The following is a 112859-nucleotide window of genomic DNA, read 5'->3' as shown; positions in this document are numbered from 1 at the left end:
GGAGGATGCGTCGGCGCTGGTCCGGGTCGCGGATGCCGGCCTTGCGATCGACGCGGCGGTGGCGGGACTGGGACGGGCGACGGTGCCCGAACTGCTCGCGCGCGGCGATATCGCCGCCGGACGGGTAACGGTGGTCGGCGAACCGAAGGGTGGGCGACAGGGTTATTGGCTGGTTGCGCCGTTGCCGCAGTGGCGGCAGGCAAAGGTGAAGACACTGGTCGACGCGTTGGCGGGGTAGGCGCAAAGCCCCCATTGCCCGCGACCAATCCATTCTACCGCACCGCCGGCTTGCCCCGGTGCGCGGTCCGGGCCATCTGCAAGCCATGCATACCGCCCATGACACCCTCGCTCTGATCGGCAACACGCCCCTCGTCCGCCTGAAAGGGCCGAGCGAGGCCGCCGGGGCGGAAATCTTCGCCAAGTGCGAATTCGCCAATCCCGGTGCCAGCGTGAAGGATCGCGCCGCGCTGTCGATCGTCGAGGATGCCGAGGCGCGCGGCCTCATTCAGCCGGGCGGGACGATCGTCGAGGGGACGGCGGGCAATACCGGCATCGGTCTGGCGCTGGTCGCCAATGCCAAGGGCTATCGCACGATCATCGTCATGCCCGAGACGCAGAGCCGCGAGAAGATGGACACGTTGCGCGCGCTCGGGGCCGAGCTGGTGCTGGTCCCGGCTGCGCCCTATTCGAACCCCGGCCATTTCGTGCACACCAGCCGGCGGATCGCCGAGGAAACGCCGAACGCGATCTGGGCTAACCAGTTCGACAATATCGCCAACCGTCGTGCCCACATCACCGGCACCGCGTCCGAAATCTGGGAGCAGATGGACGGGCGGATCGATGGCTTCACCTGCGCGGCCGGGACCGGCGGGACGCTGGCCGGGGTCGGGCTGGGTCTGAAGGAAAAGGACGAATCGGTCACCATCGCGCTGACTGACCCGCACGGCGCGGCGCTCTACGATTATTACGCCCATGGTGAATTGCGATCGGAAGGATCGTCGGTCGCCGAAGGAATCGGGCAGGGGCGGATCACCGCCAATCTCGACGGCGCGCCGATCGACACCCAGTTCCGCGTATCGGACGCCGAAGGCATGCTCTGGGTCCGCCGCCTGCTGGCCGAGGAAGGGCTGTGTCTGGGCCTGTCGTCCGGCATCAACGTCGCGGGCGCGGTGCTGCTCGCGCGACAACTGGGGCCGGGCAGCCGCGTCGTGACCATCCTGTGCGACACCGGCTTTCGGTACCTCTCGACGCTGTACAATCCCGAATGGTTAATGGCGAAGGGGTTGGTGGTCGACAGCGCAGAGACTTCGGCCTAACAAGCCTGCGAATGTTGCCACGGTCCGATCAATCGCAACTGCTGCAACGCCTGCGCGTCGGCGCGACCGGTCTCGTGCTGGTCGTGTTTCTGATCGTGCTCGCCAGCGCATTGTTCCGCTCCGCCATCGACGAACCGCCCATCGGCGAGGACGTCGCGACCGTCGAGGGTTCGGCGAATGCCGCGCTCGCCAATCTCGCCGCCAGCAATCCCGACGAGCCGCTCGCCGAACTGGGTATCTCACCCGGCACCGCGCCGGGCGATAACGCGACGTCCCCCGAACCGCGCTGAACCCCGGTCGCGTCGGCAACGTCAGCCGCGCGAATCGCTATCCTGACGGCAGTCGTTCGCCGCCGCCAACGTGGCGGAGGAGCCAGCGATCCTGTCCGGGGTCGAGCTGGTGTGCACGGGCCAGCCTCTCTCGGATCACCCATTCGTATCCACCGCGCACCGCGCTCTACCCCGAACGGGGTACGCTCCCATCCCTGCGCCCGGCGACGCGAAAAAACGTTGAAGAACAAACAACGTACGCCCCATGAATCGACCCGACGGTGGGGTAAAATCCCATCCTCACCCAACTTCGCCCATTGTGACCCACATCTAGTTTTGATACTTCCTTAACCGTCACAGGGGGCAGGTCCTGGGATCGTCGAATCTTCTCGCGCGGCGCGTATTTGCCGGGCGCGACGCTTCTCCTGCGTGACCGAACAGGGGCGATGTGTCGGACAGGGAACTCTACCTGAGCTATGGGCTACAGGCGGTCGACGCGAAGGGTCGCGTCGCAGTGCCTGCCAAGCTGCGCTCGGTGCTGGAGAAGAATGCCGACGCCCGCGAACTGCTCATCAAGCGTCACGGCAAGCATGTCTGCCTCAGCGCGTTCGACACCGCATGGCCCAAGATCCTGTACTCGCGCCGGCCGCAAGGCAGCGACGAGGATGTCGACACCGATTACAATGTCGCGGGCAAGGCGTTCGGCAACCTCGAATCGGCGCCGTTCGACAGTGCCGGGCGCTTCGTGCTGCCGACCTTCTATCGTCGCCGGGCAAAGATCGACAAATGGGCGTTCTTTCACGGGCGCGGCGACACCTTCAACATCTGGGACCCGTTCACCCTGATCGCCGATACCGACATCGACGCGGACACGCGCGAACTGTGCGAATTCCTGATGGAAGAGAAGGGGCTGCAATGACCGCCGCTCCCCACATTCCGGTGCTGCTGGCCGAGGCGGTCGCGGCGCTCGCGATCCAGCCGGGCGAAACCCATGTCGACGCCACGTTCGGTGCGGGCGGCTATACGCGTGCCATGCTCGCCGCCGGCGCGCGGGTGATCGCGTTCGACCGCGATCCGACCGCGCACGTCGCTGCCAGGCCGCTGCTCGACGAAGCCGGCGACCGGCTGCTGCTGATCGAGGCGCCTTTTTCGGCGATGGCCGGCGAATTGGCGGCGCGCGGCATTGACGCGGTCGACGGGGTCGTGATGGATATCGGCGTGTCCTCGATGCAGCTCGATCAGGCCGATCGAGGCTTTTCCTTTCAATCGGATGGCCCCCTCGACATGCGAATGAGTCGCGAAGGCATGACGGCGGCCGAATGGCTCAACACGGCCGACGAGGCCGAGATTTCGGACGTGCTCGACCGCTATGGCGAGGAACCGCGCCACCGCCGCGTCGCGAACTTCATCGTCGGCGCGCGGCCGCTGTCGCGCACCGGCGAACTGGCGGCGGTCGTGCGCCGAGCGCTCGGCCACCGCCCGCATGAAAAGAAGGACCCGGCGACCCGCGCGTTCCAGGCGGTCCGTATCCACCTGAACGACGAACTGGGCGAGCTGACCGCCGGGCTCGACGCGGCGGAGCGGGTGCTGCGTCCCGGCGGGCGGTTGTCGGTGGTCAGCTTCCACAGCCTCGAGGACCGTATCGTGAAGCGTTTCCTGCGCGAACGCGGCGGCGCGATGCCTGCCGGTTCGCGGCACCGCCCGGTGGTGGTGCAGGGGCCGGCGCCCAGTTTCGGCGACATCGCGAAGGCGATGCGGCCAAGTGACGAAGAAGTGACGATCAATCCGCGCGCGCGTTCGGCGACGTTGCGCGTGGGGCTTCGCACGGCGTCTGCGCCGTGGAATTCGACCGGGAGTGCGATGTGATGGGTGCGTTCGGGTTCGGAGCATTGGGGAAGCTGGTGGCACTGGGTGTGATGGCGCCTGCCTTCTACCTCGTCATCTCGCAGGGCGCGGCGGAGCGTGGGCGGGTCGAGGCGATCGAGCGTTCGATCGTGCAGGCGCGACAGGATATCCGATCGCTCGAAACCGAATTCGATACCCGCGCCAACATGGCGCAGCTCGAACGCTGGAACGGTGACGTGCTGTCGCTCGCCGCGCCGCGCGCCGAACAATATGTCGGTGGCGAGCATCAGCTGGCGTCGCTGCCGGGCCGGACGGAGGGCGGCAATGTCGCGCTCGCCTATGTCGTGCCCAGCGCGCCGATGGAGGCCGCGCCCGCCCCCGAACCGGCGCTCGCCGCCGCAGCGCCGGTCGCCGCGTCCGCGCCTGCCAGGGTCGAACCGGCGCGTAACGTGAAGCCGGTCGGCCCGGTCCAGACGGCACGGGCGGATGTGATCCCGGCAAAGGCACGGGCGGTGGCGATGCTCGACCGAACCCTGCTGAGCGATGCGACGATGGCCGATCTGGCCCGCTCCGCCCGCAAGGAAGCCGCCCGCCCGTGATCGTCGTCGTCGCCCCTTCGCTCAACCAGCAGCGTGCCGATGGCGCGCGGCATACGCTGGTGAACGTCGCCCATTACCGGTTGATGGTGCTGATGCTGCTGTTCGCGGCAGGGGTAGCGGCAATTCTCGTGCGGTTGATGCTGCTCGCCGTCATGGCCGAACCGCGTTCGGCGATCGCGGCGGAATCGGCGCTGGTCCCGCTGCGCGGCGATCTGGTCGATCGCAACGGCGCGCCGCTCGCGCGGACCATCGATGCCTGGTCGATCGCGGTGCGCCCCGACAAGGTGATCGGCGACAAGCGGCAACTGGCCGAACAGCTCGCCGCGCTGATGCCCGATCACGACGCGGCCTTTTATTATGCGCAGCTCAATCTCGATCGCGGCTTCGTCTATCTGCGCCGTCGTGCGCTGCCTGAACTGGTGCAGGCGGTGAATGCGCTGGGCGAACCGGGTATCGCGCTGGGCCGGGAACCCGAACGCCTGTATCCGCAAAGTGCGATGGCGGCCCATGCGCTCGGCTATCTTGACATGGACGGGCGCGGCGTGCGCGGCATGGAAAAATTCCTCAACGCGCGGCTGATCGACCCGGCCGAACGCGGGCGTCCGGTGGCGCTCAGCCTCGACACGCGGGTGCAGGCCGCGCTCGAGAGCGAACTCGCCAATGCGATGGCGGTGTTCCAGGCGCGCGGCGCGGGCGGTGTCGTCCTCGACAGCGATACCGGCGAAGTGATCGCGATGACCTCGCTGCCGACCTTCAATCCCAACCACGTCACCGCGAACACCGGTCAGATGAATACGGTGACGCAGGGCGTGTATGAACTCGGGTCGGCGTTCAAGCCGCTGACGATGGCGGCGGCGCTGGACGATGGTGTCGTCCCGTCGCTGTCAAAGCGGTATGACGCGACCGAGCCCCTGCATGTCGGCGGCTTCCGCATCCGCGACGATCACGCGCAGAAGCGCTGGATGAACGTCCCCGAAATCCTCGTCCATTCGTCCAACATCGGCACCGCGCGTATCGCCGACGAAATGGGGCAGGCGCGGATGGAAAAGCTGTTCCGCTCGCTGCATTTCGATGCCGCGCCCGATATCGAACTGGAAAAGGCGCGCACGATCTGGCCGCGATACTGGGGCCGGACCACCACGATGACCACCGCCTTCGGGCACGGCATTGCCGTCACCCCGCTCCACCTCGCCAGCGCCTATGCCGCGCTGGTCAATGGCGGCATCTGGCGTCCGGCGACGATCCTGAAGCTGAAGCCCGGACAGGCTCCAACGGGTCGCCGGGTGTTTTCCGAAGCGACCAGCGCCAAGATGCGCGGGCTGCTGCGCCTGATCGTCACCGATGGTACGGGCAAGAAGGCCGAAGCCCCCGGTTTCCGCGTCGGTGGGAAGACCGGTACCGCCGAGACGGTCGGCGCGCATGGCGGCTATTCCAAGCGCGTGAACGTATCGACCTTTGCCGCCGTCTTTCCGATGGATCGCCCGCGCTATGTCGTGATCGCGATGCTCGACAGCCCGAAGGGGACGAAGGAGACGTTCGGCTTCACCAGTGCGGCATGGACCGCCGCGCCGGTCGTCAGCCGCGTCATCTCGCGGACCGGTCCATTGTTGGGGGTGATTCCCGACGCCAATGCCGATATCGACGTCGTCGGACTGCGCGGGCTGCTGTGGCACGCGCCGGGTGATGCGAAGAAACTGGCGAACGTGGAATGAAATTAGGGACGATTACCGGCGGCGGTGAACCGCAGATCGTGACCGGCTTTGCGATCGACCACCGCAAGGTTGCACCGGGCACCGTCTTCGGCGCGTTCGAAGGGGCGCGGGTGAATGGCGAGGACTTTATTCCCGCCGCGATTGCCGCCGGGGCGATCGCCGTTGTCGCCCGACCCGAAGCCGTGGTCGAGGGCGCGGTCCATATTGCCGTGCGCGACCCGCGAGAGGCCTTTGCCCGTGCCGCCGCGCAGTTCTTCGCGCCGTTCCCGCCTACCTGCGTCGCGGTCACCGGCACCAACGGCAAGACCAGCACCGTCGAAATGGTGCGGCAGCTGTGGCGGATGCAGGGGCATCACGCCGCGTCGATCGGCACGCTGGGCGTCACCACCGCCGATGAACGCGTCACCACTGGGCTGACCACGCCCGACATCGTCACTTTCCTGTCCAACGTTGCCGGGTTGGCGCGCGAGGGGGTGACCCATGTCGCGTTCGAGGCGTCGAGCCACGGCCTGTCGCAATACCGCACCGAAGGGCTGCCGGTCCGCGCCGCCGCCTTCACCAATCTCAGCCGCGATCACCTCGACTATCATGGCGACATGGCGACCTATCTGACCGCCAAGCTGCGGTTGTTCGCGGAAATGCTTGCGGACGACGGTACGGCGGTGGTGTGGGTCGACGATCCCCATGCCGACCGCGTGATCGATCTGGCGCGCGTGCGCGGCAACGCGCTCATCACCGTCGGCGAACATGGTGATACGCTGCGCCTGACCGGGCGCGAGCCGAGCCTGCTGGGACAGGCGCTGACGATCGAGGCCGAGGGGCAGGCACACACGGTGCAATTGCCGTTGATCGGTGCCTATCAGGCGGCGAACGCGCTGACCGCCGCCGGGCTGGTGCTGGCGACCGGGGGTACGCTCGCCGCGACGCTGGCCGGGCTGGCGCGTTTGCAGCCGGTGCGCGGGCGGCTGGAACGGGCGGTGATCCTGCCCAACGGCGCACCGGTCTATGTCGACTATGCCCACACCCCCGACGCGCTGGAGGCCGCGATCGCCGCGCTGCGTCCGCACGCTGCCGGGCGGCTGATCGTCGTGTTCGGGGCAGGCGGCGACCGCGATACCGGCAAGCGCGCGCCGATGGGGGAAGTCGTCGCAACCCACGCCGACGTCGCGATCGTCACCGACGACAATCCACGCACCGAAGACGCGTCGACGATCCGCGCACAGGTGTTGGCGGGTGCACCGGACGCGACCGAGATCGGTGACCGCCGCGCTGCGATCCGGGCCGCGTGCGAGATGGCGCAATCGGGCGACATCGTGCTGATCGCGGGCAAGGGGCATGAACAGGGTCAGATCGTCGGCGACAGGTTCCTGCCCTTCGACGACGTGCAGGTGGCGCGTGACTGTGCAGGCTGACGGAGCCGGTCCGCTCTGGACATCGGCAGCGATCGCCGCTGCGACCGGCGGTATCGCTTCGGCCGACTTCGACGCGAACGGCGTCGCCTTCGACAGCCGCGAGGTCGGCCCCGGCGACCTGTTCGTCGCGCTGTCGGGCGAGGCGACCGACGGCCATCGTTTCGTCGCGCAGGCATTTGCGCAAGGCGCGGCGGGCGCGCTAGTGTCGCAGCCGGTCGCCGGGCCGCACGTGCTGGTACCCGACACCATCGCCGCGCTCGACCAGCTTGCCCATGCCGCCCGCGCACGCACGACCGGGCGGATCATCGGCGTGACCGGATCGGTCGGCAAGACCGGCACCAAGGAAGCACTGTTCGCCGCGCTCGACCGCGTCAGCTTCGGACAGGCGCATCGCTCGGTCAAAAGCTACAACAACCATACCGGCGTACCCCTGAGCCTTGCCCGGATGCCCGCGACGACGCGGGCGGCGGTGCTCGAAATGGGCATGAACCATGCGGGCGAACTGTCGCGGCTGACCCGGCTTGTCCGGCCCGACATCGCGATCGTCACCACCATCGCCCCCGCCCACACCGAATTCTTCACCGGGGAGGATGCGATCGCCCGCGCGAAGGGCGAGATTTTCGAAGGGCTGACCCCCGGCGGCGTCGCGATCGTGCCGTTCGACAGCCCGCACCGCGACACGCTGATCGCGGCGGCGACGCCCTTTGCCGGTCGCATCGTGACGTTCGGCCTGCGCGAGGGTGCCGATGTCCGCGCGATCGAACATGTCCGCCTGTCCTCGGGCGACAGCTTCGTGACCGCACGGCTGGGCGAGCGCGAGGTCAGCTACACGCTGGCCCAGCCCGGCGATCATTGGGTCGCCAATTCGCTGGCGGTGATCGCGGCGGTCGATGCGATCGGCGGCGATCTCGGCGTTGCCGGGCTGGCGCTCGCCGATCTCGATGGTCTTGCCGGGCGCGGCGCGCGTCGCCGGATCGGTGTCGGCGACGGCGAGGCGCTGATCATCGATGAAAGCTACAACGCCAACCCCGCCTCGATGCGCGCGACGCTGAAGGTGCTGGCCGCCGAAGCGGCCGAGCGCCGCGTCGCGGTGCTGGGCGAAATGCGTGAGCTGGGTGAATCTTCCGGCGCCTATCACGCTGCCCTTGCAGTCCCGATCGACGAAGCGGGCGTTTCGCGCGCCATATTGGTGGGGGAGGGGATGCTCCCCCTTGCCAAGGCGCTTGAGGGGCGCGTCGAAACCGTCCATGTGCCCGACGCCGCCGCCGCCGCGCGGGTCCTGTCGGACCTGCTGCAGCCTGGCGATGCGGTACTCGTAAAGGGATCGAACGGGGTGGGGCTGGCGCGGGTCGTCGCCGACCTGTGGGGCCAGAACTGATGTTGTACGAAATCGCCGAATATCTCGGCTTTCCCGGTGTGCTGAACCTGTTCCGCTATCTGTCGTTCCGCACCGGCGCGGCGACGGCGACGGCGCTGTTCCTCGGCCTCATCATCGGTCCGCGCTTCATCGGCTGGCTGCGCGTGCGACAGGGCAAGGGGCAGCCGATCCGCCTCGACGGGCCGCAGACCCACCTCGCCAAGCGCGGCACGCCGACCATGGGCGGGTTGATGATCCTTACCTCGCTGACGGTCGCGGTGCTGCTGTGGACCGATCTTGCCAACCCGTTCGTCTGGGCTTGCCTGTTCGTGACGCTGGGTTTCGCCGCGATCGGCTTCCTCGACGATTACGACAAGGTGCGAAAGGCCAGTACCGCCGGCGTCTCGGGTCGGGTCCGGCTGCTGCTCGAATTCCTGATCGCCGGCATCGCCAGCTGGATCATCATCCGCCAGACCGGCACGATGCTCTACGTCCCGTTCTTTTCGGGCGTGGCGATCGATCTGGGACCCTTCTACATCGTCTTCGCCGCCTTCACGATCGTCGCGTTCGGCAATGCGGTGAACCTGACCGACGGGCTCGACGGTCTTGCGACGATGCCGGTCATCATCGCCTCGGTCGCGCTGATGCTGATCGTCTACATGGTCGGCAACGCCAAGTTCGCTGCGTATCTGGGCATCCCGCACGTGCTGGGCGCGGGCGACCTCGCGCTGTTCTGTGGCGCGATCGTCGGCGCGGGGCTGGCGTTCCTGTGGTACAACGCCCCCCCGGCGGCGGTGTTCATGGGCGATACCGGCAGCCTTGCGCTGGGCGGCGCGCTCGGCGCGATCGCGGTGTCGTCGCACCATGAAATCGTGCTGGCGATCATCGGCGGGCTGTTCGTGGTCGAGGCGCTGTCGGTCATCATCCAGGTGTTCTGGTACAAGCGTACCGGCAAGCGCATCTTCCGCATGGCCCCGATCCACCATCATTTCGAACAGCTCGGCTGGGCGGAAGCGACGGTCGTGATCCGGTTCTGGATCGTGGCTTTCGTGCTGGCGCTCGCCGGCCTGTCGACGCTGAAACTGCGGTGATTACCGCCACCGCCTGGGCGGGGAAGCGGTTCGCGGTGCTGGGGCTGGCCCGGTCCGGCGCGGCGACCGTGCGCGCGCTGCTGGCCGGCGGCGCGGAGGTCGTGGCGTGGGACAGCGACGAAGCGCGCCGCTCTCCCTCTCTCCGCTTGCGGGGAGAGGGTCGGGGAGANGGGGGGGGGGGGGGGGGGGGGGGGGGGGGGGGGCTTCTTCTTCTACGACAGCGCTCGCGACACCCCCTCTCCCAACCCTCTCCCCCATGGGGGAGAGGGCTTTGGTGTTTGCCGACCCGCTCGCGATCGACCTCGCCGGTTTCGACGGCGTGATCGTATCCCCCGGCGTGCCGCTCAATCGCCACCCGATCGTCCAGCACGCTGGTGGCGTCCCCATCATCGGCGACATCGAACTCTTCGCCCAAGCCCGCACAGACCTGCCACCGCACAAGGTCGTCGGTATCACCGGCACCAACGGCAAATCGACCACCACCGCCCTGATCCATCACATCCTGACCCAGTCCGGCATCCCCGCGCGCATGGGCGGCAATATCGGCCTGCCGATCCTCGCGCAGGACCCGCTGCCCGCGGGCGGCGTGTACGTCCTCGAACTGTCGAGCTATCAGATCGACCTGACCACCAGCCTCGATTGCGACGTGGCGGTGCTGCTCAACATCACGCCCGACCATCTCGACCGCTATGCCGGGTTCGAAGCCTATGCCGCATCGAAAGCACGCCTCTTCGCGATGCAGTCCGGGGGCCACGCCGCGATTATCGGTACCGGCGATGCGCCATCGGCCGCCATCGCCGACACCTTGCCGCACGCCACTCGCATCACCGTGCCCGACGACGCGCCCGCCTTTGGCCCCGCGCTAGCCGGTCCGCACAATGCGCAGAACGCGCTGACCGCCATCGCGGTCTGCGAAGCCCTCGGCCTCGACGCCGACACCATCCGCGCCGGTCTCAAAAGCTACCGCGCGCTGCCGCACCGCATGGCACACGTCGCCGACGTGAACGGCGTCGCCTATGTCGACGACAGCAAGGCGACGAACCCCGATTCGACCGCGCCCGCGCTCAACGCGTTCGGCCGCATCCACTGGATCGTCGGCGGCCTCGCCAAATCCGACGACCTCGACGCGTGCCGCCCCGGCTTCGGCAATGTCGTGCGCGCCTATACCATCGGCACCGCTGCCGAACGCTTCGCCGTACTGCTCGCCCCCGACATGTCCGTCGAAATCGCGGGCACGCTCGACGCAGCGGTCCGCAGCGCCGCCGAACAGGCGCAACCCGGCGACACCGTGCTGCTGTCGCCCGCCTGCGCCTCGTTCGACCAGTATAGCGATTTCGAAGCGCGCGGCCGCGCCTTCGCAGCAGCGGTGGAGGCTTTGCGATGACCGATATGGGACGCGGGCGGGATGTTCGCGCGCTGCGGCAGCGCGTCGAAACGCTGCAGGGCCGCAGCGCCCGTTCGCCGATCGGTGCATGGTTTCGCGAAGTCGACCGGGTGCTGCTGCTGATCGCGATGGTGTTGATCGCCATCGGCCTGGTCGCGGTCGCCGCCGCGTCGCCTGCCTCGGCGGTACGGTACTCGGGCGGCGACGTCACCGTGCCGCCGATGATGTATTTCTGGCGACAGGCGGGGTGGATCGCCTTTTCCTTCCCCGTCATGATCGCGGTATCGATGCTGCCGGTCACCTTCGCCCGGCGGCTGTGCCTGTTCGGGACCGCCGTCCTGTTGCTGGCGCTGATGGTTACGCCGTTCGTGGGGGTCGAGGCGAATGGCGCCCGGCGCTGGGTCAGCCTCGGCATCGGCCAGTTCCAGCCGTCCGAATTCCTCAAACCGATGTTCATCGTCACGACGGCATGGCTGTTGTCGTTGCGCGCCAAGGACCCGCAGCTGCCGATGCTGTGGGTCACCGGCGCGCTGACGGCGGTCATCGCCGGCTGCCTGATGCTGCAGCCCGATTTCGGTCAGACGGTGATCTTCTGCTGCACCTGGGCGGCGCTGCTGGTGATCTCGGGCATTTCGGTTCGTACCATGGCGCTGCTGGGCGGGGCGGGGGTCGGACTCGTCGCCGCTGCTTACACCTTCTACGGCACGGCGCGCGTTCGCATCGACGGCTTCCTGTTCCCCGATCCGCAAAGCGCCGCGACCGACAGCTATCAGGTCGACATGGCCCATGCCGTGCTGACCGCCGGCGGTGCGATCGGCACTGGTCCCGGCGGCGGGCGCGTGAAGTTCAAGCTGCCCGAGGCGCATACCGACTATATCTTTGCCGTGGTCGGGGAGGAATTCGGCCTGATCGCCTGCGCGATCATCGCGCTGATCTTTCTCGCGATCGTCGTGCGCGTCTTCGTGCGCCTGCTCGATGAGGAGGACGCGTTCAAGCTGCTCGCCGCCGCCGGCCTCGCCGTACAGTTCGGGGCGCAGGCGCTCATCAACATGGCGGTCAATGTCGGCATTGCCCCGTCGAAGGGGATGACGCTGCCGTTCATCTCCTATGGCGGGTCGTCGATGATCGCATTGTCGACGGCGATGGGACTGCTGCTCGCTTTCACCCGCCGGAACCCGTATCTGAGCCGCTCACCTTATGGCCCACAGCGCTGGAGCGGAGCGAAATGAGCAAACATTATGTCCTCGCCGCCGGGGGCACCGGAGGACATATGGTTCCTGCCGCTGCGCTGGCGGTCGAACTTACCCGGCGCGGCCATCGTGTCGCGCTGGTCAGCGACGAACGCGGCGTGCGCTTTCCCGACCTGTTCGACGGTATCCAGACCCATGTCCTGCCCGCCGGGCGATTGAGCGGCGGTCCGATCGGCTGGCTGAAGGCCGGGCGGCAGATGCTGGCCGGGCGGTCGATGGCGATCGAACTGTACCGGACGTTCCGGCCGTCGGCGGTGATCGGCTTCGGCGGCTATCCGGCACTGCCGGCGCTGCTCGCCGCCTTCGCGCAGAAGGTGCCGACGATCGTCCACGAACAGAATGCCGTGCTGGGTAGGGTCAACCGGCTGGTCGCGGGCAGCGTGGACGCCATCGCCACCAGCTACGAACAGGTCGACCGGCTGAAGGACAAGCATGTCCCCAAGACGCATCTGGTCGGCAATCCGGTGCGCGAAAGCGTGCTCGCGCTGCGCGATCGTCCTTATCCCATGCTCGATGCCGAGGGCATCTTCCGCGTGCTGGTGACGGGCGGCAGCCAGGGGGCAAGCATCCTCAGCCAGGTCGTGCCCGACGGGCTCGCGCTGTTGCCCGTCGCGTTTCGGCGGCGGATGCAGGTGACGCATCAGGCGCGGATCGAGGATATCGACGTGGTGCGCGCCAAATATGCCGAACACGGCATTCCGGCGGAGATCGCGACCTATCTGCCCGACCTGCCCGACCGGCTCGCATGGGCGCATGTGGTGATCGCGCGTGCCGGTGCCTCGACCATCGCTGAACTGACCGCCGCCGGGCGCCCCGCGATCCTCGTGCCACTCCCCAGCGCGACCGACGATCATCAAACGGCGAATTGCCGTGAGATCGTCGCGGCCGGCGGTGCCCGCGCGATCGCCCAGTCGCACTTCACCGCCGGCGAACTGGCCAAGCAGATCCAGAAACTCGGCCTCGATCCCGCTGCGCTTGCCAATGCAGCGGCGCGGGCGCGCAGTTGCGGGCGGCCGTTCGCGGTCCGTGACATGGCCGATCTGGTCGAGAGCATCGACGCACCTAAGGCGAAAGTGGGCAGACACGCTCCCGCCAAACGACAGAAGGAAGCATTTGCGTGAAGGGCCCTTCGACAAGCTCAGGACGGGCGACCCCCTTCATCGGAGGCCTCCGATGAAGGGGGTCGCGACCGATATCGGCACGATCCATTTCGTCGGCATCGGCGGCATCGGCATGTCGGGCATTGCCGAGGTGATGCACAATCTCGGCTACAAGGTGCAGGGATCGGACGTGGCCGAGGGCTATGTCGTCGATGGGCTGCGCGCGCGCGGCATCGACGTGCATATCGGCCACAAGGCGGAGAATGTGGAGGGCGTGGCGGTCGTCGTCACCTCGACCGCGATCAAGCCCGGCAATCCCGAACGCGACCATGCGTTGGCGAAGCGTATTCCGGTGGTGCGCCGTGCGGAGATGCTGGCCGAGCTGATGCGGCTGAAATCGACCGTCGCGGTCGCGGGCACCCATGGCAAGACGACGACGACCTCGTTGATCGCCGCGTTGCTCGATGCCGGCGGCGTCGATCCGACCGTCATCAATGGCGGCATCATCAACAGCTATGGCTCGAACGCGCGGCTGGGTGCCTCCGACTGGATGGTGGTCGAGGCCGATGAGAGCGACGGCAGCTTCCTGCGGCTCGACGGCACGATCGCGGTCGTGACCAACATCGATCCCGAACATCTCGATCATTATGGCAGCTTCGACCGGGCAAAGGACGCCTATGTCGAATTCATCGAAAACGTACCCTTCTACGGCGCGGCGGTGCTGTGCCTCGATCACCCGGAGGTGCAAGCGCTGATCCCGCGCATCCGCGACCGCCGGATCGTCACCTATGGCTTCTCGGCCCAGTCCGACATTCGCGGGGTCGAGGTGACGGCGGGCCGCGACGGCAACCGCTTCGACTGCGTCGTGCGCGACCGTGACGGCCAGACCCGGACGATCTCGGGCATCCACCTGCCGATGGCGGGTCGGCACAATGTCCAGAACGCGTTGGCGGCGATCGCCGTCGCGGTCGAACTGGGGCTGGACGACGCGACCATCGCGCAGGGCTTCGCCAAGTTCGGCGGTGTGAAGCGCCGCTTCACCCGCGTCGGCGAAGTCGCCGGCATGACCGTGATCGACGACTACGGCCACCACCCGGTCGAAATCCGCGCCGTCCTGTCGGCCGCCCGCGAAGCGACCGGCGGGCGGGTCATCGCCGTCGTCCAGCCGCACCGCTATTCGCGATTGGGGGCGCTGATGGACGAGTTCGCACAGGCGTTCAACGACGCCGATGCCGTCCATGTCCTGCCCGTCTACGCCGCCGGCGAGACCCCGGTCGACGGCGTCAGCGCCGAGGCACTGGTCGACGGCGTCCGCCTGCGCGGCCACCGTTCGGCACAGGTTGCGGCGGACAAGGACGCGCTCGCCACCGCGCTCGCCGCCGAAGGGCAGGACGGTGATCTGATCGTCTGTCTGGGCGCTGGCGACATCACCAAAATCGCCGCCGGCCTTCCCGCCGCGATCGGTGAGCGACTGGCATGAGCGACTGGTTCTCCACCGCGATCGAGATGCAGCGCGAAATCCTCCGCGCGCAACAGGCGCAGCTCGACGCCGCCAAGAAGCTGCTCGACACCGCCGAACAGCGCGACGTGACCGAAATCGGCAAGCAGGTCGCCGATGCACAGGCCGAGGCGTGGACCGCGTGGGCGCGCTTCTGGGGCGGCGGCAAATGACCCTGCCGCCGGTCCGTGGCAAACTGACCGCGAACGCACCCCTTGCACCGCTCGTCTGGTTCAAGGCGGGCGGTGCGGCGCAGTGGCTGTTCGAACCGGCCGACACGGATGACCTGTGCGACTTCCTCCGCGCACTCGACGCATCGGTGCCGGTCATGGGGCTGGGGCTCGGCTCCAACCTGATCGTCCGCGACGGCGGCGTCCCCGGTGTCGTCGTCCGCCTCGGCAAGCCCTTCGCCAGGGTCGCGGCCGACGGCCTGACGCTCATCTGTGGCGGCGGGGCGAGCGGCATCCTCGTCTCGTCGACCGCGCGCGATGCAGGCATTGCGGGCGTCGAGTTCCTGCGTTCGATCCCCGGCACGGTCGGTGGCTTCGTGCGGATGAACGGCGGTGCTTACGGCCGCGAGGTGGCGGACGTGCTGGTCGCGGCGCAGGTCGTCAACCGCGACGGCACGCTGACGACGCTCGCCAACGCCAACCTCCACTATCGCTACCGCCACAGCGACCTGCCCGATGGCGCGATCGTCGTCTCCGCCACCTTTCGCGGCGAGCAGGGCGATGCCCAAGCGATCCAGGCCGAAATGGACCGCATCGCCGCCGCGCGCGAGGCATCGCAACCGCTGCGCTCGAAGACCGGCGGATCGACCTTCAAGAACCCCGATGGGCATAAGGCATGGGCGCTGGTCGATGCCGCCGGTTGCCGGGGCCTGATGCGCGGCGACGCGCAGGTGTCGGAAAAGCATTGCAATTTCCTGCTGAACACCGGCAACGCGACCAGCGCCGATATCGAGGCGCTGGGCGAGGACGTCCGCGCAAAGGTGCTTGCCGCCTCGGGCGTGACGCTGGAGTGGGAAATCCAGCGGGTGGGGGTGGCGTGACTAACCTGTCCCTCTCCAACCCCAACCCGTTTGCTTCGAGCGGAGGTTCGAGCGAAGTCGAGAACCGCAGTCGAGAAGGCGTCGCTTGGGGCGACTGGTTCTCGACGGACGCTTCTCGACTTCGCTCGAAGCTGCTCGAACCAAACGGTTTTGTTTTAATCGGATACGACAAGGAACCGACCGCGTGACCGAGCCCCTGCACATCGTCGTCCTGATGGGCGGCTGGTCGTCGGAACGCGAAGTCTCGCTGATGTCGGGCGCCGGCGTCGCGACCGCACTCGAATCGCTGGGGCACAAGGTCACCCGCATCGACATGGACCGCAACATCGCCGCGCGCCTGACCGAAGCGAAGCCCGACCTCGTCTTCAACGCGCTGCACGGATCGCCCGGCGAAGACGGCACGGTGCAGGGCATGATGGACCTGATGGGCCTGCGCTATACGCATAGTGGCCTTGCCACCTCGGTCATCGCGATCGACAAGGTGCTGACCAAGCACGCGCTCGTCCCCGCCGGCGTGCCGATGCCCGGCGGCCGCATCGTCAAGACCGCCGAACTGCACGAACGCGACCCGCTGCCGCGCCCGTACGTCCTCAAACCCGTCAGCGAAGGCTCCTCGGTCGGCGTCGCCATCGTCACCGACGACAGCAACTATGGCAATCCGATCGCGGCGGACGCAAAAGGCCCATGGCAGGAATTCGGCGAGCTTCTCGCCGAACCCTTCATCCGCGGCCGCGAACTGACGACCGCCGTCCTTGGCGACCGGGCGCTGGGCGTTACCGAATTGAAGCCCAAGAGCGGCTTCTACGATTACGACAGCAAATATACCGACGGCCTGACCGAACATGTCTGCCCCGCCGACATCCCCGACGATGTCGCCCGGGCGTGCATGGCCTATGCCGTCACCGCCCACCGCGTGCTGGGCTGCAAGGGCGCGTCGCGCACCGACTTCCGCTGGGATGATGAACGCGGCATCGACGGCCTGTTCGTCCTCGAAACCAATACCCAGCCCGGCATGACGCCGCTCAGCCTCGTCCCCGAACAGGCGCGCCATGTCGGCATGAGCTACGAAGCCCTTGTCGGCTGGATCGTGGAAGAGGCGATGCGATGACCCAGACCGGCAAGCGCGTCGTCCAGACCCGCACCGTCAAGCCCAAGCGCCGTGTGCAGCAGAAGCGCCCGGTCCGTGCCTCGGTCCTCGATCAGGCCGTGGCCGCGCTGCCCGGCGGTGCCGCGACCGCGCGGCGCATCGTCGGCTGGAGCCTGACCGCCGGGGCCGGCGCGATCGTGATCGCGCTCGCCAACTGGTTCGGCGTGTTCGGCATGGTCGGCGTGGCCGCTGCCGAAGCGGTCGGGTCGGCCGGCTTCCGCGTCGAACAGATCGAAGTGACCGGCCTCAAGCGCATGGACGCGACCTCGGTCTATGCCGTCGCCCTCGACCAGCGGTCGCGGGCGATGCCGCTGGTCGATCTCGACGCCACGCGGCAGAAGCTGCTCGGCTATGGCTGGATCGCCGATGCCCGCGTCTCGCGCCGCCTGCCCGACACACTGGTCGTCGACGTCGTCGAACGCGATCCGGCGGCGGTGTGGCAGAACAAGGGGCAGTTGATGCTGATCGACGAGGGCGGCGTGCTGCTCGACGGGGTTCAGCCCAACCGGATGCCGCGCCTGCCGCTGGTGATCGGTGACGGCGCCAATGCGCAGGAACCGGCCTATCGCAAGCTGATGGCCGCCGCGCCCGCGCTGAAACCGGTGGTGAAGGCGGCGATATGGGTCGGCAATCGCCGCTGGGACATATTGTTCCAGACCGGCGAACGCCTGGTCCTGCCCGAAGGCGAGGCCGATTCGGCGAAGGCGCTCATCAAGTTCGCGCAGCTCGACGGTACGCTCGGCCTGCTCGGCAAGGGCTATGATCGGTTCGACCTGCGCGATCCGACCAAGCTGGTCGTGCGGATGAAGCACGCGACGCCGGACGAGGTCGAGGACGACGGGTCGGACAATGCGACGGCGGCGGCACCGCCGACCGACGGCGACTGAACAGGGGGCAGGGCATATGGCGAAAACGGCACCGGAAGGAATCATCACCGCACTCGACATCGGCACGTCGAAAGTATCGGCACTGATCGCGCGCGTCGACGACAGCGGCGAATTGACCGTGCTCGGCACCGGTCAGCGGGAGAGTCGCGGCGTCAAGCGCGGTTATATCGCTGACATGAAAGCGACCGAGACCGCGGTCCGCGAAGCGGTCGAACAGGCCGAACGCATCGCCGGCTTCAATATCGAGGATGTGTGGGTCAGCTTTTCGGCGGGTGGCCTCGTGTCCGATATCGTCAAGCTGGAGGTCGATCTGGGCGGCCACCGCGTCGAACAGTCCGATATCGATGCGTTGCTGAAAGCTGGTCGCAACGCGATCGATCCGGGTCAGCGCATGGTGCTGCATGCCCAGCCGATGCGCTACACGCTCGATGGCCTTGGCGGGGTGCAGGAACCGAAGGGGCTGCACGCCGATCGTCTCGGCGTCGAGATCCACGTCGTCGCCACCGAAGGATCGCCGGTCCGCAATCTCGACCTGTGCGTGCGCTCGGCGCATCTCGAAACCAAATCGATCGTCGCCGCGCCGGTCGCGACCGGCCTTGCCTGCCTGTCGGAGGAGGAGCGCGAATTGGGCGTCGCACTGGTCGAAATCGGCGCGGGGATTACCAACGTCTCGGTCTTCGCCAATGGCGTGCTGACCGGCCTCGCCTCGATCGCGATGGGGGCCAGCGACATCACCGACGATGTCGCCTCGGCGTTCGGCACCAGCCGGGCACAGGCCGAACGGCTGAAATGCTTCTACGGTTCGGCCAACATGTCCCCGCGCGACAATCACGACATGATCGAGGTCGCGGCGGTGCGCGCGGACGAGGATGCGGAGGGGACGCGCATCACCCGCGCGCAACTCATCACCACCATCCGCCAGCGGCTCGAACGGCTGGTCGGCGAAATCGGCAAGGAACTGCGCCGGCTGAACTTCGACGATCCGGTCGGGCGGCAGGTCGTGCTGACCGGCGGCGGTGCCGAACTGAAGGGGATCGCCGACTACGCGCAACAGGCACTCGGTCGCCCGGTTCGTGTTGGTCGGGCGCGCGGGCTGACGGCGTTGCCGGAGGCGCATTCGGGTCCCGGCTTCGCGACGCTGGCCGGTCTGGCCATGTTCGCCGCATCGAACCCGGTCGATTTGCGCGCGTTACAACCCACGCAGCAGATGGTATCGCGTCCCAGCACGGGTGCGCTGTTCCAGCGGCTGATGACCGCATTCCGCACCAACTATTGACTTTTTCTACCCATCGGGCCGCGGGGGACTAGGATCGCCTCGCTGCTTGATGCACAACGGCATGGTAATTGTGCCCGGTGCCGGCCGGGACAGGGAGACCGAGTATGAGCATCGAATTTCTGGCACCCGACGTGGATGAACTGACCCCGCGCATCACCGTGATCGGGGTCGGCGGTGCCGGCGGCAACGCGATCGCGAACATGATCCGTGCCGAGGTGCAGGGGGTCGAGTTCCTCGTCGCCAATACCGACGCGCAGGCGCTGAAGCAGTCGTCCGCGCCGCAGCGTATCCAGCTGGGTGCGAAGATCACCCAGGGTCTGGGCGCGGGCAGCCGCCCCGAAATCGGCCGCGCCGCTGCCGAGGAAACCATCGAGGCGGTCCAGAAGAGCCTTGAGGGCGCGCATATGTGCTTCATCGCCGCCGGCATGGGCGGCGGCACCGGCACCGGCGCGGCCCCCGTGATTGCCAAGGCGGCGCGCGAGATGGGCATCCTGACCGTGGGCGTCGTGACCCGTCCGTTCGCGTTCGAGGGCAAGCGTCGCGGCAAGTCGGCCGAGGCCGGCATCGAAGAGCTGCAGAAATATGTCGATACGCTGATCGTCATCCCGAACCAGAACCTGTTCCTGATCGCCAACGCCAACACGACCTTCAAGCAGGCCTTCGAAATGGCCGACGAAGTGTTGCAGCAGGGCGTGCGCGGCATCACCGACCTGATGGTCATGCCCGGCCTTATCAACCTCGACTTCGCCGACGTCCGTTCGGTGATGCAGGAGATGGGCAAGGCGATGATGGGCACCGGCGAAGCCGAAGGTGACAATCGCGCCATCGAGGCGGCGCAGCAGGCGATCGCCAACCCGCTGCTCGACGGCGTATCGCTGAACGGTGCCAAGGGTGTGATCGTGTCGATCACCGGCGGCGACGACATGCGCCTGCTCGAAGTCGACGAAGCCGCGAACCACATTCGCGAACTGGTCGACGAAGACGCCAACATCATCTGGGGTTCGGCGTTCAACAGCGAGCTGGAAGGCAAGATCCGCGTATCGGTCGTCGCGACCGGTATCGAGGACGAAGTCCCGTCGCAGGCACAGCCCGCTCCGGCCCAGCCCGAACCGACCCGCGCCTTCTCGTTCAATGCGCCCCGTCGTCCGGCCACGTCCGCTCCGGTCGCGCCGACCGGTGCCGCTGCCGAGCATCTGCAGGAAGCGCCTGCGCCCGCACCGATGGAACGCTTTCCGCAGGGGGCCAGCCAGCCGTCGGTGTCGGAACGGATCGTGCCGCATTCGACCTACGACGCCCCGCAGCACATGTCTCCGCAAGCACCGGTGCAACCTTCGCACGCCGATGAGGACGAACTGGTGCTCGGTGCCGAAGCCGCCGCACCCGCGCCCGCACCGACCCCGGCGAGCGATTTCAACGCGTCGTCCAGCGAAGGCCGTCGCCGCTGGCTGACCCCCGAAACGCCCGCCGAACCGGCTCCGCGCGAGGAAGCGGCACCGACCCGCAAGCCCGGCGGCACATTGTTCGAACGCATGGCCAACGCCGGCCGCGCCCCCGCGCGCGGCACCGACGATGGCAAGGAACCGCTGGACATCCCGCGCTTCCTCCACCGTCAGAACAACCAGTAAGCAACCCGCCCCGCGACCGGCATCGCGGGGCGACAGTTCCTGAAGTCCCAAATCCTCCCCGCGCCGCGGGGAGGGGGGCCTCCGCATACGGAACCGAAGAAACTTTCCTACACCCCGCAACCCTGTCAGACTCGAAACCGGCACCCGCCGCGCACCCGACTTGCCCGGAAGTGCGTCGATACGTGGCACCTTCGTCACCTTCGCCGCCCGTTCGTCGCCACGACCACTCGCTTCGTCGCCGACCGCGCGCAACCACCATTCCCGGTTCAGCCCCGACATGGTGTAGCGGGGTCGCCCATGACCCGATTCCCGATGTTCCGCGCGACGGCCCTGCTGCTCGCCTCCGCCGCCCCGCTGCCCGTGGCGGCCCAGTCCGGCGCGATCGTCCAGTCGGTGACGACTCCCAACGCCGATCGCCTGTCCGAACAGATGCGCATCCTCGGCCGCAGCCCCAACGACGTATCGGCGCTGGTCGAGGCCGGTCGCCTGAGCGGCAAGCTCGGCGACACCGATGCCGCGATGCAGTTCCTGGCGCGCGCCGAGAAGGTCGCGCCCAGCGACCCCCGCATCCGCGCCGCGCGCGGCGTGGCGCTGGTGACGATGGAACGGCCGGGGGAAGCACTCGCGCTATTCAACTCGGCCGAGCGGGCAGGGGTCGCGATGACGCCCTATCTCGCCGAACGCGGCCTCGCCTATGATCTGCTCGGGCGCGGCACGCTGGCGCAGGCCGATTACCGGCAGGTGCTGCGGGCCGACGAGGACGACGAGATCACCCGCCGCCTCGCCCTGTCGCTGGGGATTGACGGTAATCTGGCCGAGGCGACCCGGGTTCTGAACCCGCTGCTGCTGAAGAACGATCGCGCCGCGTGGCGGGTACGCGCCTTCGTCCTCGCCATGTCGGGCGACGCGATTGGCGCGGACAGGATTACCGCCAGCATGCTGCCGGGCTTTGCCAGCAGCCTGTCGCCCTTCTTCCGCCGCCTGCCGCAATTGGCCGGCGCCGACCGGGCGTTCGCGGTGCATTTCGGCCGGCTGGCACCCTCGCCCGAGCGGATCGCCGACGCGCGCCTCGCGCCGCCGCTGCCCGCGCCGATCCGCACTGCTGCACCGGTCGCCGTCGCCGCCGTCACCCGGGCCACCGCCCCAGCGACCGTCCGCCCGCTGTCGAGCGGCGAACGTCGCCGTCAGGCACAGGCCGAGCAGGCGCGCCGCGTCGCCGAGGCTCAGGCACAGCAACTTGCCCAGGCCCGCGCCGACGAAACCGCGCGCCGCGAATCACTGGCCCGCGCCAATGCCGAAAAGGCGGCACTGGCGCAGCGCGAACGCGACGCCCAGCAACTCGCCGCGCAACAGGCCGAACAGACGCGCATCGCCGAGGCAACCCGACTGGAAGCGGAACGGGTCGCCGCGCGTCAGGCCGAGGAACGCCGCGTCGCCGCCGTCGCGCTGGCGGAACGCGACCGGCTGGCACAGGCCGCCCGTCCGCCGGTGCAGGTCGCCGCCGCGCCGGTGCCGGTCACCGTCGTCGACCGCCCGCCCGAAACGCCGCCCCCGGCGACGCCGGCCGCTTCGACCGCCGCCACGACGGTCGCCGCCCGGCGCGAAACGAACGACGACGTCCTTGCCCGCATCATCCGCAACCTCGACATTCCGGCCTCCGAACTCGGCGTCGGCCCGCCGCCCGTCGCCACCATCCCGACCAGCGCCGCCGCCTTCGCCGCCGATGCCGCCGCCGCGCGCAAGGCCGCCGAAAAACGCGAAGCCGATGCCCGCGCCGCAGACGTTGCCAAGGCCGCTGCCGCCAGGAAACTGGCGGACACCCGCGCCGCGACCGCCAAAAAGGCTGCCGAGGCGAAGAAGCTCGCCGACCAGAAAAAGGCCGAAGCCGCCGAGGCTGCCAAGCTCGCCGCGGCCAAGCGGGCCGATCCCGAACGCCATTGGGTGCAGATCGCCGGCGGTGCCAACGTCGCCGGCCTGCCCGCCGCGTGGGCGATCATGGCCAACAAGGCCCCTGCGCTGAAAGGGCGACAGGCATGGACCACCTCGCTGCGCGCGACCAACCGCCTGCTGACCGGACCGTTCAAGACCGATGACGAGGCGCAGGCCTTCGTCAACACGCTGCGCAAATCGGGGGTACAGGCCTTCGCCTTCACCAGCGAAGTCGGCCAGAAGGTCGCACGGGTCCCGGTCAAGTGACCGCAAGCTACGCCGCGAATCCGCACGCCCATGGCGGCCGCCTGCACGCCGAACCCGGCGACGCCACGCGTGGCCCGCGCGACGCGTTTCAGCGCGACCGCGACCGCATCATCCATTCGATCAGCTTCCGTCGCCTGCGCCACAAGACGCAGGTGTTCATGGCCCCCGATGGCGATCATTTCCGCGTCCGGCTAACCCACAGCCTCGAAGTCGCGCAGATCGGTCGCGCGGTCGCCCGCACGCTGGGGCTGAACGAGGATCTGACCGAGGCGCTGTGCCTTGCCCATGACATCGGCCATCCCCCGTTCGGTCATGCCGGCGAAGATGCGCTGGAAGCGGCGATGGTCGTGCATGGCGGGTTCGACCATAATGGGCAGACGCTGCGGACGCTGACGTGGCTCGACAGCCCGTATCCGCGCTGGCGGGGGCTGAACCTCACCTGGGATACGCTGGAGGGGTTGGCCAAGCATAACGGCCCGATCCCGACGCCGGGATGGGCGCTGGCACAGGCGGATGCGGCGCACGCCCTGCGGCTGAACGAATGGCCGTCGCTGGAGGCGCAGGTCGCTGCGATCGCCGACGATATCGCCTATGACAATCACGACATCGACGATGGCCTGCGCGCCGGGCTGCTGACGCTCGACCAGTTGCTTGAGGTTCCGTTCGTCGCCGCCGGATGGGATGCGGTGCGCAACCGCTTCCCCGATGTGCCGCCCGAACGACTGGTCGGCGAACTGACCCGGTCGCAGATCGGTTCGATGGTCAACGACCTGATCGCCGAGACCAACCGTCGGGTCGCGACGGCAGGCGTCGAGACCGTTGCCGATGTGCGCGCCGCCGGCCAGTGCCTCGCCCATTTCTCGCCCGAAATAGCCGAACAGGAGCGGGTGCTCAAACGCTTCATGTACGCCAATCTGTATCACCACCCGCGCCAGCTCGCGGCGGCGGAGATGGCGGGGCAGGTCGTCGCCGGGCTGTTCAGCGCCTATCATGCCGATCCGCACGCGATGCACGATGGCTGGCGCACGACCCTGCCCGAAGGCGAGCCCGATCGCAGCCGCCACATCGCCGATTACATCGCCGGCATGACCGACCGTTTCGCCGTCCGCTGCTATCGCGAGGTCGTCGGCCCGATCGACCTGCCCGAAGGGTTCTGAGAGCCCGTTTGGAAACTCGCGAATGGGCGGGCCGGTACCGCAAAACGCGCAGCCGCGCGTTTTCAAACACACGCTGACCGCATAGCAGCTTTTGCCTAAGCCGGTCCTTTCCGCTAAGCGGCGCGGTTCCACCAACCGACCGGAACCGCCATGACGCTGTACCCCCGTTTCTTCGCCCATCTCGACCGCGCGCTCGATACGCTCGTGGCACGTGGCGACCTGCCGGCGGGGCTGGAGCGACGGGCGATCACGGTCGAGCCGCCACGCGATACCAGCCATGGCGACCTGTCGACCAACGCGGCGATGGTCCTTGCCAAGCCAGCGAAGACCAACCCGCGCGCGCTGGCCGAATTGCTGGTCGCCGAACTGGCGGGCCTGCCCGAAGTGGCCGCCGCGTCGGTCGCCGGGCCGGGCTTCATCAACCTCACGCTGACCGAAGCGACGTGGCGCGCCGAACTTGCCGCCATCGCCGAAGCGGGCGACGCCTATGGCCGGTCGCAGGCGGGGGCGGGGACGGTCGTGAACATCGAATATGTCTCGGCCAATCCGACCGGGCCGATGCACATGGGCCATTGCCGTGGCGCGGTCGTCGGCGATGCGCTGGCCAGCCTGCTCGAATGGAACGGCGCGCGCGTCGTCCGCGAATATTATGTCAACGACGCCGGCGGGCAGGTCGCCGTCCTCGCCCGTTCGGCGCATCTGCGCTATCGCGAGGCGCTGGGCGAAACCGTGACCATTCCCGAGGGTCTGTATCCCGGCGATTACCTGATCCCGGTGGGGCAGGCGCTGGCTGCCGAATGCGGCGACCGGTATGTGAACGCGCCGGAGGAGGAGTGGCTGGTGCTGTTCCGGACCCGTGCCGTCGCGGCGATGCTCGACATGATCCGCGCCGATCTGAAACTGCTCGGCATCGAACATGACGTCTTCTCGTCCGAAGCCGAGTTGCAGGCGGCGAAAAAGCCCGAAGCCGCCGAGGCATGGCTGCGCGCGCGCGATCTCGTCTATGACGGCGTCCTCGAAGCGCCCAAGGGCGAGACGCCCGAGGACTGGGAGCCGGTCGAACTGCCGCTGTTCCGCTCGACGAAATTCGGCGACGATCAGGATCGTCCGATCAAGAAGTCGGACGGCAGCTGGACCTATTTCGGTGCCGACCTCGCCTATCATTTTCAGAAGGCGGAGGGCGTCGACCAGTTGATCGACATCTGGGGCGCGGACCATGCCGGCACCGTCAAGCGGATCGTCGCGGCGGTGCAGGCCCTGACCGAGGGCAAGACGCGCTTCGACGTGAAGCTGGTGCAGATGGTGCGGCTGCTGCGCGGCGGTGAGCCGGTCAAGATGTCGAAACGCGCCGGCAACTTCGTGACGCTCGCCGATGTCGTGAGCGAAGTCGGCAAGGACGTCGTCCGCTTCACCATGCTGACGCGCAAGGCCGATGCGCAGATGGATTTCGACTTCGCCAAGGTGGTCGAGGCGTCGAAGGACAATCCGGTCTTCTACGTCCAATATGCCCATGCCCGCGTCCATTCGCTGGCCCGGCGTGCCGCCGAGGCGGGGATCGCGGTGGTCGACGATGCCGACCTGTCCCGTCTCGACACGGTCGAGCTGGCGCTGGTGAAGCGCGCAGCGCAGTTTCCGCGCATGGTCGAAAGCGCGGCCGCCGTGCGGGAACCGCATCGCATCGCATTCTATTTGTATGACCTGGCTGCGGAATTCCACGCGGCGTGGAATTTGGGCAATGACGACCCGTCGCGCCGCTATCTTCAGCCCGATGATGTGGCGCTGACGCAGGCACGGCTTTTCCTTGCGCGCGCGATCGGGCAGATTATCCGCAACGGCCTCGCCATCATGGGGGTCGAGGCGGTTGAGGAGATGAAATAATGGCGGATTCGATCGCATCGCGCGATCCCGACCACGAACGCCTGCCGTGGCTCGAAAGCGCCGATCCGGAACCGGACGCGCCGCGCCCGGTCTGGCGGACGGTGTTGCTGGTGCTGATCGGGCTGCTGATGGTCGCCGCCATCGTCTTTGCCCTGTTGCGGCAACGCGATGCGCCGACCGCCAGCGGCACCGGCGACCTGATCACCGCACCGAACGAGCCGTACAAGACGCGTGCGGAAGGCAGCGACGGCATGCAGGTGACCGGCGACAGCGACACCGCCATCGCGACCAGCGAAGGGGCTACCGGCGGCAATGCCTCGGTCAATCTCAACGCAGTCCCCGAGGCACCGGTGCAGGGCAGCGCCGCCGCCCCGGCCAATGCCCCGGCGAACAGCGGCACCGGCCGTGTCGCCACGGCCGTGCCGACCACCACCCAGCGGCTGGAGGCACGCGCCCCGGCAGTTGCGGCACCCGCGCCGGTGGCGGCGGGGGCGGGTGGTTCGGTGGTACAGCTGGGGTCGTTCCCCAGCGAAGCCGTCGCCAACACCGCCTGGAACCAGCTGTCGCGCCGCTTCGCCTATCTCGCTCCGCTGGGCAAATCGGTGCAGGTCGCCGAGGTGAAGGGCAAGACCGTCCATCGCCTGCGGGTGAATGCCGGCAGCGCCAATCAGGCATCGGACCTGTGCGGCAAGCTGAAACTGGCAGGGGAGAATTGCTTCATCGCCCGGTGACATACGCCGGTTGTCGCGCCGGGCCGCCTGCGGTAGCCCGGCGCGTATGAAGCCCGTGATCTTTGGCCTGTCCGGCCCGACGCTGACCGCCGACGAAGCCGCGCTGTTCCGCGAAGCCGATCCGCTCGGCTATATCCTGTTCGGCCGCAATTGCGTCGATCGCGAACAGTTGCGCGCGCTGACCGATGCGTTGCGCGACCTGTCGGGGCGGGCCGATCTGCCGATCCTGATCGATCAGGAGGGCGGTCGCGTTGCGCGGATGCGGCCGCCCGAATGGCCCGCCTTTCCGGCCCCTGCCGCGTTCGCCGCGCTCTACGACCGCGCGCCGTCCTCGGCGATTGCGGCGGCCAGGGCAAATGGGCAGGCGATCGGCGCGATGCTGGCAGAGGTCGGCGTGACCGTCGATGCGCTGCCGCTGCTCGACGTGGCCCAACCCGACATGACCGGGGCGATCGGCGACCGCAGCTATGGTGCCGATCCGATGCAGGTCGCCGCCCTTGGTCGCGCCACGCTGGACGGGCTCGCGTCGGCCGGGGTGATCGGCATTGTCAAGCATATGCCGGGTCATGGCCGGGCACGGGTCGACAGCCATCTCGAACTGCCCCGCGTCGATGCATCGGACGCTGACCTGGCGATCGACCTGCAACCATTCCGCACGCTGGCGCACGCACCGATGGCGATGACCGCGCATGTCGTGTTTTCGGCGTGGGACGCCGACCGTCCGGCGACGCTGTCACCGACCGTTATACAGTGGATCATCCGCGATCGGATCGGGTTCGACGGCCTGCTGATGACCGACGACATCGATATGAAGGCGTTGTCGGGAACACCGGCGGACAAGGCGTCGGCAGCGATCGCCGCCGGATGCGACGTGGTGCTCGATTGCTGGGCGCGCATCGACGAGATGGTGGCGATCGCCGACCGCCTCGACAGCATCGCCGCCGGTTCGCGGGCGCGGCTCGACCGCGCGATGGCCGGTGCCGGGAAGACGACCGATATCCCGTTCGCCGACCTCATCGCGACCCGCGACCAACTGCTCGCGCTCGCCTGACGCTGCCGGGCCGCGTGCATTGCCAGGCGTATATCGCAACGTCACGTGTGAAACTCGGTGACGGCCACCGCGTCGCGCGGATAGGATTGCCGCCATGGAAGCCGACGCGCCGACGCTGACGATTGAACTCGACGGATGGGAAGGGCCGCTCGACCTGTTGCTGGCGCTCGCCCGGACGCAGAAGGTCGACCTGCGGCGCATCTCGATCCTCGCGCTGGTCGAGCAATATCTGCGCTGGATCGATCGGGCGGCGGCGGTGCGGCTGGAACTGGCCGCCGACTGGCTCGTGATGGCGGCATGGCTGGCCTATCTCAAATCGGCACTGCTGTTGCCGCGCGAGCCGGAGATGGACCCGGACCCAGAGGAACTGGCACTGCGCCTGCAACTGCGGCTCGAACGGCTCGATGCGATGCGGGAGGCCGGGGCGCGGCTGCTGGCGCGCGACCGGATCGGCCGCGACGTGTTCATGCGCGGCGATCCCGAAGGGCTGCATGTCGTGCGCAAGGCGCGCTGGGATGCCAGCCTGTACGACCTGATCGGTGCCTATGGCCGGGTCAGCGCACGGACCCGGCCGGTGCTGCATGTCGTACGGCACCGGCCGGTCATGACGCTGGAGGTCGCGATCGAACGGGTGCAGGCGATGCTCGGCACCCGGATCGACTGGACCGCGATCAGCACGTTCCTGCCCGTCGACACCGACGAACGCTATCGTCGCTCGGCGCTGGCCTCGACCTTTCTCGCGGCGCTCGAACTGGCGCGGCAGGGCAGGGTGGCGATCCGGCAGGACGCGCCGTTCGGCCCGATCGACATCCGGCGGATCGCATGACCGATCCGTTCGTCCGGGCGGTGGAAGCGGTGCTGTTCGCCAGCGAGACGCCGCTGACCGCCGGCATGATCGCCCCCTATGTCGGCAACGGCGATGTCCGGGCGGCGCTCGCCGCGATCCAGACCGATCATGCCGGGCGGGGGTTCGGGCTGGTTCGACGCGGCGAGTATTGGCATTTCGAGACCGCCCCCGACCTCGCCCATTTCCTGCGCCGTGACCGGGACGAATCGCGCAGGCTATCGCGTGCGGCGATCGAGACGCTGGCGATCATCGCCTATCACGAGCCGGCGACCCGCGCGGACATCGAATCGATCCGCGGCGTACAGATTTCGAAGGGGACGATCGACGTGCTGCTCGTCGCCGGCTGGATCCGGCCAGCGGGACGGCGCGAGGTGCCCGGACGACCGCTGACCTATGCCACGACCCCCGCCTTTCTCGACCATTTCGGCCTCGACAGCCGGCGCGACCTGCCCGGGATCGACGACCTGCGCGCCGCCGGTTTACTCGAACCAATCGACGATGCCTTCGCAACCATGCTGGAAAGCGGCGACGATAGCGACTAAGTGAAGCGCACGATCCGTTTCGCTTGGAGTGTGGACGATGGGTGGTCTTAGTATTTGGCACTGGCTTATCGTCGGCGTCCTGATCCTGTTGCTGTTCGGCAAGGGGCGTTTTTCCGACATGATGGGCGATGTGGCGAAGGGGCTGAAAAGCTTCAAAAAGGGGATGGCCGAGGACGACGACGTACCGCCGCAGCCCGTTCGTCCGCGCGAACGGCTGGAACAGCGTCCCGGCGATGATCGATATGATCACGATCCCGCCCCGCGCGATCCGGTGCAGCGCGATCCGATCGTGCGCGACACCGACCGTCCGCACGGCGACCGCTGATCCATTGCCAACCGGCGGGCCGGTGGTCCGCCTGAAGTCGAGCACCGATGTTCAATATCGATTCTTCCGAATTGCTGCTCGTCGGGCTCGTCGCGTTGCTCGTCATCGGCCCGAAGGACCTGCCCAAAGCGATGCGCTTCGTCGGCCATTGGGTCGGCAAGGCGCGTGGCGTGGCGCGGCAGTTCCGATCGGGGTTCGATACGATGGTCCGCGAGGCCGAGCTGGCCGAAATGGAAAAGAAATGGGCGGAGGAGAACGCCCGGATCATGCGCGAGCATCCGACCTCGGATGCTGCCGTCCATCCGGCCGACGCGCCGTCGCCGCCACCGCCGGTCCATGACCCGGTGCAGCCGGTCGATCATGCAGCGCCGGTCATGGTCGAGCGTCCCGAACTGCGCGACGGTCCGGCCGACCAACCGCCCGCTGCCGACGGCAAGGCTGCGTCATGAACGATATCGACAATAGTCAGGCGCCCCTGCTCGATCACCTGATCGAACTGCGCCGTCGCCTGCTTTATTCGGTGATTGCCGTCGCGCTGTGTTTCGGCCTGTGCTTCTATTTTTCCGAACAGATCCTGTCGTTCCTTGTTCAGCCATTGTTGGCGGCCGGGCAGAAGAAGGTCATCTTCACGCAGATTTTCGAGGCTTTCTTCGTCCAGATCAAGGTCGCGTTCTTTGCTGCGATGATGCTGGCGTTCCCGGTAATCGCCAACCAGCTGTGGCAATTCGTCGCACCCGGGCTGTATCGGAACGAAAAGAAGGCACTGTTTCCGTTCCTGCTGGCCACGCCGGTGCTGTTCATCGCCGGTGCGGCGCTCGCGTATTACGCGACGATCCCGGTCGCGCTCCATTTCCTGCTCGGCTATCAGGGCAATCTGGGCGGCGTGCAGCAGGAAGCGTTGCCGTCGGTCGAGAACTACCTGTCGTTCGTGATGCAGTTCCTGTTCGCATTCGGTCTGGCGTTCCTGTTGCCGGTCCTGTTGATGCTGCTGGAACTGGCTGGTATCGTTACCCGCAAGCAACTGGTCGGCGCGCGGCGCTACGCGATCGTCGCGGCCTTCGCCATCGCCGCCGTTGCGACGCCGCCTGATATTGGGTCGCAGGTCCTGCTCGCAGTGCCGCTCATCCTGCTCTACGAACTTGCGCTGATCGCGATCTGGTTCACCGAGAAACGTCGGGCGAAGCGCGATCCCGACGCTGACACCGACGAAGAGGTCGCCTGAAGGTCGACAAGGTGCCGTGACGACTTGCATCGCGGCCCGCTCGTGCCGGTCACATCTGCGACATGCCGTAGCAGCCGGCTACGGGCGCGCGGTGTGGCCGTAGCGCAGGCCTGGGATGCTCGCGGAGCATTTTGTCGGGTGCTGCGGTTACCGCCCAAGCCGGGAGCCACCTCCACACATTTGTCCCTGCCGCCAGCGCCGGGCCAATCGGCAAGGTTTGCAGTGCCGTTGGTCGTCGTGACCCGGTCACGCGCATAGAAAAGGGGCGGTTCGGATGACACCCGAACCGCCCCCCAACCTTGGTCCGTTCGAAGAACTTACTTCGAATCCTTCGCCGCGCCGGTGACGGCATCGCCTGCCGAAGAAACGTCACGACCCACACCTTCGACGGTGTTGCACGCGCTGATGGCGAGGGCGCCGGCAACCACGGCCAGGCTAAAAAACTTTCGCATGAGGACCTCCGATGGACAGGCAGCTTGAGCCGCTCCACAGGAAAATGTCTAACCCGCCGGTTCGTTCCGGTTCAGCAACTGCTCCGTGCAACTGACAAAAGAACAACCCGCCAGCANGGGGGGGGGAGGGTTCACACCAACCGGGCCCTGTTCTTGGATAGCGAGAGCGGGGGGGCATAAATTCGCTATCCGAGGGTGATAACGGGATGCCCGATGCTTGGTTCCGACCGATCCGCTTCTTTTTTTGAAAGTGTCGGCCCGTGGCGATCAGGCGGGGAACTCGCCGCAACGCTTCGTCTGCCACAGTCCCTTGCGCCAGCACTTCTTGTTCTCGAACTGGTAGAGCCGCACCGGACGCACATAATAGGGGATGGCGCGCGTGAACTGCTGATCGCCGTACGCGACCAGCGAGTTGCGCAGCTTGCGCATCCGCATCTCGGCGAACTCCCCGAGATACCCACGCGGCACGAAGATCGCTTCCTGTCCGATTTCGTTTGCCGCCTGGCAGAAGCCGAGCTGCGCCGAAACCGTCGAAAAGCTCGAATAGACCCGGGTGCCGAATTGATCGAGCGCGGTCTGGCCGGCCTTGGTCGATCCGGCGGTGCGGATGAAATATTTGCTGAGCGCGTCGTAGCTCTGCTTCAGTTCGTCAGTGTGATCGAACAGCATCGCATTGTAATTGTGCAGCGTCAGCAGCGTTGGTTCGAACTGGCATTGCAGCGCCGCGACGTTCAGTCCCGATCGCAGGTTCCATAGCACTGCCGCGCGCAGTTCGGCGGGAGTCGCGCCGGGCAGCGCCTGCGTGGCGACGCCGGTTTCCTCGCCGGTAACGCGCGGGCCGTCCATATCGACGGGCTTCAGATAAAACTGTGCCGACGCGGGGGTTGCCGCGACGGTCAGGGCGGCGACAGCGGCCAGAACCAGAGTACGCACTACGCTCATCTCTTTCTTTCACGGCGCATCGGCGCCTTGGGCGAGCGCGATGGTTAGGCAGTTTTGCCCAGCGACCCAAGCCCGATTTTACAATCGCCGCCACGTTTCGCCGCACGACCGCGTAACGATCGTCGAGCTATCCGATCGCGCAACGAAAAAGAGCCGCCCGGTCGCCCGGACGGCCCCTTCGCCAGAATAGCCGAAACGGCTGATTACATGGCGTTGGTCATGCCGGCTTCGTTCGACATCATCATGGTGTCGTTGGACATCATGCTGTCGTTCGACATCATCATGGTGTCGTTGCCCATGGCGCCGTCAACGGCGGTCATGTTGTCCGACATCGTTCCGTCCATCATGTCGGTCGAGTTCAGGTCGGTAACGGTTGCGTTATCGGCGGTGGTTTCGGTGTTACCGCCGCAAGCCGACAGCGCCAGCGCCGCACCGGCAACGATCGAACCGGTCAGAATCTTCGAAAATGCACGCATGGTAAGCTCCCTAAGCTGTGGAGTAGGCGGCGTTCTTAGCCGTTCATACCCAATCCGCTCTGGACGATAGTCGAACCGCCCGTCCCCCTCAAGCCTAGTTTTGTGCACCAGCGTACAAGGCGTCGAGGAAGACGGGAAAACCGTCTGCCAACGCCCGATCAAAATCACTCGCATCGATCGGTCTGCCAAGGGCTTGCGCGCTCGTAACCGGATATTCGGCGATACCGCAGGGTACAATCCCACCGAAATGTGTCAGATCCGGGGCGAGGTTGACGGAAAATCCGTGCAGCGTGGCCCATCGCCGCACCCGAACGCCGATCGCGCCGATCTTGGCTTCGGTCCCGCCATCGCTGGTCCAGATGCCGATCCGGTCGGGCACGGCATAGGCATGAATGCCGAATTCACCGAGCGCGCCGATAACCCATGACTCGACGGCATGAACGAACCGCCGGACGTCGCGCCCGCGCCGGGTCAGGTCGAGCATCAGATACCCGACCCGCTGCCCCGGCCCGTGATAGGTATAGCGCCCGCCGCGTCCCGCCGCGTGCACCGGGAACCGGGTATCGAGCAGCTCGGTGGGGTCGGCGCTGGTGCCGGCGGTGTAGAGCGGCGGATGTTCAAGCAGCCACACCAGTTCATCCGCAGTGCGATCCGCGATCGCGGTCGCGCGTGCCTCCATTTCCGCCAGCGCCGCAGGATATTCGATGCGACCGGGCGAGCGGCGCCATTCGATCTGCTGTTCGGTTGCGATGGATGGGATGAAGGAGTGGGTAGCCATTTTCATTCGGGAAGAGGAGGGGTAGAGCGAGGTCCATCGATCAAATGGGGAGCGAGCGCAACGATGGTAAGTGTCGGAACAGTGTGGGACCGGGCGGTCGATTTCGTCCGCGAACATCTGGGCACCGTGATGCCGGTACTGATCGTGACCCAGTTCGCTGCTCCGGCGATCAGCGGTAGCCTGGCCGGGGTGCGGGCCGACGCGACCGGCGGTACCGCCGCCGGCCTCGGGCTGTTGTCGGTTGCGACCACGCTGATCTCGCTCTGGGGAGCGCTGTATCTGATCGGCTTTGCCGCGCAGCCGAGCGGGCGTGAGGATCGCCATGCGGCGATGACCATCGCCACCACCCGGTTCGTGCCGCTCGTGGGGCTCAGTGTCGTCGTACTGGTCGCGCTTGGCATCCTTGCGCTGCCGGGCATCCTGCTGGCGGTGGCCAGCGGGTTCGATTTCATGGCGATCGCCAACGGCACGTCGCTGCAGCCGTCCGAATTCGGCAAGCTTGGCTCGGCGCTGCTCTATTTCCTCGTCTTTGCGCTGTTCGTCCTGTGGCTGTCGGCACGGTTGCTGCCGATCAACGCCGTCGTGGCGATGGAGCGGCGGGGGCTGGGCGCGTTCGGTCGGGCGTTCGCGCTGACGCGGGGGATGACGTGGAAGCTGATCGGCCTGATCATCTTGTACGCCATTGTTGCGGGGATCGCCGTATCGGCGGCACAGTTCGTGTTCGGTTCGGTCGTTGCGCTGATCGCCGGCGATGCCGGCGGCCTGTCGATCGCGGCCATCGCCGGCGCGGCCGCCGTTGCCGCGGTCAGTTCGGTGCTGGCGCTGTTCCAGTCGGCGTTCATCGGCAAGCTGTATCGCGCCGTCGTCGGCGAGCAGGACGATCTGGCCGTCTTCGCATGAGGCTGGATGTCGCTGCGGCGGTACGTGAAGCGGTTTCGATCTGGCGGCGGGATCGCGACGTCATCGTGGCGGTCGCGGGCATATTCTTCTTCTTGCCCAATCTGATGCTGTCGCTGCTGCTGACGATGGACAGCGCGCCGGTGTCCGCCGATCCGGCAACGGCCGACAACGGTGCGCTCGTCGCGGCGTTGCAGGCGCAGCTGATCGAGAATGCCCCGTGGCTGGCGGTGCAGGCATTGGCCGAGCTGATCGGCATCGCGGTGCTGCTGGCGCTGTTGCTCGATCCCGCGCGGCCGACGGTGGGCGCGGCGTTGCGCAGCGTCTTCCGTCGTCTGCCGGTGCTGGTCGTCGCGATGCTGCTGGTCAACGCGGCGAAGCTCGGCGGATTGCTGTTGCTGGTGCTGCCCGCACTGTACGTGATCGGCCGCGTGTTCGTGGTCATGCCGGTGCTGCTGGCCGAGCCGCAGCGGCGCTTCGGCGATGCGATGAGCCGGGCGCTCGCGCTGACCCGTGGCCATGTGCTGCAATTGCTGTCGCTGTCGGCGCTGCTGTATTTCGGCGGGCAACTGATTGCGTTGCTGCTGACCAGCACCGCCAGTGCGGTATCGCGCAGCGGCGGCAATCCGGTGACCATGGCAATGCTCGCGACCGCCATCGCCTTTGTCGGGGCAGCGATGTCGACCGCCTTCGCGCTGGTCCGGGCGACCGTCTATCGACGGTTGGCCAGCAAAGGATAATGCGGCGCGCTGTCGGCGGGAAGGATGCCGATGGCACGCGGATCGGCGAAGGTCTCGATCGTCCGCTGGTACGGCACGAAACCCGAGCGCCGATAGAAGGCGAGCGCGCCGGGATGGTCGAGCGTGCAGGTATGAACCCAGACCCGGCGCACGTTCTTGCGCCAGGCCAGCGCCAGCGCCTGCGCCATCAGCCACCGTCCATGGCCCTGTCCCGTCAGTTCGGGGATCAGCCCGACATAGGATAGTTCACATTCGCCCGCCTTCCGGTCGTCGAGTTCGAGCATCCCGACCTCGATCCCCGCGCGGTCGACCACCGCCCAGATGCGGACCGCATCGCCGTGAAGGATCGCGGCCAGCGTTTCGTCCGCCATCACCAGACGCGAAAACCACAGCCATGGCTGGCCGATCCGGCGGAAGAGCGCGCGATAGCGATCGATTCCCGGCTTGTCCCAGCGCACCAGTTGCAGCGGCGACGCGGGCAGCGGGGCCGGACGCGGCCGTTCGAGCATTTCGAGCGAGGTGACGATCGTCGCCACCTCGCCCGGCTTGACCGGGATCAGCGCCACTCCGTCAGCTCCACGTCGCCAGCGGCGGCAGGCTCATCAGGATCGCATCGATATTGCCGCCGGTCTTCAGCCCGAACAGCGTCCCCCGGTCATAGACCAGATTGAACTCGGCATAGCGCCCACGCCATTCGAGCTGGCGTGCGCGATCCGCATCGTCGAACGGCATCCCCATCCGCCGCCGAACCAGTTGCGGATAGATCGACAGGAATGCTTCCCCGACATCGCGGGTGAAGGCGAAATCGTCGTCCCAGTCGTTCGACAGATGGTCATAAAAGATGCCGCCGACACCCCGGTGCACCCCGCGATGGGGGATGTAGAAATAGTCGTCGGCCCATTGCCGGAACCGTGGATAATGCGCCGGATCATGGGCGTCGCAGGCGGTCTGCATCGCCGCGTGGAAGTCGGCGGTATCCTGCGGATAGGGGATGGGTGGATTGAGGTCCGCGCCGCCGCCGAACCAGCGCTTGGTGGTCACCAGAAACCGGCAGTTCATATGGACGGCCGGGACATGCGGATTGGCCATGTGTGCGACGAGGCTGATACCCGTCGCGAAGAACCGCGGATCGTCGGCGGCCCCGTGGATCGACTTGGCGAACTCGCCTTCGAACGTCCCGCCGACCGTCGAGACGTTCACCCCGACCTTTTCGAACACCTCACCCTTCATCACCCCGCGAACGCCGCCGCCGCCGGGTTCGCCCGACGGATCGGTGCGGTCCCAGCGGGTATAGTCGAAGGTCGCGTCGGACCCGCCCTCGCGCTCGATCGCTTCGAACGACGCACAGATACGGTCACGCAGCGATTCGAACCAGGTACGGGCGGACTGTTGCTGGGGATCGAGCGGTTGCATGACCATTGCTTTGCCGGGCGAGGCGGGCAGGGGCAAGAGGACGGAAGATATCTACCGGATGTACCCGGCAAGGGAACCGGTGTCATAATCAAATGATATGCCACTGATAGCCGTGTTTGTGCCAATCGAATGTCCGCATGTCGAACAGGATAATCACATTACGGAACGACAAGGCGCGCAGGTTCCTTTAGCCGCCAAGGTTCGATCCGACGCAAATCCGCCATTCCTGTCTCGTAAAAACCGGTCGACGGGACGGTTCAGGGGGGTTAGGACAGTAGCAACGAAATCGAACCGCCGGACCCTTTGGCAGCGAGCACCTGCTGATACCGGTTACCTGATGGAGAGACTCATGTTCGACCGCACCTATTACGCAACGCATCCCGACATGATGGAATGCGTCTCGAACGAGGAACTGCGCGATCGGTATCTGATCGACGGCCTGTTTCGCGAAGGCGAGTGCGTCCTGAACTATACCCATGCCGACCGGTTCGTGATCGGTGGCGTCGCAGTGGGCGATGCGCCGGTGAAGCTGCCCGCGCAGACCGAACCGAAATCGGCCGCCGGGCATCCGTTTCTCGAACGGCGCGAAATGGCCGTGGTCAATGTCGGCGAGGCCGAAGGCACCCTGACCGTCGATGGCGAGACGTTCACGCTCGGCAACAAGGACTGCGTCTATGTCACCATGGGCGCCACCGACGTCGAATTCGGCGGCACGGGCGCGCGTTTCTATATCGCGTCGTGCCCGGCGCATAAGGGCTTCACCACCCGCAAGCTTGGCATTGCCGACGCCAATGCGCTCGACCGTGGCAGCCTCGAGGAATCGAACGAACGTACCATCTATCAGCTGGTCATTCCGGGCGTATGCGATTCGGCGCAGCTGGTCATGGGGCTGACGGTGCTGAAGCCCGGCAGCGTGTGGAACACCATGCCCCCGCACATCCATGAGCGTCGCAGCGAGATCTATTTCTACTTCGAACTGCCGACCGACAACGACAAGGTGTTCCATTACATGGGCGAGGGCGAAGCGATGCGCCACATCGTCATGGGCAACGAGGAAGCGGTCATCTCGCCGCCCTGGTCGGTGCATATGGGTTCGGGCACGCGCGCCTATGCCTTTATCTGGGCGATGGCGGGTGAGAACCAGGACTATACCGACATGAACGTGCTCGACATCTGTCAGCTGGCGTGAGCGCGCGAAGGCCCTAGCGCAGGCGGGGCCGACGCCGTCATCGCTGCTATGCAGAAGATTGCCTCCCCGCCGCGGCGGGGCCAGGAGGAATTGCCATGAATCCCTTCGATCTTTCGGGCCGGGTCGCGGCCGTCACCGGTGCCAATACCGGCATCGGACAGGCCATCGCGCTGGCGCTCGCCGCTGCTGGCGCCGATGTCGCGCTGATCGGTCGCACCCCGGCCACCGACACCGCCGAACGGGCGCAGGCGATGGGTCGCCGCGCGGAGATCGTCTCCGCCGACCTGTCGACCATCGCACCGGTCGACGGGGTCGTGTCGCAGGTCGTCGACACGCTGGGCGGGCTCGATATTCTGGTCAACAATGCCGGGATCATCCGCCGCGCCGACAGCCTCGACTTCACCGAAGCCGATTGGGACGCGGTGATCGACACCAACCTGAAATCGGTGTTCTTCCTCTGTCAGTCCGCCGGCCGCCACATGGTTGCGCAGGGGCGGGGCAAGATCATCAACATCGCGTCGATGCTGACCTTTCAGGGCGGTGTCCGCGTGCCGAGCTATACCGCATCGAAATCGGGGATCGGCGGCCTGACCAAGCTGCTCGCGAACGAATGGGCGGCAAAGGGCGTGAACGTCAACGCGATCGCGCCGGGCTATATTGCTACCAACAATACCGCCGCGTTGCAGGCCGACGAAACCCGCAACCGCCAGATTGTCGAACGGATACCGGCCGGACGCTGGGGTGCGGCCGACGATCTGGGCGGCGCAGCGGTCTTTCTCGCCTCGTCCGCGTCGGACTATGTCAACGGCCATGTCCTTGCGGTCGATGGGGGATGGCTGGCGCGATGATCCTCTGCTTTGGCGAATTGCTGCTGCGGCTGACCGCGCCGGGCCGCGAGCTGTTGATGCAGAGCGGCCGGTTCGATGTGAATGTCGGCGGGGCGGAGGCGAATGTCGCGGTCGGTCTCGCCAATCTTGGTCATGCCAGCGCCTGCGCCAGCGCGGTACCCGACAGCCCGCTGGGACGGGGAGCCGTGTCGGCGCTCCGCGCGCAGGGCGTCGATTGTTCGCGGGTCGTGACCCGTGACGGACGTATGGGCCTGTATTTCCTAAGCGTCGGGGCGGGGCTGCGCGCGTCGGACATCGTCTATGACCGCGCCGGCTCCAGCTTTGCGACTGCACCGGCCGACAGCTGGGACTGGGACCGGCTGCTCGACGGCTGCACCCGGCTGCACTTGTCGGGGATCACCCCGGCGCTGGGACGGGAGAGCGCAAACGCCGCGATCGCAGCCGCCGAAGCCGCGCGCGCGAAGGGGCTGACGATCTCGTTCGACGGCAATTACCGCGCCCGCCTGTGGGAAGCATGGGATAGCGACCCGCGCAGCGTGTTGACCCGGCTGGTCGGCCTTGCCGATCTGTTGTTCGGGAACCACCGCGACGTGTCGCTGCTGCTCGGACAGGATTTCTCGGGCGATGGCGAAGATCGTCGGCGCGAAGCGGCGCAAGCGGCGTTCGCGGCGTTCCCGAACCTCAAGCACATCGCCTCGACCGCGCGCCATGTCATCGATGCCGACCATCACCGCCTGTCGGCACGGATCGATATGCCGGGCGGTTCGGTGCAGACCCCGGAAGTCTCGATTTCCGGCATCGTCGACCGGATCGGCGGCGGCGATGCCTTTGCCAGCGGCGTGCTGCACGGGCTGATGTCGGGTGAAAGCGAGGACGTGGCGGCGCGCTGGGGCCTTGCGGTCGCGGCGTTGAAGCATTCGCTGCCCGGCGATTTTAGCCTGTTTCATCAATCCGATATCGATGCGTTTCTTGCCGGCGGGCTGGACGTCCGCCGCTGATCCGATCATAGGATGTGCCCGGGGGCACGGCTGCGGAACGGCGGCCGTCGGGCCACGTTGTGTGGGCGATGCGAGGCGACGTGGATCTGGACGGGGGCAGCAGCGAACGGGCGCGGCGCGACGATCATCGCATTGCGCTGGAAATTGCCGGTACCGACAGCGGCACCGACCCGTTCGTCGCAGCGGTGCGCGCGACCCGGATGCCGATGGTCGTCACCAACCCGCGGTTGCCCGACAATCCGCTGGTCTTCGTCAATGACGCCTTTTGCCGCCTGACCGGTTACGACCGTGACTGGGTGATCGGCCGCAACTGCCGCTTTCTGCAGGGTGAGGACAGCGACCCTGCGGCGGTCGCGCAGATTCGCGCGGCGGTGGCGGCCGAAGAGTCGATCGAGATCGACATCCGCAACTATCGCCGCGACGGGACGGCGTTCTGGAATCGGTTGCTGCTGGCGCCCGTCCCCGATGCCGATGGCAAACTGGCCTATTTCTTCGCCAGCCAGCTCGACGTCACCGCCGAACGCGACCGGGTCGACGGACTCGAATCGACCAATGCCGCATTGCTCGCCGAACTGGCAGGCCGCTTCCGCGAACAGGAAGAGCGCGAACGCGAGATGTTGTTCGCGCTGGAGGCAGGGCGGTTCGGCACATGGTCCTTCGACCGCATCACGCGCCAGCTGAGCATGTCGGCGATCTGCCGCGCCAATTTCGGTTTCGACACCGATTATCCGCCATCGCCCGCCGAAATTTCCGCGATCCTCCACCCCGACGATCACGCTGCGGCGATGGCCGCGATCGAGGCGAGCCTTGCCGGCGAATCGCTCGAGATCGAGGTTCGCGTCCGCGTGCCCAATGGCGAGACGCGCTGGATCGCCAGCCGGGGGCAGCCGACCCGTAACGCCGCGGGCGAGATCACGCGACTGACCGGCGTGTCGATCGACGTCACCGCGTACAAGCGGCTGGAACGGATGCGCGCGGCGATGGCCGAGCTGAACGAGATGTTGCGCCTGCCCGACGACCCGATCGAGATGACCGCCGCCGCCGCGCGCATCATCGGCGAGGCGCTGGGTGTCGACCGGGTCGGCTATGGCATCGTCGATCGCGCTGCCGAGACGATCACCATCGATCGCGACTGGAACGCGCCGGGCGTGGCCAGTCTGGCCGGGGTGCTCCAGTTCCGGGATTATGGCCACTATATCGACGATCTGAAACGCGGCGAGACGGCGGTGGTCGAGGATGCCCGGATCGATCCGCGCACTGCCGACACCGCCGCGCAACTGGAATCGATCAACGCCCGCGCGTTCATCAACATGCCGCTCACCGAACTGGGCGGGCTGGTCGCGCTGCTGTACGCCAACCACGGCGAGCCGCGCGTGTGGCGTGACGACGAAATCGCCTTTATCCGCGAAGTCGCCGAACGCACCCGCGCCGCGACCGAACGCCGCCGTGCCGAACATGAACTCGCGGCGCTGGCATCGTCGCTTGAGGAACAGGTCGTCGACCGGACCAGGGCGCTGGTCACTGCCCAGGATGCGTTGCGCCAAAGCCAGAAGATGGAGGCGATCGGACAATTGACCGGCGGCGTCGCCCATGACTTCAACAACCTGCTGACCATCGTCCGCTCCTCGGTCGACCTGCTCCGCCAGCCTTCGCTCGCGCCCGAACGCCGCGAACGTTATCTTTCGGCGATCAGCGATACCGTCGATCGTGCCGCGAAACTGACCGGACAACTGCTCGCCTTCGCCCGCCGCTCGGCGCTCCAGCCCGAGACGTTCGACGCCAATGTCGCGGTCGCGGCACTAGGCGACATCATCCGCACGCTGGCGGGCTCCCGGATCGAGGTGACGATCGACGCCAGCGCCGACCCGGCATTCGTCGATGCCGATCCGAACCAGTTCGACACCGCCATCGTCAATATCGCCGCCAATGCCCGCGACGCGATGCAGGGGGAGGGGCGGCTGACGCTGTCGATCGGGTGTATCGACGGCATTCCCGCCAGCGCGGCCTCCCACGCCGTGCCGGGACGGTTCGTGGCGGTGACCATCGCCGACACCGGCAGCGGTATCGACGAGGAAACGCTCGGGCGCATGTTCGAGCCCTTTTTCACGACCAAGGCGCTGGGCAAGGGCACCGGGCTCGGGCTCAGCCAGGTATTCGGCTTCGCCAAGCAATCGGGGGGCGAGGTCCGCGCACGCAGCGTGCCCGGCAATACCGAATTCATCCTGTACCTGCCGCGCGCCGCCGCGCCGACCAGGAACGCCGCCCCGCTCCGCAACGACGTCGAACCGGGCGGCGGCGACGGGCTGCGCGTGCTGGTGGTAGAGGATAACGACGCGGTTGGCACCACCACCACCCATGCGCTGGAGGCGCAGGGTTTCATCACCGTGCACGCGGCCGACGGGCAGGTGGCGCTCGACCTGTTGGCGAACAACCCGCAAGGCTTCGATGTCGTGTTTTCGGACGTGATGATGCCGGGCATCGACGGCATGGAACTGGCGGCGCGGGTGCGGGATCGGTATCCGCAGCTGCCGGTGCTGCTGACCAGCGGCTATAGTGACGTGATCGTCCGCCACGGCACGATGGGGTTCGATCTGCTGCACAAACCCTATACCATCCGCCAGCTGGTCGTCGCGCTGCGCCGGACCGCGGGACGTTGAACACACCCCCGGTCGCGACGCCGCGCGGGTTCGTCGCACTCTATACGCTCGCCTATTGCGGGTTGTTCGTCGCATTCATGCCGTTCGTATCGATCCTGTTGCAGGTGAAGGTCGCTGCGATCGACCCCGCCAACCGGGTCGCTTTGCTGGGACAGGTGGTGCTGGGCGGGGCGTTGATCGCCAGCATCGCCAATATCGCCGCCGGATGGCTGAGTGATATCGGTAGGCGGCGCAGCGGCAGCCGGCGGTCGCCGATCGCGGTCGGGCTGGTGCTGATCGCCCTCGCTTTCGCCGCGATCCACCGCGCGCAGACGCCTGGCTGGCTGTTCGCGGCCATCGCCTTCTGGCAGGTCGCGCTCAACCTGATGTTCGCACCGATGGTGGCGGTCATCGCCGACGAGGTCCCCGATGCCGACAAGGGGCGGGTGTCGGGCCTGCTCGGCATTTCGCACCCGATCGGGGTGTTGTCGGCGGCGGCGGTGACTGCCCCGATGTTCGTCGGCGAAGGCGCACGTTTCGCCGCCAACGTCCTGCTGGCGGGGGTGATGATCCTGCCGTTCCTGCTGTTCGTCCGCGAGCGGGGGGCGGGCGGTGGGGCGTCGAACGATGACGCAGCAGCGGCGAGCGTCGTGCCGCGCGGCGACCTGATCCGCGCCTGGGTCGCACGACTGGCGATGCAGGTCGCGGGCAACGGACTGACCGCCTACGCCTTCTTCCATTTCGCCGATCGCTGGCGGGGCGATGGCGATGCGGCAGGACCGGTCGCGCGGGCGATGGCGATCGTCACCGCCGTGGTGGTCGTCGCCACCATTGTCGCCGGGCGCTGGTCCGACCGGGTCGGCGGGCGCAAGCCGTTTCTGGGCGGGGCGACGCTGTTGGTCGTGGCCGGACTGATCGGCATGGCAATCGCGCCCGGCTTCGTCGGTGCGGCGATCGGCTATGGCGTGACCCAGACCGGCTTGTCGGTGTTCCTCGCGCTGCATTCGGCGCTGGCGATGCAGTTGCTGCCCTCGCCACGGACCCGCGGGCGCGATCTGGCGATCCTGAACCTCACCAACACGCTGCCAGCCTGCGTTCCGCCGCTGCTGGCGGCGCTGGTGCCGGCGGGGGCAGGGCTGGGCGCGGTGTTCGTCGTGCTGGCGCTGGTCGCGGCGGGTGGCGGGCTGACCGCGCTGGCGATCCGGTCGGAGCGCTAGGCTCCGTCGCGCGTTGCCTCCACTTGCAGTTTTAGGAAAGCGCCCGATGATCCGTCTGTTCCATGTCAGCGACGTCCATTTCGGTGCGGAGGACAGGGACGCGATCGCATGGTTCGGTGAAGCGGTCGCCCGCGAACAACCCGATGCGATCATCATGACCGGCGACCTGACGATGCGCGCCCGCACCGCCGAGTTCGAAGCGGCGGCCGAATGGCTCGAAAGCCTCGGTCGTCCGGTCACGGTCGAGGTCGGCAATCACGACCTGCCGCTCTACAATCTCTTCGCCCGCTTCGTCCGGCCGTACAAACGCTACAAGCGACTGGAACGGATGATCGAACGCCCACTGGAGATCGACGGCGTCGCGATCGTGCCGCTCAAGACGACCGCCCGCTTCCAGTTCCGTTGGGACTGGTCGAAGGGCTATGTCGGGCCGAAGGCGCTGGCGCGCACGCTGCGGTTGATCGAACGCGTGCCGGCGGGGCGGATGATCTTTATCGCCGCGCACCACCCGCTCGTCGATGTCGGCACCAAATCCAGCGGCGAAACCGATGGCGGCCCTGCCGCGCTCGACGCCGTCGTGGCAGCCGGGGCGCATGCGGTGTTGTCGGGCCATGTCCACGACCCGTTCGATCTTCCCTACCGCACGGCCAAGGGTCGGTTGCGCATGATCGGTGCCGGCACGCTGTCGACCCGCACCCGTCGCGATCCGCCGTCGTTCAACGAGATCCGGATCGACGGCGGTGCGTTCGAGACGATCGCGCGCAAAATGGGCGCGGCGGACGAACCGGTGACGATGGGCGAGTAGAAGACTCCCCTGTTGGGTTCGCCGAAAAGCCTCTCGGGCGATACCGCTCCGAACGTCGCGAACGGAGCCACCTCTTGGCGTAACCCCGGCGAAGGTTGGAACCCAGTTGGGGGACGCTGGTGACTTACGGAAATGTCCTCCCGACTGGACCCCGGCCTTCGCCAGGGTAGGGGCAGAGGACTTTCGCAGACGTCCCGCGCAGGCTGGAGCGACGGCAAACCGCAGCCGAAGCTGCCCCCCGCCGCTTCGAAACCAGCCCTAGGACAAGCGTCGCCCGATCAACGTACCCTTGGTTCCGCGATTGACCAGTTCGAACCGGAAGTTCGGCCACCGCCGCCGCCAACGCTGTGCGACCACGCGCTCGCCCGGCCGTGCGCCGTCGTCGAGCATCACCACGCCACCCACCGGCAAGCGATCGAACAGCGTCTCGGCTGCGCCGCGAACATAGGGATGGATCGTCCATGGCGGCCCGTCGATCAGCAGCAGGTCGACCTGATCGGGCAGCGCATCGATATCGTACCAGACGCCCGGCCAGTCCCCCGGCGATTCGACCAGCGGTGCCGCGCGCAGATCGGCGGCGATACCGTGTTCGGCCAGCCATTCGCGCGTCGCGTCGACGAAGCCGGCATGCTGGTCGAAGCTGATCAGTTGCCCGCCGCCATGTTTGGCCAGCGCCGCGCCGGTCACCAGACTCGACGCGCCGGTGCCCAGCTCGACGACGGTGCGCGGCCGGCTATCGGTGATCTGCTCGACGATCAGCGACAGATAGCCGGTATCCGCCTTCCAGCTTCCCAGATTGGGCAGCGCGTCGGGGGCAAGGCCCAGTTCGGCCATCAACCGCGCCTTGTCGGCCCGCTTGCCGCCCGACAGGCTACGCAGCAGCCACGGCCACTGGATCGCGCCGAACGCGATGGTGAACAGCTTGTCGGACAGGCTGCGGCGCAGTTCGTCGGGCCACAGGTCCGAATCGGCAAGCGGCAGCAACGAAGTCTTGGCACGCGAGGTCATGGCGTCTCTTGTTTTCGGCTCCGCCAGCGTGCGGACGGCCACTCGCTATACGGTTATGGCCCAAACGGAAAGGGCGGCCCGATACCGGACCGCCCCATCGGGATCGCAACTGGCCGCAAACCGGAACCTTTCGGTTCCGCGCGCGTGCGATGTCCTCCCAACGCAAGTCCGGCCCGCATTCCCTTCCAACCACCCGAACACGATACGCCGTGGGTGACAGGACGGGAAGACGGGCCGGTATCGCGAAGCGCACCCGACCGGGCGCGCTTCCAGACGACGTTTAGCGCTTCGAGAACTGGAAGCTGCGGCGGGCCTTCGCCTTGCCGTACTTCTTACGCTCGACCGCGCGGCTGTCGCGGGTCAGGAACCCGGCGGCCTTGACCGGCGCCCGCAGGATCGGCTCGTAGCGGGTCAGTGCCTGGCTGATGCCATGCTTGACCGCGCCGGCCTGACCCGACAGGCCACCGCCCTTGACGGTGCAGATCACGTCATACTGACCATTGCGGTCGGCGACGCCGAACGGCTGGTTGATGACGAGGCGCAGCGTCGGACGGGCGAAATACACTTCCTGGTCACGGCCGTTGATCGTGATCTTGCCCGAACCCGGCTTGATCCAGACGCGGGCAACGGCGTCCTTACGACGGCCGGTCGCATAGGCGCGGCCATAGGCGTCGATTTCCTGCGCGCGCAGCGGCATCGTCGGGCGGGGCGGTTCGACCGGAGCGACGGGCGCTTCCGAACCATCGACCTGCGGGGCCGAAGCCTGCGGTGCGGCGGCCGGAGCCGGAGCCTGCTGGCCGGTCAGGTTGGCGAGGTCGGAAAGGGACTGGCGGTTGTCGGACATTATGCGCCCACCTTGTTCTTGCGGTTCATGCCCGCGATGTCGAGAACCTCGGGGTTCTGCGCACCGTGCGGATGCTCGGTGCCCTTGAAGATACGCAGGTTGCGCATCTGTTCGCGGCCCAGCGGTCCGCGCGGGATCATCCGCTCGACGGCCTTTTCAAGGACGCGCTCGGGGAAACGACCTTCGAGGACCTTCTCGGCGGTGACCGCCTTGATGCCGCCGGCATAGCCGGTGTGCTTGTAATAGGTCTTCGTCTTCGCCTTGTTCGAGGTGAAGCGGATCTTGTCGGCATTGATGACGACGACGTTGTCACCGCAATCGACGTGCGGGGTGAACGACGTCTTGTGCTTGCCGCGCAGCACATTGGCGATGATCGACGCAGCACGACCGACCACCAGGCCGTCGGCATCGACGATATGCCATTTCTTCTCCACCTCGTGCGGCTTGGCCGACTTGGTGGTCTTCATGAGCGCCTTCATGGGCGTTGGACCTTTCGGAAGTTAACCGCGTCCGTTCCGAACCGGAGCGGTGCGAACGCTGGCCAAATGCCGAAAGGAGCCTTGGAAGTCAAGCAAACAGCGGCTTTGCTGACGGGTACCTAAATACCCGACGCCCGCCGGCCGGTCGCGTGCGCCGCCCAGGTGGTGGCGACGACCAGCATCGCACCCACGAACTGGTGCAACGCCGCCACCTCGATCCGGACCCCGGTCATGACGGTCGCGATGCCCAGCAGGATCTGAAATCCGAACGCGATATGTACAACCTTCGCCACCTTCGGGTGCCCGGCGCGCTTGGCGGCCCGCGCCAGCACGATCAGCACCGCGACCGTCACCCACGCCCACCAGCGGTGAATGAAGTGGACGACATAGGGATCGTTGACGATCGCATCCAACGGGTTGCGCCCCGCCCATTCGTCCGCCGGAAAGAATCGCCCGTTCATCAGCGGCCACTGGTCAGTGACCAGCCCGGCATTCAGGCCGGCAACCCATGCCCCGAACAATAGCTGGACGAACAGCACCAGCCCGGCAATAGCCCCGATCGTCGTCATCCGCGCCGGCCGTGCATGGCGATCGGCCGCCCGTTCGCGCAGGTCGAGCGCGGTCCACACCGTTCCGGCAAGGATCAACAGCGCGTTGAGCAGATGTACCGACAGCCGGATATGCGACACGTCGGTCCGCACCGACAGCCCCGACGCGACCATCCACCAGCCGATCGCCCCCTGCAGGCCGCCCAGCGCGAGGAGCGCCAGCAACCGCCCCTTATACCCCGCCGGGATCGCCCGTCGGACCCAGAACCACGCCAGCGGCAGCGCGAACGCCAACCCGATCACGCGACCGAGCAAGCGGTGGATATATTCCCAGAAAAAAATGCCCTTGAACTGCGCCAGCGTCATGCCCTGATTGAGCAGCTGATATTCGGGAATGCGCCGGTAATTGGCGAACTCCACTTCCCATTGCGCGGCGTTCAGCGGCGGCAGGGTGCCCGACAACGGTTTCCATTCGGTAATCGACAGCCCGGATTCGGTCAGCCGGGTAATGCCCCCGACCACGACCATCGCGACGATCAGTGCGGCCACCCACCACAGCCAGCGGGCGACTGCACCCGGCCGGGCGCGCGAGGGGAGGGGAGGAGCAAGCATCTTCGGCATTTAGCGTTCGCATGGGTCGTTCGAAAGGGGCGTGTTTCGCTTTACCCGCCCCGGCTTGCCGCTACGGTGCCGCGATGCCGAAAGCCCGCCCATGACGATCGAAGCGCTGGTCGCGCGCTACGGCCTTGCCGCGCTGCTGCTCGGCGCGGGCGTGGAGGGGGAGACGGTCGTCGTCCTCGGCGGGATCATGGTCCAGCGCGGCAGCCTGCCCTATGTCGGCGCGATCCTCGCGGCGGCGATCGGCTCGTTCATTGCCGACCAGCTCTTCTTTGCTGCCGGCCGCCGGTTTCGCGATCATCCGCGCGTGGTGCGCTGGCGCGGCAAGCCGGCCTTCGCCCGTGCGCTGACCACGTTCGAGCGGCATCCGACGCTGTTCGTTTTCGCCTTCCGCTTTCTCTACGGATTGCGCACCGTCAGCCCGGTCGCGATCGGCACCACCCGCTTGCCGCTTGCCCGCTTCGCGATCCTCAACGGATCGGCGGCGCTGCTATGGGCGACGATCTTCGTGTCGATCGGATACTGGTTCGGGCATGGCCTGAGCGAACTGATCGGACGCTGGCTGCCGTCGTGGCAGGTGCTGGCCGGCGGCGGCATCGCGTTCGCCGTCATCGCCGGCCTGACATGGTGGTGGAAGCGCCGCACTTAAACCCTCCACGGCGCGGGGAGGAATCAGTCGCCCTTGCGCCCCAGTTTCTCTACCCGGGCGATCACCTCTTCGCACACCGCCGGGGACACGAACCTGGCGATCGATCCGCCATACATCGCGATCTCCTTGACCAGCCGCGACGCGATCGGTTGCAGCGAGACGTCGGCCATCAGGAAGACCGTTTCGATCCGGTCGTTCAACTGCTGGTTCATGCCCGCCATCTGATATTCATATTCAAAGTCGGCGACGGCGCGCAGCCCCCGCACGATCACGCTCGCGCCCTGCCGCTCGGCAAAGGTCATCAGCAGCGCATCGAACGCGACGACGCGAATGTCGCCGCCAACGCCGGCAACCTCGCGCTCGACCATCGCCAGCCGTTCGTCGAGCGAGAACATCGGTGATTTCGACGGATTCGTCGTCACCCCGATCACCAGCCGGTCGACCAGCTTCGCGCCGCGCCGGATGATATCCATATGCCCGCGCGTAATCGGATCGAAGGTGCCGGGATAAACGCCGATCCTCACCGATCGCGCTCCAGCACATAGCGGGCGATAGCGCGCAGCAGATCGGCTTCGTGGCCGAAGTCGCGCAGATGCTCAATCGACTGCTTGACGAGCATTCGTGCCTGTTCGCGCGCGCGATCGAGCCCGAGCAGCGACAGGAACGTCTCCTTGCCCGCCTCGCCGTCCTTGCGTAGCGCCTTGCCGACCGCTGCCTCGTCGCCCTCGACGTCGAGAATGTCGTCGGCGATCTGAAAGGCGAGGCCGATGTCGCGCGCGAACCCGCGCAGCGACGTGCGCTGATCGGCGGGCAGCCGGCCGAGGATCGCGCCTGCTTCCACCGAACAGGCGATCAGCGCGCCGGTCTTCATCGCCTGCAACCGGGTGACGGTGTTCAGGTCGAAGCTCGTTTCCTCGGCTTCGAGGTCCATCGCCTGACCGCCCGCCATGCCCGACGGGCCGGACGCGTGCGCCAGATCGGCGATCAGTTCGATGCGGACATGGCTGTCGGGATGCGTCGCCTTATGCGCCAGAATCTCGAACGCCAGCGCGTGCAGGCAATCGCCGGCAAGGATCGCGGTTGCTTCGTCATAGGCCTTGTGCACCGTCGGCTTGCCGCGACGCATGTCGTCGTCGTCCATCGCCGGCAGATCGTCATGGATCAGGCTGTAGACATGGATGCACTCGATCGCGAGCGCGGCGCGCGCGGCGCGGTTCCGCTCGACATTGAACAGGCGCGCGGTCGCGAACACCAGCAGAGGCCGGAGCCGTTTGCCGCCGCCGATCGCGGCATGGCGCATCGCGCGGTACAGGTTCGCGCGCGGATCGCCGGGAACCGGCAGCAGCGCGTCGAATTGGCGATCCATCTCTGCCGAGACTTCGCGGAGGGCGGCGTTCAGCGACACCGGCGGCGCGATCGTCGCCATTATTGTGCGTCGAACGGCTGGGTCGAGGCGCGCCCCTCGGCGTCGACCCGGATCGCCTCGATCCGCGCCTGCGCCGCATCGAGCCGCGCGGCGCATTGCGCGCGGAGCAGGTCGCCCCGGGCATACAGGTCGATCGCGGTCTGGAGGTCTTCCTGACCCGTCTCCAGCCGGCTTACGATTTCCTCGAGTTCGCGGAGCGCATCTTCGAAGGACAGGGCGGAAACATCGCGTTCGTCGGACATGGCGATGCTATGGGGCAGGGGGCGGGGCGATTGCAACCGGGGAGCGTGAAGCTGGCGAAATTGAAAGCGCTTCAACGCCTTCTATCCCGGCGCTGACTGCATCAGCACGGACCGTGCCAGTAGATATCGGGTCCGATCCGGTCGACGCATTCCCTTGGCATCGGCAAGTCTTTCGGATCGGTCGTCACATAGTATCCCCAGCCACCATCGAAATAGGATTGTGCCACGATTTCGACGACCCGGTCGCGGACGATGATTCTCTCCGGACGCAATGCCATTATTCCTGCCGGCCACTGGTGCGGCGGCAACGATCGATTTGCCGATCGCGTAGCAAGGAGGGCGAGCGAGTCGTGGGTGGCCGCTGTCAACCCGGCGTGGTCGATCACGGACCGGTGACACCCGTCCGCCAGACCCACGGTCGTCAGGACGATCAACGCGAGGCAGGTGCGCAGCGACGGCATGGTGCAGACAAGCATATCGATGGCCGGACGGCCAGCGCACTTATGCTGGGAGACAGTCCCCGATTGCATCCCATGCCGGCTGCTTTGCCGCGACCCCGACCGTATGCAGCGGGCTGCTCGACGGCAGCGCCAGCGTCTCGACCCCGGCCACCATGCCGCGTCCGGCCTTCCACGCCGTCCCGCCATTGAACGCCACCAGTCGCAACGCGGGCAGCGTCGAGATCAGCGCCGCCACGTCGTTCGCGGTCGCATCGCGGATCGCAGCGTCGCTGCTGCCCGACCGGGTCGCGCTCGCCACCACGTCCCATAGCCCGATCCCCGCCGTCCGAAGCGCCACCAGCCGGTCGTCATACGCAAGCGCAGGCAGCTCGACCCCGATTACCGGCGACAGCAACCGCCAGAACTGGTTCTGCGGATGCGCGTAATAGCGCCCCGCCGCCAGCGAGGCGTCACCCGGCAGGCTGCCGAGGATCAGCACACGCGTCCCTGCATCGACCACCGGCGGGAACGACGCCTTCCGCGTCACACCGCCTGTCCCGCCGCCCAGCCGCTCGACCATGCCCATTGGAAATTATAGCCGCCGAGCCAGCCGGTCACGTCGACCGCCTCGCCGATCACATACAGGCCGGGCAGGTGCTTTGCCGCCATCGTCTTCTGGTTCAGGCCATCGGTCGCGACCCCGCCGACGGTCACCTCGGCCTTGGCGAACCCTTCGGTACCGTCGGGATGGAATTGCCAGCCCGACAGCCGCCGTTCGATATCGCCCAGCACGGCATCGCGCGCATTGCCAAGTTCACCCGTCACCGCGAACTTCGCCGCCAGTGCCTCGGCCAGCCGGTCGGGCAGGGCCGCGCCCAATGCCGATCGCAGCCCGGCACGCGGGCGCGCCCGCTTGGTGGCGAGCAGCCAGCCCGCCGGCTTGTCGGGCACGAAATCGATCGTGACCGCCTCGCGATGCCGCCAATAGGACGATGCCTGCAGGATCGCCGGCCCCGACAACCCGCGATGGGTGAACAACGCCGCCTCGCGAAACATCGCCTTGCCCGCGCCCGCAACGACCTCGGTCGTGACCCCCGACAAGTCGCGGAACAGCGCGTCCCCGGGCGGCAGCGTCAACGGCACCAGCGCCGGCCGCGGCTCGACCAGCTTTAGGCCGAAGCGCTTGGCAAGGTCATAGGCAAAGCCGGTCGCGCCGAGCTTGGGGATCGAAGGCCCACCGGTCGCGACGACCAGCGCCGGTGCCGTCGCGTCGAGATCGCCATGTCGCACGGTGAAGACTCCATCGGCATGGGTCACGTCGCGGATCGGCTGGCCCAACCGGATGTCCGCCCCCGCCGCCTCGTCCAGCAGCATCGTCACGATCTGTCGGGCCGATCCGTCGCAAAAGAGTTGCCCGAGCGTCTTCTCATGCCACGCGATGCCGTACCGGTCGACCAGCGCGATAAAGTCCTGCGCGGTATAGCGGCCCAGCGCCGACCGCGCGAACTGCGGGTTGGCCGAGACATAGCGGTCCCAGCTCGTCCCGACATTGGTGAAGTTACAGCGCCCGCCACCCGAAATGACGATCTTGCGTCCCGGCTCCGATGCATGGTCGACGACCAGCACCCGCCGTCCACGCTGTGCGGCGATGCCGGCGCAGAACAGGCCCGCACCGCCCGCGCCGAGGATGATGACGTCGTGACTGGTCATCCCCGGCCCTTCGCACGGGCGGCAGGGGAGGTGAAGGGGTCAGCCCCGCACCACGACCTTCATCAACTGTCCCGGCACCAGCCTCGCGCCGTCTTCCAGCCCGTTCAGCGTCAAGAAGCGGTCGCGCTGGAAATCGGGATAGGCCATCTGCCGGCTGAGCGAGTCTATCGTGTCGCTCGCTTTCACTGTGACGATGCGGATGCGCTTGCCGACGATCGCATTCGCCTCGGTCTGGCTCAGCGTGCCGAAGCTGTCGAGCAGCGATTCGAACGGGCCGATGCCGCGTCCGGCGGGCGTCACGATCTGGAAATAATAGGTCGCCGATGGATAACGATAGGCGACGACGGTGACGTCGACCGCCTGGTTGTTCGCGTTCGCGCGCACCGTGCCGATCGCCGCTTCGGTGCCGTTGATCCGCGTCCGCTCCGGCTCGCCGACATTCTGCGCGCCGAGTGCCGTCAGCCGTTGCCGTACGACACTCGCCGGATCGCCCGCCGGGCCCATCCGGAACTCGGCCTGTCCGCCTTGCCCGGCGATGGTCACCGCATCGGTGCCGTTCTGCAGCGCATAGCCGGCCGGCGCGGTGAAGCGGACGCGCAGCGCGGGGTGTTTGAAGGTCGTGCCGTCGATCACGCCCTGCGCGGGATCATCGTCATAGCGCAGCCCGTCCAGCATCCGCAGATAGGTCACGTCCTGCGCCGGCTGCGTCGTTGCGCGGCCCGCCTGCTGCGCCAGTGCCTGTGCGCGCCGGACGCGATCGGCGCCATTGGGGTGGGTGCTCATCCACGTCGGTACGGCGTTACCGCCCCGTCCGCTGGTCTGCGCCGCCAGCGCCTGCGCTTCGTTCAGCTGGACCAGTGCGTCGGCCATGCCCGACGGCGCATAGCCCGCCGCCGTCGCATAGCGGACGCCGAACTGATCGGCCTGATATTCCTGATTGCGGCTGTACGACAGGGTGTAGAGCTGCGACCCGACCCCGGCGATCCGCCCGACCAGATCGCTGCCCGTCACCGCCCCCAGTAGCGTCGCGCCCAGCGTGCCCAGCGTCGAACGCGTGCTGCGCGAATTGCTATGGCGGGCGGCGACATGGCCGACCTCATGTCCCATCACCGCCGCCAGTTCCGCTTCGCTGTTCATCAGCGCCAGCAACTGCCGCGTGATGTAGACATAGCCGCCGGGGATCGCGAAGGCGTTCTCGACCGGCGAATTGAGCAGCGTCACCGTGAAGTCGCCGCTGGCGTTCGACAGGCCCGACTGCACCGCCACCCGCTTGCCGACGCGCTCGACATAGGCGGACTGCGGCCCCGAATAGCGGCCGCCATATTGCGCCAGCAACTGCGGATTGGCCTGCGCGCCCTGTGCGCGGTCGTTCTGCGAGATCGATCGCGTCTGCGCCGCCACCGGGGTCGTGATCGTCGCGGCGCACAGCATGGCCGCGGTCCAGATCCGTTTCGTCATCTTAGGCAGTCCCCGTTCAGTCTCGTTCGGAATACGTTGCGATACGACAACGGTTCCGTCGCTCAGCTGAACAACTCGCCCTGCGCCCCGGCCGGCGGGCGGAACAGATCGCAGCGCAGTGGCGCATGGCCGCCCGTCAATCCGTGCCGACGACAGGCGATGGCGAAGCGCGTCGCGAGCAACCGTCCCCACACCCCTTGCCCGCGCATCCGCGAATGGAATGCCGGATCATTGTCGCGCCCGCCGCGCAGCGACCGAACGATCGCCATCACTTTTCCCGCGCGATCGGGAAAATGCGCCTCCAGCCATGCGCGGAACAGCGGCGCCACCTCATGCGGCAATCGTACCGGCAGGAAATACGCACCCTTCGCCCCCGCCTGCACCGCGCGTTCGATCAGATGTTCGACCTCATGATCGGTGATCGCGGGAATGACCGGCGAGATCGAGACATAGGTTGGAATCCCCGCCGCGTTCAGCTTCGCGACTGCGTCCAGACGCTTGGCCGGATGCGGCGCACGCGGCTCCAGCGTCCGCGCGATCACCGGGTCGAGCGACGTCACCGACAGCGTGACGTTCACCAGCCCCTTGGCCGCCATTGGTGCCAGCAGGTCGATGTCGCGCACCACCCGATCGGATTTGGTCGTGATCGTCAGCGGATGATTCGTCTCCGCCAGCACTGCGATACAGTCGCGCGTGATCCGCCATTCGCGCTCGATCGGCTGATAGGGATCGGTGTTGGTCCCCATCGCGATCGGCTGCGCGACATAGCCGGGCTTGCCAAGTTCGGCACGCAGCAACTCCGCCGCATCGGGTTTGGCGAACAGCTTCGTCTCGAAATCCAGCCCCGGCGACAGGTCGTGATAGGCATGGCTCGGCCGCGCGAAGCAATAGATGCAGCCGTGTTCGCAGCCCCGATACGGGTTGATGCTCCGATCGAACGGCATGTCTGGCGAACTGTTGCGGGCGATGATCGTGCGTGGCTGTTCGATCGTCACCGTCGTCCGCAGGACCGGCTCCGCGCCATCGACTGTCTCCCGCCAATCGAGCCAGTCGCCGTCCGCATCGCGAGACGGCAGTGCGAAACGGTTGCTCACCGCATTCTCGGTCGCTCCACGGGCAGGACGGTTGCGCATTGCGCGATCCTATCGCTTCCATTAGAACGAAGCAAGAACAAGGGAGAAAGGCTATAATGGCGCGATTGAACTATCTCGAACTGCCGGTGGCGGAGACCGGACCAGCGGCGGATTTCTACGCGAAGGTGATGGGCTGGACCTTTACCGCTTACGGCACGGATTATGCCGCGACGACGACCGGCGATACCGATCTGGGGCTGGACGCCGATACGCGATTGACGGTCATGCTGCCCGTTATTCAGGTCGAGGACCTCGAAGCGACGCTGGCTGCGGTCGAAGCCGCCGGGGGCACGGTCGTCGAGCCGATCTTCGCTTTCCCCGGCGGACGCCGGTTCCACTTCCGCGATCCCGACGGGCATGTGCTGGCGGCGATGGTGCCCGAATAACCCCTATCGTTCGAGCAGGCGCGGCATCAGCTCGACGAAATTGCACGGCCGGTGGCGGCTGTCGAGCTGTTCGGCAAGGATGCCGTCCCAGCCGTCCTTCACCGCGCCGGTCGATCCGGGCAGCGCGAAGACATAGGTGCCGCGCGCGACACAGGCGGTCGCGCGCGACTGGATGGTAGAGGTGCCGATCTTGGCATAGCTTTGCCAGCGGAACAGCTCACCGAAACCGGGGATCAGCTTCGTCGCGATCCGCTCGACCGCTTCGGGCGTCACGTCGCGGCCGGTAACCCCGGTGCCGCCGGTGGTGATGATGCAGTCGATCGCAGCGTCGTCGATCCACTGGTTCAGTTGCGCGACGATGGTGTCGATATCGTCCCGGACGATCGCGCGGTCGGCAAGGGCATGGCCCGCGCCCTCGACCCGCGCGACCAGCGTGTCGCCCGACCGATCCTCGGCCAGCCCCCGCGTGTCCGATACGGTCAGTACCGCGATCCGCACGGGCACGAAGGCCCGGCTTGCATCAATGGGCATCGGCGACGCGCGTCCGGCCGGTCTTGCTCACGCGGATCGCGGCGGCACCCGGCAGGCCGGGGAATTTCGGCCACATCCCCTGCGCCAGCGCGGCGCGGCTGGCCGACGGCTTGCCCGCCTGCTTCTCATACATCCAGTAATTGCGCAGCACGGTCATCACATAGCCGCGCGTCTCCCAATAGGGGATCGATTCGATATACATCAGTGGATCGCCGCCGTCGCGCAACTGGACGTTCCATGCTTCGACCGGGGTCGGCCCGGCATTATAGGCCGCGATGATTTTCGGCAGCAGCCCGCCGGTGAACGGCCGGTCGCGCAACTGCTCCAGATAGCTTTGTCCCACCGCCATATTGACCTGCGGTTTCGACAGCGCCGACTTTTCCAGCTGCAACCCGTGCGCGCGGGCGTAATCGGTCAGCGCACCGGGCCGGATCTGCATCAGCCCCGTCGCGCCGGCCGGGCTGACGACACCGGCATCGAAGCGCGATTCCTGCAACGTGTGTGCGAACACCAGCGCCTTATCGACGCGCCAGCCACCCTCGGGCGTCCAGTCGGGGGCGGGATAGCGCGCCTCGACCAGCGGCCGGGCACCCTGCGGTCCGTTATGCGACAGCCATAATTGCGTGGCGGGCAGGTTCAGGCTGCCGCACAAGCGGGTCAGCGCCGGATAGTCGCCGGCGCCGCCGATTCGCGCCTGATATCGCAGCAACTTGTCGGCCAGCGCGCCTTCGCCGATCTCGGTCAGCGCGGCGGCGACCTTGACGTTCGACCGGCGCTCGAGCGCGCGCCAGTCGTCGGTCGCCGGCGCGCGCGATGCCGCATCGGCCCCGTCGATCAGCCCCAGCGCCTGCCGCGCCAGCAACCCGTAATAGGTTTCCCCATATTGCGCCGCCGTCTGCAACCGCCCCTGCACCAGGTCGGGCCGCCCGCACGCAATATCGGCGCGCGTCGCCCAATACAGTCCGGCCGAGCGCAATTCGGTATCGCCCGCGCGCTGCGCGACGCTGGCAAAGGCGGTCTGGGCCGCCGCGCAATCCTGTTGCCGCCACGCCGCCAGCCCCTGCGTCCAGTCGGCCTGTGCCGCCCAGTCGCCCGAGCCGCGCTGCGCCACCGCCGCCAGCCGGCGGGCATTGGCATCGTCGCCCGCCACGAAATAGATCCACGCGACCCGCCCGCGCATCTCGGTCAGCGCCTCGGGCGTCAGGTCCGACTCGCGCGTGGCAATCAGCGCTTCGGCGGCGGCACCGTCATCGACCTTCACGAACGGCTTCATCGCGTCGAGCAGTTGCGCGGCGGCCGCGTCACTGCGCGCCGCCTTGGCGCGCAGCCGCACCGGCGCGGCATCGAACCATACCAGCTTCTGCTGCGTCGGCAGTTCGGGCAGGGCGTCGGCTCCGCGCAGCTTGGCGAGGCGGGCAAGATCGGGGGCGTGCGGCAGGTCGGGTGCCTCGGTCAGCAGCGCCAGCAACTGCGGCAGCTCGACCTTCGGCGATCCCTTGGCCGTATAGAGTTCAGCCCGGGCGACGGCATGCAGCGGCCCCGGCTTCATCGCGTCGAGCCGCAATTGCGCATCGGCCCAGCGCCCGCCGCGGATCGCCGCGAATACCTGCGTATAGGCATCGCGATCTTCGGGCGACAATTGCGGTGGCACCCGCGCCTCGACCGGGGTCCGGGCGACGCTCGCCAGCGTCGGCGCTTCGCCGGCATAGGCGGGGAGGGCGGGCAGCATGAGCGCCGCGAACACGATGGGGGTCAGCTTCACGTGGTCGTTTCCCTGGTAAGCAACTGCAAATGCCGCCAGCTTTCCGCCTTGGCCAAGGGCCGCTCCAACAGGAAGCGCGGATGGAAAGTGGCGATGGCGAGGCAGTCTATGCCATCATGGTGAAGGGTCCGTAAACCACCGCGTTGCCCGTCCGGCCCCAGCAACGCCCGGCACGGTTCCGCGCCGAACAACAACAGCTTGCGCGGCGCGACCAGCGTCACCAGCCGCCGCGCCAGATCGTCGAGCGTCGCCTGCGCCTCGTCCGGCACCCGTCCGGCCAGCGGCCGCGCCTGTGCGACGCCGGCGATCGTCACCGCACCCCGGTCCAGCCCGATCGCCGCCAGCATCCGGTCGAGCAGCATGCCGACCGGACCGGTCATCCAGCCCGTTTCCGCCGAATCATCGGCTTCGGGCAGGTCGGTCAGAATCATCAGCGCGGGATTTTTTGTGTGGGCGACGGTCAGGCGTTCGCCAGTCCATCCCGCCTCGGGCGCGGCATCGCCCATGCGCCATGCCAGAAACGCATCAAGCGTGTCGGGTGGCAGGTCGGCGGCGGGCGTCGACGCTACGGCAGCGGGCGCTCGGGTCGGGACGGGGGCTGCGAACCAGTCGCGCAGTTCGTCCTCGACCAGCGTGTCGACACCGGCATCCTGCCACCATTCCAGTGCGCTAGCTGCGGCTTCGTGCCACTGGATATGCTGGTCCGCCCCCATGTCGCCTTTAACGCTCTCCTTGACCTCCCCGTCAATCTGCCCAAATCGTGAGGAGGACAGGGCGTTGCAGCGACGCGACGATACGGGCAGTGCGCAGCGCCCGCGATGAGGATGGAAGATGAGCGAACGGGAATCGATGCCCTATGACGTCGTGATCGTCGGCGCGGGGCCTGCCGGCCTGTCCGCGGCGATCCGGCTGAAACAGATGGCGGCGGACACGGGCGAGGAACTGGCCGTGTGCGTGCTGGAAAAGGGATCGGAGGTCGGTGCCCATATCCTGTCGGGCGCGGTGTTCGATCCGCGCGCGATGGACGAACTGCTGCCCGAATGGCGGACGATGGGTTGCCCGATGGCCGAGGTTCCGGTGACCGAGAACCACCACTGGCTGTTGTCGGAAACCGACAGCAGCGAAGTGTCGCACCGCATCCTGCCGCCGTTCATGCAGAACACCGGCACCTATACCGGGTCGCTCGGCAATATGTGCCGCTGGCTGGCCGAACAGGCCGAGGGGATGGGGGTCGAGATCTTCCCCGGCTTCGCGGCGGCCGAAATCCTGTATCATGCGGATGGTTCGGTAAAGGGCGTCGCGACCGGCGACATGGGCGTGGCGCGCGACGGTACGCACAAGCCCGACTGGCAGCCCGGCCTCGAACTCCATGCCGAATATACGTTTTTCGCCGAAGGAGTGCGCGGGCATCTGTCGAAACAGGTCATCCGTACCTTCGATCTGGCGCGCGACAGCCAGCCGCAGGTCTATGGTCTGGGGATCAAGGAATTGTGGGACATTCCGGCCGAAAACCACGTCCCCGGCCGCGTGATCCATACGCAGGGCTGGCCGCTGAGCGAAACGCGCGGGTCGAATGGCGGCGGCTTCCTGTATCATCAGGCGAACGGGCAAGTGGCGCTCGGCTTCGTCACGTGGCTCAACTATTCGAATCCCTATCTATCGCCGTTCCACGAGATGCAGCGGTGGAAGACCCATCCGGCGATCGCTGCCATCCTGAAGGGCGGCAAGCGCGTGTCCTATGGCGCGCGCGCGATCAACGATGGCGGGTGGCAGTCGGTGCCGAAGCTGACCTTCCCCGGCGGCGTGCTGGTCGGCTGTTCGGCGGGGTTCCTGAACGTGCCGCGGATCAAGGGCATCCATACCGCGATGAAGTCGGGCATGATGGCCGCCGAAGCCGCCTTTACCGCCGTGCGCGACGGGCGGCGGGGCGACGAACTGACCGCCTATACCGCCGCCTATGAAGCGAGCTGGGTGTATCAGGAACTGCGCACCGTCCGCAACGTCGTGCCGCTGGTCAAGAAATTCGGCGATTTTATCGGGTCGGGCGTCGCCAACGTGACGATGTGGGCGGAGCATTGGGGGCTGCGGATGCCGTTCACCATGGGCCATCATCCCGATCACGAAAGCCTGTGGCGCAAGGATCAGGTGCAGCCGATCGCCTATCCCAGGCCGGATGGCGTGCTGAGCTTCGATCGCCTGTCCTCGGTGTTCCTCTCGAACACTAATCACGAGGAGGATCAGCCGGTCCATCTGACGCTGAAGGACCCCGACGTCCCGGTAAAATACGATCTGCCGCTCTATGACGAACCCGCGCAACGCTATTGCCCGGCGGGCGTATATGAGATCGTCGGGGCGGAGAGCGACGATCCGAAATTCGTCATCAACGCGCAGAACTGCGTCCATTGCAAGACGTGCGACATCAAGGACCCGACGCAGAACATTAACTGGGTCGTGCCGGAAGGCGGCGGAGGACCGAATTATCCGAACATGTAGTATCGGTCTGCTGGTGGCGGCGCTGGTCGCGTCGCCGGCCGCCGCCGACACCCCGCTGGCCGCCTATGCCCGTGCTCGCGCCGCCGATGCCGATGGCCGGGTGACGATCGCGGCGCAGGGCTATGCACTGGCGCTGGCGGCACAGCCGTCCGATCCGGTCATCGCCGTGCGCGCGCTGCGGGAGGCGCTGGCGAGTGGCGACCTGGCGCTTGCCCGCCGCGCAGGGGCGGTGCTGCGCGCCGCCGATGTCGCGCCGCCCGATCTCGACATTCTCGGCCTCGCCGATGCCGTCGTCCGGCGCGATGTGGCCGGACAGCGGACGGCGCTGACCCGGTTGGCGGGATCGCCGCTGGGCTTCCTCGCGCCGCTGCTGGCCGAATGGGTCGATCAGTCTGCGCCGGCGATCGCCAGCGACGGCGGTGCGATCCCCCGCCGCTATGCCGCCGAGAACCGCGCGCTCCGCCTGCTCGCGACCGGGCAGGCGAACAAAGGCGTCGCCGCGGTCCGTGCGCTCCTGACCACCGGCGGCAACGACGCCGATTTTCGCCTGAACGCCGCGCAACTGTTGGCCCGGGCAGGCGATGGTGCGACGGCGCGGTCGCTGCTTGCCGGGAGCGACCCGGTTCTGTCGCGCAGCGCCGCGACGCTTGGTCGCGGCCGGCGGGGCGATGCCCGCTTCGGCATCTCCCGCCTGTTCGCGCGCATGGCCGGCGACCTGTCGGCCGAGGGGACCGAACCGCTGGCGATCATGCTTAGCCGGTCGGCCTTGTTGCTCGATTCCGGATACTCGCGCGCCCGTCTCGCGCTGGCCGATGCGCTGGCCCGCAGCGAAGCGACCGCCGAGGCGCAGGCGACGCTGGCCGCGATCCCCGCCGACGATCCCTTCGCGACCAGCGCCGCCGCGCTGGCCATCGTCATCCAGCAGCGCGCTGGCAACCCCGATGAGGCATTGGCGCTGGCCGCCAAACAGGTCGATCGGCCCGACGCGACCACCGCCGGCCTGCGCCGCTACGCCGACTTGCTGCTCGAAACCGGTCGGGCCGGGGAAGCCGCCGCCGTCTATGCCCGCGCCATGGCCCGGCCGGACGCGGCGAACGACTGGTCGCTCTATCTGCAACGCGGCGCGGCGCTCGACCGCGCGGGCGACTGGGCGGGGGCGCTGCCGATGCTGCGCCGCGCGGTCGAGCTGGCCCCGCAGGAACCCGCCGCGCTCAACTATCTCGGCTATGCACAGGTCGATCGCGGCGAGAATGTCGTCGAAGCGACGCGCATGCTCGAACGCGCCCATGCGCTCGCGCCCAAGGACCCGGCGATCGCTGATTCGCTCGGCTGGGCGCGGTTCCGGGCCGGCAACCCGACCGCCGCGCTGCCGCTGATCGAAGGGGCCGCGCGCGAAGCGCCCGACGATGTCGAAATCAACGAACATCTCGGCGATGTTTACTGGAGCGCCGGTCGCCGGGTCGAGGCGCGCTACGCATGGCGGGCGGCATCGGTCGAGGCGGAGGGCGCGGACGCGGCTCGATTGGCGAGCAAGCTTGCGAACGGACCCGCTTCGTCGCAACGCTGATCCGATGATCGTCGAACCCGCTCCCGCCAAGCTCAACCTCGCGCTCCATGTCCGTGCGCGGCGCGCCGATGGCTATCACGAACTCGAAACGCTGTTCGCGTTCGTCGCCGATGGCGACACGGTGATGCTGACCCCCGCTGCGCACGACAGCTTCACCATCACCGGCCCGTTCGCCGCCGGCTTGAGCGGGGAGGGCGACAATCTGGTCACCCGCGCCTGCGACGCCTTCCGTGACGCCTTCGGTCCCGGCGACCAGCTCGCGATCCTGCTCGACAAGCATTTGCCCGTCGCCTCGGGCATCGGCGGCGGATCGGCCGATGCCGCCGCGACGCTGCGCGGGATGGCGCGATTGCACGGCGTGGCGCTCAACGATCCGGCGCTGATGGCGATCGCCGACCGGCTCGGTTCCGATGTTCCTGCCTGTCTGGTCGGACGGACGATGATCGGGCGTGGTCGCGGCGAGCAACTTACCCTGATCGATACACCGAAGCGGCCGGCATTGCTGGTCAATCCCGGTGTCGCGGTGTCGACCGCACAGGTCTTTGCCGGCTGGGACCGCATCGATCGCGGTCCGATCGCCGATGGCGATGCGCTGACGATCGCACTCGCCGGTCGCAACGATCTCGAACCGCCCGCCCGCGCGCTGGCACCCGCGATCGACAAGGTGCTCGCGCTGCTGAACGCCGCGCCGGGCGTCACGCTCGCCCGCATGTCGGGATCGGGCGCAACCTGTTTCGCGCTGTTCGACGACGCAGCCGCCTGCGCCCATGCTGCCACCGCTATCCGGGCCGCACAGCCCGGCTGGTGGTGCCTCGAAACGAACCTCGCGTGACGGCGGTCCGTATCGAAACGGGGCAGGATGGGCCGTTCCCGCTCGACGATGCACCTGGCACGAAGTTTGTTGGGCAAGGGGCGCGGATCAAACGCCAGGAGCGGATCGTCCGTGGGCGGTCTCTCCGGACGCCGCCCACTTTTTCCCGATGATCGAGGGTACGCAGGGCGGGCAAATCGCCACGATCTGGCTGTCCCGTGGGAGCGCAAGGAACGCGCTGTCGATCGCGCACTGGCAAGACCTTGCCGCCACGGTTGCCGATCTTGCCGCCGGGGACGCCCGTGCCGTACTGATCGCCTCGCGCGAACCGGGCATCTTTTCGGCGGGCGCCGACATCGCCGAATTCGCCGAATTGCAACGTCAGCCCGACCGCGCCACTGCTTTTCGCGAAGCACTGTCCGCCGCGATCGAGGGCGTTGCCGCGCTGCCGATGCCGGTCATCGCCGCGGTCGATGGCGGCTGTTTCGGCGCAGCGGTTGCGCTGATCCTCGCCTGCGACATCGTCATCGCCGGCGACGCCGCGCGCTTCGCCGTTCCCCCCGCGCGGCTCGGCATCCTCTATCCACCCGCCGACATCGCCCGCCTGACCGCCGCCATCGGGCGGGGGCACGCCGCCCGACTGCTCTTCACCGGCGACGCCATCGCCGCCGACGAAGCGGAGGCGATCGGCCTGATCCACCACCGCGCGCCCGCAGCCCTCCCGCTCGCCATGCAATTCGCCAACCGCATCGCCGCCAACGCCCCGCAAGCCGTGCGCAGCCTGAAGCGTTCGCTCGACGCCGAACCCGGTGGCGAGGCCCGCTTCGACGCCGCCTTTGCCGGTCCGGAACTGCGCGAAGGGTTCGCCGCCTTCCAGTCCCGCCGCCCGCCGGAGTTTCCATGACCGATCATCTGCCCGGCCGCGACACATCGCTGCTGCTGCTCTGCGATCACGCATCGGCGTTCGTCCCGCCCGACATCGCCATCGCGCCCGCATTGCTGTCGCTGCATATCGGCGTCGATATCGGGGCAGGACCGCTGACCCATGCGCTCTCGGCCAGTCTCGATGCGCCCGCGATCCTCGGCACCGTCTCGCGGCTGGTCATCGACCTGCACCGCCAGAGCGACCATCCCGGCTTGGTTCCCACCGTTTCCGACGGCCATGCCATCCCGGCCAATATCGATGCCGACCGCGCTGGTCGCATCGCCCGCTTCCACGCCCCCTATCACCGCGCTATCCGTGCGCAGGTCCGCCGCGACCGCCCGCGCCTGATCGTCGCGATCCACAGCTTCACCCGCCAGCTCGAAACCGGCGACGGCCCACGCCCGTGGGAAGCGGGCATCCTCTACGGCCGCGACGACCGCGCCGCCCGTATCGCCATCGACTTCCTCTGCTCACGCGGCATTCCGACCGGCGATCAGCAGCCCTATTCCGGCCGCCTGCTGAACGCGACGCTCGACCGTCATGCCGATGGGCAGGGGATTGCGTCGCTATCGGTCGAAATTCGCAACGACCTGATCGCCGATCCCGCCGGCGTCGCCCGCTGGTGCGCCGTCCTGACCGAGATGATCGCGGCCGTACGTAACGGACTTGCGCTGAACGCTCCGCTTGCGCAATAGGCTGTCGCCATGACCCAGCAATTCGACAAGTCGCGGCTGCCGAGCCGCCATGTTTCCGTCGGCCCCGAACGCGCGCCGCATCGCAGCTATTACTACGCGATGGGCATCGCCGAAGAGGACATCGCCAAGCCTTTCGTAGCACTTGCCTCCGCCGGCAACGACAGCGCGCCGTGCAACACGACGCTCGATTTTCAGGCCGATGCCGCGCGCGAAGGCGTGGTGGCCGGCGGCGGGATGCCGCGCCGCTTTAATACCATCACCGTCACCGACGGCATCGCCATGGGCCATCAGGGAATGAAATCCTCGCTGGTTAGTCGCGAAGTCATCGCCGATTCTGTCGAATTGTCGGTGCGCGGCCATTGCTACGACGCACTGGTCGGCTTTGCCGGCTGCGACAAATCGCTGCCGGGCATGATGATGGCAATGCTCCGGCTGAACGTGCCGTCGATCTTCGTCTATGGCGGATCGATCCTGCCCGGCCGGTTCGAGGATCGCGACGTCACCGTCGTCGACGTGTTCGAAGCGGTCGGCCGCTATGCCGCCGGAACCTGTCCGCTGCACGACCTTACCGCGCTCGAAAAGGTTGCCTGCCCCGGCCATGGTGCGTGCGGGGGCCAGTTCACCGCCAACACCATGGCATGCGTCGGTGAAGCGATCGGCCTGTCGCTGCCCAATTCGAACATGGTGCCCGCCCCCTATCGCAGCCGGGAAGAGATCGCGATTGCGGCTGGCAGGCAGGTCATGGAGCTGGTCCGCCTTAATCTGCGCCCGCGCGACATCGCCACCCGCGCCGCCTTCATCAACGCCGCGCGCGTCGTCGCCGCGACCGGTGGCTCGACCAACGCCGCGCTGCACCTGCCGGCGATGGCGTCCGAAGCCGGTATCGACTTCGATCTGTTCGACGTCGCGGAGGCTTTCAAATCAACGCCGTACGTTGCCGACCTCAAGCCCGGCGGCAAATATGTCGCCAAGGATATGTACGAGGCCGGCGGCGTCTACATGCTCATGAAGACGATGCTGACCAACGACCTGCTCGATGGCAACTGCATGACCGTCACCGGCAAGACGCTGGGCGAGAATATCGACGAAGTGAAGTGGAACCCCGATCAGAAGGTGATCTACGACGTGAAGACGCCGTTGTCGCCGACCGGCGGCGTCGTCGGCCTGCGCGGAACGCTTGCCCCCGATGGCGCGATCGTGAAGGTCGCTGGCATGAAACGTCTGCAATTCACGGGAACTGCACAGGTTTTCGATTGTGAAGAAGACGCCTTCGCCGCCGTCGAAGCGCGCAGCATCAAGGAAGGATCGGTCGTCGTGATCCGTTATGAAGGGCCGAAGGGCGGTCCCGGCATGCGCGAGATGCTGTCGACCACCGCCGCGCTCTACGGCCTCGGCATGGGCGAAAGCGTCGCGCTGATCACCGATGGCCGCTTCTCGGGCGCGACCCGCGGCTTCTGCATCGGCCATGTCGGTCCCGAAGCAGCCGAGGGCGGTCCGATCGCGCTGGTCGAGGAAGGCGACATCATCACCATCGACGCCGAAGCCGGCACCATCGACCTCGACGTCGCCCCCGACGTGCTGGCCGACCGCCGCGCCAAATGGCAACCGCGCGTCAACGACTATCAGGCGGGTGCACTGTGGCGCTACTCGACCACGGTCGGCCCAGCCTATCAGGGGGCGGTAACCCATCCGGGCGCCAAGGCCGAACGGCACGTCTACGCCGACATCTGACGGGGTTGCCTTGCCGATGTCGTAATGCGGCGAGGGCGGGGGATCTGCGAAGGTCCTCATCCTCCCGCCTTGTGCCGTACTCCCATTTAGCTGGGGGCAGGGGGATACCCTTGGCCGTCGCGATCCGCGATATTGCGTAGCCCCGCTCAGGCGGGGGTCCACCTCTAGCGCAAGTGTCTGTTTTGTTTGGCTCTGGACCCCCGCCTACGCGGGGGTACGTCGGTTTTGTGGTTGGGTCTGAGACTTTCGCAGAGGTTTCGCCATCGCCGGGGGGGGCGGCCGTAAACGGCGAGAACGGCAACATACGCGACGATACCCGTCGATCGACATATGGTATCGACTCACCAATGATCGACAAACGTGCTCTCCTGATCCCCGCCCTGCTGCTGGCGGCATGCGATCGACGACCCGACCCTGACGTCCTCGCCAATGTCGAGGCCGGGCAGCGTGCCGCCGCGGCGGATGCCGGCCGTATCGAATGCGCCACCGGCGCAGCGCCGGTCGCGGCCGCTTGCACGGTCGAACGAACCGCCGATGGCGCCGACACCATCCTGACCTTGCGCCAGCCAGATGGCGGTTTCCACCGGCTGCGGATCACCCGTGACGGCCGCGGCGTCGTCGCGGCGGACGGCGCGGAGGCGGCGCGGGTCACGGTCATCGGCAACGACCGGATCGAGGTCGCAATCGGCGACGCGCGGTATCGCCTGCCCGCCACGATCGGTCCGGTCGCGCGATGACGCACCTCCCCGCCGCCGCCCCGATCCTTCGCGCCGCCGAGATGCGCGCAGCGGAGGAAGCGGCCTTCGCTACCGGGGTTTCGCAGGACACGCTGATGGAGCGCGCTGGCACTGCCGTCGCGCAACAGGTCCGCCGGCTCGCCTTCGGTCAGCCGATCCTCGTGCTGGCAGGCTCCGGTAACAATGGCGGCGACGCATTTGTTGTCGCACGACTTTTGCACCAATGGGGCCATGACGTCACCATGGCGGCGCTCCCCGCCAAGCCAGATGGCGCAGCTGCCCGAATGAGGTCCGCATGGACCGGTCCGATCCGATCGATCGAGGAAGCCGAACCCCGACCGATCCTAATCGATGGCCTGTTCGGCACCGGGGTCACCCGCCCGCTCGATCCGACACTGGCCGATCGCCTCGCCACACTGTCCGACCACGCCTTCGTCGTCGCGATCGACCTGCCCAGCGGGGTCGACAGCGACGCCGAACACGCCTTTGCCGGTGCCGGTCGTGCCGACCTGACCGTCGCGCTGGGAGCGCTGAAACCCGCGCACGGCACTGGCCCCGAGGCCGGCCGCATGGGGCATGTCGTGCTGGCCGACCTTGGCATTCCGATCCCTGCCATCGTCCACACGATCCGCCGCCCGACGATCGATCCGCCCGCGCGCGACGCCCATAAATACACCCGCGGCCTGATCGCTGTCCTCGGCGGTGCCATGCCGGGGGCCGCCCGCCTCGCCGCCCGTGCGGCTTTATCGGCCGGTGCTGGCTATGTCGTGCTGACCGGCGACGCTGCAGGGCAGGGCGGTCCCGACGCGCTGGTCCGCCGCGACGACCCGGCGGCGCTGCTTGGTGACGAGCGACTTGCGGCAGTGCTAATAGGGCCGGGCCTCGGTCGCGACGATCGTGCTCGCACCCTGCTCGATGCGGCGTTCGCCGCCGACGCCCCGCTGGTGATCGACGGCGACGCCATCTCGCTGCTCGGCACGGCGGGCGTGGCGCGGATCGCCGCCCGCACCGCCCCGACCTGGCTGACTCCGCACGAAGGCGAATTCGCCCGCATGTTTCCGGCCAAGGGCCGGAACAAGATCGACCGGACCCGCCACGCTGCGCTACAGGCGCGCGCGACCATCGTTCATAAAGGCCCCGATACCGTGATCGCTTGCTCGCAAGGCACCGCCATTTTGTCCGCCCACGCCCCAACGTGGTTGTCGACCGCCGGCACCGGTGACGTGCTGGCCGGCACGCTCGCCGCGCGCCTGCGGCCCGGTGGAGCGGCCGCCGCCGAACAGGCGGTGTGGCTGCATGGCCGCGCCGCCCGGCTCGCCGGCCCGGCGTTCGTCGCCGATGCGCTGATCGACCATCTGGGACAGGCGATCGCCGAATGTCGCTGACCGATGACGATGTGATCGTCCGCGTCGCTGCGCGGGGCGAGGGGGTGACCGGCGATGGCTGTCACGTGCCCTTCGCTGCGCCGGGCGACCGCCTGCTTGGCGATGGATCGATCGCGCCGGGGCCGCATCACGCCGAGCCGCTCTGCCGCCATTTCCCGACTTGTGGCGGGTGTCAGCTCCAGCATCTCGACCTCGAAACCGAAGCCGGGTTCGTCGCCGACCGGGTGGCCGGGGCGCTCGCCGCACAGTCGCTGGCCGCGACCGTTCGTCCGGCGATCCTGTCGGCCCCGAAGACCCGCCGTCGCGCGACGCTCCACGCCGATCGGCGCGGCAAGCAGGTGACGCTCGGCTTCACCGAATCGGGCAGCCACCGCATCGTCGACATCCGCGAATGCCATGTGCTGCTGCCCGAACTGTTCGACGCGATCGGCCCGCTGCGCCGGCTGCTCGCCATCGCGCTCAAGGACCGCTCGCGCGCCGACGTGCATCTGGCGGGGGTGGATCAGGGCGTCGACGTGCTCATCATCGGCAAGGTCGCCGAGGGGCTGGCCGCCGCCGAAGCATTGACGATCTTTGCGCAGGAACAGGGTCTGGCCCGGCTGTCGATCGACGACGGCATGGGGGCGGAGGCGCGCTGGGAACCGGAACCGGTCACGGTGACGCTGGGCGGCGTGCCGGTGTCGTTCCCCCCGGGCAGCTTTCTGCAAGCCACCGGCGACGGCGAGGCCGCGCTGATCGCGGCGGTCGACGACGCGGTCGCCGATGCGGGGATCGTCGCCGATCTCTTCGCCGGTCTCGGCACCTTCACCCTGTCGCGCGGTGCCAAGGTCCGCACCTATGCGGGCGAGGCGGGGCGCGAAGCGATCATGGCGCTGAAGCTAGCCGCCGCCCGCGCCGGACGGTCGGTCGTCGCCGACCATCGCGACCTGTTTCGCCGTCCGTTGACGCCGGCCGAACTAGATCGCTTCGACGCGGTCATCCTCGATCCGCCGCGCGCCGGGGCACGCGAACAGGCGCTGGCACTGGCCGAGGCGAAGGTGCCGGTCATCGCCTATGTTTCCTGCAATCCCAGTAGCTTCGCCCGTGATGCTAAGGCGCTGGTTCAGGCTGGCTATCGCATCGACTGGGTACAGCCGGTCGGACAATTCCGCTGGTCGACTCATGTCGAACTGGTCGCGCGGCTGGTGCGCTGACTTTCCTACACACCCCGGACCTGCCATCCAGGATCGTTGGCAGGCGAAGGGCAAATCCGGTCATCGCGCGAATGGCGTGCGAGTGTGACCTTTGTGACCTTTGACGTTCAGCCGGGGTAATCCGCACCCACGAAATACAGCCCGTCGGGCGGCGCATTCAGCCACAGCGCCGACCGGTCGCGCGCTGCGAGGATATCGGCCAGATCGTCGGGCGTCTTCTTGCCCTGTCCGACCATCGCCAGACAGCCGACCATCGATCGCACCTGATGGTGCAGGAACGACCGCGCGGCGGCATGGATCGCGATCCGCTCGCCGTCCCGGGTCACCTCCAGCCGATCGAGCGTCCGGAGCGGGCTGTCCGCCTGACAATGGGCCGATCGAAACGTCGTGAAGTCATGCCGCCCGACCAGCCGCGCCGCCGCCGCTGCCATCGCCGCCGTATCCAGTTCCTGCGGCACCCGCCACGCCAGCCCCAGCTCATGGGTCAGCGGCGCCCGCCGACAGACGATACGATAGACATAGGCGCGCTGCACGCACGAGAAGCGCGCATGCCAGTCGTCGGCAACCACCCGACAATCGAGGATCGCCACCGGATCGGGCCGCAGCCGCGCGTTCAGCGCCTCCATCAACCGGAACGGCGGCAGCGGCTTGGCGACATCGACATGGGCGCGCATCGCGGTGGCATGGACCCCGGCATCGGTCCGCCCGGCGGCATGAACGGCGGCGGTCTCGCCGGTCACCTCGAACAGCGCGCGTTCGATCGAAGCCTGTACGCTCGCGCCCTCGGACTGACGCTGCCACCCGACGAACGGCCGCCCGTCATATTCGACCGTCAAGGCAAAGCGGGTCATGCCAGCAGCGTACCCTCGGGGATCGCAAAGCCGCGCAGCAACTCGGCCCGGGTCATCGCGCCACGCCCGGCCCGCTGGACCAGCGTCGGTCGCAATGCGCCCTCGGCACAGGCGATGGTCAGCGCCGCGTCGACCACCGTGCCCGGCGCGCCTGCCGCATCGACGACCTCCGCCGCCAGCACCCGCACCCGCTCGCCGTTCAGCTCGAAGAATGCCCCCGGTGCCAGATTGAACGCCCGCACCTGCCGCTCGGCCTCCACCGCACTCCCATTAAAGCGCAACCGCGCCTCGCTCTTGTCGATCTTGGCGGCATGGGTGACGCCGTCGCTGGCCTGTTCGACCGGCGGATAGGCGTCGGGGTCGGCCAATACCGCCAGCATCAGCCGCGCGCCCATCGCGCTCAATTCGTCGGCCAGTTCGCCCGCCGTCTTGCCATCGACCGGCGTCCGCCCCTCCAGCCGCACCGGCCCGGTATCCATCCCCGCCGCCATCTGCATGATGCCGACGCCGGTCTCCGTGTCCCCGGCGAGAATGGCCCGCTGGATCGGTGCCGCCCCCCGCCAGCGCGGCAACAGCGAGCCATGCACGTTCAGGCATCCCAGCCGCGGCGCATCCAGCACCACCCGCGGCAACAGCAACCCATAAGCCGCCACCACCGCCACGTCGGCATTCAGCGCGGCAAACGCCGCCTGCACCGCCGGATCGCGCAACGTCTCCGGCGTCCGCACCGCGATCCCCAGCGTTTCGGCCAGCCGATGGACGGGGGAGGGGGTCAGCGCCTTGCCGCGCCCGGCGCGACGCGGCGGCTGGCTATAGGCCGCGACGATCTCATGCCCGGCATCGACCAGCGCCTGAAAGATCGGCACCGCAAAATCGGGCGTGCCCATGAAGATGATCCGCATGGCCCCTCTCGACACCGTGGCGTCCGCGCGCGCAACCCCCTATCTTGGGTGCGATGGCCTCTCCCGAAATCGACGCGCTGACGCAGGCGCTCTCCCGCCTTCCCGGCCTTGGCCCGCGTTCGGCACGCCGCGCGGTGCTGCATCTGGTCAAGAAGCGGGAGACTGCGCTCGACCCGCTGCTGGTCGCGCTCGACCGGGTGGCGCGCAATCTCGCGACCTGCTCGACCTGCGGCAATGTCGACACCACCGATCCCTGCGGCATCTGTACCGATCCGCGCCGCGACGATCGCTCGCTGTGCGTGGTCGAGGAGGTCGCCGACCTGTGGGCGCTCGACCGGGCGCGGCTGTTCCCCGGCCGCTTCCATGTGCTCGGTGGACGGCTGTCGGCGCTGGAGGGCGTGCGCCCCGACGACCTCGCGATCGATTCGCTGGTCGCCCGCGTCGCGGCGGGCGGCATCGACGAGGTCGTGCTGGCGATGAACGCCACGCTGGAGGGGCAGACCACCGCCCATTACATCGCCGAGCGGATCGAGAAATATCCGGTCCGCCTGACCCAGCTTGCGCACGGCCTGCCGGTCGGCGGCGAGCTCGACTATCTCGACGAAGGTACGCTGGCGCAGGCGCTGCGGGCACGACGCCCGGTCGCTTGACCGCCGGAAATATGCTACCTAGCTAGCCGCTATGGCCATTCTTCCGATCATCGAAATCCCCGATCCCCGTCTCCGCCTCGTCTCCGAACCGGTTGAGGGCGTGACCGACGAGGTAAAGACGCTCATCGCCGACATGTTCGAGACGATGTACGACGCCCCCGGCATCGGTCTCGCCGCGATTCAGGTCGCGGTGCCCAAGCGCGTGCTGGTCATCGACCTGCAGGACGAGGAAGACGAAGAGGGCAAGCCGATCAAGGCGCCAAGGGCGTTCGTGAACCCGGTGATCGAGGAAGAGTCGGAAGAACTGTCGACCTATCAGGAAGGCTGCCTGTCGATCCCCGAGCAATATGCCGATGTCGTCCGCCCGGCGCGCTGCCGCGTGACGTGGCTGGATGAGAAGGGCGATAGCCATGACGAATGGCTCGACGGGCTGATGGCGACCTGTCTCCAGCATGAGATGGATCACCTGAACGGCGTGCTGTTCATCGACCATCTGTCGCGACTGAAGCGCGATATGGTCATCAAGAAACTGAACAAGGCGCGCAAGGCGGCGTAAGCGACGAACCGATCCCCGTTCGCCTTGTCCGGCGGGCGGGGCGCGGGTAAGTTCCGGGTCCGTTCCTCCCGGAGTATCGCATGGACCCGCTCGTCATCGTCATCGTCGCCGCCGTCCTGCTTGCGGGGTTGGCGATCGGCTGGGTGATGGGCAGCCGGCAGGTACAGTCGCTGCGCGAGGAGCGCGACAAGCGCGAGGGCGACTTCAAACAGGCGATCGCCGATCTGGCGCTGGCCAGCGAGCGTGCGAAGGAAGTGCCGACGCTGCGCGAGGAACTGGCCGAACTCCGCGCAGATCGCGATGCATTGCGGCTCGACCACGCTGCGCTGAAAGCGAATGCCGCGGCGTTCGAGGAACGGCTGGCCGAGTTCAAGGACGCGCGCGAGGCGATGGCGTCGCAGTTCCGCGAAACCGCGCAGGTCATGCTCGACGGTGCCCAGAAATCCTTCCTGCACCGCGCACAGGAACGCTTCGCCCAAGCCGGCGACACCAACGAGATGAAGCTGAAGGCGCTGCTGGCCCCGGTCGAGGCGACGCTGAAACGCTACGAAGCCAGCATCGGCAAGGTCGAGAGCGAACGGCAGGAGGCCTATGGCACGCTGAAGGGCCTGATGGACGCGATGCGCATCGGTCAGGAATCCGTGAAGAGCGAAGCGGCCAAGCTGGTCAACGCGCTGCGCTCCGCGCCGAAGGCCCGCGGCCGCTGGGGCGAACAGCAGCTGCGCAACGTGCTGGAAACCTGCGGGCTTGCCGAACATACCGATTTCCAGATGGAGGTTTCGGTCGATCACGGCGACGGGCGGCTGCGCCCCGACGCGATCGTCAAGGTACCCGGAGGCAAGAGTCTGGTCATCGACGCCAAGGTCTCGCTCAACGCCTATCAGGACGCGCATGGTGCGGTCGACGAGGTCGAGCGCGCCGCCTTCATGACCGCCCACGTTGCCTCGATGAAGAACCACGTCAACGCGCTGGGGGCCAAGAGCTATCAGTCGCAGTTCGAGGATACGCCCGACTATGTCGTGATGTTCGTGCCCGGCGAGCATTTCCTTGCCGCCGCGCTCGAACACGCGCCCGACCTGTGGGACTATGCCTTCGACCGCCGCGTGCTGATCGCGACGCCGACCAATCTGATCGCCATCGCCCGCACCGTCGCGGCGGTCTGGCGGCAGGAAAAGCTGGCGGGAGAGGCGCGGCAGATCGGTCAGCTCGGCCGCGAACTTCACGCCCGTCTGGCGAAGATGGGCGATCACGTCGCGAAGCTCGGCAAGAATCTGGAGGGCGCGAACACTGCCTATAACGCGTTCGTCGGCAGCCTCGAATCGCAGGTGATGACTTCGGCCAAGCGGTTCGAGACGCTCAACATCGACACCGGCGGCAAGTCGATCGATCCGCTACCGGTCGTCGAGCAATCGCCGCGTCCGCTCACCAAACTGGCCGTGGCGATCGCGCAGGCCGAGGAAGCGGTCGAAGAGCGCAGCGAGCCGCACGAGACCGCGGCGGAGTAACTGCATCAAACCGGTCGCGGCGGCGTCTGACCGTTGTGGCCCAGCACCAGTCCCATCGTCACCGCGACGATCCGCGCCGCCATCATCGCGCAGAGCCGGTGCGGGTCGTCCCGCGCCGGGACATATTCCGCCAGCACCAGCCCGGCGATCTCGCCCTTTTCGGCGAGCGCCCGCAACAGCAGGATGACCGCTTCATACCGCAACCCGCCCGGCGTCGGCATCGCCACGGCCGGAAACACCGCCGGATCGATCCCGTCGCAATCGATCGCGACCAGATACCGCCCGCCCGCCGGCACCGCGTCAATCGCCGCATCGATGCCGCCACGGATCAGGTCATAGGCGGTGACGATCCGGCTGCCCCAGCCCCGCGCATCCTCGATCTGCCACGCGCCGCCGCTGCCCAGACCGCGTACGCCGACCTGCACCATGCCCGTGACATGCGGCATCTCCGCCAGCCGCCGCATCGGCGATCCATAACCGAGCGTCTGCCCCCGGATATCGTCGCCCCAATCAACATGCGCGTCGATCTGGACAACGGTCAACGGCCCGTGATCGGCAAAGCCCGCCGCGAACGGGATCGGCACCGAATCGTCGCCGCCCAGCACGATCGGCACCGCGCCCGCCGCCAGCACCGCGCGCGTCGTCGTCTCGATGCGCTCGCGATTGCCCGCCGCATCCTCGGGCCGGGTATCGACGTCGCCCAGATCGACGACGCCGCGCGCATCGGCCGGGTCGGGAAACGGGGTGAAGCCGAGGTCGAAATCGATCTGCGACAATTGCCGCGCAAACCCCTGCGACGCCGCCCGGATCGCGGCGGGCGCATCGGCCGAATGGCTCGGCTCGCCATCGTCATAGGGCGTCGCCTCGCTCGCGCCGAACAGCACGATGCTCGGTCGGTCGAGCGTGTCGAGGTCGGCGGGGGGCAGGGCGGCAAAGGTCGGATGGGTCATCCCCGCTGAATGCGTACCTGGCCCGAAAGGTTCAGGGGCGGTGCTGCCCCAGCACGGTGTACGCCATCACCGCCGTCGCCACCGCCGCGTTCAGGCTGTCGGCCTTGCCCAGCATCGGGAGCTTGACCAGCAGGTCGCATTCGGCGGCCATATGGTCGGGCATCCCCTGCGCCTCGTTGCCGGTCAGCAGGAACGTCGGATCGGGATAGGTCGCCGCGCGATAATCCTGTTCGGTGTCAAGGCTGAGGCCGACCAGCGTCCCCGGACCACGGCGCAGCCAGCTCTGGAACGTCGCCCAGTCGGCCCGCGCCACGGCGACGGTGAAGATCGCCCCCATGCTCGCCCGCACCGCCTCGACCGAAAACGGGTCGACGCATTCGTCGATCAGGATCAGCCCGCCGGCACCGGTCGCATCGGCGGTGCGCAGGATCGTGCCCAGATTGCCCGGATCGCGCAGCCGTTCGGCGACGAGCCACAGCGAGGCGTTGCGCCGGTCGATCCCGATCAATTCGGTCGAAAATTCATCATAGACGCCGACCACCGACCCCGGATTGTCCTTGCCCGATAGTTTCGACAGGATGTCGACCGTGGTCGCGATCGCGGTACCCCCCGACGCCTCGGTTTCGTCGATCAGCACCTGCAGCAACGGATGCTGCTCGCTGCTCGCGAAATACAGCTCGGCGGGAAGCCAGCCGGCCTCGCGCGCCTCGGTCAGGATGCGCAGACCCTCGGCCAGAAAGCGGCGCTGGTCCCGGCGATGGCGTTTCTCGCGCAGATTGCGCGCGGCCTTCACCATCGGGTTCGAAAAGGCGGTAATCTCGCGAGGCATGGTTTCGCCTAGCGTGCCGCGCGCTCCGCGTCGATCGAATCGATAATGCGCGTGCCCGCCATGAATACCGCGATCGGGCAGACCGCGAACATTAGCTTTCCCGCGATCCCCGGATATAGCTGCAGATAATGAAACCCGCGCTCCACTGCGCCGACGGCAAGGCCATAGATGACGAGGAACGCCTCGAACTTCGACTTGATCGTGAACAGGTTCTTCAGTCGGGTCAGCATGGCGGCACCATAAGCAACATACGTACCACCGACGGTTTTGCGCGAGGTTCGGACGGTCGCACGTAGTTAATTGTCAATTAACCCGACAAGGTCGAGCGTTTCGAGCAACGCCCGCCGTGCCGCGACGATCCGATCGATCAGCGCCGGATCGCCGATGTCGGCCGGCGCGATCCGCTCGGGCCAATGCGCCTCGACCACCGCCGCGATCCGGTCGAGCGTGGCTCCGTCGACCAGAAACCGCGGGTCGATCGTCGCCGGATCGGCCACCACGCGCAGCCGCAGGCAGGCCGGGCCACCGCCATTGGCCATCGATTCGCGGACGTCGACGACCTCGAGCCGCCGGATCGGGCCATTACCCGCCACCATCTCCTGCAACCACGTCCATACCGGCACGTTCGCTTGCGCCTCGGCCGGCAGGATCAGCGCCATGCCGCCATCGGCCAGCGTCACCAGCTGCGCATTGAACAAATAGGAAGCGATCGCATCGGCAAGGCTGACGCGATCGGCGGGCACCTCGACGATCTCGACCGACGGCATCGCCGCGCGCAGATCGGCGAAGAACCCGTCACGGTCGTGGAACGCCTGTTCATGCGCGAACAGCACGCGTTCGTTGGCGACCGCGACGACATCGTTGTGAAACGCCCCGGCCGCAATCGCCGCGTGCGACTGCCGCACGAACAGGGTGCGGGCCGGGTCGAGCCGATGCGCTCGCGCAACCGTCTCGCACGCCTCGCGATGCTGGCGCGCGGGGAAGGGGCCGCCGCTCACGCCATAGACGAACACCTCGATCCCCGCCGCCCCATGCGCCTCGCAAAGCCGCATATGGTTCGCCGCCCCTTCGTCGCCGAACGGCGCAGGCACCGGCCCATGCACGGCAAAGGCCGTGTCGGCGAAGGCCAGTTCCAGCTGCTTGAGCGTCGCCGGCCATTCATGGCTGCGATGCGGCATCGTCACCAGATTGGCGACGGTCAAATGACAGCGCACGTCGCCGGTATCGGCCGCGGGCGAGACGGTCGCGGCGTTGGCCGCCCACATCGCCGACGCCGACAGCGCCTGCGCCCGCACATGCGCTGCCGCGCCCGCATAATCGGTCGCCAGCCGCGCCAGCCAGCGCGTGTCCGGTCGCGGATGCGGCAGCAGGATGCCCTGGGTCAGCCCCAGCGCTAGGTTCGCGCGCATCTTGGCGATCCCCTGCAACGCCGCCATGCGCGGGCGTGACACCTCGCCGGCATTGCGCGTCGCCGCGAGATTGCCGTGGCTCAGCCCCGCATAGTTATGGCTGGGACCGATGATCCCGTCGAAATTGATTTCCCGGACCATCGTCACCGCCCCACATGACATAGCGTGTCGCCGACCGCGACACCCAGCGCGCGTGCCGCCTCCGCATCGATCGCGATGCCGTCGTCGCGGACCGTCACCTCGCCCAGACAGGCTCGGAAATCCGACAGCCGCCCGGTCGACAGCAACGACGGCCTGCCGCCGCGATCGTCGATCGCCACGACCTTGCCCTCGCGCCGGTTGCGGATCGTCATGATCTGGTCGGTGCGTGCGGTCATGGTCGGCCCGCCGTCGAAGATGTCGACGTAATTCTCGTACGCGAAGCCTTCATTCTCCAGCATCCGCATCGCCGCCCGCCCGGTCGGATGGGGCAGGCCGATGACGGCGCGCGCCGCGTCGGGCAGCATCGCGATATAGACCGGATGGCGCGGCATCAGATCGGCGATGAACTGGTTGCCATGGATCGCGTTGAACTGGTCGGCATCCTGAAAGGTCATGCCGAAGAAGCGCCCGGCGACCCCGTCCCAGAACGGCGATCCACCCGCCTCGTCGATGATCCCGCGCAATTCGGCCAGCACCCGGTCGGCAAAACGCCCGCGATGCCGCCCGATGAACAGGTAGCGCGATCGGGCGAGCAACAGCCCCAGTCCGCCGGCCCGCTCGCCGGGGTGCAGGAACAGCCCGCCGACCTCGCTCGCCCCCTCCAGATCGTTGACCAGATTGAGGATATCGGCGCGGAACGTCCGCCCCAGTGCCTCACTGTGCTTGGTCAGCGTCGCGACGCGATAGGAATAGAAGGGCCAGCGTTGGCCGACCTTGGTGAACACCTGACACGTCCCGCGTACTTCGCCGGTGTCGATATTCTCCAGCACCAGCACGAACACCTCGTCGCGCGGCGTATCCTCCTCATGCGTGAAGGCGACGGCGCTGCGTTCCAGCCGGGTCAGCAGCGCGCTGCGATCGGGCGGCAGGTTGGTGAAACCGCCCCCGGTCAGCTTGGCCATCTCATAGAGATATTTCAGGTCGTCTTCACGTGCTGCGCGGATACGAAACGTCACAATCCCCCCTGTGCCACGATACGCGAGATGGCGACCGCCGACAGCGCGGCACGTTCGGCCAGGCTGTCGACGATCATATATTCCTCGACCGAATGGATCGCGCCGCCGCGCACCCCCATCGTGTCGATCACCGGCACGCCTTGCGCGGCAATGTTGTTGCCGTCGCACACGCCGCCGGTGTCGCGCCAGCCGATCGGGATCGACAGGTCGCCGCCGACCGCCTGTACCAGCGCGAACAGTTTCGCCGCACCGGCATCGATCGGCTTGGGCGGGCGGTTGAAGCTGCCATGGACCGCGACCCCGACATCGTGGCTGGCCGCCACTTCCGTCGCGATCGCATCGATCTGCGATCGGGCGCGGGCGATCTCGTCTGCCCCATGCGGCCGGAAATTGACGCGCAGTACCGCATGGTCGGGCACGACATTGTTCGGCCCGCCCCCCTCGATCCGCGCCGGATTGACCGCCAGCCGCGGCCCTTTCACCGTATTCAGCCGGAGCGCGATATCGGCGGCGGCGACGATGGCGTTGCGTCCGTCCGCGGGGTTGCGCCCCGCATGGGCGCTGCGCCCGCTGACCACGATCGAGAAATTGCCGGTCCCGCCCCGCGCGCCCGCCAGCGTCCCGTCGGGGAGAGCGGGTTCGTAGGTAAACGCCGCGACCTTGCCCGCCGCCATCGTCTCGATCAGCCGGGCAGAGGCGAACGAGCCGGTTTCCTCATCGGAATTGATGACCACGTCATAGCCGAAGCGATCGCCAATCCCCGCCGCCTCGACCGCCTTCAACGCGGCGAGCATCACCGACAATCCGCCCTTCATATCGGCGGCCCCCGGACCGTTCAGCGCGCCATCGGGCAGATGGCGCGCGGTCTGGAACGCGTGATCCACGCCATAGACTGTGTCCATATGCCCGGTGAACAACATCCGCAGCGGCGCATCCGGCCGCACGCGCAGCAACAGGTGGCGGGCATGGTCGATCGCGCGCACCTGCCCGTCGCTGTCGACCGTTTCGACCGGCTCGGGGTCGACCATCTCGATCTCGCCGGGCAGGGCGCTGAAATCGTCGGCGAGCAGCCCGGCCATCGTCGCCAGTCCGCGAAGGTTGCGGGTGCCGCTGTTGACCGCGACCCATCGTTCGACCTGCGGCAGCATCGCCGCGCCGTCGATCATGTCCCTCAATCCGGCTTCTTCATACGTCCGATCCATGCCCCGGTGTAACCGGGATCGATGCGTTCAGAAAGCATAGACCAGAGAGGCACGCCCGGTCGTGTCGGTGTTGATGCGTCCCACCGGCGGGCGGCTTTCATACTGGACGTTGTATGACAGCCGCGCCGACAGCGGACCCAGCAGCTTGGCATCGACCGCGGTCAGGCTCGTGACGGTGCTGTTCGCCGCCTGCACATAGGCGGACGTATCCTGCCGCAGCGTCAGCGCGGGCGTCATCCGCCAGTCGAAATCGACCGAGCCACGCGCCGCCAGATTGCGCTCGACATCGCCGGTCGTGAAAGAGGTATGCCGGAATGCCGGGCCGAGTTCGAGGTCGAGCGTGACCGGTCCGCGTGCGACGACGGTGTAGCCCGCACCGCTTGACGCCGAATATCGATCGTAATAGCCGAAGAACTTATCGGACTCATACTGCGCCGCGCCATAGATATACAGGCGGTCGTCGACCTTGTAGTTGGGTTCGAATGCGCCGAGATAATGTTCGCGCGTCGGAATGCCGTTATTTTCCTGATAATCGGCCTGTAACTTCAGCTTGTGCCGCCAGCGATAGCCTTCGCGCGACAGGTCGAGCACGGCGGTCACGCCCAGACTGTCGGAATTCCCGCTGTTGATCCAGCCGCCGACTTCCGCACGCCCCTTCACCAGCGCGCCGAACGACGCGGTGCGCAGCCGCTTCTCGGTCTTTTCGGTGCGTTCGAATGTATAATGCGATGCCAGATCGGCGATCTTCTGCGAATGTTTCGGCGCGGCCTTGCGCGCATAGCGGACGATCGTCGCGACGTCGTTGTCGTTCCCCGACGCCATCGCCTCTTCCAGCATCGTCCGGATTTCGATCGGCAGATCGGGTTCCGGCGGCGGTTCCGCGAAATACAGGCCGAGCGGCAGGAGGAGCGCGGGATTGGGCATCATCGCCCGCTATAGCCGATTGCCTGTCGTCGGGCTGAACCATTCACCCCGACTTTCGCGCGCTTCACCGATGCAGATGACCCGCAAACGCCGCCAGCACCTGTTGGTACAGCGTCTTCTTGAACGGCACGATCATCGTCGGCAGATCGGCGGGCTCGGCCCAGCGCCATGCGCGGAATTCGGGTTCGGGGGTGGCGATGTCGATATCGGCATCCTCGCCCTCGAATGCGAACAGGAACCAGCGTTGCCGCTGCCCGCGCCATTTCCCTTTCCAGATCCTGCCGATCATGTCGTCGGGCAGGTCGTAGAGGAATTCGCCCGGCGCCTCGGCGATCAGCCGGACCTTGTCGGGCAGGACCCCGGTTTCCTCGCGCAGTTCGCGGACCGCCGCATCGACCGGTTCCTCGCCCTCGTCGATCCCGCCCTGCGGCATCTGCCATGCCTCCAGCGTCGAATCGAGCCGCTGTCCGACGAACACCTGGCCGTCGCGGTTCAACAGCATGACGCCGGCGCAGGGGCGATAGGGGAGGGTGGTCTTGTCCATCGCCGCTTCCTATCGGCACCGTGCCGCTTTTGCGAGGACCAACGGCATCTTATCTGTGCCACGTGATCCCCGTCGTCCATCATCCGCATTATGTCGCCGAAAGCCCGCCGGGCAGCCGCTATCGCTGGGGCAAGAACGGCCTCGTCCGCGATCTCCTGCGCGACCGGGGATCGGCGATCGACTGGCACGAACCGGAACCGATGCAGCGTCGATGGATCGAGTCAGTGCATGACGACGATTACGTCGCCGAGGTGATCGAGGCGCGCGTGCCGCCGGCCAAGGAACGCCGCATCGGCTTCGCGGTCACCCCGCCGATGGCACTCCGCGCGGTCGCGGTGCCCGGCGGCACCTATCACGCTGCTCGCGTGGCGATGGAGCGCGGCTATGCGGCCAATACCGCTGGCGGCAGCCACCACGCGCTTGCCGATACCGGGGCGGGCTATTGCGTGTTCAACGACCTCGCCATTGCCGCCAACCGGCTGGTCGACGAAGGCGCCTGCGCCAGGGTGCTGGTGATCGACGTCGATGTGCATCAGGGCGACGGCACCGCCTCGCTGCTCGCCGGACGCACCGGTCTCGCCACCTACTCGATCCACGCCGAAAAGAATTTTCCGGCGCGCAAGGCTTGCTCCACACTGGATGTCGGTCTGCGCGACGGGGTTGGGGACGACGAATATCTGGCGACGCTGGCAGCGACGCTGGTCCCGCTGCTCGACAGCTTCGCGCCGTCGTTGTTGTTGTATCAGGCCGGGGTCGATCCGTTCGCCGACGACCGGCTGGGGCGGCTGTCGCTGACCCAGGCGGGACTGAACGAGCGCGACCGCTGGATCGGGCAGCTGGCGCGGGAACGCGGTCTGCCGATCGCGAGCGCGTTGGGTGGCGGCTATGGCGACCTCCTCGAAGTCGCGCATCGTCACGTCGCGTCGATCGTCGCCGTGGCGCAGGGAACCGGGATCGTCGCGCACGCGTAACGCCTGTCGCATGACCGAACCCGTCCTTCTCTGGCTCCGCCAGGACCTCCGCCTGCGCGACCAGCCCGCGCTCGTCGCCGCCGCAGAAGCCGGCGCAGTAATCCCGGTCTATATCCTCGACGATAAGTCGCCGGGCGACTGGAAGATCGGTGGTGCGCAGCGCTGGTGGCTGCATCACAGCCTCGCCGCGCTGGACGACTCGCTAAAGGCAAAGGGATCGCGCCTGATCCTGCGCCGGGGCGAGGCGGTGGCCGAACTGCGCAAGCTGATGGAGGAGACCGGCGCATCCCACATTCATGCGATGCGCCACTATGAACCATGGTGGGTGAAGGCGCAGGACGCGCTGGGCGACGATCTGACGCTGCACGACGGCAACCATCTCCGCCCGCCCGAATGCGTCCGCACCGGCTCTGGCGGCATGTTCAAAATCTATTCGTCCTTCTGGAAGGCGCTGAACCAGATGCTCCCGCCGGAGGAGCCGGTGGCGATGCCGCGCACGATTCCCGCTCCGTCCAAATGGCCGAAGTCCGACAAGCTCGCCGACTGGGCCCTGTTGCCCACCAAGCCCGACTGGTCGACCGCCTTCGCCAAAGCATGGCAGCCGGGCGAGGACGGTGCGGCGAAGGCGCTCAAATCCTTCGCCACCCGCCTCGACGACTATAACGAGGCGCGCAACCTGCCGTCGGTCGATGGCAGTTCGAAGCTGTCGCCGCACCTCCACCATGGCGAGATCTCACCACGACAGGTCTGGGCGGCGCTCGACGGGCAGGGCGACAGCTTGACGACCTATCGCAAGGAACTGGCGTGGCGGGATTTTGCCAGCGGCGTCATCCTGTCGATGCCCGACTATGCCGATGCCAATGGCCGCCCGCGCTACGACAAGCTGAAATGGCGCAGCGGTGCGGAGGCGACCCGCGACCTGACGGCGTGGCAACAGGGCCGTACCGGCTATCCGATTGTCGATGCCGGAATGCGCCAGCTGTGGCAGATCGGCTGGATGCACAATCGGGTGCGGATGATCGCCGCGTCCTTCGTCATCAAGCATTTGCTGATCGACTGGCGCGAGGGCGAACGCTGGTATTGGGATTGTCTGGTCGATGCCGATTTCGGCAACAATGCCGTCAACTGGCAATGGGTCGCGGGCACCGGTGTCGATTCGAACATGTTCGGGCGGATCATGGCCCCGCTGACCCAGTCCGAAAAATTCGACGCCGCCGACTATATCCGCCGCTGGGTCCCCGAACTGGCCCATCTGCCGGACGCGGCGATCCACGACCCCGACGCCGCCGGATGTCGGCCGAAGGACTATCCCGCGAAGATCGTCGAGCATCGCGAGGCGCGCGAGCGTGCCTTGGCGGCGGCGCGCGGCGTGTGATGTCGATCAGGCCGGCGAACTTACGACCCACACAGCTGCCGCCCCTTCGGATCGCGCAGCGCCGCCGCCTCCGAACCGCTGTCGCTCAACCGGTCGACCGCGAACCCGGCCAGCGACGCGCGCTGCGTACACAGCCGCTTGCAGCCACCGGGCAGCTTGCCCGGCAGCCGGATACGGCCGCCGTCATAGGCCGCCTCGAACGTGCAGCCATTGCCCAGATCGGCGCGCAACGTTTCGCCCTCGCGGGAATAGCGGCCATGCCCGCTGCATCCGATATCGTCGCCATAGTCGACGAACATCCCGATGCGACTGCCGGCGATGCACAGCCGGTCGCCCTCGCGGGCATATAGCCCGACCGGAGTCGCCGCCGCCGGATCGCGCACCACGCCGCGCGCGATCGCCGCCTGTTCCAGCGTCGCTTCGTCGCGATCGGGTGCCGCCCCCGGCGAACATCCCGCCAGCACCAGCGCCGCCGCCAGCCACAGCCTCACGTTGCGGGTACCAGCCGATCGCCCTCGATCCGCCGGAAAAAACAGCTATCCGCCCCGGTATGGCACGCCGGCCCCGCCGGTTCGCATCGCAGCCACAACGCGTCCTGATCGCAGTCGATCCGTGCCTCGATCACGCGCAGCACGTTGCCCGACGTCTCGCCCTTCTTCCACAACCGCCCGCGACTCCGCGACCAGAAGGTCGCTTCGCCCGTCGCCAGCGTGAGGCGCAACGCTTCGTCGTTCATGAACGCGACCATCAACGGTTCGCCGCTGGCGGCGTCTACGGCGATGGCGGTCAACAGCCCATCGGCATCGAATTTCGGGTTCAGCACCAGTCCGGTATCGCGATTTTCCATCGCCGCAACTCCTATCGCCGATCGCGGTTCCTCGGCAATCGACGATCAAAGGGCGACAAACCGATTTCGCCTGCCTATATGGCAGCCGCGTGACACGCTTATCCCCGGAAGGGCCTATGTTCACCACCCATCCATTCGACGACGACAAGCTGCGTGAAGAATGCGGCATCTTCGGTGTATCCGGCGCGGACGGCGCTGCGGCGCTCGTGGCGCTCGGCCTCCATGCGCTCCAGCACCGCGGTCAGGAAGCGGCCGGCATCTGCAGCTGGGATGGGGCGATGTTCCATACCCAGCGCGCACAGGGCCATGTCGCCGGCAATTTCGATCGACCCGAAATCATCGAATCGCTGCCCGGCGCGACCGCCTGCGGCCATGTCCGCTATTCGACCACCGGCGAAACGTCGAACCGCAACATCCAGCCGCTCTATGCCGAACTGGCGTCGGGCGGTTTCGCGGTGGCGCATAACGGCAATCTTTCGAACGCCATGCGGCTGCGCAAGGATCTGGTGCGCACCGGATCGATCTTCCAGTCGACCAGCGACACCGAAGTCATCATCCATCTGGTCGCCACGTCCAACTACCGGACGCTGCTCGACCGGTTCATCGATGCGCTGAAGCAGGTCGAAGGTGCCTATTCACTGATCTGCATGACGCCGGAGGGGATGATCGCCTGTCGCGATCCGCTCGGCATCCGGCCGCTGGTGATGGGCCGTCTCGGCGACGGTGCCTATATCTTCGCCTCCGAAACCGTTGCGCTCGACGTGGTCGGGGCAGAGTTCGTGCGCGAGGTCGAACCGGGCGAACTGGTCATCGTCAAGAATGGCGAGCTGCGATCGATCCGTCCGTTCGCGCCGCTGTCCCCACGCCCATGCATCTTCGAATGGGTCTATTTCTCGCGCCCCGATTCGATCTCCGAAGACCGCTCGATCTATTCGGTGCGCAAGGCGATCGGTGCCGAACTGGCGCAGGAAAATGCGGTCGACGCCGATCTGGTCATCCCGGTCCCCGATTCGGGCGTTCCTGCCGCGATCGGCTATGCACAGGCGTCGGGCATCCCGTTCGAACTGGGCATCATCCGTTCGCACTATGTTGGCCGCACCTTCATCCAGCCGGGCGACAAGGTCCGGCACCTCGGCGTCAAGCTGAAGCACAACGCCAACCGCAAGCTGATCGAGGGCAAGCGCATCATTCTGGTCGACGACTCGATCGTGCGCGGCACCACCTCGCTCAAGATCGTGCAGATGATGCGCGATGCCGGCGCGGCGGAGGTGCATATGCGCATCGCGTCGCCGCCGACCCGGCACAGCTGCTTCTACGGCGTCGACACCCCCGAACGCGCGAAGCTGCTGGCTGCCAAGTACGACCTGGGTGGGATGACCGACTATATCCAGGCCGACAGCCTCGCCTTCATCTCGATCGACGGTCTGTATCGTGCGCTCGGCGAAGCCAACCGCACCTCGGTCCGTCCGAAATATTGCGATGCCTGCTTCACCGGCGATTATCCGACGCCGCTGACCGATCAGGACGAGACCAGCTCGGTCGATCAGTTCGCGGTTCTGGCCGAACGGGTCGGATGACGGAGCGTCTGAAGGGGCAACTGGCCCTCGTCACCGGTGCCAGCCGCGGGATCGGTGCCGCGACCGCCATCGCGCTGGCGGCGGAGGGTGCGCACATCATCCTGACCGCGCGGACCACCGGCGGGCTGGAGGAGGTCGAGGACGCGATCTATGCGGCGGGCGGGTCGGCGACGATCGCGCCGGTCGACCTCTATGATCGCACCGCCATCCCGCAACTGGTGTCGGCGATCGCCGAACGCTGGCGCGCGCTCGACATGCTGGTGCTCAACGCCGGCGCGCTCGGCACGCTGGGGCCGGTGCCGTCGTTCGACCTGAAAGAGTTCGACAAGGTGATGACGCTCAACGTCACCGCCAATGCCGCGCTGATCGCCGCCTTCTCGCCGATGCTGCGGCTGGCGAGGTCGGGCAGGGTGGTCGGCGTCACTTCGTCGGTCGGCGCTGCACCGCGTGCCTATTGGGGCATGTACGGCTCGTCGAAGGCCGCGTTCGACAACATCATCGCCAGCTACGGGCTGGAAATGGCGAATATCTCGCCGGTCCGCACCGCGATCGTCGATCCCGGCGCGACCCGGACGAAGATGCGCGAGCGCGCCTATCCCGGCGAGGATCCGCAAAGCGTGAAGCCGCCCGAACGGGTCGCCGATGCGATCGTCAAGCTGATGACCGACGGTTTCGATAGCGGCATCCGTATCCGCGTCGACTGACGAAGGTTCCGAACCCCTGCAAAAACATATAGTTGGTTTTTGCCGGGGCCGGGTTTCGGTTCGCTCGTTGTCCGGCGGCTGCGCGTGCAGCTTGCCCTTCGAGGAGCCTTGACATGGCCGTTAAATTCGCCGGAACGATGAACGCGATCAATCGCGGACTGGACGATACCAAGCCCGCCAAGGGCGCGACGATCATCGAGGATTGGGAAGCAGCGCTGGCCGACACCGACGTGTCGGGTGCCAAGGGTATCCTGCGCGACCTCGCCTCGTTGCGCAAGCAACTGGAAAAGGATGCGCCCGACAGCGACCGGGTCCACGACCTGCTTCACCGTCTGGGTGCCGCGACGACCAAGATCGCCGAAAAGGCGGACAAGTCGCAGGACAAGTTGCGTGCACTGGGCGAAGCATTGAGCGAAGCGGGCGAGGAATCGCCCGACGAAGCCGAAGACACCGAAGCCGCAGCCGCCCCGAAGCGGGCCCGCAAGAAGGCGTGATACTGGGGGCGGCGGGTCGCCTCGGCCCGCCGCCCTTCCTTTTGCGCTTTCCTACAAGGGCGCGGATGGGATTACTGTCCTGTCCGTTCGTGCTGAGTAGAGACTGAGCGAAGTCGAAGGCTATTCAGGACGATAGATCCGTTCGCCCTTTGAACCTGCCAAAACCACTGCGTGCAGACAACGCGGCAAGTGTGACCTTTGTGACCTTTGGCCGTTCAGGGCTGAACGGTCGGCGTCCACGGCCGCTCGCGGAACCACTTGGTGACGATGTATTTGGTCCCCTCGACCACCGCCATGCCCTCATGCAGCGTCGACAGGTTCGGGCTGCCATCGGCGTTCATGTTGTTCCACGCGATCAGCATGCCCGGCCGCGGATTGAAGCGGACTCCGGCGACCGGAAACCACGTCGCGCCGCCCTGTTCGACCTCGTTCAGATAGACCATCGCCGTCCAGGTCCGCTGCCCGCCCTGCACCGCCATCGGCGCCCAATAATGCTCGTTCTCGTTGAAATAGTCGGCATGCGCCCGGAATTGCTGGCCCGGCGCATAGCGCTGCCCCTGCATCGTCTCGCCATATTCGGGCGGAATGCCCAGCAGGTGCGCGATCCGTTCGTCGATCGGCTGCAGGTCCGGATGCCAGCGATCGAGATCGCAGCTGTCGGACGTGCGAAAGTTCGGATCGTTGCTGCTGGTCAACAACGTCGACTTGCGCCGCCCGGCATCGATCGTCGCCATCAGCAGGTCGCATTGGTCCTCCGACAGGAAATCGGGCAGCGCGAACAGCACCGCCGCGTCGGTCTTGGCGCGACGGATGCCGGGGATCGCGGCCAGCGTCGCCTCGACGGTCTGGCCCCATTCGGCGCGGACGGGGGAGGGGCTACCGGCGGCTTTGCGGATCGGCGTGTTCATGGCCTTCGTTCAACCAGATAGGGCGAAAGGTGTCGAGGGGGACCGGTCAGTGGTCCGCCGGAGTCTCCATCAACTCGATCAGCACCCCACCCATGTCGCGCGGATGGACGAACACGATCAACGTCCCATGCGCCCCGATGCGCGGGCTGCCCAGCACCCGCGCGCCCTTGGCGGTCAGGTCGGCGATCGCGGCATGGATGTCGGCCACCTCGAAGCACAGATGATGCTGCCCACCCGCGGGATTCTTGGCAAGGAACCCCGCGATCGGCGAACTGGCGTCATACGGCTCGATCAACTCGATTTGGGTGTTCGGCGCGTCGATGAAGCACACCTTCACCCCCTGCGCTGGCAGATCGAACGGCTCGCCGATCGCGTCCGCGCCGAGCAGATCGCGATACATCGCAACGGATGTTTCGATCGACGGGGTAGCCACCCCGACATGGTTCAAACGACCAAGGCTCACACCAAATCCTCCCCGGCACGGGGAGGGCGACCAGCGAAGCTGGTGGAGGGGGCGTGCCCCGCAGTGCAACCGTGGTGGAACAGGGTGCCCCCCTCCACCATCCTGCGGATGGTCCCCCTCCCCGTGCCGGGGAGGACGTTACAGCGGAATATTGTCATGCTTCTTCCACGGATTTTCCAGCTTCTTGTTCCGTAATTTCCGCAACCCCAACGCCACCCGCCGCCGGGTAGAATGCGGCAGGATCACCTCGTCGATGAACCCCTTGCTGGCCGCGACGAACGGGTTGGCGAAGCGCGCCTCATACTCGGCGGTGCGTGCCGCGACCTCCTCCGGGTCCTTCGACCGGAAGATGATCTCGACCGCGCCCTTCGCGCCCATCACCGCGATCTCGGCGGTCGGCCACGCATAGTTCAGGTCGCCGCGCAGATGCTTCGACGCCATCACGTCATACGCCCCGCCATAGGCCTTGCGGGTGATGACCGTGATCTTGGGCACCGTCGCCTCGGCATAGGCGAACAGCAGCTTCGCGCCATGCTTGATGATCCCCGAATGCTCCTGACCCACGCCCGGCAGGAACCCCGGCACATCGACGAAGGTCACGATCGGGATCTCGAACGCATCGCAGAAGCGCACGAACCGCGCCGCCTTCTTCGATGAATTGATATCGAGACACCCGGCCAGCACCATCGGCTGGTTGGCGACGATGCCGACGGTGCGCCCCTCGATCCGGCCGAAGCCGATGATGATGTTCGCCGCATGCCCCGGTTGCAGTTCGAAGAACGCGCCGTCATCGACCGTCCGCACGATCAGCTCGTGCATGTCATAGGGCTGGTTGGCACTCGGCGGGATCAGCGTGTCGAGGCTGTCCTCCAGCCGGTCCCACGGATCGTCGCTCGGCCGTGTCGGCACGCCGCTGCGGTTGTTGGCGGGCAGGAAGTCGACGAAGTCGCGCGCCGCCAGCAGCGCCTCGATATCGTTCTCGAACGCGCAATCGGCGACCGACGACTTGGTGGTATGGGTGATCGCACCGCCGAGTTCTTCCTGCGTCACGACCTCGTTGGTGACCGTCTTCACCACGTCCGGCCCGGTCACGAACATATAGCTCGAATCCTTCACCATGAAGATGAAGTCGGTCATCGCGGGCGAATAGACCGCACCGCCCGCGCACGGCCCCATGATCAGCGACAGCTGCGGCACCACGCCCGACGCCAGCACGTTGCGCTGGAACACCTCGGCATAACCGCCGAGCGACGCGACGCCCTCCTGGATGCGCGCCCCGCCCGAATCGTTCAGGCCGATGACCGGCGCGCCGACCTTCATCGCCATGTCCATAATCTTGCAGATCTTCTGGGCATGGCGCTCCGACAGCGACCCGCCGAACACGGTGAAGTCCTGGCTGAAGACATAGACCAGCCGGCCGTTGACCGTCCCCGATCCGGTGACCACCCCGTCGCCGGGGATCACCTGATCGGGCATCCCGAAATCGACGCAGTTATGTTCGACATACATGTCGAGCTCCTCGAACGACCCATGGTCGAGGAACACGTCCAGCCGTTCGCGCGCGGTCAGCTTGCCCTTGGCATGTTGCGCCGCGACCCGCTTTTCACCGCCGCCGGCACGCGCCGCCGCGCGCCGTTGTTCCAACGCTTCGAGGGCTTCGAGCATCGTCTCTCCTTGGCCCCTTGATGGGCGTTTCCACCCTTGTGCCAGCAGGACGCGGCAAAGCGCAACATTCTTGCGTCAACCGAACCGATAGCCCGAAACGACCCAGCCCATCACCGTGTCGCGATAGTCGCAGACCGCCGAATCATCGCCGCCGGCTCCCAGCGCGACCATCAGCGGCAACAGATGCTCGGCCTCCGGGTGCGCAAAGCGGGCATGGGGCAGGGTTTCCCAATCGGCCACCCGCGCCGCACGCCGCGCCGGATCGGCATCGGTCACCGCCGCCGTCAGCGCCCGGTCCCATTCGTCGGCCACCGGCGTGATCGATGGCCCCCGGGCCCGCAAATTATGAAAGCTCATCCCCGACCCGACGATCAGCACCCCGTCGTCGCGCAGCGGAGCGAGTGCGCGGCCCATCGCGATATGCGCCGCCGGATCGAGCGACCGGTCGAGCGACAATTGCACCAGCGGGATATCGGCATCGGGCACTGCGACCATCATCGGAATGAACACGCCGTGATCCCATCCGCGCCCGGCCTCCTCCGCCGTCGCGAAGCCCGCAGCCTGCAACAGCCCCGCCGCCCGTCGCGCAACCTCCGGCGCACCGGCGGCATCCCAGCGCAGGTGATAGGTATGTTCGGGGAAGCCGTAATAATCGAACAGCAATGCCGGCCGTTCGCCGACATGCACGGTCGGCACCGGTGCCTCCCAATGGCCCGAGATCATCAGGATCGCGCGCGGCCGTTCGGGCAGCGACGCGATCAGGCCGGCCAGATAGGCCTGCATCGGCCGCCACATCGGGTCGGGCGCTTCGCCGGGGTTCAGGAAGAAGCAGGGGCCGCCGCCATGCGGCACGAACAAGGATGGTAGGGTCATGGGAGCGAAGATCGCGTCGCGCCGATCGACCGACAAGATCGCGGGCGGAAACGACCCGTTTCCCGATCCATGGGGTTGGCGTGGCCGCGCGATCCTCCCTACAAGGCCGACGCCATGACCCGGTTCACCGTCAACAACCTGCCGCAGGAATATCGGCTCGACCCCGAAACGCCGTTGCTGTGGGCGCTGCGCGACGTGTCGAACCTGACCGGGACCAAATATGGCTGCGGCACCGGCCATTGCGGGGCGTGTACCGTCGATATCGACGGACGCGCGGTAAAGTCGTGCCAGGTGACGATCGGCAGTATCGAGGGCACGTTCGTCACCACGATCGAAGGGTTGGCGCGCGACCGCAGCCACCCGGTACAGGCCGCGTTCCTGGCGGCACAGGTCGTGCAATGCGGCTTCTGCATTCCCGGCTTCGTCATGACGACCGCCGCGCTGTTGCGCGCGAACCGCGATCCCGACGAAGCGACGATTACGGCGGCGCTGACCAATTTGTGCCGCTGCGGCATCTATCCCCGGCTGGTAGATGCGGTGCGACAGGCCGCGGCGGCTGCGCGGGGCGACGCGACGCTCGCACCCCCGCCGCGACCCGGCATCGACCCCGCCGAGGCTGCCCGCGAGACGCCGGCACTGACCCCGCCCAAACCATAGGCGCTTATTCTTTCAATCGGCTGTCATCGCCGTTCAGCCACGGTTGATCGCATCTGTCGTATGCCGGCACCATCGAAGCCGGCGACATCCGGCGGTGGAGGGAAGCCGAGATGAAGAGCCGTTTCCTGCTGGCGTTGCTGAGCGTGACCGCACTGGTCCCGAGCGCCGCGATGGCACAGCCCGAGCGCGAGGGGCGGGGGCCCCGCATGCGCGAGCGGATCGAACGCGGACCGGGCGGCGAGACGCCGCAGGCACGCGCCGAGTTCCGCAACGACATCCGGGTCGAGGCACCGGCACCCCGTCCAGAACAGCGTCCCGAACAGCGTCGTGAATCGCCCCGGTTCGAACCGCGCGTCGACCGGCCCGATCGCGGACCCGGTTTCGAACGGCGCGATCCGCCACGCGATGCGCAGGGGCAGATCGATCGTGACGCGCTGCGCGGTCAATGGCAGCGCAACCAGCGCGAACAACGCGAGGATCGCGGCTGGCAGCGCGGGCCACAGCCGGGCGAACCCGATCGCGGCTGGCAGCGTCCCGCCCAGCCCAACACGCCCGACCGCTTCGAACGGCGCGACCCGCCGCGCGATGCACAGGGTCAGATCGACCGCGAGGCGCTGCGCCGCGACTGGCCGCGTCGCGACGGACGCGGTGTGCAGGAACGCGATCGCCGCGAACAGTGGCAGCGCGAACAACTCCGGCGCGATCAATGGAACGGCGACGGCTGGGCGCGGCGCGACCGCGACTGGAACCGCAACGGCTGGGACCGCGGCAATTGGGAACGCGACCGGTGGGGTAACAACGGCCAATGGGATCGCGGCTGGCGGCGCGACGACCGCTATGACTGGAACCGTTACCGTGATCGCAACCGCAGCCTGTACCGCCTGCCGCGCTATTATGCGCCGCAGGGCTGGGGTTATGGCTATCGCCGCTTCGGCGTCGGCGTCCGGCTGAATTCCTTCCTGTTCGGGTCGAACTACTGGATCAACGATCCGTTCTACTATCGCCTGCCGGAGACGTGGGGACCGTATCGCTGGGTCCGCTATTACAACGATGCGATGCTGGTCGACATCCGCACCGGACAGGTGGTCGACGTCGAATACGACATCTTCTGGTAAGCAGTCCGCGGCGGGGTGATCCCCCGCCGCGGTTCGTTTGCGCTGGCAATCGCCGCGGCCTTTCCGCAAACCGTATCAAAAGATACGGGAGAGCGATTCGATGGCAGGCGATATCCGGGTGGTACGCGACGGCGACGTGTTGCGGATCACGCTCGACCGGCCCGACCGGCTGAACGCCGCGCCGCCGGCGATGTTCGATGCGATCCGCGCTGCGTTGGCGGAACTCGACGGTGCGCGCGCGGTGCTGCTGACCGGCGAGGGCCGCGCCTTCTGTTCGGGCGCGGACGTGGCGGCGGTGCAGGCGGCGGGGGACGGTCCCGCCGCGACCCACCATGCGCTGACCCATCACTACAACCCGTGTCTGCAGGCGATCGCCGATCTGCCGGTCCCCATCGTCAGCGCCGTGCGCGGTGCGGCGGCGGGCATCGGGTGCAGCCTCGCACTCGCCGCCGATTTCTGCGTCGCGGCCGACGACGCCTATTTCCTGCAAGCCTTCGTCAATATCGGCCTCGTTCCCGATGGCGGGGCGAGCTGGATGCTGCCCCGGCTGATCGGGCGGGCGCGGGCGGCGCGGATGATGCTGCTGGGCGAACGCGTCGCCGCCGCGACCGCGCTCGACTGGGGCATGATCCATGCGGTGGTCGATGGCGCGATGCTCGACGATGAAGCCATGGCGCTCGCCCGGCGGTTGGCGGCGGGGCCGACGGTCGCGCTCGGCCTGACCCGGCGCAATCTCGCCTACGCGCTCGACCATGACTATCCGGCGGCAATGGTTCGCGAGGCGGAGGCACAGCGCAGCGCCGCCGCCAGCGCCGATGCGCGCGAAGGCACCGCCGCCTTCCTCACCAAACGCTCCCCCCGGTTCGAAGGCCGCTGACATGACCCACCTCGACTTGTCCCCCCACCGGGCGCTAGGGACGTACGAATGACCGGCCCGACGATCGATGACTGGCAGAAGCTCGCCGCGCGTGAGGTGAAGGACGCCGATCTCACCTGGCACACGCCGGAGGGGATTGCGGTCAAGCCGCTCTACACCGCCGCCGACGCTCCGGATCCGGGGCTACCCGGTTTCGCGCCGTTCACCCGCGGGGTAAAGGCGTCGATGTATGCCGGGCGTCCCTGGACCATCCGCCAGTACGCCGGGTTCTCGACCGCCGAGGAATCGAACGCCTTCTACCGCCGCAATCTGGCGGCGGGGCAGAAGGGGCTGTCGGTCGCCTTCGACCTCGCCACGCACCGGGGCTATGACAGCGACCATCCGCGCGTGGCGGGCGATGTGGGGAAGGCCGGGGTCGCGATCGACACGATCGACGACATGAAGATCCTGTTCGACGGCATCCCGCTCGACACCATGTCGGTCAGCATGACGATGAACGGCGCGGTGCTGCCCTGTCTCGCCTTCTACATCGTCGCGGCGGAGGAGCAGGGCGTCGGTCCCGAAAAGCTGTCGGGCACGATCCAGAACGACATCCTCAAGGAGTTCATGGTCCGCAACACGTATATCTATCCGCCCGAACCATCGATGCGGATCGTGTCGGACATCATCGCCTACACCGCCGAACACATGCCGCGCTTCAACAGCATCTCGATCAGCGGCTATCACATGCACGAAGCCGGCGCGACGGCGGTGCAGGAACTGGCGTTCACGCTGGCCGACGGCATGGCCTATGTCCGCGCGGCGATCGAACGCGGGCTGGATATCGATGCGTTCGCCGGCCGGCTGTCCTTCTTCTTCGGCATCGGCATGAACTTCTTCATGGAGATCGCCAAGCTGCGCGCGGCGCGCATGCTGTGGAGCCGGATCATCGCCGACTTCGGCGGTTCGCCCCGCAGCCAGACGCTGCGGACCCACTGCCAGACCAGCGGCGTTTCGCTGACCGAGCAGGACCCGTACAACAACGTCATCCGCACCACGATCGAGGCGATGGCCGCCACCTTCGGCGGGACCCAGTCGCTGCACACCAACTCGCTCGACGAAGCCGTTGCCCTGCCCACCGACTTCTCCGCCCGCATCGCGCGCAATACGCAGCTGATATTGCAGGAAGAGACCGGCATGACCCATGTCGTCGATCCGTTGGGCGGCAGCTATTATGTCGAGGCGCTGACCAACGAGCTCGCCGGCAAGGCATGGGCGCTGATCGAGGAGGTTGAGGCGGCGGGCGGCATGATCGATGCCGTCAACAAGGGGCTGCCCAAGGAGCATATCGAACGCGCAGCCGCCGCCCGGCAGGCCCGGGTCGACCGGGCCGAGGACGTCATCGTCGGCGTCAACAGATACCGGCTGGCCGAGGAGACGCCGATCGACATCCTCTCGATCGACAATGCCAAGGTTCGCGCCGACCAGATCCGCCGGATCGAGCATGTCCGCGCGAACCGCGACGAAGCTGCGACGCAGGCGGCGCTGTCGGCGTTGCGCGACGGTGCTAAGGGCGACGCGAACCTGCTGGCGCTGTGCGTCGCCGCCGCCCGCGCCCGGGCGACGCTCGGCGAAATGTCGGCGGCGATGGAGGTCGCCTTCGGTCGCCACGCGGTCTCGGTAACCCCGGTCAAGGGGATCTATGGTCCGGCGCATGCCGATGACGAAGGCTGGACACGCGCGGGCGAGGGCGTCGTCGCCGTCGAACGGCGGCTGGGCCGCAAACCCCGGATGCTGGTCGCCAAGATGGGGCAGGACGGGCATGATCGCGGGGCGAACGTCGTCGCCAGCGCCTTTGCCGATCTGGGGTTCGACATCGTCTCCGGCCCGCTGTTCCAGACGTCACAGGAAACCGCGCAACTGGCGATCGCCGAAGGGGTCGATATCGTCGGTGCCTCCAGCCTCGCCGCCGGTCACAACACGCTGATCCCCGAGCTGATCGCGCAACTGGCCGATGCCGGTCGCGCCGACATCCGGGTCATTGCCGGCGGGGTCATCCCGCCACAGGATTATGCGCTGCTCCGCGACGCCGGGGTGGCGGCGATTTTCGGACCGGGCACCAATCTGGTCCATGCAGCGGCGGAGGTGCTGAAATTGCTCGGCCATAACCTCCCGCCGGTCGGAGAAACTGTCGAATGAACGTGATTGCGTCTGTCGCCGATACCAACATTGCCCGTACCCCGGCGAAGGCCGGGGGCCAGTTGGGCGACGTTGCGGCTCCTTCGAACCCGGTCGTTACTGGACCCCGGCCTGCGCCGGGGTACGACGGTGCTGCGGTACGCACCGACTGGACCCGCACCGAGATCGCCGAACTTTTCGACCTGCCGTTCGACGAACTGATGTTCCGCGCGCAGACCGTCCACCGCGCGCACCATGCCGTCGGGCAGGTCCAGCTCTGCACGCTGCTGTCGATCAAGACCGGCGGCTGTCCCGAGGATTGCGGCTATTGCTCGCAATCGGCCAGCGCCGATACGCAGCTAAAGGCCGAAAAGCTGATGGACGTCGACGCCGTCCTCGCCAGCGCGGCGCAGGCCAAGGCGGCGGGATCGCAGCGTTTCTGCATGGGCGCGGCATGGCGCAACCCCAAGGACCGCGACATGGACCGGATCGTGGCGATGGTCGAGGGCGTGGCCGCGATGGGCATGGAAACCTGCATGACGCTCGGCATGCTGACCCCGGATCAAGCGCAGAGGCTTGGACAGGCGGGTCTCGATTATTACAACCACAATATCGACACCTCGCCGGAAAACTACGCCAACGTCATCACTACCCGGACGTTCGACGACCGGCTCGACACGCTGGAACATGTTCGCGAAGCCGGGATCAACGTCTGCTGCGGCGGGATCGTCGGCATGGGGGAGACCCGCGCCGACCGGGTCGGTTTCGTCCACGCGCTCGCCACGCTGCCCCGCCATCCCGAAAGCGTGCCGGTCAACGCGCTGGTCCCGGTCAAGGGCACGGTACTCGGTAATATGCTGGCTGACACGCCGCTCGCGAAGCTCGACGATATCGAATTCGTCCGCACGGTCGCCGTTGCGCGCATCACCATGCCGCTGAGCATGGTTCGCCTGTCGGCGGGGCGCGAAAGCATGTCGGATGCGACGCAGGCGCTGTGCTTCATGGCCGGTGCCAACTCGATCTTCACCGGCGACCGGTTGCTTACTACGGGCAACGCCGGCGACGACGCCGACGCCGCGCTGCTGGCGAAGCTTGGGCTGACGCCGATGGCGGCGGAAGAACCGATGCGGAAATCCTCATGCTGCTGACCCTGCTCCTCGCGGCCGCCGCCGCACAGGGCGGCTGCGCCAGCGCCACGACGCAGGTGGACATGAACCGCTGTGCACAGGCGGCGTTGCAGCGCGCCGACGCGGCGATGACCCGCGAATGGCAGGCGAGCTATGCGCGGATGAAGGCGCAGGACGCGGCGGATACCTCGCGCGGCGGTGGCTTCGGCTATGCGGCGGCGGCACTCGCCAGCCAGCGGGCATGGCTGAAGTTCCGCGACACGCAGTGCGTCCTCGAAGCGGGACGCTATGCCGGCGGATCGATGCAGCCGCTGGCGCGCGCCAACTGCCTCGAACGACTGACGAAGGAACGGGCGCAGCAGTTGCGCGATCTGCGCCGCGAAACATGATGCTGACCCCGGACAAACGGGGCGGACAGGAGAGCGAGTTGTTCAAGAAGATTCTGGTCGCCAATCGCGGCGAAATTGCCTGCCGCGTCATGCGCACCGCCAGGCGGATGGGGATTGCGACCGTCGCGGTCTATTCCGATGCCGACGCCCGCGCACCGCACGTCCTGATGGCGGACGAGCGCGTGCGGCTGGGGCCGGCACCCGCCGCGCAAAGCTATCTCGTGCCCGAACTCATCCTTGCCGCCGCGAAGGCGACCGGCGCGGACTGCGTCCATCCCGGCTACGGATTCCTGTCGGAGCGCGAGAGTTTCGCCCGCGCCTGCGCCGATGCCGGCATCACCTTCGTCGGCCCGCCGCCGAACGCGATCGCCGCGATGGGCGACAAGATCGAATCGAAGAAACTGGCGCAAGCCGCCGGCGTCAACGTCGTGCCCGGCTTTCTGGGTGAGATCGCCGATACCGAGGAAGCGGTGCGCATCGCCGGCGATATCGGTTATCCGGTGATGATGAAGGCGTCGGCCGGCGGCGGCGGCAAGGGGATGCGCCTAGCGTGGAGCGAACAGGATGTCCGCGAGGGCTTCGAAGCGACCAAGCGCGAGGGACTGGCCAGTTTCGGCGACGACCGCGTCTTCATCGAAAAGTTCATCGAAAGCCCGCGCCACATCGAAATTCAGGTGCTGGGCGACCAGCACGGAAACATCGTCTATCTCGGCGAGCGCGAATGCTCGATCCAGCGCCGCCACCAGAAGGTCGTCGAGGAAGCGCCGTCGCCCTTCGTCACACCCGCGATGCGCAAGGCGATGGGCGAACAGGCCGTCGCACTGGCCCGTGCGGTCGGCTATTATTCGGCGGGCACCGTCGAACTGATCGTTTCGGGCGCGGACGTGACGGGGGAGAGCTTCTACTTCCTCGAAATGAACACCCGGTTGCAGGTTGAACACCCGGTGACCGAAGAAATCACCGGCCTAGATCTGGTCGAACAGATGCTGCGCGTCGCAGCGGGCGAACCGCTTGCCTTCGGTCAGGACGAGGTGAAGCTGACCGGCTGGGCGATTGAAAACCGGGTCTATGCCGAAGACCCTTATCGCGGCTTCCTGCCAAGCACCGGCCGCCTGACCCGCTACAATCCTCCCCGGAACGGGGAGGGGGACCATGCGAAGCGTGGTGGAGGGGGCGCTCCACGAACGACGTCGTCCGATACCGCGGTAGCCCGCACCCGCGTCGACGACGGCGTCGTCGAAGGGGGCGAGGTCAGCATGTTCTACGACCCGATGATCGCCAAGCTCGTCACCTGGGCACCCACGCGCGAGGCGGCGATCGATGCGCAGGTCGCGGCGCTCGACCGGTTCGAACTGGCCGGGGTGGGCAACAACATCGACTTCCTGTCGGCGATCATGCAGCATCCGCGCTTCCGCAAAGGGGCGCTCACCACCGGCTTCATCGCCGAGGAATATGCCGAGGGCTTTCACGGCGCGCCCGCCGATGAAACGTTGCTGCAGCGGCTGGCCGCGATCGCGGTCGTCGCCGATTGCGAACAGTCGCGCCGCGCCGGCTCGATCGACGGGCAACTCGGCACGGCTATCGCGCCGTCGAACGAGCGCATCGTCACGATCGGCGACCGCCGGTACGCCATCTGCGTCGATGGCTATGATGGCGGCATGCTGGTCCATATCGGCGACGCCGCGCCGCTCGATGTCGTGATGCATTGGCGTCCGTCGCAGCGGGTCGTAACCGCGCGCATCGACGGCGAGGAATGGACCGTCCGCATCGCCCGGGCGATTGGCGGTTGGAAACTGACCGCTCGCGGCGGCAGCCATGTGGTCCGCGTGCTACCCCCGCATATCGCGGCGCTGACGCACCACATGCTTGAAAAGGTCCCACCCGACCTGTCGCGTTTCCTGCTGTGCCCGATGCCGGGCCTGCTCACACGGGTCGAGGTGGCCGAGGGGCAGCGCGTTGAGGCGGGACAGCCGCTGGCGGTGGTCGAGGCGATGAAGATGGAAAACATCCTGCGCGCCGAACGCGCCGGCACCGTCGCCACCGTCCGTCATGCGCCCGGCGACAGTCTGGCGGTCGATGCCGTCATCATGGAGTTCGAATAACGGAACGTTTTGCCCGCTGGCGGCTTGTCGGCGGGTGATCGTTACTCCTCCGCAACCATGGTGGCAGGCCGCTACCATCTACCAGATCTATCCCCGGTCCTTCGCCGACAGCGACGGTGACGGAATCGGCGACCTGCGCGGTATCGCCGACCGGCTGGATCACCTCGTATCGCTCGGCGTGGATGCGCTGTGGATTTCACCGATCTTCCCGTCACCGATGGCCGATTTCGGATACGACGTGGCCGATTATACCGGCCTCGATCCGCGCTTCGGCACGCTCGCCGATTTCGACGCGTTGCTGGCAAAAGCGCACGGACTGGGCCTGCGCATGCTGCTCGATTTCGTGCCCAACCACAGTTCCGACCAGCACCCGTGGTTCGCCGAAAGCCGATCGTCGCGCGACCATCCCCGGCGTGACTGGTATATCTGGCATGATCCCGCACCGGACGGTGGCCCGCCCAACAACTGGATCAGCGATTTCGGCGGGCCGGCATGGACGTTCGATGCCGCCACGGGCCAATATTATTCGCGCGCATTCCTACCCGAACAGCCCGATCTGAACTGGCGCAACCCGGAGGTTCGCGCAGCGATGCTCGAAGCGATGCGCTTCTGGTTCGACCGCGGCGTCGACGGGTTTCGCATCGACGTGCTGTGGCACATGGTCAAGCATGCCGGCTTCCCCGACAATCCGCCCAACCCCGACTATCGCGAAGGCATGGGCGAGATGCACCGTGTGCTGCAGCTGAACTCGACCGATCAGCCCGAAGTCCATGCGATCGCCGCCGACATGCGCGAACTGGCCGATCGCTACGATGCGGTGCTGGTCGGCGAAATCTATCTGCCCGTGCCAAGGCTGATGACCTATTACGGGCCGGCCGACGCCCCCGAAGTACATCTGCCGTTCAATTTCCAGCTGATCGAGGCGCGCTGGAACGCCGCCGAAGTCGCCGGGCGCATCACCGAGTATGAAGCGGCGCTGCCGACCGGCGGCTGGCCCAACTGGGTGCTCGGCAATCACGACCGCCCACGCATCGCGACCCGCGTCGGCGCGGCACAGGCGCGGGTGGCGGCGATGCTGTTGCTGACGCTGCGCGGTACGCCGACGCTGTATCAGGGCGATGAACTGGGCCTTCCCGACGCGCAGGTTCCTGCCGACAAGGTTCAGGATCCGCGCGAGCTGCGCGAACCGGGGCTGGGGCTGGGCCGCGATCCGGTCCGGACTCCGCTGCCATGGACGGGGGAGGGCGGCTTCACTACCGGCGAGCCGTGGCTGCCGATCGACCCGGCGCATCTGCCGCTGAACGCCGCCGCGCAGGCGGATGATCCGGAATCGATGCTGACCCTGTACCGCCACCTGCTCGCGCTGCGCCGCGCCACGCCGGCGCTTGCGACCGGCACGATCGGCGACGTCCGTGCCGAAGGCGACGTCCTCACCTATCTGCGCAGCGACGGCACCGACCGCTATCGCATCGCGCTCAACCTCGGCCACCGAACGGCCGCCATCGATCTCGAACCCGGCACGGTCATCCTCTCGACCCATGACGCCGCCACCGCTTCCTCCCTTCGCCCCGACGAAGGCCTGATCCTGAAAGTCGACTGATGCGTATCGCCATGCTCGCCCCGATCGCGTGGCGTACGCCACCGCGACATTACGGCCCGTGGGAACTGGTCACCAGCCTGCTGACCGAGGCGCTGGTCGCGCGCGGTGTCGACGTGACGCTGTTCGCCACGCTCGATAGCCAGACGTCGGCGACGCTCGCCGGGGTGGTCCCCGCACCGTACAGCGAAGACCCGTCAATCGACGCGAAAGTGTGGGAGTTCGCGCACCTCGCCCATCTGTTCGAACGCGCCGACGAATTCGACCTGATCCACAATCAGGCCGACTTTCCCGCCCACGCCTTTTCGGGGCTGGTCGATACGCCGATGGTCACCACCATCCACGGTTTTTCATCGGACCGCATCCTGCCGATGTACGCGCCCTATCAGGACCGGGTGCACTATGTCGCGATCAGCGACGCCGATCGCCACCCGTCGCTGCGCTATGCGGCGACGATCCATCACGGCATTCCCCTGAACGACTTTCCGTTCGATGCCGAGGGCAGCGACGACCTGCTCTTCTTCGGCCGGATGCACCCCGACAAGGGTGCGGCCGAAGCCGTCGCGGCGGCACAGGCCAGCGGCCGCCGGCTGCACATGGCGGGCATCGTTCAGGACGACCGCTACTGGCGCGAACAGGTCGAGCCACATATCGATGGCGACCGCATCGTCTATCACGGCGCGGTCGGCGGCACGGCGCGAACCGACCTGCTGGGGGGTGGCCGCGCGTTGCTCCACCTGATCGGCTTCGATGAACCCTTCGGCCTGTCGGTGGTCGAGGCGATGGCCTGCGGTACGCCGGTCATCGCCTACAACCGCGGGTCGATGCCCGAACTGATCGAGCACGGCGTCAACGGCTTCCTCGTCGACACGCTCGACGAAGCGATCGCCGCGATCGACCGCGTGGAAGAGATCGACCGCGCCGCCTGTCGAGCCCGCGTCGCCGAGCACTTCTCGGTCGAGGCGATGGCCGAACGCTACCACGCGCTATACCGCTCGATCCTCGGCGGTTGAGCCTCGATCAGGCGTCGTCGCACGCCTCGCCCAATGCCGCATAGATCGCATCGAGATCGCGGTTGTCGATGCAATAGGGCGGCATGACGTACAGCGTCGACCCGAGCGGACGGAGCAACAGGCCCGCCTCGCGAAACCGCGCCAGCAATTTCGGCGCACGGTCCGACAGATAGCCTTCGTCGCCATCCAGTTCGAACGCCGTAATCGTGCCAAGCTGGCGGGCGTTCGCGACGCGGCGATGGGTCGCCAGCGCCGCCAGTCGCGCCGCCTGTCGCCGGGTCAGCGACATGATCCGTTCGGCCACCGGCTCCTCGCGCCAGATCGCCAGATTGGCCTTGGCCGCGGCGCAGGCGATCGGGTTCGCGGTATAGCTCGACGAATGAAAGAACATCGTCGCCCGGTCCGGCCCGTAATGCGCCTGAAAGACGGGTTCGCTCGCCATCGTCACCGCCAGCGGAATGGCACCACCGGTCAATCCCTTTGACAGGCACATCAGGTCGGGCACCACCCCGGCCTGTTCGCACGCGGTCAGCGTACCGGTGCGGCCCCAGCCGGTCATGACTTCATCGGCGATGAACAGGACGCCGTATGTCGCGCATATCCGGTGCATCTCCGCCAGAACCGCCGGCGCATACAGCCGCATCCCGCCCGCGCCCAACACCAGCGGTTCGACGATAAACGCCGCCGCCCCGGCCCGGCACGCCGCCTCCAGCACGTCGAACGTCGCCTGTTCGTGCCCGGCATCGGGGAAGGGGATCGACCCGACATCGAACAGCAGCGGCGCATAGGCCCGGTTGAACACCCCCCGCGCCCCGACCGACATCGCCCCGATCGTATCGCCGTGATAGCCATGGTCGAGCACGAGGATGCGGTGCCGATCCTCGCCCCGGTTGCGCCAATATCCCAGCGCCATCTTCAGCGCGACCTCGACGCTGGTCGATCCCGAATCGGAAAAGAACACGCGGGTCAGCGCATCGGGCAGCAGAGCGCACAGTCCCGCCGCCAGTGTTTCGGCCGGCTCGTGCGTGTATCCGGCAAAGATGATCTGATCGAGCCGTCCGGACTGTTCGGCGATGGCGGCGGTGATGCGCGGATGGTTGTGACCGTGCGTCGTCACCCACCACGAGGAGATCGCATCGACGATCCGCCGCCCGTCCGCCGTCCACAGTGCAGCGCCATCGCCGCGCACGATCTGCGGGACAGGCTCCTGCAATCCATGCTGGGTAAAGGGATGCCAGACGGGCGACGACCTCACCGGAAATCCTCCATGTCGAAATGGGCGGCAAAGGCCTCCGCCAGCGTCGCAGGGTCGAGCGGTTCGAGCCGTGGCAGACGCCCCAGACGCTTCGTATTGCCCAGCCGAACGATCGTCTCTTCGCTGTCGGGCACGCTGTCCCCAACAAAGGCGACGCCCAGCAACGGCACGCCGCGCGTCCGCAGCGCCTCGATCGACAACAGGCTGTGGTTGATCGTACCGAGCGCAGTGCGCGCCACCAGCACGACCGGCCGCTGCCAGCGCGCGAACAGGTCGCCGAACGTCGTGCGCCCGACGATCGGCACCAGTACGCCGCCCGCGCCCTCGACCACCAGCGGCCCCTCGACCTGCGGCAGCGCCAGTCGGTCGAGATCGATCGTGACGCCGTCGGTCGCGGCGGCGCGATGCGGCGAGCAGGGGGTGGTCAGGGCATAGGCCTCGGGCAGGATACGCTCGGGCGCGACATCCGCCAGCCGGGCGACGCTTTGGCGATCGGTCCCGTCGTCGGTCCCGGCCTGCACCGGCTTCCAATAGGATGCGCCGAGCGCCCCGGTCAGCGCGGCGGCGAACACGGTCTTGCCGACATCGGTATCGGTCCCGGTGACGACGACCACGGTCATGACCACTGCTCCAGCACATCGCCCAGACCGTCGATCGCGGCCGCATCGACGTTCAGCGTCAACGAAATACGTAGCCGCGCCGTACCGGCCGGCACCGTCGGTGGGCGGATACCACGCACGTCGAACCCGGCCGCCTGCACCGCCGCCGCCAGCGCCATCGCCCGCCCATCGTCACCGACGATCAGCGGCATGATCTGCGACCCGCTGACCCGCGCGCCGACCCGCCCCAGCCGCTTGCCCGCATGGTCGATCAGCGCCGCCAGCCGCGTCCGCCGCTCCGGTTCGTCGCGCAGCACCCGCAGGCCCGCCCGGACCGCCGCCGCCATCACCGGCGACGGCGCGGTCGAAAAGATGAACCCGCGCGCCCGGTTGATCAGGAAGTCGCACACCACCGCCGGCCCGCATACCAGCGCGCCTTCGCTGCCCAGCGCCTTGCCACAGGTGCGCAGCGTGACGACGTTCGGCCGCCCCTCCAACGCCGCCGCCAGCCCGCGCCCATCGGGTCCGAACACGCCGGTCGCATGGGCTTCGTCGATCAGCAACATCGCGCCATGCCGGTCGGCGAGCGCGATCAGGTCGTCGAGCGGCGCACGGTCGCCATCCATGCTGTACAGGCTTTCGACCGCGATCCATGGCGAACCGGTCCCGCCGTCGCGCCGCCAGCCGATGATCGCATCTTCGATCGCCTGCGGATCATTATGTCCCGCCGCCACCGCCGGCGCACGGGCAAGGCGCATCCCGTCATGGGCACTGGCATGGATCAGCGCGTCGTGGACGATCAGGTCGCCGCGCTGCGGCAACGTCGCCAGCAGCGCGGCGTTGGCCGCGAACCCGCTGCCGAACCACAATGCCGCCTCGCTCCCGAAGAGGGCCGCCGCCTCGCGCTCCAGTGCTTCATGCTCGGCATGATTGCCCCGCAGCAGCCGCGATCCGCCCGACCCGACCGGCACGCCGCGCGCGATGGCGTCGGTTACCGAATCGCGCAGGTGTTGCGATCCGCTCAGCCCCAGATAATCGTTCGAGGAAAAATCCCGGCCCGCGATCGGGATCAACCGCCGCCGCCGGTCGATCGCCGACAGCCGGTCGAGATCGGCGGCGATCGGGCGCAGCGCGGGGGCGGGCAGGCGGCCATCGTCGATCATCGCTGCTCCTTCTCCCACGCCCTGTCTTCTCCACTCCATGCCGGGCGTCGCCTGTATCCGCGACATCGGCATGGCGCAAATTGCGTCGTTGCGCGTTAAGGGCCGATGCGTCGATCGTCGTTGCCGATACGGTCCGCGACGGCGCAGGGGGTGATCAGGGCACATGGTACAAACCACAGAAGAATCCGCGACCATCGACCGGGTCGGTGCGACCGGCACCGCCGCAACGCCGCCGTCCGATCCGGTCGACGCGGTGGTCGATGCCCCGACCGAGGAATTGCGTCGCGACCGGCTGCTCGCCGCGCTGACGCTGATCGCCGGGGTCGGGCTGGTACTGGCATTGCCCTTCGCGTTGCAGGCGGGCGCGCGATTCTTCCTGCCGCTGACCGCCGCGATCGTGATCGCCATCGCGCTGGTACCGTTGCTCGAATGGCAGGAGCGCCACCGGGTCCCTGCGCCGCTCGCCGCGCTGGTCTGCGTGCTCCTGTTCCTGATCGTCGCGAATGGCGCGCTGGCCTCGATCGTCGTGCCGGCATGGGGCTGGGCAGCGATCCTCCCCGACCGCATCGACCGCGTGCAGGAAAATATCGCGCCGCTGATCGATTTCTATGCCAGCCTCGAAAAATTCGTGAACGGCCTGATCGCCAACGTTGCCAGTGCGCCGGCGCGCCAGACGACCAGCAGCGTTGCCCCGCCGCAATCGCTGCTCGACGTCGTCACCACCTCCGCACCGTCGGCCTTGCTGGAGATGTTCTTCGCGATCCTCGTCATCTATTTCTTTCTCGCCGGCTGGACCAATCTGCGTCGCGCCGCGATCACCGGGCGCAGCAGCTTCGGCGGCGCGATGGCGACCGCGCGCGTGATCCAGAACGTCGTCGACGACACTTCGGCCTATCTCGGCACGATCACCTTCATCAATCTGATGCTCGGTGTGATCGTCGCCTTTGCCCTGTGGTATATCGGCATGCCGACGCCGTTGATGTGGGGCGGCCTCGTCGCGCTGCTCAACTATGTGCCCTATCTCGGCCCGATCTTCGCCGCCTTGCTGCTGGCGGTCGGCGGGCTGATGACCTTTACCGATATCTGGTGGGCGTTGCTGCCCGCTGCGATCATGGTCGGTGCGCATCTGGTGGAGGCGAACGTCATCACTCCGCTGGTCGTCGGGCACCGCCTGACCATCAATCCGCTGATGATCCTGATAACGCTCAGCTTCTGGGGCTGGGTATGGGGTACGCCCGGCGCATTGCTGGCCGTGCCGTTGCTCATCATCATTCAGACGGTGCTGAAAGGTGCCGGCAAACCCGATATCGCCGGCTTCCTGTTCGAACACGGCACGCTGGTGCAGGACGTGCCGCCCGCGCAACGAAATGCATCAAATGGCAACAGCGCCGTTGACAGCCCCGGCACCGCTCCGTAAAGCNTTGGTTAGAGCGCCGGCCTGTCACGCCGGAGGTCGCGGGTTCGAGCCCCGTCACTCGCGCCATGGCGCATCGTCTGGATGCGCCGGGTGTCGGTACGAACGGCACGATCCACGCAGATACAACCAGATCGCAACGTGACCCGCTGTTCCGCCGGCTGCGTTCGGGTGTCGACCTCACGTCCGACGAGCAAGATGGCGTTGACGTATGGCAGGGCGACGTGATCGTGATGTGGAGCCAGGCGATCCGGGCCGGCGTCGCAAGGCGCGTGCCGGCGTTTGCTTTTCTACCTTACGACTGGCCATACCGCAGGTGGCGGCACTTAGTGTAAGGCACGTCCGGCGATGTACTGTACGGCGACGGCACCTGCTGATCGGGTAGGGTGATGTCGAACTTGACAGGATCCGGCCGCTGGCCGACGCATGCGCCGCTGCCGCTCGAACCGACGACGGGGGTCACGCCAACACCGGCGGGGCGACCGCCCGCGCTGATCTTTTCGATGGGTTCGCGTCGAGCCGCGTCGTCTGGCACGCCCTGTTCCCAATCGCGCTGCCGACGACGGCGGCATCGCCGTCGCTATTCCCGGGCGTGCAGCCGTATGTCCAATATGTGCTCGAACCCCGATCTCGATCCGACTGGCAAGGATACGCTGGTCCCCGGTATTTGCCCGACCGATGCGTTCGCTCGTCAACGACTGCCCGTGCGGGAGCCGCGCGACAAAATCATGCCCGTTCCAAATAGCCGCTTTACAGCAACGATTCGCTGACCTAAACGNTTGGTTAGAGCGCCGGCCTGTCACGCCGGAGGTCGCGGGTTCGAGCCCCGTCACTCGCGCCATCGCTTAGGAAGCGATGTGCGCTACCGCCACTGGCCGGTCTCCATCCAGCGCAACATCGCTCGCATCGGCAATACCCATAGCCACGCGATACCGGCGGCCAGATAAAAACCGAGCTGTAACAGCCAGTGCCAGCCGCCTACTACATCGGACAGCATAGCGACGCCGATCGACCATAAGATCAGCAGGCCAAGGATCGCGAGCACCCCGGCCGGCTTGCGCCATGTCGGTTCGTTCATCGTGCGGCTCCTGGCAGGATCAGTTCGGTTTCGGTGACGATGGCGTCCAACGGCATATCCCACGCGTCGCAAGGGAGGTCGGCGACCTGCTGCACCGACCATGCGATACCGATCCGCAGCGCCTCCGGCCACGATGCAAACGCCCGGTCGTAATGTCCCGCGCCCTGACCCAGCCGATTGCACCGCGAATCGAAGCCGAGCAGCGGGGTCAGGATGATATCCGGCACGACCGGCGCCGTGTCCCCCGACGGTTGCTTCAGCCCAAACGGACCATCCACCATTTGTCCCCCCGGCGCAGGATGAAACGTTATCGGTGAATCCCGGTCGACGACCACCGGCCATGCCAATGTCGCACCGGCATAAAGCGCCGCCGCCTCGAAACGGGACGGGTCGGCCTCGCTGCCGACGGGGACATAGCTTGCGACGATCATCCCTTCGCGCAGCGCGTTCAAAAACAGGCTCGGTGGCACCAGCGCCGGCTGTCCAGCGGCGACGAACGCCCGGCGCAGGCTGCGGAGTTCACCGCGCAGGCTGGATTTGTCGATCGTCATGGGCGAAACATGGGGTGGCGGGACCACCATGGGCCGTTTGCCGCGTTATCCACTGACGCACGGTACGTCAGGTGGGGATCATGTACGTCAGACCAGGATCTGCGCAGGGACAACCCCCATGGATGAAGAAATAGCCTCAGGGATTATGCAAGGCTCGCACCGGGCAGTTCCCGCCAAGACCTATCTAAGGATTCGACGGACTTTCCTCAAGGGCTGATGCGACCATCTCCAGCCGTTCGGCGATTTGCGTCAGCATCGTCGCCGACTGCCCTCCGGCGGCGCTCGCCTCCCGATCGGCCAGCTCGTCGGCAATCATCAGCGCGATATACAGCAGCGTCCGTTCGGTCGATCCGCGCGCCGCGCGCTGGGCTGCGTCGGCATGGCGTTCCAGCATAGTCGCCAGCCCCCGCAGCTTGGGCTCCTCGCCGTCGCGGCACCCGACCTGATATTCGCGTCCGGCGACATTCAGCGCGATCTGTCCCATCAATCCGCCTCCGTTTCGCGCGTAATTACCGAATCGATCGCGCCGATCGCGTCGCCGATCCTCGATCGCAAAACAGCGTGGCGGGTCGCAAGCGTCCGATTCTTGAACGCCTGCGACTCCGACGCACGCTCGATCCGCACCAGCGCCTGTTCGATGCGCGCGATGGCGGTGTCGTGGGCGTCCTCGTTCATCGGATACATCCCCGCTTGCTATACATGTTAAACAACCCTTCGTCTGGGCGGTTGACTGTGGGGCGTGACGGTTCCAAAGGCTCGCCCGAACCTTAGTACTCTGGCGCCCAACAGGAGTGCGCGTGACCATATCCCAGCTTGAACTCGCCAACGCCATCCGCGTTTTGTCGATGGATGCGGTAGAGGCCGCCAATTCCGGCCATCCGGGCATGCCGATGGGCATGGCCGACGTCGCGACGGTATTGTGGTCGAACTATTTGAAGTTCGATCCGAGCGACCCGAACTGGGCCGATCGCGACCGGTTCGTCCTGTCGGCCGGCCATGGGTCGATGCTGATCTATTCGCTGCTCCATCTGACCGGCTATGCGCAGCCGACGATCGAGGACATTGCGAATTTCCGCAAGCTGGGCAGCCCGTGCGCCGGTCACCCCGAGAATTTCGAGCTGCCCGGCATCGAATGCACTACCGGTCCGCTGGGGCAGGGGCTGGCGATGGCGGTCGGCATGGCGACGGCCGAACGCCACCTGAACACCGTGTTCGGCGACGATCTGGTCGATCACCGTACCTGGGTGATCGCCGGCGACGGCTGCCTGATGGAAGGGATCAACCACGAAGCGATCGGTCTGGCGGGGCATCTGAAGCTCGGCCGCCTGAACGTCCTGTGGGATGACAATCGCATCACCATCGACGGTTCGACCGACTTGTCGACCAGCGAAGACGTCGCGGCCCGCTATGCCGCGACCGGCTGGCACGTCGTCGCCTGCGACGGCCACGACTTTGCCGATATCGACCGCGCGCTCGCCGAAGCCGCTGCCGATCCCCGTCCGTCGCTTGTCTGCTGCCGGACCGTCATCGGCAAGGGCGCACCGAACAAGGGTGGCAGCCACAAGGTCCACGGCTCGCCACTCGGTGCCGACGAAATCCTCGCTACCCGCGCCGCATTGCTGTGGGAGCACGAAGCCTTCCATCTGCCCGAAGCACTGACCGATGCGTGGAAGGCGATCGGTACCAGGAGTGGTTCGGTTCGCGCCGAATGGCAGGACCGCCTTGCAAGTCATTCCGATCGTGCCGAATTCGAACGTCGCATGGCGAACAAGCTGCCCGAGGGCTGGTCGCTCAAGGCGCATGTCGACGCGCTGCTGGCCGAACCGAAGAAGATCGCGACGCGCGTCGCATCGTCGCTCGCGCTCGAAGCGATCAACGCTTCGCTGCCCGAAACGATCGGCGGTTCGGCCGATCTCACCCCGTCGAACAATACCCAGACCAAGGCCTTGGTGCCGCTGACCGCCGACGATTATTCGGGCCGCTACATCCATTACGGCATCCGCGAGTTCGGCATGTCGGCGGCGATGAACGGCATGGCGCTCCACGGCGGCGTGCTGGCCTATGGCGGGACCTTCCTCGTGTTCGCCGACTATGCGCGGCCGGCGATCCGGCTGTCAGCGCTGCAAAATGCCGGTGTCGTCTACGTCATGACCCATGATTCGATCGGTCTTGGCGAGGACGGCCCGACGCATCAGCCGATCGAGCATGTCATGAGCTTGCGCCTGATCCCCGGTCTCGACGTCTATCGTCCGGCCGATGCGGTCGAGACGGCGGAATGCTGGGAACTGGCGGTGCAGCGCCGCGACGGTCCGTCGCTGCTCGCGCTGTCGCGTCAGAACCTGCCGCAAGTCCGCACCGACGCCACCGAGAATCGCAGCGCGAGGGGTGCCTATCGCCTGAAGAGTGCTGAGGCCGACCGCCGCGTAATCCTGCTCGCCACCGGTTCGGAGGTCGAGATCGCGCTGGGCGTTGCCGCCAAGCTGGAAGGGCAGGGGATCGGGGCCGATGTCGTGTCGATGCCGTGCTGGTCGCGCTTCGATGCGCAGGAAGCCGCCTATCGCGAGGACGTGCTGCCGCATGCCCGCCCCGACGACATTCTGCGCGTCTCGATCGAGGCCGGGACAACGATCGGCTGGGAACGCTATACGATGGTCGATGGCCTTCGCTTCGGCATCGACCGGTTCGGGGCGTCCGCCCCGGCCGACAAGCTCTATGAATATTTCGGCCTGACCACCGATGCCGTCACCGCGAAGGTGCTGGCACGGCTCGGACATTGAGGGAGACGCGGATATGACGAAAGTAGCGATCAACGGATTCGGGCGCATCGGCCGCCTGGTGGCGCGCGCGATCCTCGAACGCCCCGACTGCGGCCTCGAACTGGTCACGATCAACGACCTCGCCGATGCCAAGTCGAATGCGTGGCTGTTCAGCCGCGACTCGGTCCATGGCAAATATCCGGGCGATGTCGCCGCCGAGGGCGACGATCTGGTCATCGACGGCAAGCGCATCCGCGTCACGGCCGAGCGTGATCCGGCCAACCTGCGGCACAAGGAACTGGGCGTCGAACTGGTCCTCGAATGCACCGGCTTCTTCACCGACCGGACGTCGTGCCAGAAGCATATCGACGCCGGTGCCAAGCGCGTGCTGATCTCGGCACCCGGCAAGAATGTCGACCTGACCGTCGTCTATGGCGTGAACCACGACAAGCTGGAGGCCGGCCACACGATCGTGTCGAACGCATCGTGCACCACCAATTGCCTCGCCCCGGTCGCCAAGGTGCTGAACGATTCGATCGGCATCGAACGCGGCCTGATGACCACGATCCACGCCTATACCAACGATCAGAAGATCCTCGACCAGATCCACCCCGATCTGCGTCGCGCCCGTGCGGCGGCCATGTCGATGATCCCCACCACCACCGGTGCCGCCCGCGCGGTCGGCGAAGTGCTGCCCGAACTGAAGGGCCGTCTCGACGGTTCGGCCGTGCGCGTGCCCGTGCCGGATGGCAGCCTCGTCGACCTCACCTTCACCCCGAAGCGCGACACGACCAGGGACGAGGTCAATGCGATCCTGAAGGCGGCGTCGGAATCGGGTCCGCTCAAGGGCGTGCTGGTCTATTCGGAAGACCCGCTGGTCTCGATCGACATCGTCCACACCCCCGCGTCGTCGACCGTCGACAGCCTCGAGACCGCGGTGCTCGACGGCAAGCTGGTCCGCGTCGTGTCGTGGTACGACAACGAATGGGGCTTCTCGAACCGCATGGTCGACACCGCGACCGCGATGGCGAAGCTGGGCTGATCCGGTGGCGGGCGGTATCCTGAAGGGCATCGCCCGCCACGCCTTTTCGCGCGGGCCGATCGAACTGGTGCAGACGGTGCGCGTCACCGTCGAAACCGGCCTCGACGGCGATTTCCGCGGTGCGCTCAAACCCGGTCGCAACAATCGGCAGGTTTCGCTGATGGAAGTCGGCGACTGGGCGCAGGCGATGCGCGAGGTCGGTCACGACCTGCCATGGTGGGAACGCCGCGCGAACCTGCTGGTCGAGGATTTCGACCTGCCGCAAACGCGTGGCGCGTACGTCCGCGTCGGACCGGTACTGCTCGAAATCACCAAGGAATGCGATCCATGCAGCCGCATGGAGACGATCGTCGAGGGGCTGCGCGGCGCGCTCATCCCCGACTGGCGCGGTGGCGCGCTGGCGCGGGTCATCGAGGGCGGCGTCCTCACCGTCGGCGATGCGATTACACTGGAAACAACGCGTTAGGTTCGAGCTTGTCGAGAACCGTTTCCGACGGACGCCTCTCGCTCGCTTCGCACGCTGCTCGAACCGAACGGCATTAGGGAGCGAAGACATGAGCCGCAATTTCAAGACGCTCGACGACATGGGCGACCTCACCGGCAAGCGCGTGCTGGTCCGCGAGGACCTGAACGTACCGATGGCCGATGGCGCCGTCACCGACGACACCCGCCTGCGCGCCACCATCGGCACCGTCACCGACCTTTCGGATCGTGGCGCGATCGTGCTGATCCTCGCCCATTTCGGCCGTCCAAAGGGCCAGCCGAGCCCCGAATTCTCGCTGTCGCAGGTCGTCCGGCCGCTGTCGGCGGTGCTCGGCCGCGAAGTGCGCTATGTCGATTGGGAAGGGGCCGAGGCGAATGTCGCGACGCTCAACCCCGGCGACATCGCCGTTCTCGAAAACACCCGCTTCTTCGCTGGTGAAGAAACGAACGACCCGGCGGTGATCGACCGGTTCGCCGCCTTGGGCGACTATTACGTCAACGACGCCTTCTCCGCCGCGCACCGCGCCCATGCCTCGACCGAGGGGCTGGCCCACAAGCTGCCCGCCTTTGCCGGACGGCAGATGGAGGCCGAACTCGATGCGCTCGACAAGGCACTGGGCAACCCGCAGCACCCGGTCGCGGCGGTGGTGGGCGGTGCCAAGGTGTCGTCGAAGCTCGACGTGCTGCGCCATCTGGTCACCCGCGTCGATCACCTCATCATCGGCGGCGGCATGGCCAACACCTTCCTCGCCGCGCGCGGGGTGAATGTCGGCAAGTCGCTGTGCGAACACGATCTGACCGGCACGGCGGAAGCGATCTTCGAAGCGGCGGAGAAGGCAGGCTGCACCATCCACCTCCCCTATGACGTCGTCGTCGCGACCGAATTCCGGCCGAACCCCGCGACCCGGACCGTCAACGTCCACGAAGTCGCTGCCGACGAAATGATCCTCGACGTCGGCCCCGCCGCGACCGAGGCACTGGGCGACGTGCTCAAGAATTGCCGCACGCTGGTGTGGAACGGGCCGATGGGCGCGTTCGAAACCCCGCCCTTCGACGTCGCCACCGTCGCGCTGGCCAAGACCGCGGCGGCACTGACCGCCGACGGCTCGCTGGTGTCGGTCGCGGGCGGCGGCGATACCGTCGCCGCGCTCAATCAGGCCGGTGTCGCCGATCAGTTCAGCTTCGTGTCGACTGCCGG

At 67.1% G+C, this 112859-nt stretch carries 115 protein-coding genes (1 of these 115 only partly in view); 71 read left to right on the top strand and 44 right to left on the bottom strand.

Annotation, left to right across the window (positions count from 1 at the left end; genetic code table 11):
* From ASE91_RS16225 to tatC, 30 genes are all read left to right on the top strand, one after another.
* Nucleotides 1–238: the end of a LysR family transcriptional regulator gene (locus ASE91_RS16225; protein ID WP_056628034.1), read on the top strand. It extends 554 nt beyond the left edge of the window; only the last 238 of its 792 coding nucleotides appear in the window; the start codon falls outside the window, past its left edge; it ends in the stop codon at nt 236–238.
* Between the two features lie 85 nt (nt 239–323).
* Nucleotides 324–1316: a cysteine synthase A gene (locus ASE91_RS16220; protein WP_056628794.1), complete on the top strand. Its 993-nt coding sequence runs from the start codon at nt 324–326 to the stop codon at nt 1314–1316.
* 11 nt (nt 1317–1327) lie between these two features.
* Complete coding sequence (locus ASE91_RS16215) at nt 1328–1606, top strand: hypothetical protein (protein WP_056628031.1); 279 nt, start codon at nt 1328–1330, stop codon at nt 1604–1606.
* A gap of 427 nt (nt 1607–2033) precedes the next feature.
* On the top strand, nt 2034–2504 hold the full coding sequence (locus ASE91_RS16210) for a division/cell wall cluster transcriptional repressor MraZ (protein WP_055999670.1): 471 nt from the start codon (nt 2034–2036) through the stop codon (nt 2502–2504).
* A complete protein-coding gene (gene rsmH, locus ASE91_RS16205) occupies nt 2501–3451 on the top strand; it encodes a 16S rRNA (cytosine(1402)-N(4))-methyltransferase RsmH (RefSeq protein WP_056628028.1) in 951 nt (316 codons plus the stop codon). The genes ASE91_RS16210 and rsmH overlap by 4 nt, the downstream gene beginning before the upstream one ends.
* Nucleotides 3448–4029, top strand: coding sequence for a hypothetical protein (locus ASE91_RS16200; protein ID WP_156357891.1), 582 nt, complete (start codon nt 3448–3450; stop codon nt 4027–4029). Before rsmH ends, ASE91_RS16200 begins: the two co-directional genes overlap by 4 nt.
* Nucleotides 4026–5741 (top strand): peptidoglycan D,D-transpeptidase FtsI family protein, encoded by a 1716-nt coding sequence (locus ASE91_RS16195; RefSeq protein WP_056628025.1) that lies wholly within the window; start codon nt 4026–4028, stop codon nt 5739–5741. The genes ASE91_RS16200 and ASE91_RS16195 overlap by 4 nt, the downstream gene beginning before the upstream one ends.
* Entirely contained in the window at nt 5738–7153 is a 1416-nt protein-coding gene (locus ASE91_RS16190) for a UDP-N-acetylmuramoyl-L-alanyl-D-glutamate--2,6-diaminopimelate ligase (RefSeq protein ID WP_056628023.1), read from the top strand. Before ASE91_RS16195 ends, ASE91_RS16190 begins: the two co-directional genes overlap by 4 nt.
* Nucleotides 7137–8531, top strand: coding sequence for a UDP-N-acetylmuramoyl-tripeptide--D-alanyl-D-alanine ligase (locus tag ASE91_RS16185; RefSeq protein ID WP_235530529.1), 1395 nt, complete (start codon nt 7137–7139; stop codon nt 8529–8531). The genes ASE91_RS16190 and ASE91_RS16185 overlap by 17 nt, the downstream gene beginning before the upstream one ends.
* Nucleotides 8531–9601: a phospho-N-acetylmuramoyl-pentapeptide-transferase gene (gene mraY, locus ASE91_RS16180; RefSeq protein ID WP_056000162.1), complete on the top strand. Its 1071-nt coding sequence runs from the start codon at nt 8531–8533 to the stop codon at nt 9599–9601. Before ASE91_RS16185 ends, mraY begins: the two co-directional genes overlap by 1 nt.
* Nucleotides 9602–9872: 271 nt before the next feature.
* Entirely contained in the window at nt 9873–10985 is a 1113-nt protein-coding gene (gene murD, locus ASE91_RS16175) for a UDP-N-acetylmuramoyl-L-alanine--D-glutamate ligase (RefSeq protein WP_056628017.1), read from the top strand.
* A 5-nt stretch (nt 10986–10990) separates the two neighbouring features.
* Entirely contained in the window at nt 10991–12214 is a 1224-nt protein-coding gene (locus tag ASE91_RS16170; RefSeq protein ID WP_156357915.1) for an FtsW/RodA/SpoVE family cell cycle protein, read from the top strand.
* Nucleotides 12211–13356 carry an undecaprenyldiphospho-muramoylpentapeptide beta-N-acetylglucosaminyltransferase gene (gene murG, locus ASE91_RS16165; protein ID WP_056628014.1) on the top strand — a complete coding sequence of 382 codons (1146 nt, stop codon included), beginning with the start codon at nt 12211–12213 and terminating at the stop codon, nt 13354–13356. The genes ASE91_RS16170 and murG overlap by 4 nt, the downstream gene beginning before the upstream one ends.
* A gap of 52 nt (nt 13357–13408) precedes the next feature.
* On the top strand, nt 13409–14815 hold the full coding sequence (gene murC / locus ASE91_RS16160; protein WP_056628011.1) for a UDP-N-acetylmuramate--L-alanine ligase: 1407 nt from the start codon (nt 13409–13411) through the stop codon (nt 14813–14815).
* Nucleotides 14812–15006, top strand: a complete 195-nt coding sequence (locus tag ASE91_RS16155; RefSeq protein ID WP_055999641.1) for a hypothetical protein — start codon at nt 14812–14814, stop codon at nt 15004–15006. The genes murC and ASE91_RS16155 overlap by 4 nt, the downstream gene beginning before the upstream one ends.
* Entirely contained in the window at nt 15003–15884 is an 882-nt protein-coding gene (gene murB / locus ASE91_RS16150; protein ID WP_156357890.1) for a UDP-N-acetylmuramate dehydrogenase, read from the top strand. Before ASE91_RS16155 ends, murB begins: the two co-directional genes overlap by 4 nt.
* A 184-nt stretch (nt 15885–16068) precedes the next feature.
* On the top strand, nt 16069–16992 hold the full coding sequence (locus tag ASE91_RS16145; protein WP_200911273.1) for a D-alanine--D-alanine ligase: 924 nt from the start codon (nt 16069–16071) through the stop codon (nt 16990–16992).
* Nucleotides 16989–17918 (top strand): cell division protein FtsQ/DivIB, encoded by a 930-nt coding sequence (locus ASE91_RS16140; RefSeq protein WP_056628009.1) that lies wholly within the window; start codon nt 16989–16991, stop codon nt 17916–17918. The genes ASE91_RS16145 and ASE91_RS16140 overlap by 4 nt, the downstream gene beginning before the upstream one ends.
* A gap of 16 nt (nt 17919–17934) precedes the next feature.
* Nucleotides 17935–19194: a cell division protein FtsA gene (ftsA, locus tag ASE91_RS16135; RefSeq protein WP_055999635.1), complete on the top strand. Its 1260-nt coding sequence runs from the start codon at nt 17935–17937 to the stop codon at nt 19192–19194.
* Between the two features lie 104 nt (nt 19195–19298).
* Entirely contained in the window at nt 19299–20819 is a 1521-nt protein-coding gene (gene ftsZ / locus ASE91_RS16130; RefSeq protein WP_055999632.1) for a cell division protein FtsZ, read from the top strand.
* Between the two features lie 297 nt (nt 20820–21116).
* The gene (locus tag ASE91_RS16125; RefSeq protein WP_235530528.1) at nt 21117–23015 is read left to right on the top strand and encodes an SPOR domain-containing protein; all 1899 of its coding nucleotides are present in this window, start codon (nt 21117–21119) and stop codon (nt 23013–23015) included.
* Complete coding sequence (locus ASE91_RS16120; RefSeq protein ID WP_055999626.1) at nt 23012–24172, top strand: deoxyguanosinetriphosphate triphosphohydrolase; 1161 nt, start codon at nt 23012–23014, stop codon at nt 24170–24172. The genes ASE91_RS16125 and ASE91_RS16120 overlap by 4 nt, the downstream gene beginning before the upstream one ends.
* A gap of 150 nt (nt 24173–24322) precedes the next feature.
* Entirely contained in the window at nt 24323–26050 is a 1728-nt protein-coding gene (argS, locus tag ASE91_RS16115) for an arginine--tRNA ligase (RefSeq protein WP_056628002.1), read from the top strand.
* On the top strand, nt 26050–26781 hold the full coding sequence (locus ASE91_RS16110) for an SPOR domain-containing protein (protein WP_056627999.1): 732 nt from the start codon (nt 26050–26052) through the stop codon (nt 26779–26781). The genes argS and ASE91_RS16110 overlap by 1 nt, the downstream gene beginning before the upstream one ends.
* A gap of 46 nt (nt 26782–26827) precedes the next feature.
* Nucleotides 26828–27832 (top strand): beta-N-acetylhexosaminidase, encoded by a 1005-nt coding sequence (gene nagZ / locus ASE91_RS16105; RefSeq protein WP_056627996.1) that lies wholly within the window; start codon nt 26828–26830, stop codon nt 27830–27832.
* A gap of 94 nt (nt 27833–27926) precedes the next feature.
* Nucleotides 27927–28658, top strand: coding sequence for a segregation and condensation protein A (locus ASE91_RS16100; RefSeq protein WP_056627991.1), 732 nt, complete (start codon nt 27927–27929; stop codon nt 28656–28658).
* Entirely contained in the window at nt 28655–29221 is a 567-nt protein-coding gene (scpB, locus tag ASE91_RS16095; protein ID WP_056627989.1) for an SMC-Scp complex subunit ScpB, read from the top strand. Before ASE91_RS16100 ends, scpB begins: the two co-directional genes overlap by 4 nt.
* Nucleotides 29222–29258: 37 nt before the next feature.
* Entirely contained in the window at nt 29259–29546 is a 288-nt protein-coding gene (locus ASE91_RS16090) for a twin-arginine translocase TatA/TatE family subunit (RefSeq protein WP_082454074.1), read from the top strand.
* Nucleotides 29547–29593: 47 nt separating this feature from the next.
* Complete coding sequence (tatB, locus tag ASE91_RS16085; RefSeq protein ID WP_056627986.1) at nt 29594–29995, top strand: Sec-independent protein translocase protein TatB; 402 nt, start codon at nt 29594–29596, stop codon at nt 29993–29995.
* On the top strand, nt 29992–30768 hold the full coding sequence (gene tatC / locus ASE91_RS16080) for a twin-arginine translocase subunit TatC (protein ID WP_055999608.1): 777 nt from the start codon (nt 29992–29994) through the stop codon (nt 30766–30768). The genes tatB and tatC overlap by 4 nt, the downstream gene beginning before the upstream one ends.
* Nucleotides 30769–31085: 317 nt before the next feature.
* Here the strand turns inward: tatC and ASE91_RS16075 are convergent, their stop codons facing one another.
* The 4 genes from ASE91_RS16075 to lipB form a co-directional block, all read right to left on the bottom strand.
* Entirely contained in the window at nt 31086–31220 is a 135-nt protein-coding gene (locus ASE91_RS16075; protein ID WP_055999605.1) for an entericidin A/B family lipoprotein, read from the bottom strand.
* 267 nt (nt 31221–31487) lie between these two features.
* Complete coding sequence (locus tag ASE91_RS16070) at nt 31488–32162, bottom strand: hypothetical protein (protein ID WP_055999602.1); 675 nt, start codon at nt 32160–32162, stop codon at nt 31488–31490.
* Nucleotides 32163–32365: 203 nt separating this feature from the next.
* Entirely contained in the window at nt 32366–32638 is a 273-nt protein-coding gene (locus tag ASE91_RS16065; protein WP_056403601.1) for a hypothetical protein, read from the bottom strand.
* A 94-nt stretch (nt 32639–32732) separates the two neighbouring features.
* On the bottom strand, nt 32733–33416 hold the full coding sequence (gene lipB / locus ASE91_RS16060) for a lipoyl(octanoyl) transferase LipB (protein WP_056628784.1): 684 nt from the start codon (nt 33414–33416) through the stop codon (nt 32733–32735).
* Between the two features lie 63 nt (nt 33417–33479).
* Between lipB and ASE91_RS16055 the strand changes: the two genes are divergently transcribed.
* Entirely contained in the window at nt 33480–34316 is an 837-nt protein-coding gene (locus tag ASE91_RS16055; RefSeq protein ID WP_156357888.1) for a hypothetical protein, read from the top strand.
* Nucleotides 34313–35053 (top strand): hypothetical protein, encoded by a 741-nt coding sequence (locus tag ASE91_RS16050; protein ID WP_055999593.1) that lies wholly within the window; start codon nt 34313–34315, stop codon nt 35051–35053. The genes ASE91_RS16055 and ASE91_RS16050 overlap by 4 nt, the downstream gene beginning before the upstream one ends.
* Here ASE91_RS16050 and ASE91_RS16045 read toward each other — a convergent pair.
* On the bottom strand, nt 35026–35619 hold the full coding sequence (locus ASE91_RS16045; protein ID WP_056627977.1) for a GNAT family N-acetyltransferase: 594 nt from the start codon (nt 35617–35619) through the stop codon (nt 35026–35028). The two genes, ASE91_RS16050 and ASE91_RS16045, sit on opposite strands and share 28 nt — an antisense overlap.
* Before the next feature lie 4 nt (nt 35620–35623).
* The gene (gene hemF / locus ASE91_RS16040; protein ID WP_056628780.1) at nt 35624–36466 is read right to left on the bottom strand and encodes an oxygen-dependent coproporphyrinogen oxidase; all 843 of its coding nucleotides are present in this window, start codon (nt 36464–36466) and stop codon (nt 35624–35626) included.
* Nucleotides 36467–36815: 349 nt separating this feature from the next.
* Here hemF and kduI point away from each other — a divergent pair, with 349 nt between their 5' ends.
* The 6 genes from kduI to ASE91_RS16010 all read left to right on the top strand — a co-directional run bounded on the left by kduI (nt 36816) and on the right by ASE91_RS16010 (nt 44159).
* The gene (gene kduI / locus ASE91_RS16035) at nt 36816–37655 is read left to right on the top strand and encodes a 5-dehydro-4-deoxy-D-glucuronate isomerase (RefSeq protein WP_056627972.1); all 840 of its coding nucleotides are present in this window, start codon (nt 36816–36818) and stop codon (nt 37653–37655) included.
* A 95-nt stretch (nt 37656–37750) separates the two neighbouring features.
* Nucleotides 37751–38503 carry a 2-dehydro-3-deoxy-D-gluconate 5-dehydrogenase KduD gene (kduD, locus tag ASE91_RS16030; protein WP_056627969.1) on the top strand — a complete coding sequence of 251 codons (753 nt, stop codon included), beginning with the start codon at nt 37751–37753 and terminating at the stop codon, nt 38501–38503.
* Entirely contained in the window at nt 38500–39501 is a 1002-nt protein-coding gene (locus ASE91_RS16025) for a sugar kinase (protein ID WP_056628777.1), read from the top strand. The genes kduD and ASE91_RS16025 overlap by 4 nt, the downstream gene beginning before the upstream one ends.
* 68 nt (nt 39502–39569) lie before the next feature.
* Nucleotides 39570–42158, top strand: a complete 2589-nt coding sequence (locus tag ASE91_RS16020) for a PAS domain-containing protein (RefSeq protein WP_056627962.1) — start codon at nt 39570–39572, stop codon at nt 42156–42158.
* A complete protein-coding gene (locus tag ASE91_RS16015) occupies nt 42155–43354 on the top strand; it encodes an MFS transporter (RefSeq protein ID WP_056627957.1) in 1200 nt (399 codons plus the stop codon). Before ASE91_RS16020 ends, ASE91_RS16015 begins: the two co-directional genes overlap by 4 nt.
* A gap of 46 nt (nt 43355–43400) precedes the next feature.
* Nucleotides 43401–44159 carry a metallophosphoesterase family protein gene (locus ASE91_RS16010; protein WP_056627954.1) on the top strand — a complete coding sequence of 253 codons (759 nt, stop codon included), beginning with the start codon at nt 43401–43403 and terminating at the stop codon, nt 44157–44159.
* 258 nt (nt 44160–44417) lie between these two features.
* Here the strand turns inward: ASE91_RS16010 and ASE91_RS16005 are convergent, their stop codons facing one another.
* From ASE91_RS16005 to ASE91_RS15990, 4 genes are all read right to left on the bottom strand, one after another.
* Entirely contained in the window at nt 44418–45167 is a 750-nt protein-coding gene (locus tag ASE91_RS16005; protein ID WP_056627951.1) for a class I SAM-dependent methyltransferase, read from the bottom strand.
* 280 nt (nt 45168–45447) lie between these two features.
* Nucleotides 45448–46011, bottom strand: coding sequence for a 30S ribosomal protein S9 (gene rpsI / locus ASE91_RS16000; protein WP_082454072.1), 564 nt, complete (start codon nt 46009–46011; stop codon nt 45448–45450).
* Nucleotides 46011–46490 (bottom strand): 50S ribosomal protein L13, encoded by a 480-nt coding sequence (rplM, locus tag ASE91_RS15995; protein WP_082439099.1) that lies wholly within the window; start codon nt 46488–46490, stop codon nt 46011–46013. The genes rpsI and rplM overlap by 1 nt, the downstream gene beginning before the upstream one ends.
* A 119-nt stretch (nt 46491–46609) precedes the next feature.
* Nucleotides 46610–47659, bottom strand: a complete 1050-nt coding sequence (locus ASE91_RS15990; protein WP_056627948.1) for a COX15/CtaA family protein — start codon at nt 47657–47659, stop codon at nt 46610–46612.
* Nucleotides 47660–47750: 91 nt separating this feature from the next.
* Between ASE91_RS15990 and ASE91_RS15985 the strand changes: the two genes are divergently transcribed.
* Nucleotides 47751–48305 (top strand): DedA family protein, encoded by a 555-nt coding sequence (locus tag ASE91_RS15985; RefSeq protein ID WP_056627945.1) that lies wholly within the window; start codon nt 47751–47753, stop codon nt 48303–48305.
* Nucleotides 48306–48328: 23 nt separating this feature from the next.
* Here the strand turns inward: ASE91_RS15985 and coaD are convergent, their stop codons facing one another.
* The 8 genes from coaD to ASE91_RS15945 all read right to left on the bottom strand — a co-directional run bounded on the left by coaD (nt 48329) and on the right by ASE91_RS15945 (nt 54714).
* On the bottom strand, nt 48329–48829 hold the full coding sequence (gene coaD / locus ASE91_RS15980) for a pantetheine-phosphate adenylyltransferase (protein ID WP_082449697.1): 501 nt from the start codon (nt 48827–48829) through the stop codon (nt 48329–48331).
* Nucleotides 48826–49731, bottom strand: a complete 906-nt coding sequence (locus ASE91_RS15975) for a polyprenyl synthetase family protein (protein WP_056627942.1) — start codon at nt 49729–49731, stop codon at nt 48826–48828. Before ASE91_RS15975 ends, coaD begins: the two co-directional genes overlap by 4 nt.
* The gene (locus tag ASE91_RS15970) at nt 49731–49973 is read right to left on the bottom strand and encodes an exodeoxyribonuclease VII small subunit (protein ID WP_056627939.1); all 243 of its coding nucleotides are present in this window, start codon (nt 49971–49973) and stop codon (nt 49731–49733) included. The genes ASE91_RS15975 and ASE91_RS15970 overlap by 1 nt, the downstream gene beginning before the upstream one ends.
* Before the next feature lie 101 nt (nt 49974–50074).
* Entirely contained in the window at nt 50075–50434 is a 360-nt protein-coding gene (locus ASE91_RS15965; protein WP_156357887.1) for a hypothetical protein, read from the bottom strand.
* 40 nt (nt 50435–50474) lie between these two features.
* On the bottom strand, nt 50475–50999 hold the full coding sequence (locus tag ASE91_RS15960) for a DNA-deoxyinosine glycosylase (RefSeq protein WP_056627933.1): 525 nt from the start codon (nt 50997–50999) through the stop codon (nt 50475–50477).
* A complete protein-coding gene (locus ASE91_RS15955) occupies nt 50957–52123 on the bottom strand; it encodes an NAD(P)/FAD-dependent oxidoreductase (RefSeq protein ID WP_056627931.1) in 1167 nt (388 codons plus the stop codon). Before ASE91_RS15955 ends, ASE91_RS15960 begins: the two co-directional genes overlap by 43 nt.
* Nucleotides 52124–52162: 39 nt before the next feature.
* A complete protein-coding gene (locus ASE91_RS15950) occupies nt 52163–53581 on the bottom strand; it encodes a M48 family metalloprotease (RefSeq protein WP_082454070.1) in 1419 nt (472 codons plus the stop codon).
* Between the two features lie 62 nt (nt 53582–53643).
* A complete protein-coding gene (locus ASE91_RS15945; protein ID WP_056627927.1) occupies nt 53644–54714 on the bottom strand; it encodes a PA0069 family radical SAM protein in 1071 nt (356 codons plus the stop codon).
* 56 nt (nt 54715–54770) lie between these two features.
* Here ASE91_RS15945 and ASE91_RS15940 point away from each other — a divergent pair, with 56 nt between their 5' ends.
* Nucleotides 54771–55100, top strand: coding sequence for a VOC family protein (locus ASE91_RS15940; protein WP_055999549.1), 330 nt, complete (start codon nt 54771–54773; stop codon nt 55098–55100).
* Nucleotides 55101–55103: 3 nt separating this feature from the next.
* On the opposite strand, the gene moaB is transcribed toward ASE91_RS15940, so the two are convergent.
* The 3 genes from moaB to ASE91_RS15925 are packed head-to-tail and all read right to left on the bottom strand — an operon-like array spanning nt 55104 to nt 58106.
* Entirely contained in the window at nt 55104–55631 is a 528-nt protein-coding gene (gene moaB / locus ASE91_RS15935; RefSeq protein ID WP_056627924.1) for a molybdenum cofactor biosynthesis protein B, read from the bottom strand.
* Entirely contained in the window at nt 55621–57360 is a 1740-nt protein-coding gene (locus ASE91_RS15930; protein ID WP_056628772.1) for a lytic transglycosylase domain-containing protein, read from the bottom strand. Before ASE91_RS15930 ends, moaB begins: the two co-directional genes overlap by 11 nt.
* Before the next feature lie 29 nt (nt 57361–57389).
* On the bottom strand, nt 57390–58106 hold the full coding sequence (locus ASE91_RS15925; RefSeq protein ID WP_056627921.1) for a uracil-DNA glycosylase family protein: 717 nt from the start codon (nt 58104–58106) through the stop codon (nt 57390–57392).
* Nucleotides 58107–58224: 118 nt separating this feature from the next.
* Between ASE91_RS15925 and ASE91_RS15920 the strand changes: the two genes are divergently transcribed.
* The 9 genes from ASE91_RS15920 to ASE91_RS15880 all read left to right on the top strand — a co-directional run bounded on the left by ASE91_RS15920 (nt 58225) and on the right by ASE91_RS15880 (nt 68930).
* Nucleotides 58225–59886: an electron transfer flavoprotein-ubiquinone oxidoreductase gene (locus tag ASE91_RS15920; RefSeq protein WP_056627918.1), complete on the top strand. Its 1662-nt coding sequence runs from the start codon at nt 58225–58227 to the stop codon at nt 59884–59886.
* Nucleotides 59887–59899: 13 nt separating this feature from the next.
* Complete coding sequence (locus ASE91_RS15915; RefSeq protein WP_235530526.1) at nt 59900–61453, top strand: tetratricopeptide repeat protein; 1554 nt, start codon at nt 59900–59902, stop codon at nt 61451–61453.
* Nucleotides 61454–61457: 4 nt separating this feature from the next.
* The gene (locus ASE91_RS15910; protein WP_056627914.1) at nt 61458–62285 is read left to right on the top strand and encodes a 4-(cytidine 5'-diphospho)-2-C-methyl-D-erythritol kinase; all 828 of its coding nucleotides are present in this window, start codon (nt 61458–61460) and stop codon (nt 62283–62285) included.
* Nucleotides 62286–62433: 148 nt separating this feature from the next.
* Entirely contained in the window at nt 62434–63168 is a 735-nt protein-coding gene (locus ASE91_RS15905; RefSeq protein ID WP_056627911.1) for an enoyl-CoA hydratase/isomerase family protein, read from the top strand.
* Complete coding sequence (locus ASE91_RS15900; RefSeq protein ID WP_056627908.1) at nt 63165–63884, top strand: N-formylglutamate amidohydrolase; 720 nt, start codon at nt 63165–63167, stop codon at nt 63882–63884. The genes ASE91_RS15905 and ASE91_RS15900 overlap by 4 nt, the downstream gene beginning before the upstream one ends.
* 9 nt (nt 63885–63893) lie before the next feature.
* Nucleotides 63894–65615 carry a dihydroxy-acid dehydratase gene (ilvD, locus tag ASE91_RS15895; RefSeq protein ID WP_056627905.1) on the top strand — a complete coding sequence of 574 codons (1722 nt, stop codon included), beginning with the start codon at nt 63894–63896 and terminating at the stop codon, nt 65613–65615.
* Between the two features lie 347 nt (nt 65616–65962).
* Nucleotides 65963–66352: a hypothetical protein gene (locus ASE91_RS15890; RefSeq protein WP_056627901.1), complete on the top strand. Its 390-nt coding sequence runs from the start codon at nt 65963–65965 to the stop codon at nt 66350–66352.
* The gene (locus ASE91_RS15885) at nt 66349–67737 is read left to right on the top strand and encodes an NAD(P)H-hydrate epimerase (RefSeq protein WP_200911272.1); all 1389 of its coding nucleotides are present in this window, start codon (nt 66349–66351) and stop codon (nt 67735–67737) included. The genes ASE91_RS15890 and ASE91_RS15885 overlap by 4 nt, the downstream gene beginning before the upstream one ends.
* Entirely contained in the window at nt 67728–68930 is a 1203-nt protein-coding gene (locus ASE91_RS15880; protein ID WP_056627898.1) for a class I SAM-dependent RNA methyltransferase, read from the top strand. The genes ASE91_RS15885 and ASE91_RS15880 overlap by 10 nt, the downstream gene beginning before the upstream one ends.
* A 107-nt stretch (nt 68931–69037) precedes the next feature.
* Here ASE91_RS15880 and truA read toward each other — a convergent pair whose 3' ends face one another.
* Both truA and fmt read right to left on the bottom strand, forming a co-directional pair.
* On the bottom strand, nt 69038–69781 hold the full coding sequence (truA, locus tag ASE91_RS15875) for a tRNA pseudouridine(38-40) synthase TruA (protein ID WP_056627894.1): 744 nt from the start codon (nt 69779–69781) through the stop codon (nt 69038–69040).
* Nucleotides 69778–70683 (bottom strand): methionyl-tRNA formyltransferase, encoded by a 906-nt coding sequence (fmt, locus tag ASE91_RS15870; RefSeq protein ID WP_056627891.1) that lies wholly within the window; start codon nt 70681–70683, stop codon nt 69778–69780. The genes truA and fmt overlap by 4 nt, the downstream gene beginning before the upstream one ends.
* A gap of 53 nt (nt 70684–70736) precedes the next feature.
* On the opposite strand from fmt, the gene recR reads away from it, so the two are divergent.
* From recR to rmuC, 3 genes are all read left to right on the top strand, one after another.
* Nucleotides 70737–71333, top strand: coding sequence for a recombination mediator RecR (recR, locus tag ASE91_RS15865; protein WP_055999512.1), 597 nt, complete (start codon nt 70737–70739; stop codon nt 71331–71333).
* 31 nt (nt 71334–71364) lie between these two features.
* The gene (gene def, locus ASE91_RS15860; protein ID WP_056627884.1) at nt 71365–71889 is read left to right on the top strand and encodes a peptide deformylase; all 525 of its coding nucleotides are present in this window, start codon (nt 71365–71367) and stop codon (nt 71887–71889) included.
* An 80-nt stretch (nt 71890–71969) separates the two neighbouring features.
* Entirely contained in the window at nt 71970–73394 is a 1425-nt protein-coding gene (gene rmuC / locus ASE91_RS15855; RefSeq protein WP_056627882.1) for a DNA recombination protein RmuC, read from the top strand.
* Nucleotides 73395–73399: 5 nt separating this feature from the next.
* On the opposite strand, the gene ASE91_RS15850 is transcribed toward rmuC, so the two are convergent.
* The 8 genes from ASE91_RS15850 to ASE91_RS15815 form a co-directional block, all read right to left on the bottom strand.
* The gene (locus ASE91_RS15850) at nt 73400–74344 is read right to left on the bottom strand and encodes an arginase family protein (protein ID WP_056627879.1); all 945 of its coding nucleotides are present in this window, start codon (nt 74342–74344) and stop codon (nt 73400–73402) included.
* Nucleotides 74345–74375: 31 nt separating this feature from the next.
* Nucleotides 74376–75173 carry a TrmH family RNA methyltransferase gene (locus ASE91_RS15845; RefSeq protein WP_056627877.1) on the bottom strand — a complete coding sequence of 266 codons (798 nt, stop codon included), beginning with the start codon at nt 75171–75173 and terminating at the stop codon, nt 74376–74378.
* A gap of 8 nt (nt 75174–75181) precedes the next feature.
* Nucleotides 75182–75403, bottom strand: coding sequence for a hypothetical protein (locus tag ASE91_RS15840; RefSeq protein WP_055999497.1), 222 nt, complete (start codon nt 75401–75403; stop codon nt 75182–75184).
* A gap of 66 nt (nt 75404–75469) precedes the next feature.
* Nucleotides 75470–76723 carry an N-succinylarginine dihydrolase gene (locus ASE91_RS15835; protein ID WP_056627875.1) on the bottom strand — a complete coding sequence of 418 codons (1254 nt, stop codon included), beginning with the start codon at nt 76721–76723 and terminating at the stop codon, nt 75470–75472.
* A 2-nt stretch (nt 76724–76725) separates the two neighbouring features.
* Nucleotides 76726–77739: an arginine N-succinyltransferase gene (locus tag ASE91_RS15830; protein ID WP_056505299.1), complete on the bottom strand. Its 1014-nt coding sequence runs from the start codon at nt 77737–77739 to the stop codon at nt 76726–76728.
* Nucleotides 77736–78905, bottom strand: coding sequence for a hydrolase (locus ASE91_RS15825; RefSeq protein ID WP_056627872.1), 1170 nt, complete (start codon nt 78903–78905; stop codon nt 77736–77738). Before ASE91_RS15825 ends, ASE91_RS15830 begins: the two co-directional genes overlap by 4 nt.
* 63 nt (nt 78906–78968) lie before the next feature.
* Nucleotides 78969–79868, bottom strand: coding sequence for a DUF481 domain-containing protein (locus ASE91_RS15820; protein WP_235530525.1), 900 nt, complete (start codon nt 79866–79868; stop codon nt 78969–78971).
* A gap of 61 nt (nt 79869–79929) precedes the next feature.
* Nucleotides 79930–80409 (bottom strand): RNA pyrophosphohydrolase, encoded by a 480-nt coding sequence (locus ASE91_RS15815; protein WP_056627870.1) that lies wholly within the window; start codon nt 80407–80409, stop codon nt 79930–79932.
* Between the two features lie 62 nt (nt 80410–80471).
* Here ASE91_RS15815 and ASE91_RS15810 point away from each other — a divergent pair, with 62 nt between their 5' ends.
* Together ASE91_RS15810 and ASE91_RS15805 are read left to right on the top strand one after the other, a co-directional pair.
* Nucleotides 80472–81380 carry a histone deacetylase family protein gene (locus tag ASE91_RS15810; RefSeq protein WP_056627867.1) on the top strand — a complete coding sequence of 303 codons (909 nt, stop codon included), beginning with the start codon at nt 80472–80474 and terminating at the stop codon, nt 81378–81380.
* Between the two features lie 10 nt (nt 81381–81390).
* Entirely contained in the window at nt 81391–82755 is a 1365-nt protein-coding gene (locus ASE91_RS15805; RefSeq protein ID WP_056627861.1) for a cryptochrome/photolyase family protein, read from the top strand.
* A gap of 20 nt (nt 82756–82775) precedes the next feature.
* Here ASE91_RS15805 and ASE91_RS15800 read toward each other — a convergent pair whose 3' ends face one another.
* Entirely contained in the window at nt 82776–83246 is a 471-nt protein-coding gene (locus tag ASE91_RS15800) for a hypothetical protein (RefSeq protein WP_056627859.1), read from the bottom strand.
* The gene (gene hisI, locus ASE91_RS15795) at nt 83243–83602 is read right to left on the bottom strand and encodes a phosphoribosyl-AMP cyclohydrolase (RefSeq protein ID WP_056627857.1); all 360 of its coding nucleotides are present in this window, start codon (nt 83600–83602) and stop codon (nt 83243–83245) included. The genes ASE91_RS15800 and hisI overlap by 4 nt, the downstream gene beginning before the upstream one ends.
* A gap of 116 nt (nt 83603–83718) precedes the next feature.
* Between hisI and purF the strand changes: the two genes are divergently transcribed.
* The 3 genes from purF (at nt 83719) to ASE91_RS15780 (ending at nt 86377) form a co-directional block, all read left to right on the top strand.
* Complete coding sequence (gene purF, locus ASE91_RS15790) at nt 83719–85179, top strand: amidophosphoribosyltransferase (protein WP_056627855.1); 1461 nt, start codon at nt 83719–83721, stop codon at nt 85177–85179.
* Nucleotides 85176–85883, top strand: a complete 708-nt coding sequence (locus ASE91_RS15785; RefSeq protein ID WP_056627852.1) for an SDR family NAD(P)-dependent oxidoreductase — start codon at nt 85176–85178, stop codon at nt 85881–85883. Before purF ends, ASE91_RS15785 begins: the two co-directional genes overlap by 4 nt.
* Nucleotides 85884–85996: 113 nt before the next feature.
* Nucleotides 85997–86377 carry a hypothetical protein gene (locus ASE91_RS15780; RefSeq protein WP_200910852.1) on the top strand — a complete coding sequence of 127 codons (381 nt, stop codon included), beginning with the start codon at nt 85997–85999 and terminating at the stop codon, nt 86375–86377.
* Nucleotides 86378–86592: 215 nt separating this feature from the next.
* Here the strand turns inward: ASE91_RS15780 and ASE91_RS15775 are convergent, their stop codons facing one another.
* The 4 genes from ASE91_RS15775 to ASE91_RS15760 form a co-directional block, all read right to left on the bottom strand.
* Entirely contained in the window at nt 86593–87285 is a 693-nt protein-coding gene (locus tag ASE91_RS15775; RefSeq protein WP_056627849.1) for a prolyl hydroxylase family protein, read from the bottom strand.
* A gap of 46 nt (nt 87286–87331) precedes the next feature.
* Nucleotides 87332–87748, bottom strand: coding sequence for a methylmalonyl-CoA epimerase (gene mce / locus ASE91_RS15770; protein WP_056627846.1), 417 nt, complete (start codon nt 87746–87748; stop codon nt 87332–87334).
* 138 nt (nt 87749–87886) lie between these two features.
* Nucleotides 87887–89413 carry an acyl-CoA carboxylase subunit beta gene (locus tag ASE91_RS15765; RefSeq protein WP_056627841.1) on the bottom strand — a complete coding sequence of 509 codons (1527 nt, stop codon included), beginning with the start codon at nt 89411–89413 and terminating at the stop codon, nt 87887–87889.
* A gap of 75 nt (nt 89414–89488) precedes the next feature.
* Nucleotides 89489–90286 carry a DODA-type extradiol aromatic ring-opening family dioxygenase gene (locus tag ASE91_RS15760; RefSeq protein WP_056628763.1) on the bottom strand — a complete coding sequence of 266 codons (798 nt, stop codon included), beginning with the start codon at nt 90284–90286 and terminating at the stop codon, nt 89489–89491.
* A 114-nt stretch (nt 90287–90400) separates the two neighbouring features.
* Here ASE91_RS15760 and ASE91_RS15755 point away from each other — a divergent pair, with 114 nt between their 5' ends.
* The 9 genes from ASE91_RS15755 to ASE91_RS15715 all read left to right on the top strand — a co-directional run bounded on the left by ASE91_RS15755 (nt 90401) and on the right by ASE91_RS15715 (nt 101320).
* Nucleotides 90401–90943, top strand: a complete 543-nt coding sequence (locus ASE91_RS15755) for a (2Fe-2S)-binding protein (RefSeq protein WP_056628759.1) — start codon at nt 90401–90403, stop codon at nt 90941–90943.
* A gap of 110 nt (nt 90944–91053) precedes the next feature.
* Nucleotides 91054–92058, top strand: a complete 1005-nt coding sequence (locus ASE91_RS15750; protein ID WP_056627839.1) for an RcnB family protein — start codon at nt 91054–91056, stop codon at nt 92056–92058.
* Nucleotides 92059–92158: 100 nt separating this feature from the next.
* Entirely contained in the window at nt 92159–92935 is a 777-nt protein-coding gene (locus ASE91_RS15745; RefSeq protein WP_056627836.1) for an enoyl-CoA hydratase-related protein, read from the top strand.
* Nucleotides 92936–92983: 48 nt separating this feature from the next.
* Entirely contained in the window at nt 92984–95113 is a 2130-nt protein-coding gene (gene scpA / locus ASE91_RS15740) for a methylmalonyl-CoA mutase (protein ID WP_056627833.1), read from the top strand.
* Complete coding sequence (gene bioB, locus ASE91_RS15735) at nt 95110–96240, top strand: biotin synthase BioB (protein WP_082454069.1); 1131 nt, start codon at nt 95110–95112, stop codon at nt 96238–96240. Before scpA ends, bioB begins: the two co-directional genes overlap by 4 nt.
* Nucleotides 96231–96608 carry a lysozyme inhibitor LprI family protein gene (locus ASE91_RS15730; protein ID WP_055999449.1) on the top strand — a complete coding sequence of 126 codons (378 nt, stop codon included), beginning with the start codon at nt 96231–96233 and terminating at the stop codon, nt 96606–96608. Before bioB ends, ASE91_RS15730 begins: the two co-directional genes overlap by 10 nt.
* Before the next feature lie 38 nt (nt 96609–96646).
* Nucleotides 96647–98710, top strand: a complete 2064-nt coding sequence (locus ASE91_RS15725; protein WP_056628754.1) for an acetyl-CoA carboxylase biotin carboxylase subunit — start codon at nt 96647–96649, stop codon at nt 98708–98710.
* Nucleotides 98711–98744: 34 nt separating this feature from the next.
* Nucleotides 98745–100310, top strand: coding sequence for an alpha-amylase family glycosyl hydrolase (locus ASE91_RS15720; protein WP_235530524.1), 1566 nt, complete (start codon nt 98745–98747; stop codon nt 100308–100310).
* The gene (locus ASE91_RS15715; RefSeq protein WP_056627830.1) at nt 100310–101320 is read left to right on the top strand and encodes a glycosyltransferase family 4 protein; all 1011 of its coding nucleotides are present in this window, start codon (nt 100310–100312) and stop codon (nt 101318–101320) included. The genes ASE91_RS15720 and ASE91_RS15715 overlap by 1 nt, the downstream gene beginning before the upstream one ends.
* Nucleotides 101321–101327: 7 nt before the next feature.
* Here ASE91_RS15715 and ASE91_RS15710 read toward each other — a convergent pair whose 3' ends face one another.
* The 3 genes from ASE91_RS15710 to ASE91_RS15700 are packed head-to-tail and all read right to left on the bottom strand — an operon-like array spanning nt 101328 to nt 104337.
* Nucleotides 101328–102575 (bottom strand): adenosylmethionine--8-amino-7-oxononanoate transaminase, encoded by a 1248-nt coding sequence (locus ASE91_RS15710; protein ID WP_056627828.1) that lies wholly within the window; start codon nt 102573–102575, stop codon nt 101328–101330.
* Nucleotides 102572–103195, bottom strand: a complete 624-nt coding sequence (gene bioD / locus ASE91_RS15705) for a dethiobiotin synthase (protein ID WP_056627825.1) — start codon at nt 103193–103195, stop codon at nt 102572–102574. The genes ASE91_RS15710 and bioD overlap by 4 nt, the downstream gene beginning before the upstream one ends.
* Entirely contained in the window at nt 103192–104337 is a 1146-nt protein-coding gene (locus ASE91_RS15700; RefSeq protein WP_056627822.1) for an 8-amino-7-oxononanoate synthase, read from the bottom strand. Before ASE91_RS15700 ends, bioD begins: the two co-directional genes overlap by 4 nt.
* Nucleotides 104338–104500: 163 nt before the next feature.
* Here ASE91_RS15700 and ASE91_RS15695 point away from each other — a divergent pair, with 163 nt between their 5' ends.
* On the top strand, nt 104501–105754 hold the full coding sequence (locus ASE91_RS15695) for an AI-2E family transporter (protein ID WP_056627818.1): 1254 nt from the start codon (nt 104501–104503) through the stop codon (nt 105752–105754).
* Nucleotides 105755–106613: 859 nt separating this feature from the next.
* Here ASE91_RS15695 and ASE91_RS15685 read toward each other — a convergent pair.
* The 4 genes from ASE91_RS15685 to ASE91_RS15670 form a co-directional block, all read right to left on the bottom strand.
* Complete coding sequence (locus ASE91_RS15685; RefSeq protein WP_056627812.1) at nt 106614–106829, bottom strand: DUF2842 domain-containing protein; 216 nt, start codon at nt 106827–106829, stop codon at nt 106614–106616.
* Nucleotides 106826–107380 (bottom strand): 5-formyltetrahydrofolate cyclo-ligase, encoded by a 555-nt coding sequence (locus ASE91_RS15680; RefSeq protein ID WP_055999431.1) that lies wholly within the window; start codon nt 107378–107380, stop codon nt 106826–106828. Before ASE91_RS15680 ends, ASE91_RS15685 begins: the two co-directional genes overlap by 4 nt.
* Before the next feature lie 184 nt (nt 107381–107564).
* On the bottom strand, nt 107565–107864 hold the full coding sequence (locus tag ASE91_RS15675; RefSeq protein WP_056627809.1) for a cell division protein ZapA: 300 nt from the start codon (nt 107862–107864) through the stop codon (nt 107565–107567).
* Nucleotides 107864–108055: a hypothetical protein gene (locus tag ASE91_RS15670; RefSeq protein ID WP_156357886.1), complete on the bottom strand. Its 192-nt coding sequence runs from the start codon at nt 108053–108055 to the stop codon at nt 107864–107866. Before ASE91_RS15670 ends, ASE91_RS15675 begins: the two co-directional genes overlap by 1 nt.
* Nucleotides 108056–108177: 122 nt before the next feature.
* On the opposite strand from ASE91_RS15670, the gene tkt reads away from it, so the two are divergent.
* From tkt to ASE91_RS15650, 4 genes are all read left to right on the top strand, one after another.
* Complete coding sequence (gene tkt / locus ASE91_RS15665; protein ID WP_056628749.1) at nt 108178–110157, top strand: transketolase; 1980 nt, start codon at nt 108178–108180, stop codon at nt 110155–110157.
* A gap of 13 nt (nt 110158–110170) precedes the next feature.
* A complete protein-coding gene (gap, locus tag ASE91_RS15660) occupies nt 110171–111178 on the top strand; it encodes a type I glyceraldehyde-3-phosphate dehydrogenase (RefSeq protein WP_056627803.1) in 1008 nt (335 codons plus the stop codon).
* A gap of 4 nt (nt 111179–111182) precedes the next feature.
* Nucleotides 111183–111644, top strand: a complete 462-nt coding sequence (locus ASE91_RS15655) for an MOSC domain-containing protein (RefSeq protein WP_056627800.1) — start codon at nt 111183–111185, stop codon at nt 111642–111644.
* An 88-nt stretch (nt 111645–111732) separates the two neighbouring features.
* The coding region (locus tag ASE91_RS15650) for a phosphoglycerate kinase (protein WP_235530523.1) at nt 111733–112859 on the top strand (1127 nt) is incomplete at its 3' end.

The organism is Sphingomonas sp. Leaf62, from assembly GCF_001421915.1.
In the GTDB taxonomy this organism is placed as follows: Bacteria; Pseudomonadota; Alphaproteobacteria; order Sphingomonadales; family Sphingomonadaceae; genus Sphingomonas.
Note: the sequence above shows the minus strand (reverse complement) of the source record. Positions and strands in the feature narration are given on the sequence as shown.

Excerpts from the sequence above, each read along its gene's own strand:
- ASE91_RS16220 (WP_056628794.1), top strand. The coding sequence starts at position 324 with ATGCATACCGCCCATGACACCCTCGCTCTGATCGGCAACACGCCCCTC.
- ASE91_RS16215 (WP_056628031.1), top strand. The coding sequence starts at position 1,328 with ATGTTGCCACGGTCCGATCAATCGCAACTGCTGCAACGCCTGCGCGTC.
- rsmH (WP_056628028.1), top strand. The coding sequence starts at position 2,501 with ATGACCGCCGCTCCCCACATTCCGGTGCTGCTGGCCGAGGCGGTCGCG.
- ASE91_RS16190 (WP_056628023.1), top strand. The coding sequence starts at position 5,738 with ATGAAATTAGGGACGATTACCGGCGGCGGTGAACCGCAGATCGTGACC.
- mraY (WP_056000162.1), top strand. The coding sequence starts at position 8,531 with ATGTTGTACGAAATCGCCGAATATCTCGGCTTTCCCGGTGTGCTGAAC.
- ASE91_RS16170 (WP_156357915.1), top strand. The coding sequence starts at position 10,991 with ATGGGACGCGGGCGGGATGTTCGCGCGCTGCGGCAGCGCGTCGAAACG.
- murG (WP_056628014.1), top strand. The coding sequence starts at position 12,211 with ATGAGCAAACATTATGTCCTCGCCGCCGGGGGCACCGGAGGACATATG.
- murC (WP_056628011.1), top strand. The coding sequence starts at position 13,409 with ATGAAGGGGGTCGCGACCGATATCGGCACGATCCATTTCGTCGGCATC.
- ASE91_RS16155 (WP_055999641.1), top strand. The coding sequence starts at position 14,812 with ATGAGCGACTGGTTCTCCACCGCGATCGAGATGCAGCGCGAAATCCTC.
- murB (WP_156357890.1), top strand. The coding sequence starts at position 15,003 with ATGACCCTGCCGCCGGTCCGTGGCAAACTGACCGCGAACGCACCCCTT.
- ASE91_RS16140 (WP_056628009.1), top strand. The coding sequence starts at position 16,989 with ATGACCCAGACCGGCAAGCGCGTCGTCCAGACCCGCACCGTCAAGCCC.
- ftsA (WP_055999635.1), top strand. The coding sequence starts at position 17,935 with ATGGCGAAAACGGCACCGGAAGGAATCATCACCGCACTCGACATCGGC.
- ftsZ (WP_055999632.1), top strand. The coding sequence starts at position 19,299 with ATGAGCATCGAATTTCTGGCACCCGACGTGGATGAACTGACCCCGCGC.
- ASE91_RS16125 (WP_235530528.1), top strand. The coding sequence starts at position 21,117 with ATGACCCGATTCCCGATGTTCCGCGCGACGGCCCTGCTGCTCGCCTCC.
- argS (WP_056628002.1), top strand. The coding sequence starts at position 24,323 with ATGACGCTGTACCCCCGTTTCTTCGCCCATCTCGACCGCGCGCTCGAT.
- ASE91_RS16110 (WP_056627999.1), top strand. The coding sequence starts at position 26,050 with ATGGCGGATTCGATCGCATCGCGCGATCCCGACCACGAACGCCTGCCG.
- nagZ (WP_056627996.1), top strand. The coding sequence starts at position 26,828 with ATGAAGCCCGTGATCTTTGGCCTGTCCGGCCCGACGCTGACCGCCGAC.
- ASE91_RS16100 (WP_056627991.1), top strand. The coding sequence starts at position 27,927 with ATGGAAGCCGACGCGCCGACGCTGACGATTGAACTCGACGGATGGGAA.
- scpB (WP_056627989.1), top strand. The coding sequence starts at position 28,655 with ATGACCGATCCGTTCGTCCGGGCGGTGGAAGCGGTGCTGTTCGCCAGC.
- ASE91_RS16090 (WP_082454074.1), top strand. The coding sequence starts at position 29,259 with ATGGGTGGTCTTAGTATTTGGCACTGGCTTATCGTCGGCGTCCTGATC.
- tatB (WP_056627986.1), top strand. The coding sequence starts at position 29,594 with ATGTTCAATATCGATTCTTCCGAATTGCTGCTCGTCGGGCTCGTCGCG.
- tatC (WP_055999608.1), top strand. The coding sequence starts at position 29,992 with ATGAACGATATCGACAATAGTCAGGCGCCCCTGCTCGATCACCTGATC.
- ASE91_RS16075 (WP_055999605.1), bottom strand. The coding sequence starts at position 31,220 with ATGCGAAAGTTTTTTAGCCTGGCCGTGGTTGCCGGCGCCCTCGCCATC.
- ASE91_RS16070 (WP_055999602.1), bottom strand. The coding sequence starts at position 32,162 with ATGAGCGTAGTGCGTACTCTGGTTCTGGCCGCTGTCGCCGCCCTGACC.
- ASE91_RS16065 (WP_056403601.1), bottom strand. The coding sequence starts at position 32,638 with ATGCGTGCATTTTCGAAGATTCTGACCGGTTCGATCGTTGCCGGTGCG.
- lipB (WP_056628784.1), bottom strand. The coding sequence starts at position 33,416 with ATGGCTACCCACTCCTTCATCCCATCCATCGCAACCGAACAGCAGATC.
- ASE91_RS16055 (WP_156357888.1), top strand. The coding sequence starts at position 33,480 with ATGGTAAGTGTCGGAACAGTGTGGGACCGGGCGGTCGATTTCGTCCGC.
- ASE91_RS16050 (WP_055999593.1), top strand. The coding sequence starts at position 34,313 with ATGAGGCTGGATGTCGCTGCGGCGGTACGTGAAGCGGTTTCGATCTGG.
- hemF (WP_056628780.1), bottom strand. The coding sequence starts at position 36,466 with ATGCAACCGCTCGATCCCCAGCAACAGTCCGCCCGTACCTGGTTCGAA.
- kduI (WP_056627972.1), top strand. The coding sequence starts at position 36,816 with ATGTTCGACCGCACCTATTACGCAACGCATCCCGACATGATGGAATGC.
- kduD (WP_056627969.1), top strand. The coding sequence starts at position 37,751 with ATGAATCCCTTCGATCTTTCGGGCCGGGTCGCGGCCGTCACCGGTGCC.
- ASE91_RS16025 (WP_056628777.1), top strand. The coding sequence starts at position 38,500 with ATGATCCTCTGCTTTGGCGAATTGCTGCTGCGGCTGACCGCGCCGGGC.
- ASE91_RS16020 (WP_056627962.1), top strand. The coding sequence starts at position 39,570 with ATGCGAGGCGACGTGGATCTGGACGGGGGCAGCAGCGAACGGGCGCGG.
- ASE91_RS16010 (WP_056627954.1), top strand. The coding sequence starts at position 43,401 with ATGATCCGTCTGTTCCATGTCAGCGACGTCCATTTCGGTGCGGAGGAC.
- ASE91_RS16005 (WP_056627951.1), bottom strand. The coding sequence starts at position 45,167 with ATGACCTCGCGTGCCAAGACTTCGTTGCTGCCGCTTGCCGATTCGGAC.
- rpsI (WP_082454072.1), bottom strand. The coding sequence starts at position 46,011 with ATGTCCGACAACCGCCAGTCCCTTTCCGACCTCGCCAACCTGACCGGC.
- rplM (WP_082439099.1), bottom strand. The coding sequence starts at position 46,490 with ATGAAGGCGCTCATGAAGACCACCAAGTCGGCCAAGCCGCACGAGGTG.
- ASE91_RS15990 (WP_056627948.1), bottom strand. The coding sequence starts at position 47,659 with ATGCCGAAGATGCTTGCTCCTCCCCTCCCCTCGCGCGCCCGGCCGGGT.
- ASE91_RS15985 (WP_056627945.1), top strand. The coding sequence starts at position 47,751 with ATGACGATCGAAGCGCTGGTCGCGCGCTACGGCCTTGCCGCGCTGCTG.
- ASE91_RS15975 (WP_056627942.1), bottom strand. The coding sequence starts at position 49,731 with ATGGCGACGATCGCGCCGCCGGTGTCGCTGAACGCCGCCCTCCGCGAA.
- ASE91_RS15970 (WP_056627939.1), bottom strand. The coding sequence starts at position 49,973 with ATGTCCGACGAACGCGATGTTTCCGCCCTGTCCTTCGAAGATGCGCTC.
- ASE91_RS15965 (WP_156357887.1), bottom strand. The coding sequence starts at position 50,434 with ATGCCGTCGCTGCGCACCTGCCTCGCGTTGATCGTCCTGACGACCGTG.
- ASE91_RS15960 (WP_056627933.1), bottom strand. The coding sequence starts at position 50,999 with ATGGGCATGGTCGAGCGGCTGGGCGGCGGGACAGGCGGTGTGACGCGG.
- ASE91_RS15955 (WP_056627931.1), bottom strand. The coding sequence starts at position 52,123 with ATGACCAGTCACGACGTCATCATCCTCGGCGCGGGCGGTGCGGGCCTG.
- ASE91_RS15950 (WP_082454070.1), bottom strand. The coding sequence starts at position 53,581 with ATGACGAAACGGATCTGGACCGCGGCCATGCTGTGCGCCGCGACGATC.
- ASE91_RS15945 (WP_056627927.1), bottom strand. The coding sequence starts at position 54,714 with ATGCGCAACCGTCCTGCCCGTGGAGCGACCGAGAATGCGGTGAGCAAC.
- ASE91_RS15940 (WP_055999549.1), top strand. The coding sequence starts at position 54,771 with ATGGCGCGATTGAACTATCTCGAACTGCCGGTGGCGGAGACCGGACCA.
- moaB (WP_056627924.1), bottom strand. The coding sequence starts at position 55,631 with ATGCCCATTGATGCAAGCCGGGCCTTCGTGCCCGTGCGGATCGCGGTA.
- ASE91_RS15930 (WP_056628772.1), bottom strand. The coding sequence starts at position 57,360 with ATGCTGCCCGCCCTCCCCGCCTATGCCGGCGAAGCGCCGACGCTGGCG.
- ASE91_RS15925 (WP_056627921.1), bottom strand. The coding sequence starts at position 58,106 with ATGGGGGCGGACCAGCATATCCAGTGGCACGAAGCCGCAGCTAGCGCA.
- ASE91_RS15920 (WP_056627918.1), top strand. The coding sequence starts at position 58,225 with ATGAGCGAACGGGAATCGATGCCCTATGACGTCGTGATCGTCGGCGCG.
- ASE91_RS15910 (WP_056627914.1), top strand. The coding sequence starts at position 61,458 with ATGATCGTCGAACCCGCTCCCGCCAAGCTCAACCTCGCGCTCCATGTC.
- ASE91_RS15905 (WP_056627911.1), top strand. The coding sequence starts at position 62,434 with ATGATCGAGGGTACGCAGGGCGGGCAAATCGCCACGATCTGGCTGTCC.
- ASE91_RS15900 (WP_056627908.1), top strand. The coding sequence starts at position 63,165 with ATGACCGATCATCTGCCCGGCCGCGACACATCGCTGCTGCTGCTCTGC.
- ilvD (WP_056627905.1), top strand. The coding sequence starts at position 63,894 with ATGACCCAGCAATTCGACAAGTCGCGGCTGCCGAGCCGCCATGTTTCC.
- ASE91_RS15890 (WP_056627901.1), top strand. The coding sequence starts at position 65,963 with ATGATCGACAAACGTGCTCTCCTGATCCCCGCCCTGCTGCTGGCGGCA.
- ASE91_RS15885 (WP_200911272.1), top strand. The coding sequence starts at position 66,349 with ATGACGCACCTCCCCGCCGCCGCCCCGATCCTTCGCGCCGCCGAGATG.
- ASE91_RS15880 (WP_056627898.1), top strand. The coding sequence starts at position 67,728 with ATGTCGCTGACCGATGACGATGTGATCGTCCGCGTCGCTGCGCGGGGC.
- truA (WP_056627894.1), bottom strand. The coding sequence starts at position 69,781 with ATGACCCGCTTTGCCTTGACGGTCGAATATGACGGGCGGCCGTTCGTC.
- fmt (WP_056627891.1), bottom strand. The coding sequence starts at position 70,683 with ATGCGGATCATCTTCATGGGCACGCCCGATTTTGCGGTGCCGATCTTT.
- recR (WP_055999512.1), top strand. The coding sequence starts at position 70,737 with ATGGCCTCTCCCGAAATCGACGCGCTGACGCAGGCGCTCTCCCGCCTT.
- def (WP_056627884.1), top strand. The coding sequence starts at position 71,365 with ATGGCCATTCTTCCGATCATCGAAATCCCCGATCCCCGTCTCCGCCTC.
- rmuC (WP_056627882.1), top strand. The coding sequence starts at position 71,970 with ATGGACCCGCTCGTCATCGTCATCGTCGCCGCCGTCCTGCTTGCGGGG.
- ASE91_RS15850 (WP_056627879.1), bottom strand. The coding sequence starts at position 74,344 with ATGACCCATCCGACCTTTGCCGCCCTGCCCCCCGCCGACCTCGACACG.
- ASE91_RS15845 (WP_056627877.1), bottom strand. The coding sequence starts at position 75,173 with ATGCCTCGCGAGATTACCGCCTTTTCGAACCCGATGGTGAAGGCCGCG.
- ASE91_RS15840 (WP_055999497.1), bottom strand. The coding sequence starts at position 75,403 with ATGCTGACCCGACTGAAGAACCTGTTCACGATCAAGTCGAAGTTCGAG.
- ASE91_RS15835 (WP_056627875.1), bottom strand. The coding sequence starts at position 76,723 with ATGGTCCGGGAAATCAATTTCGACGGGATCATCGGTCCCAGCCATAAC.
- ASE91_RS15825 (WP_056627872.1), bottom strand. The coding sequence starts at position 78,905 with ATGATCGACGGCGCGGCGATGCTGCCGCAGGTCGAACGATGGGTCGCG.
- ASE91_RS15820 (WP_235530525.1), bottom strand. The coding sequence starts at position 79,868 with ATGATGCCCAATCCCGCGCTCCTCCTGCCGCTCGGCCTGTATTTCGCG.
- ASE91_RS15815 (WP_056627870.1), bottom strand. The coding sequence starts at position 80,409 with ATGGACAAGACCACCCTCCCCTATCGCCCCTGCGCCGGCGTCATGCTG.
- ASE91_RS15805 (WP_056627861.1), top strand. The coding sequence starts at position 81,391 with ATGACCGAACCCGTCCTTCTCTGGCTCCGCCAGGACCTCCGCCTGCGC.
- hisI (WP_056627857.1), bottom strand. The coding sequence starts at position 83,602 with ATGGAAAATCGCGATACCGGACTGGTGCTGAACCCGAAATTCGATGCC.
- purF (WP_056627855.1), top strand. The coding sequence starts at position 83,719 with ATGTTCACCACCCATCCATTCGACGACGACAAGCTGCGTGAAGAATGC.
- ASE91_RS15785 (WP_056627852.1), top strand. The coding sequence starts at position 85,176 with ATGACGGAGCGTCTGAAGGGGCAACTGGCCCTCGTCACCGGTGCCAGC.
- ASE91_RS15780 (WP_200910852.1), top strand. The coding sequence starts at position 85,997 with ATGGCCGTTAAATTCGCCGGAACGATGAACGCGATCAATCGCGGACTG.
- ASE91_RS15775 (WP_056627849.1), bottom strand. The coding sequence starts at position 87,285 with ATGAACACGCCGATCCGCAAAGCCGCCGGTAGCCCCTCCCCCGTCCGC.
- ASE91_RS15765 (WP_056627841.1), bottom strand. The coding sequence starts at position 89,413 with ATGCTCGAAGCCCTCGAAGCGTTGGAACAACGGCGCGCGGCGGCGCGT.
- ASE91_RS15760 (WP_056628763.1), bottom strand. The coding sequence starts at position 90,286 with ATGACCCTACCATCCTTGTTCGTGCCGCATGGCGGCGGCCCCTGCTTC.
- ASE91_RS15755 (WP_056628759.1), top strand. The coding sequence starts at position 90,401 with ATGACCCGGTTCACCGTCAACAACCTGCCGCAGGAATATCGGCTCGAC.
- ASE91_RS15750 (WP_056627839.1), top strand. The coding sequence starts at position 91,054 with ATGAAGAGCCGTTTCCTGCTGGCGTTGCTGAGCGTGACCGCACTGGTC.
- ASE91_RS15745 (WP_056627836.1), top strand. The coding sequence starts at position 92,159 with ATGGCAGGCGATATCCGGGTGGTACGCGACGGCGACGTGTTGCGGATC.
- scpA (WP_056627833.1), top strand. The coding sequence starts at position 92,984 with ATGACCGGCCCGACGATCGATGACTGGCAGAAGCTCGCCGCGCGTGAG.
- bioB (WP_082454069.1), top strand. The coding sequence starts at position 95,110 with ATGAACGTGATTGCGTCTGTCGCCGATACCAACATTGCCCGTACCCCG.
- ASE91_RS15730 (WP_055999449.1), top strand. The coding sequence starts at position 96,231 with ATGCTGCTGACCCTGCTCCTCGCGGCCGCCGCCGCACAGGGCGGCTGC.
- ASE91_RS15715 (WP_056627830.1), top strand. The coding sequence starts at position 100,310 with ATGCGTATCGCCATGCTCGCCCCGATCGCGTGGCGTACGCCACCGCGA.
- bioD (WP_056627825.1), bottom strand. The coding sequence starts at position 103,195 with ATGACCGTGGTCGTCGTCACCGGGACCGATACCGATGTCGGCAAGACC.
- ASE91_RS15700 (WP_056627822.1), bottom strand. The coding sequence starts at position 104,337 with ATGATCGACGATGGCCGCCTGCCCGCCCCCGCGCTGCGCCCGATCGCC.
- ASE91_RS15695 (WP_056627818.1), top strand. The coding sequence starts at position 104,501 with ATGGTACAAACCACAGAAGAATCCGCGACCATCGACCGGGTCGGTGCG.
- ASE91_RS15685 (WP_056627812.1), bottom strand. The coding sequence starts at position 106,829 with ATGAACGAACCGACATGGCGCAAGCCGGCCGGGGTGCTCGCGATCCTT.
- ASE91_RS15680 (WP_055999431.1), bottom strand. The coding sequence starts at position 107,380 with ATGACGATCGACAAATCCAGCCTGCGCGGTGAACTCCGCAGCCTGCGC.
- ASE91_RS15675 (WP_056627809.1), bottom strand. The coding sequence starts at position 107,864 with ATGGGACAGATCGCGCTGAATGTCGCCGGACGCGAATATCAGGTCGGG.
- ASE91_RS15670 (WP_156357886.1), bottom strand. The coding sequence starts at position 108,055 with ATGAACGAGGACGCCCACGACACCGCCATCGCGCGCATCGAACAGGCG.
- gap (WP_056627803.1), top strand. The coding sequence starts at position 110,171 with ATGACGAAAGTAGCGATCAACGGATTCGGGCGCATCGGCCGCCTGGTG.